Origin of the sequence: Bradyrhizobium agreste (genome assembly GCF_016031625.1) — a bacterium.
In the GTDB taxonomy this organism is placed as follows: domain Bacteria; phylum Pseudomonadota; class Alphaproteobacteria; order Rhizobiales; family Xanthobacteraceae; genus Bradyrhizobium; species Bradyrhizobium agreste.
In genome coordinates, this window is sequence record NZ_JACCHP010000009.1 from 1 (window position 1) to 112,750 (window position 112,750).

General features: G+C 64.7%; 103 protein-coding genes, 1 tRNA gene, 1 pseudogene and 1 riboswitch (1 of these 106 cut by a window edge). Of the genes and pseudogenes, 54 read left to right on the forward strand and 51 right to left on the reverse strand.

Annotation, left to right across the window (positions count from 1 at the left end; genetic code table 11):
• Window positions 1-489 precede the first annotated feature (489 nt).
• The 3 genes from HZZ13_RS14870 to HZZ13_RS14880 all read left to right on the forward strand — a co-directional run bounded on the left by HZZ13_RS14870 (window position 490) and on the right by HZZ13_RS14880 (window position 4,662).
• Window positions 490-2,553 carry a M23 family metallopeptidase gene (locus HZZ13_RS14870; protein WP_197960319.1) on the forward strand — a complete coding sequence of 688 codons (2,064 nt, stop codon included), beginning with the start codon at window positions 490-492 and terminating at the stop codon, window positions 2,551-2,553.
• Between the two features lie 147 nt (window positions 2,554-2,700).
• Window positions 2,701-4,320 (forward strand): SMP-30/gluconolactonase/LRE family protein, encoded by a 1,620-nt coding sequence (locus HZZ13_RS14875; protein WP_197960320.1) that lies wholly within the window; start codon window positions 2,701-2,703, stop codon window positions 4,318-4,320.
• Between the two features lie 84 nt (window positions 4,321-4,404).
• Window positions 4,405-4,662 carry a hypothetical protein gene (locus HZZ13_RS14880; protein WP_197960321.1) on the forward strand — a complete coding sequence of 86 codons (258 nt, stop codon included), beginning with the start codon at window positions 4,405-4,407 and terminating at the stop codon, window positions 4,660-4,662.
• 431 nt (window positions 4,663-5,093) lie between these two features.
• On the opposite strand, the gene HZZ13_RS37645 is transcribed toward HZZ13_RS14880, so the two are convergent.
• The 6 genes from HZZ13_RS37645 to clpB all read right to left on the reverse strand — a co-directional run bounded on the left by HZZ13_RS37645 (window position 5,094) and on the right by clpB (window position 13,225).
• Window positions 5,094-5,429 (reverse strand): DUF2272 domain-containing protein, encoded by a 336-nt coding sequence (locus HZZ13_RS37645; protein WP_376707047.1) that lies wholly within the window; start codon window positions 5,427-5,429, stop codon window positions 5,094-5,096.
• A 69-nt stretch (window positions 5,430-5,498) separates the two neighbouring features.
• Window positions 5,499-7,538: a hypothetical protein gene (locus HZZ13_RS14890; protein ID WP_197960323.1), complete on the reverse strand. Its 2,040-nt coding sequence runs from the start codon at window positions 7,536-7,538 to the stop codon at window positions 5,499-5,501.
• A 40-nt stretch (window positions 7,539-7,578) separates the two neighbouring features.
• The gene (locus HZZ13_RS14895) at window positions 7,579-8,958 is read right to left on the reverse strand and encodes a hypothetical protein (RefSeq protein ID WP_197960324.1); all 1,380 of its coding nucleotides are present in this window, start codon (window positions 8,956-8,958) and stop codon (window positions 7,579-7,581) included.
• 15 nt (window positions 8,959-8,973) lie between these two features.
• Window positions 8,974-9,213, reverse strand: a complete 240-nt coding sequence (locus HZZ13_RS14900) for a hypothetical protein (RefSeq protein WP_197960325.1) — start codon at window positions 9,211-9,213, stop codon at window positions 8,974-8,976.
• A 218-nt stretch (window positions 9,214-9,431) separates the two neighbouring features.
• A complete protein-coding gene (locus HZZ13_RS14905) occupies window positions 9,432-10,307 on the reverse strand; it encodes an AfsR/SARP family transcriptional regulator (protein WP_197960326.1) in 876 nt (291 codons plus the stop codon).
• Between the two features lie 278 nt (window positions 10,308-10,585).
• Window positions 10,586-13,225, reverse strand: coding sequence for an ATP-dependent chaperone ClpB (gene clpB, locus HZZ13_RS14910; RefSeq protein WP_197960327.1), 2,640 nt, complete (start codon window positions 13,223-13,225; stop codon window positions 10,586-10,588).
• A gap of 242 nt (window positions 13,226-13,467) precedes the next feature.
• Here clpB and HZZ13_RS14915 point away from each other — a divergent pair, with 242 nt between their 5' ends.
• Complete coding sequence (locus tag HZZ13_RS14915) at window positions 13,468-14,256, forward strand: MOSC domain-containing protein (protein ID WP_197960328.1); 789 nt, start codon at window positions 13,468-13,470, stop codon at window positions 14,254-14,256.
• Window positions 14,257-14,349: 93 nt separating this feature from the next.
• Here the strand turns inward: HZZ13_RS14915 and HZZ13_RS14920 are convergent, their stop codons facing one another.
• Window positions 14,350-15,009 (reverse strand): TIGR02594 family protein, encoded by a 660-nt coding sequence (locus HZZ13_RS14920; RefSeq protein WP_197960329.1) that lies wholly within the window; start codon window positions 15,007-15,009, stop codon window positions 14,350-14,352.
• A 217-nt stretch (window positions 15,010-15,226) separates the two neighbouring features.
• On the opposite strand from HZZ13_RS14920, the gene HZZ13_RS14925 reads away from it, so the two are divergent.
• Window positions 15,227-16,090 (forward strand): alpha/beta fold hydrolase, encoded by an 864-nt coding sequence (locus HZZ13_RS14925; RefSeq protein ID WP_197960330.1) that lies wholly within the window; start codon window positions 15,227-15,229, stop codon window positions 16,088-16,090.
• Between the two features lie 116 nt (window positions 16,091-16,206).
• Here the strand turns inward: HZZ13_RS14925 and metW are convergent, their stop codons facing one another.
• Complete coding sequence (gene metW / locus HZZ13_RS14930; protein ID WP_197960331.1) at window positions 16,207-16,869, reverse strand: methionine biosynthesis protein MetW; 663 nt, start codon at window positions 16,867-16,869, stop codon at window positions 16,207-16,209.
• Between the two features lie 2 nt (window positions 16,870-16,871).
• Window positions 16,872-18,074: a homoserine O-acetyltransferase MetX gene (gene metX, locus HZZ13_RS14935; protein ID WP_197960522.1), complete on the reverse strand. Its 1,203-nt coding sequence runs from the start codon at window positions 18,072-18,074 to the stop codon at window positions 16,872-16,874.
• Window positions 18,075-18,168: 94 nt separating this feature from the next.
• A riboswitch (SAM riboswitch) is annotated at window positions 18,169-18,248 on the reverse strand.
• Between the two features lie 156 nt (window positions 18,249-18,404).
• Between metX and HZZ13_RS14940 the strand changes: the two genes are divergently transcribed.
• The 3 genes from HZZ13_RS14940 to HZZ13_RS14950 are packed head-to-tail and all read left to right on the forward strand — an operon-like array spanning window position 18,405 to window position 21,316.
• Window positions 18,405-19,253: a chorismate mutase gene (locus tag HZZ13_RS14940; protein ID WP_197960332.1), complete on the forward strand. Its 849-nt coding sequence runs from the start codon at window positions 18,405-18,407 to the stop codon at window positions 19,251-19,253.
• A gap of 33 nt (window positions 19,254-19,286) precedes the next feature.
• Window positions 19,287-20,384, forward strand: coding sequence for a histidinol-phosphate transaminase (hisC, locus tag HZZ13_RS14945; protein WP_197960333.1), 1,098 nt, complete (start codon window positions 19,287-19,289; stop codon window positions 20,382-20,384).
• Window positions 20,381-21,316 (forward strand): prephenate/arogenate dehydrogenase family protein, encoded by a 936-nt coding sequence (locus HZZ13_RS14950; protein ID WP_197960334.1) that lies wholly within the window; start codon window positions 20,381-20,383, stop codon window positions 21,314-21,316. Before hisC ends, HZZ13_RS14950 begins: the two co-directional genes overlap by 4 nt.
• 117 nt (window positions 21,317-21,433) lie before the next feature.
• Here HZZ13_RS14950 and HZZ13_RS14955 read toward each other — a convergent pair whose 3' ends face one another.
• Window positions 21,434-22,618, reverse strand: coding sequence for a DUF2125 domain-containing protein (locus HZZ13_RS14955; protein WP_197960335.1), 1,185 nt, complete (start codon window positions 22,616-22,618; stop codon window positions 21,434-21,436).
• A 110-nt stretch (window positions 22,619-22,728) separates the two neighbouring features.
• Between HZZ13_RS14955 and HZZ13_RS14960 the strand changes: the two genes are divergently transcribed.
• Window positions 22,729-23,340 (forward strand): gamma-glutamylcyclotransferase, encoded by a 612-nt coding sequence (locus tag HZZ13_RS14960; protein ID WP_197960336.1) that lies wholly within the window; start codon window positions 22,729-22,731, stop codon window positions 23,338-23,340.
• A gap of 97 nt (window positions 23,341-23,437) precedes the next feature.
• Here HZZ13_RS14960 and HZZ13_RS14965 read toward each other — a convergent pair whose 3' ends face one another.
• The 4 genes from HZZ13_RS14965 to ftsE form a co-directional block, all read right to left on the reverse strand.
• A complete protein-coding gene (locus tag HZZ13_RS14965; RefSeq protein ID WP_197960337.1) occupies window positions 23,438-24,208 on the reverse strand; it encodes a lysophospholipid acyltransferase family protein in 771 nt (256 codons plus the stop codon).
• A gap of 11 nt (window positions 24,209-24,219) precedes the next feature.
• On the reverse strand, window positions 24,220-24,924 hold the full coding sequence (locus HZZ13_RS14970) for a YdcF family protein (RefSeq protein ID WP_197960338.1): 705 nt from the start codon (window positions 24,922-24,924) through the stop codon (window positions 24,220-24,222).
• A 72-nt stretch (window positions 24,925-24,996) separates the two neighbouring features.
• Complete coding sequence (locus HZZ13_RS14975) at window positions 24,997-25,965, reverse strand: cell division protein FtsX (RefSeq protein ID WP_197960339.1); 969 nt, start codon at window positions 25,963-25,965, stop codon at window positions 24,997-24,999.
• A complete protein-coding gene (ftsE, locus tag HZZ13_RS14980) occupies window positions 25,958-26,617 on the reverse strand; it encodes a cell division ATP-binding protein FtsE (protein ID WP_057028593.1) in 660 nt (219 codons plus the stop codon). The genes HZZ13_RS14975 and ftsE overlap by 8 nt, the downstream gene beginning before the upstream one ends.
• Before the next feature lie 189 nt (window positions 26,618-26,806).
• On the opposite strand from ftsE, the gene HZZ13_RS14985 reads away from it, so the two are divergent.
• Together HZZ13_RS14985 and HZZ13_RS14990 are read left to right on the forward strand one after the other, a co-directional pair.
• Window positions 26,807-27,685, forward strand: coding sequence for an MJ0042-type zinc finger domain-containing protein (locus HZZ13_RS14985; protein ID WP_197960340.1), 879 nt, complete (start codon window positions 26,807-26,809; stop codon window positions 27,683-27,685).
• 38 nt (window positions 27,686-27,723) lie between these two features.
• Window positions 27,724-28,098 carry a response regulator gene (locus HZZ13_RS14990; RefSeq protein WP_197960341.1) on the forward strand — a complete coding sequence of 125 codons (375 nt, stop codon included), beginning with the start codon at window positions 27,724-27,726 and terminating at the stop codon, window positions 28,096-28,098.
• Window positions 28,099-28,261: 163 nt separating this feature from the next.
• Here the strand turns inward: HZZ13_RS14990 and HZZ13_RS14995 are convergent, their stop codons facing one another.
• On the reverse strand, window positions 28,262-30,925 hold the full coding sequence (locus HZZ13_RS14995) for a TIGR02302 family protein (protein WP_197960342.1): 2,664 nt from the start codon (window positions 30,923-30,925) through the stop codon (window positions 28,262-28,264).
• A 163-nt stretch (window positions 30,926-31,088) separates the two neighbouring features.
• On the opposite strand from HZZ13_RS14995, the gene HZZ13_RS15000 reads away from it, so the two are divergent.
• Together HZZ13_RS15000 and HZZ13_RS15005 are read left to right on the forward strand one after the other, a co-directional pair.
• Window positions 31,089-31,472 carry a carboxymuconolactone decarboxylase family protein gene (locus HZZ13_RS15000; RefSeq protein ID WP_028134137.1) on the forward strand — a complete coding sequence of 128 codons (384 nt, stop codon included), beginning with the start codon at window positions 31,089-31,091 and terminating at the stop codon, window positions 31,470-31,472.
• Window positions 31,473-31,541: 69 nt separating this feature from the next.
• A complete protein-coding gene (locus HZZ13_RS15005; protein ID WP_197960343.1) occupies window positions 31,542-32,432 on the forward strand; it encodes an NAD(P)-dependent oxidoreductase in 891 nt (296 codons plus the stop codon).
• Between the two features lie 23 nt (window positions 32,433-32,455).
• Here the strand turns inward: HZZ13_RS15005 and lysA are convergent, their stop codons facing one another.
• The 3 genes from lysA to argH all read right to left on the reverse strand — a co-directional run bounded on the left by lysA (window position 32,456) and on the right by argH (window position 35,529).
• Entirely contained in the window at window positions 32,456-33,721 is a 1,266-nt protein-coding gene (lysA, locus tag HZZ13_RS15010) for a diaminopimelate decarboxylase (protein WP_197960344.1), read from the reverse strand.
• A gap of 23 nt (window positions 33,722-33,744) precedes the next feature.
• Window positions 33,745-34,038 (reverse strand): LPS translocon maturation chaperone LptM, encoded by a 294-nt coding sequence (gene lptM, locus HZZ13_RS15015; RefSeq protein ID WP_197960345.1) that lies wholly within the window; start codon window positions 34,036-34,038, stop codon window positions 33,745-33,747.
• 93 nt (window positions 34,039-34,131) lie between these two features.
• Window positions 34,132-35,529 (reverse strand): argininosuccinate lyase, encoded by a 1,398-nt coding sequence (gene argH, locus HZZ13_RS15020; RefSeq protein WP_197960346.1) that lies wholly within the window; start codon window positions 35,527-35,529, stop codon window positions 34,132-34,134.
• 100 nt (window positions 35,530-35,629) lie between these two features.
• On the opposite strand from argH, the gene tlpA reads away from it, so the two are divergent.
• A complete protein-coding gene (gene tlpA / locus HZZ13_RS15025; protein ID WP_197960347.1) occupies window positions 35,630-36,295 on the forward strand; it encodes a thiol:disulfide interchange protein TlpA in 666 nt (221 codons plus the stop codon).
• A 3-nt stretch (window positions 36,296-36,298) separates the two neighbouring features.
• On the opposite strand, the gene HZZ13_RS15030 is transcribed toward tlpA, so the two are convergent.
• The 6 genes from HZZ13_RS15030 to HZZ13_RS15055 all read right to left on the reverse strand — a co-directional run bounded on the left by HZZ13_RS15030 (window position 36,299) and on the right by HZZ13_RS15055 (window position 40,452).
• The gene (locus HZZ13_RS15030; protein ID WP_197960348.1) at window positions 36,299-36,493 is read right to left on the reverse strand and encodes a hypothetical protein; all 195 of its coding nucleotides are present in this window, start codon (window positions 36,491-36,493) and stop codon (window positions 36,299-36,301) included.
• 224 nt (window positions 36,494-36,717) lie between these two features.
• The gene (locus HZZ13_RS15035; RefSeq protein ID WP_197960349.1) at window positions 36,718-37,599 is read right to left on the reverse strand and encodes a 3-hydroxybutyryl-CoA dehydrogenase; all 882 of its coding nucleotides are present in this window, start codon (window positions 37,597-37,599) and stop codon (window positions 36,718-36,720) included.
• 194 nt (window positions 37,600-37,793) lie between these two features.
• The gene (locus HZZ13_RS15040; RefSeq protein ID WP_197960350.1) at window positions 37,794-38,738 is read right to left on the reverse strand and encodes an electron transfer flavoprotein subunit alpha/FixB family protein; all 945 of its coding nucleotides are present in this window, start codon (window positions 38,736-38,738) and stop codon (window positions 37,794-37,796) included.
• Window positions 38,738-39,487, reverse strand: a complete 750-nt coding sequence (locus HZZ13_RS15045) for an electron transfer flavoprotein subunit beta/FixA family protein (protein ID WP_197960351.1) — start codon at window positions 39,485-39,487, stop codon at window positions 38,738-38,740. The genes HZZ13_RS15040 and HZZ13_RS15045 overlap by 1 nt, the downstream gene beginning before the upstream one ends.
• A 121-nt stretch (window positions 39,488-39,608) precedes the next feature.
• Window positions 39,609-40,190, reverse strand: a complete 582-nt coding sequence (locus HZZ13_RS15050) for a cob(I)yrinic acid a,c-diamide adenosyltransferase (RefSeq protein WP_197960352.1) — start codon at window positions 40,188-40,190, stop codon at window positions 39,609-39,611.
• Window positions 40,191-40,257: 67 nt separating this feature from the next.
• On the reverse strand, window positions 40,258-40,452 hold the full coding sequence (locus tag HZZ13_RS15055) for a twin transmembrane helix small protein (protein WP_028178512.1): 195 nt from the start codon (window positions 40,450-40,452) through the stop codon (window positions 40,258-40,260).
• A gap of 312 nt (window positions 40,453-40,764) precedes the next feature.
• Here HZZ13_RS15055 and HZZ13_RS15060 point away from each other — a divergent pair, with 312 nt between their 5' ends.
• Window positions 40,765-41,658 carry a YihY/virulence factor BrkB family protein gene (locus tag HZZ13_RS15060; protein WP_197960353.1) on the forward strand — a complete coding sequence of 298 codons (894 nt, stop codon included), beginning with the start codon at window positions 40,765-40,767 and terminating at the stop codon, window positions 41,656-41,658.
• Here the strand turns inward: HZZ13_RS15060 and HZZ13_RS15065 are convergent.
• Window positions 41,585-42,838 (reverse strand): ATP-binding protein, encoded by a 1,254-nt coding sequence (locus tag HZZ13_RS15065; RefSeq protein ID WP_197960354.1) that lies wholly within the window; start codon window positions 42,836-42,838, stop codon window positions 41,585-41,587. The genes HZZ13_RS15060 and HZZ13_RS15065 overlap by 74 nt on opposite strands.
• Before the next feature lie 101 nt (window positions 42,839-42,939).
• On the reverse strand, window positions 42,940-43,809 hold the full coding sequence (gene gluQRS, locus HZZ13_RS15070) for a tRNA glutamyl-Q(34) synthetase GluQRS (RefSeq protein ID WP_197960355.1): 870 nt from the start codon (window positions 43,807-43,809) through the stop codon (window positions 42,940-42,942).
• 116 nt (window positions 43,810-43,925) lie between these two features.
• Between gluQRS and HZZ13_RS15075 the strand changes: the two genes are divergently transcribed.
• Window positions 43,926-44,585 (forward strand): DNA-3-methyladenine glycosylase family protein, encoded by a 660-nt coding sequence (locus HZZ13_RS15075; RefSeq protein WP_197960356.1) that lies wholly within the window; start codon window positions 43,926-43,928, stop codon window positions 44,583-44,585.
• A gap of 140 nt (window positions 44,586-44,725) precedes the next feature.
• Here HZZ13_RS15075 and HZZ13_RS15080 read toward each other — a convergent pair whose 3' ends face one another.
• Window positions 44,726-45,613 carry a LysR family transcriptional regulator gene (locus tag HZZ13_RS15080; RefSeq protein WP_197960357.1) on the reverse strand — a complete coding sequence of 296 codons (888 nt, stop codon included), beginning with the start codon at window positions 45,611-45,613 and terminating at the stop codon, window positions 44,726-44,728.
• Window positions 45,614-45,794: 181 nt separating this feature from the next.
• On the opposite strand from HZZ13_RS15080, the gene HZZ13_RS15085 reads away from it, so the two are divergent.
• From HZZ13_RS15085 to HZZ13_RS15120, 8 genes and pseudogenes are all read left to right on the forward strand, one after another.
• Window positions 45,795-46,769 carry an NAD(P)H-dependent flavin oxidoreductase gene (locus tag HZZ13_RS15085; protein WP_197960523.1) on the forward strand — a complete coding sequence of 325 codons (975 nt, stop codon included), beginning with the start codon at window positions 45,795-45,797 and terminating at the stop codon, window positions 46,767-46,769.
• A 50-nt stretch (window positions 46,770-46,819) separates the two neighbouring features.
• A complete protein-coding gene (locus HZZ13_RS15090; RefSeq protein WP_197960358.1) occupies window positions 46,820-48,004 on the forward strand; it encodes an ABC transporter substrate-binding protein in 1,185 nt (394 codons plus the stop codon).
• Window positions 48,005-48,027: 23 nt separating this feature from the next.
• Complete coding sequence (locus tag HZZ13_RS15095) at window positions 48,028-49,542, forward strand: acyl-CoA synthetase (RefSeq protein WP_197960359.1); 1,515 nt, start codon at window positions 48,028-48,030, stop codon at window positions 49,540-49,542.
• Between the two features lie 100 nt (window positions 49,543-49,642).
• A complete protein-coding gene (locus HZZ13_RS15100) occupies window positions 49,643-50,728 on the forward strand; it encodes a DUF2855 family protein (RefSeq protein ID WP_197960360.1) in 1,086 nt (361 codons plus the stop codon).
• Between the two features lie 51 nt (window positions 50,729-50,779).
• Window positions 50,780-50,962: pseudogene (locus HZZ13_RS15105) on the forward strand (monooxygenase); the annotation flags it as partial.
• 128 nt (window positions 50,963-51,090) lie between these two features.
• On the forward strand, window positions 51,091-52,068 hold the full coding sequence (locus HZZ13_RS15110) for a peptidyl-alpha-hydroxyglycine alpha-amidating lyase family protein (RefSeq protein ID WP_197960361.1): 978 nt from the start codon (window positions 51,091-51,093) through the stop codon (window positions 52,066-52,068).
• A 203-nt stretch (window positions 52,069-52,271) separates the two neighbouring features.
• Window positions 52,272-52,829 carry an HNH endonuclease gene (locus HZZ13_RS15115; RefSeq protein ID WP_025033554.1) on the forward strand — a complete coding sequence of 186 codons (558 nt, stop codon included), beginning with the start codon at window positions 52,272-52,274 and terminating at the stop codon, window positions 52,827-52,829.
• A gap of 273 nt (window positions 52,830-53,102) precedes the next feature.
• Window positions 53,103-53,324, forward strand: coding sequence for a dodecin (locus HZZ13_RS15120; protein ID WP_197960362.1), 222 nt, complete (start codon window positions 53,103-53,105; stop codon window positions 53,322-53,324).
• A 172-nt stretch (window positions 53,325-53,496) separates the two neighbouring features.
• Here HZZ13_RS15120 and HZZ13_RS15125 read toward each other — a convergent pair whose 3' ends face one another.
• Window positions 53,497-57,039, reverse strand: a complete 3,543-nt coding sequence (locus HZZ13_RS15125) for an autotransporter domain-containing protein (protein ID WP_311972652.1) — start codon at window positions 57,037-57,039, stop codon at window positions 53,497-53,499.
• A 303-nt stretch (window positions 57,040-57,342) separates the two neighbouring features.
• Between HZZ13_RS15125 and HZZ13_RS15130 the strand changes: the two genes are divergently transcribed.
• A complete protein-coding gene (locus HZZ13_RS15130) occupies window positions 57,343-58,383 on the forward strand; it encodes a helix-turn-helix domain-containing protein (RefSeq protein ID WP_197960363.1) in 1,041 nt (346 codons plus the stop codon).
• A gap of 12 nt (window positions 58,384-58,395) precedes the next feature.
• Here HZZ13_RS15130 and HZZ13_RS15135 read toward each other — a convergent pair whose 3' ends face one another.
• The 6 genes from HZZ13_RS15135 to HZZ13_RS15160 all read right to left on the reverse strand — a co-directional run bounded on the left by HZZ13_RS15135 (window position 58,396) and on the right by HZZ13_RS15160 (window position 65,694).
• Complete coding sequence (locus tag HZZ13_RS15135; protein ID WP_197960364.1) at window positions 58,396-59,364, reverse strand: ABC transporter ATP-binding protein; 969 nt, start codon at window positions 59,362-59,364, stop codon at window positions 58,396-58,398.
• Window positions 59,361-60,356: an ABC transporter ATP-binding protein gene (locus HZZ13_RS15140; protein WP_197960365.1), complete on the reverse strand. Its 996-nt coding sequence runs from the start codon at window positions 60,354-60,356 to the stop codon at window positions 59,361-59,363. Before HZZ13_RS15140 ends, HZZ13_RS15135 begins: the two co-directional genes overlap by 4 nt.
• Entirely contained in the window at window positions 60,356-61,273 is a 918-nt protein-coding gene (locus HZZ13_RS15145; protein WP_197960366.1) for an ABC transporter permease, read from the reverse strand. The genes HZZ13_RS15140 and HZZ13_RS15145 overlap by 1 nt, the downstream gene beginning before the upstream one ends.
• Entirely contained in the window at window positions 61,239-62,198 is a 960-nt protein-coding gene (locus HZZ13_RS15150) for an ABC transporter permease (protein WP_197960367.1), read from the reverse strand. Before HZZ13_RS15150 ends, HZZ13_RS15145 begins: the two co-directional genes overlap by 35 nt.
• Window positions 62,199-62,224: 26 nt before the next feature.
• A complete protein-coding gene (locus tag HZZ13_RS15155; RefSeq protein WP_197960368.1) occupies window positions 62,225-64,015 on the reverse strand; it encodes a peptide ABC transporter substrate-binding protein in 1,791 nt (596 codons plus the stop codon).
• Window positions 64,016-64,275: 260 nt separating this feature from the next.
• Complete coding sequence (locus HZZ13_RS15160) at window positions 64,276-65,694, reverse strand: M20 family metallopeptidase (protein ID WP_197955167.1); 1,419 nt, start codon at window positions 65,692-65,694, stop codon at window positions 64,276-64,278.
• Between the two features lie 271 nt (window positions 65,695-65,965).
• Between HZZ13_RS15160 and HZZ13_RS15165 the strand changes: the two genes are divergently transcribed.
• The 3 genes from HZZ13_RS15165 (at window position 65,966) to HZZ13_RS15175 (ending at window position 68,314) form a co-directional block, all read left to right on the forward strand.
• Window positions 65,966-66,937 carry a S1C family serine protease gene (locus HZZ13_RS15165; RefSeq protein ID WP_197960369.1) on the forward strand — a complete coding sequence of 324 codons (972 nt, stop codon included), beginning with the start codon at window positions 65,966-65,968 and terminating at the stop codon, window positions 66,935-66,937.
• 18 nt (window positions 66,938-66,955) lie between these two features.
• The gene (locus HZZ13_RS15170; protein ID WP_197960370.1) at window positions 66,956-68,026 is read left to right on the forward strand and encodes a carboxylesterase family protein; all 1,071 of its coding nucleotides are present in this window, start codon (window positions 66,956-66,958) and stop codon (window positions 68,024-68,026) included.
• A gap of 81 nt (window positions 68,027-68,107) precedes the next feature.
• Complete coding sequence (locus tag HZZ13_RS15175; RefSeq protein WP_128265907.1) at window positions 68,108-68,314, forward strand: hypothetical protein; 207 nt, start codon at window positions 68,108-68,110, stop codon at window positions 68,312-68,314.
• A 79-nt stretch (window positions 68,315-68,393) separates the two neighbouring features.
• Here the strand turns inward: HZZ13_RS15175 and HZZ13_RS15180 are convergent, their stop codons facing one another.
• The 3 genes from HZZ13_RS15180 to HZZ13_RS15190 all read right to left on the reverse strand — a co-directional run bounded on the left by HZZ13_RS15180 (window position 68,394) and on the right by HZZ13_RS15190 (window position 69,839).
• A complete protein-coding gene (locus HZZ13_RS15180; protein WP_197960371.1) occupies window positions 68,394-69,047 on the reverse strand; it encodes a DsbA family protein in 654 nt (217 codons plus the stop codon).
• Window positions 69,048-69,161: 114 nt separating this feature from the next.
• Entirely contained in the window at window positions 69,162-69,407 is a 246-nt protein-coding gene (locus HZZ13_RS15185) for a PaaI family thioesterase (RefSeq protein ID WP_197960372.1), read from the reverse strand.
• A gap of 3 nt (window positions 69,408-69,410) precedes the next feature.
• A complete protein-coding gene (locus HZZ13_RS15190; RefSeq protein WP_197960373.1) occupies window positions 69,411-69,839 on the reverse strand; it encodes an acyl-CoA thioesterase in 429 nt (142 codons plus the stop codon).
• 107 nt (window positions 69,840-69,946) lie between these two features.
• Between HZZ13_RS15190 and HZZ13_RS15195 the strand changes: the two genes are divergently transcribed.
• Entirely contained in the window at window positions 69,947-70,495 is a 549-nt protein-coding gene (locus tag HZZ13_RS15195) for a TetR/AcrR family transcriptional regulator (protein WP_197960374.1), read from the forward strand.
• Window positions 70,496-70,620: 125 nt separating this feature from the next.
• Here HZZ13_RS15195 and HZZ13_RS15200 read toward each other — a convergent pair whose 3' ends face one another.
• Complete coding sequence (locus HZZ13_RS15200; RefSeq protein WP_197960375.1) at window positions 70,621-71,112, reverse strand: hypothetical protein; 492 nt, start codon at window positions 71,110-71,112, stop codon at window positions 70,621-70,623.
• 200 nt (window positions 71,113-71,312) lie between these two features.
• Here HZZ13_RS15200 and HZZ13_RS15205 point away from each other — a divergent pair, with 200 nt between their 5' ends.
• Together HZZ13_RS15205 and HZZ13_RS15210 are read left to right on the forward strand one after the other, a co-directional pair.
• Window positions 71,313-71,603, forward strand: coding sequence for a PsiF family protein (locus HZZ13_RS15205; RefSeq protein WP_197960376.1), 291 nt, complete (start codon window positions 71,313-71,315; stop codon window positions 71,601-71,603).
• 99 nt (window positions 71,604-71,702) lie between these two features.
• On the forward strand, window positions 71,703-72,788 hold the full coding sequence (locus HZZ13_RS15210; RefSeq protein WP_197960377.1) for an AbrB family protein: 1,086 nt from the start codon (window positions 71,703-71,705) through the stop codon (window positions 72,786-72,788).
• Between the two features lie 3 nt (window positions 72,789-72,791).
• Here HZZ13_RS15210 and HZZ13_RS15215 read toward each other — a convergent pair whose 3' ends face one another.
• Entirely contained in the window at window positions 72,792-73,331 is a 540-nt protein-coding gene (locus HZZ13_RS15215) for a disulfide bond formation protein B (RefSeq protein WP_197960378.1), read from the reverse strand.
• Between the two features lie 155 nt (window positions 73,332-73,486).
• Between HZZ13_RS15215 and HZZ13_RS15220 the strand changes: the two genes are divergently transcribed.
• Window positions 73,487-73,571, forward strand: a tRNA-Leu gene (locus tag HZZ13_RS15220).
• 242 nt (window positions 73,572-73,813) lie between these two features.
• Window positions 73,814-74,038: a hypothetical protein gene (locus tag HZZ13_RS15225; protein ID WP_197960379.1), complete on the forward strand. Its 225-nt coding sequence runs from the start codon at window positions 73,814-73,816 to the stop codon at window positions 74,036-74,038.
• Between the two features lie 115 nt (window positions 74,039-74,153).
• Here HZZ13_RS15225 and HZZ13_RS15230 read toward each other — a convergent pair whose 3' ends face one another.
• The 3 genes from HZZ13_RS15230 to HZZ13_RS15240 form a co-directional block, all read right to left on the reverse strand.
• On the reverse strand, window positions 74,154-74,717 hold the full coding sequence (locus HZZ13_RS15230) for a multicopper oxidase domain-containing protein (RefSeq protein WP_197960380.1): 564 nt from the start codon (window positions 74,715-74,717) through the stop codon (window positions 74,154-74,156).
• Window positions 74,669-76,282, reverse strand: coding sequence for a multicopper oxidase family protein (locus HZZ13_RS15235; RefSeq protein ID WP_197960381.1), 1,614 nt, complete (start codon window positions 76,280-76,282; stop codon window positions 74,669-74,671). Before HZZ13_RS15235 ends, HZZ13_RS15230 begins: the two co-directional genes overlap by 49 nt.
• A gap of 330 nt (window positions 76,283-76,612) precedes the next feature.
• Window positions 76,613-77,938: an adenylate/guanylate cyclase domain-containing protein gene (locus HZZ13_RS15240; RefSeq protein WP_197960382.1), complete on the reverse strand. Its 1,326-nt coding sequence runs from the start codon at window positions 77,936-77,938 to the stop codon at window positions 76,613-76,615.
• A 187-nt stretch (window positions 77,939-78,125) separates the two neighbouring features.
• Between HZZ13_RS15240 and HZZ13_RS15245 the strand changes: the two genes are divergently transcribed.
• Together HZZ13_RS15245 and HZZ13_RS15250 are read left to right on the forward strand one after the other, a co-directional pair.
• On the forward strand, window positions 78,126-78,809 hold the full coding sequence (locus HZZ13_RS15245) for a response regulator transcription factor (RefSeq protein WP_197960383.1): 684 nt from the start codon (window positions 78,126-78,128) through the stop codon (window positions 78,807-78,809).
• Window positions 78,806-80,728, forward strand: coding sequence for a sensor histidine kinase (locus HZZ13_RS15250; RefSeq protein ID WP_197960384.1), 1,923 nt, complete (start codon window positions 78,806-78,808; stop codon window positions 80,726-80,728). The genes HZZ13_RS15245 and HZZ13_RS15250 overlap by 4 nt, the downstream gene beginning before the upstream one ends.
• A 148-nt stretch (window positions 80,729-80,876) precedes the next feature.
• On the opposite strand, the gene HZZ13_RS15255 is transcribed toward HZZ13_RS15250, so the two are convergent.
• Complete coding sequence (locus HZZ13_RS15255; RefSeq protein ID WP_197949254.1) at window positions 80,877-81,161, reverse strand: hypothetical protein; 285 nt, start codon at window positions 81,159-81,161, stop codon at window positions 80,877-80,879.
• Between the two features lie 235 nt (window positions 81,162-81,396).
• Here HZZ13_RS15255 and HZZ13_RS15260 point away from each other — a divergent pair, with 235 nt between their 5' ends.
• The gene (locus HZZ13_RS15260) at window positions 81,397-81,621 is read left to right on the forward strand and encodes a hypothetical protein (RefSeq protein ID WP_094895875.1); all 225 of its coding nucleotides are present in this window, start codon (window positions 81,397-81,399) and stop codon (window positions 81,619-81,621) included.
• Window positions 81,622-81,701: 80 nt separating this feature from the next.
• Here the strand turns inward: HZZ13_RS15260 and HZZ13_RS15265 are convergent, their stop codons facing one another.
• Window positions 81,702-82,124 (reverse strand): GFA family protein, encoded by a 423-nt coding sequence (locus HZZ13_RS15265; protein ID WP_197960385.1) that lies wholly within the window; start codon window positions 82,122-82,124, stop codon window positions 81,702-81,704.
• Window positions 82,125-82,215: 91 nt separating this feature from the next.
• Window positions 82,216-83,004: a methanethiol S-methyltransferase gene (mddA, locus tag HZZ13_RS15270; RefSeq protein ID WP_197960386.1), complete on the reverse strand. Its 789-nt coding sequence runs from the start codon at window positions 83,002-83,004 to the stop codon at window positions 82,216-82,218.
• A gap of 133 nt (window positions 83,005-83,137) precedes the next feature.
• Here mddA and HZZ13_RS15275 point away from each other — a divergent pair, with 133 nt between their 5' ends.
• From HZZ13_RS15275 to HZZ13_RS15305, 7 genes are all read left to right on the forward strand, one after another.
• Window positions 83,138-84,685 carry a winged helix-turn-helix domain-containing tetratricopeptide repeat protein gene (locus tag HZZ13_RS15275; RefSeq protein WP_197960387.1) on the forward strand — a complete coding sequence of 516 codons (1,548 nt, stop codon included), beginning with the start codon at window positions 83,138-83,140 and terminating at the stop codon, window positions 84,683-84,685.
• Between the two features lie 348 nt (window positions 84,686-85,033).
• Entirely contained in the window at window positions 85,034-86,584 is a 1,551-nt protein-coding gene (locus HZZ13_RS15280; RefSeq protein ID WP_197960388.1) for an ABC transporter substrate-binding protein, read from the forward strand.
• A 210-nt stretch (window positions 86,585-86,794) separates the two neighbouring features.
• Complete coding sequence (locus tag HZZ13_RS15285; RefSeq protein WP_197960389.1) at window positions 86,795-87,766, forward strand: ABC transporter permease; 972 nt, start codon at window positions 86,795-86,797, stop codon at window positions 87,764-87,766.
• Window positions 87,763-88,602 (forward strand): ABC transporter permease, encoded by an 840-nt coding sequence (locus HZZ13_RS15290; RefSeq protein WP_197960390.1) that lies wholly within the window; start codon window positions 87,763-87,765, stop codon window positions 88,600-88,602. Before HZZ13_RS15285 ends, HZZ13_RS15290 begins: the two co-directional genes overlap by 4 nt.
• A 2-nt stretch (window positions 88,603-88,604) precedes the next feature.
• The gene (locus tag HZZ13_RS15295; RefSeq protein ID WP_197960391.1) at window positions 88,605-90,224 is read left to right on the forward strand and encodes an ABC transporter ATP-binding protein; all 1,620 of its coding nucleotides are present in this window, start codon (window positions 88,605-88,607) and stop codon (window positions 90,222-90,224) included.
• Window positions 90,225-90,493: 269 nt separating this feature from the next.
• Complete coding sequence (locus tag HZZ13_RS15300) at window positions 90,494-90,670, forward strand: hypothetical protein (protein ID WP_197960392.1); 177 nt, start codon at window positions 90,494-90,496, stop codon at window positions 90,668-90,670.
• Window positions 90,667-90,876 (forward strand): hypothetical protein, encoded by a 210-nt coding sequence (locus HZZ13_RS15305; RefSeq protein ID WP_197960393.1) that lies wholly within the window; start codon window positions 90,667-90,669, stop codon window positions 90,874-90,876. Before HZZ13_RS15300 ends, HZZ13_RS15305 begins: the two co-directional genes overlap by 4 nt.
• 117 nt (window positions 90,877-90,993) lie before the next feature.
• Here the strand turns inward: HZZ13_RS15305 and HZZ13_RS15310 are convergent, their stop codons facing one another.
• The gene (locus tag HZZ13_RS15310; RefSeq protein ID WP_197960394.1) at window positions 90,994-91,278 is read right to left on the reverse strand and encodes a hypothetical protein; all 285 of its coding nucleotides are present in this window, start codon (window positions 91,276-91,278) and stop codon (window positions 90,994-90,996) included.
• 188 nt (window positions 91,279-91,466) lie between these two features.
• On the opposite strand from HZZ13_RS15310, the gene HZZ13_RS15315 reads away from it, so the two are divergent.
• From HZZ13_RS15315 to HZZ13_RS15335, 5 genes are all read left to right on the forward strand, one after another.
• Entirely contained in the window at window positions 91,467-91,787 is a 321-nt protein-coding gene (locus tag HZZ13_RS15315) for a hypothetical protein (protein ID WP_197960395.1), read from the forward strand.
• A gap of 223 nt (window positions 91,788-92,010) precedes the next feature.
• Window positions 92,011-92,736 (forward strand): outer membrane protein, encoded by a 726-nt coding sequence (locus HZZ13_RS15320; RefSeq protein WP_197960396.1) that lies wholly within the window; start codon window positions 92,011-92,013, stop codon window positions 92,734-92,736.
• Window positions 92,737-92,898: 162 nt separating this feature from the next.
• Complete coding sequence (locus HZZ13_RS15325; protein ID WP_197960397.1) at window positions 92,899-95,043, forward strand: methyl-accepting chemotaxis protein; 2,145 nt, start codon at window positions 92,899-92,901, stop codon at window positions 95,041-95,043.
• Between the two features lie 114 nt (window positions 95,044-95,157).
• The gene (locus HZZ13_RS15330) at window positions 95,158-95,361 is read left to right on the forward strand and encodes a hypothetical protein (protein ID WP_197960398.1); all 204 of its coding nucleotides are present in this window, start codon (window positions 95,158-95,160) and stop codon (window positions 95,359-95,361) included.
• Window positions 95,362-95,491: 130 nt separating this feature from the next.
• Window positions 95,492-96,553 (forward strand): MBL fold metallo-hydrolase, encoded by a 1,062-nt coding sequence (locus HZZ13_RS15335; RefSeq protein WP_197960399.1) that lies wholly within the window; start codon window positions 95,492-95,494, stop codon window positions 96,551-96,553.
• Between the two features lie 218 nt (window positions 96,554-96,771).
• Here HZZ13_RS15335 and aroQ read toward each other — a convergent pair whose 3' ends face one another.
• Entirely contained in the window at window positions 96,772-97,203 is a 432-nt protein-coding gene (aroQ, locus tag HZZ13_RS15340; RefSeq protein ID WP_197960400.1) for a type II 3-dehydroquinate dehydratase, read from the reverse strand.
• A gap of 279 nt (window positions 97,204-97,482) precedes the next feature.
• Between aroQ and hemA the strand changes: the two genes are divergently transcribed.
• The 4 genes from hemA (at window position 97,483) to HZZ13_RS15360 (ending at window position 104,967) form a co-directional block, all read left to right on the forward strand.
• Complete coding sequence (gene hemA, locus HZZ13_RS15345; RefSeq protein WP_197960401.1) at window positions 97,483-98,712, forward strand: 5-aminolevulinate synthase; 1,230 nt, start codon at window positions 97,483-97,485, stop codon at window positions 98,710-98,712.
• A 196-nt stretch (window positions 98,713-98,908) separates the two neighbouring features.
• On the forward strand, window positions 98,909-102,418 hold the full coding sequence (locus HZZ13_RS15350; RefSeq protein WP_197960402.1) for a PAS domain-containing hybrid sensor histidine kinase/response regulator: 3,510 nt from the start codon (window positions 98,909-98,911) through the stop codon (window positions 102,416-102,418).
• 999 nt (window positions 102,419-103,417) lie between these two features.
• Window positions 103,418-103,834 carry a cupin domain-containing protein gene (locus tag HZZ13_RS15355; protein WP_197960403.1) on the forward strand — a complete coding sequence of 139 codons (417 nt, stop codon included), beginning with the start codon at window positions 103,418-103,420 and terminating at the stop codon, window positions 103,832-103,834.
• A gap of 140 nt (window positions 103,835-103,974) precedes the next feature.
• Complete coding sequence (locus tag HZZ13_RS15360) at window positions 103,975-104,967, forward strand: ABC transporter substrate-binding protein (RefSeq protein WP_197949234.1); 993 nt, start codon at window positions 103,975-103,977, stop codon at window positions 104,965-104,967.
• A gap of 266 nt (window positions 104,968-105,233) precedes the next feature.
• On the opposite strand, the gene HZZ13_RS15365 is transcribed toward HZZ13_RS15360, so the two are convergent.
• The 3 genes from HZZ13_RS15365 to HZZ13_RS15375 are packed head-to-tail and all read right to left on the reverse strand — an operon-like array spanning window position 105,234 to window position 107,329.
• Window positions 105,234-105,797 carry a cytochrome P460 family protein gene (locus HZZ13_RS15365; RefSeq protein ID WP_197960404.1) on the reverse strand — a complete coding sequence of 188 codons (564 nt, stop codon included), beginning with the start codon at window positions 105,795-105,797 and terminating at the stop codon, window positions 105,234-105,236.
• Between the two features lie 48 nt (window positions 105,798-105,845).
• A complete protein-coding gene (locus HZZ13_RS15370) occupies window positions 105,846-106,874 on the reverse strand; it encodes an alpha/beta fold hydrolase (protein ID WP_197960405.1) in 1,029 nt (342 codons plus the stop codon).
• A gap of 35 nt (window positions 106,875-106,909) precedes the next feature.
• The gene (locus tag HZZ13_RS15375; protein WP_197960406.1) at window positions 106,910-107,329 is read right to left on the reverse strand and encodes an organic hydroperoxide resistance protein; all 420 of its coding nucleotides are present in this window, start codon (window positions 107,327-107,329) and stop codon (window positions 106,910-106,912) included.
• Window positions 107,330-107,523: 194 nt separating this feature from the next.
• Here HZZ13_RS15375 and HZZ13_RS15380 point away from each other — a divergent pair, with 194 nt between their 5' ends.
• Window positions 107,524-110,355 carry an ATP-binding protein gene (locus HZZ13_RS15380; RefSeq protein ID WP_197960407.1) on the forward strand — a complete coding sequence of 944 codons (2,832 nt, stop codon included), beginning with the start codon at window positions 107,524-107,526 and terminating at the stop codon, window positions 110,353-110,355.
• Window positions 110,356-110,359: 4 nt separating this feature from the next.
• Here the strand turns inward: HZZ13_RS15380 and HZZ13_RS15385 are convergent, their stop codons facing one another.
• Window positions 110,360-111,031 (reverse strand): response regulator transcription factor, encoded by a 672-nt coding sequence (locus tag HZZ13_RS15385; protein ID WP_197960408.1) that lies wholly within the window; start codon window positions 111,029-111,031, stop codon window positions 110,360-110,362.
• A 344-nt stretch (window positions 111,032-111,375) separates the two neighbouring features.
• Between HZZ13_RS15385 and HZZ13_RS15390 the strand changes: the two genes are divergently transcribed.
• Window positions 111,376-112,750: the 5' portion of an MFS transporter gene (locus tag HZZ13_RS15390; protein WP_197960409.1), read on the forward strand. 251 nt of this gene lie beyond the right edge of the window; the window shows 1,375 of its 1,626 coding nt (coding positions 1-1,375); the start codon lies at window positions 111,376-111,378; its stop codon lies off the right edge, out of view.

The following is a 112,750-nucleotide window of genomic DNA, read 5'->3' on the forward strand; positions in this document are numbered from 1 at the left end:
GCGCCTCGCCACCCTGGGCTGGCGTGCGCCGTCCCCGGGCTGACGGCCCCGACCAGACGCCCGCTCCCCCGCCGGAAGGACGCTGCCCCCACCCAGGCCAAAGCTCCGCCCGTCGTCGGACGGGGGCCTTTAGGGCCCGGCGTTCAGGAAACTTTTTCCATTTTTGGCGCCGTACTTGAGCCACAATCCCGCGGCGTTCTGATAAGAGACAAGCTTGAATCGCGGGGATGCCTGTGGGGGCTGCCGGCGATTTTCATGGGGTCAGAGGAAGGCGATCTTGCAAATGACGCGACCTTCCTTCGGCATTCGAAAGACATCGAGAGAGCTTTACCCGTCCAGCTGTTCGTAATTTCGGCCGGCTCCATCAAGGGGCTTTCTGGGCGCGGACGGCTGTGCGGCTTGCCTTTTCCGGCGATCCCCGTTCAAGAGGGCAGCCCGGGGACAGGTTCGAGAACGGGCATCTTGGGTCGTTGAATTGGGGGACTTGGGTTGAACCACAGGACGTCACGCGGCGCTTACGGGCGTGAGACCGGGATCATCGATCTCGGCCACGAGCCGCCGCTGTCCGTCGATGGTTCTGAAGCCGCCGTGATCGACCGCCGCCGCGTCTCGGTGCAATGGTTCAGCGGGACAATTTTGACCGGACTCTGCGGCGCAGCCCTGATCGGCGGCGCCGTTTTCGCGTCGCTCGACGGCGAGATGACCTTCGCCAAGGTGCCGGAGCGGGTCGAAGGCGCGCTGCGCGGAGCATTCGGCGCCGGCGATCGTGCCGCCACGCTGCACAAGAGTGACCGCCTGCCGCCGCCGAGCGAATCCACGGCCTCGCGCAACGTGATGCGCGTTTCGACGGTTGCCCGCGTCGGCAACCGCGACGTGATGCGGGTGCGTCCGTTCGTGCGCATCGCCGGCAATCTGTCGATGACGACGAGCGACCTGTCGGCGAAGATCCCGCCGTTCAACGCCCAGCGCCTGCTGACCGACGTCGGCTCCGACCAGAAGACGGCGTCCGACGATCCCAACAATCCCGAAGCCGTCGAGCCCGACGCGGAAGTGTCCTTCGTCACCAAGGACCTGTCGCCGGTGCTGCCGAAGGCCAAGATTTCCGCCGTGGTGGCGCTCGACGACATCCTGATGCGGGTGCGCGATGCCGCCAATTGGCGCGGCAATGGCGGGGTGCGCTACGCCTCGCTCGCCAATGCGGCCGCCGACATTTCCGGCGCGACCGGTCCCTCCGACATCAGAACCGCCTACGCCGCCGAGGTCTCGCCGTCCGATCCCTATGCCGGCTTCGAGACGCGCGTGGTGCCGGAAAACGTCACGCTGCTGCCCAAGACCAAGGAGCAGATCACCGGCGGCAATCCCAACGGCGAACGCGTCCACATGGTCAAGAAGGGCGACAGCGTCGCTTCGGTGCTGCGCGATCTCGGCGCCAATGCCGACGAGATCAAGGCGATTACCGCGACGCTCGGACCGCGCGGCCGCGAAGGGGGCCTGAAGGAAGGCGAGAAGCTCCGCATCCTGATGGCGCCCGCAAGCCCCGGCGCCCGCCTGCAGCCCTATCGCGTCGTGGTTGCAAACGACACCATGGTGGAAGCGATCGCGGCGCTCTCCGACCTCGGCAAATACGTCGCCGTCGACGTCTCCAGCATGAACACCGTCGCCGACACGGCAGCCAACGCCAGCAGCGACGATGACGACGACGATGACGGCTCCGGCGTGCGGCTCTACCAGAGCATCTACGAGACTGCGATGCGCAACAAGGTCCCGATGCCCGTCATCGAGGACATGATCAAGATCTACTCCTACGACGTCGACTTCCAGCGCAAGGTGCAGCCCGGCGATTCCTTCGACGTGTTCTACGCGGGCGAGGACGAGGGCGTGACCTCGAGCGAAAAGAACGAGGTGCTGTTCGCTTCGCTCACCGTCGGCGGCGAGACCAAGAAATATTATCGCTACCAGAGCCCCGACGACGGCCTCGTCGACTATTACGACGAGACCGGCAAGAGCGCGAAGAAGTTCCTGGTCAGAAAGCCCGTCAACAGCGCCATCATGCGCTCCGGCTTCGGCGGCCGCCGCCACCCGATCCTCGGCTTCGTGAAGATGCACACCGGCGTCGACTGGTCCACCAGCTACGGCACGCCGATCTTCGCCTCCGGCAACGGCGTGATCGAGAAGGCGGGCCCCGAGGGCGGTTACGGCAAGTACATCCGCATCAAGCACGCCAACGGCTACGAGACCGCCTACGGCCACATGTCGGCCTTCGCCAAGGGCATGGAGGTCGGCAAGAAGGTGCGGCAGGGCCAGGTGATCGGCTTCGTCGGCTCCTCGGGCCTTTCGACCGGCCCGCACGTCCATTACGAGATCCTGGTCAACGGCCGCTTCGTCGATCCGATGCGCGTGAAGCTGCCGCGCGGCCGGTCGCTGGAAGGCCCGATGCTCGCAAGCTTCGAGAAGGAGCGCGACCGGCTCGAAGGCATGATGAGCGGCCGCGGCGGCGCCATCGCCCGCATGTCGGACGCCACCGGCGGGCCGCTGCAGGTCACCAACCGGTAAGCCGGCAGCCCGAAGGCCGGCATTTTCAAACAGGGTTTCAAACAAGAGCGCTGCGAAGCGAGGCCGCTTCGCGGCGTCACAACGTCAAGTTTCGTTTGCCAAAGCCGCAGGACGGGCGAATACTTTCCAAAAAAGGGAGGTCACGCCATGACGAGCAGGCTCGCCTGCGCAGCCCTTTTTGCTGCGCTGTTCTCCACAACGAGCGCATCGGCCGATGGCTGGGAGGTCACGAGGCTGGTGCCGGGCTCGGCGTTCCACGGCGTGCACGGGCTCGGTGTCGACAAGGCCGGCCATTTGTTTGCCGGCAGCGTCGCGGGCGCCGCGCTCTATGAGGTCGACATTGCCGGCGGCAGCGCCAAGGTCGCGATCCCGGCACCGGTCGGGATGGCCGACGACATCGCGTTCGCACCCGACGGCACCATGGCCTGGACCGGCTTCCTGGCCGGCGATCTCTATGCGCGCAAGGGCGACGGACCGATCAAGAAGCTCGCGTCCGGGCTTCCCGGCATCAACTCGCTCGCCTTCCGCAAGGACGGCAGGCTCTACGCCACCACTGTTTTTCTCGGCGATGCGCTCTACGAGATCGACGTCGAGGGCGTCAAACCGCCCCGCCAGATCATGGAGAAGATGGGCGGCCTCAACGGCTTCGAGTTCGGTCCCGACGACAAGCTCTATGGTCCGCTCTGGTTCAAGGGCCAGGTCGCAAGGGTCGACGTCGACAAGGCCGAGCTGACCGTGGTCGCCGACGGCTTCAAGGTCCCGGCGGCCGCGAACTTCGATTCCAAGGGCAACCTCTTCGTGGTCGACACCGCGCTCGGCCAGCTGGTCCGGGTCGATCCGAAATCGGGCGCGAAGACCGTGGTCGCGCAGCTGAAGCCGTCGCTGGACAATCTCGCCATCGACGACAAGGACCGCATCTACGTCTCCAACATGGCCGACAACGGCATCCAGGAGGTCGATCCCGCGACCGGCCAGGCCAGGCAGATCATCATCGGCAAGCTCGCTTTGCCCGGCGGCATCGACGTCACCTCGGAGAACGGCAAAGATACGATCCATGTTGCCGACCTGTTCGCCTATCGCACGGTGGACGGGGCGACCGGCGAGGTCACCGAGAGGGCGCGCATGCACGCCGCAGGGACGACGCTGGAATATCCGATGAGCGCGACCGCGAAGGGCAACGACGTGGTCCTGTCGAGCTGGTTCACCGGCACCGTGCAGGTGATCGACGGCAAGACCGGCGCGACGCGCGACATGCTGCACGACTTCAAGGCGCCGCATGACGCGGTCGTGCTCGCGGACGGCAGCATCCTGGTGGCCGAGCTCGGCACCAAGTCACTGGTCAAGGTGAGCGGCGAGCACGGCAAGGATCGCACCACGCTGATCGGCGCGCTCGAAGGCCCGGTCGGGCTCGTTCGCGGGAAAACCGACGAGGTCTACGTCACCGAGGCGTTTGCGGGTCTCGTTTCCAGGATCGACAGCAACGGCGAAAAGACCGTGATCGCCAAGGAGCTGAAGATGCCGGAAGGCATCGCGCGCACAAGCGACGGCAAGCTGATCGTCGCCGAAGTCGGCGCCAAGCGGCTGATCGAGATCGTGCCGGAAACCGGAGAGGTCACCGAGATCGCCGCCAATCTCCCCATCGGCCTGACCGGCGCACCCGGCGGCTTGCCTACGCATATCCCGACCGGCGTCGCCGTCGGCGCGAGCGGCGCGATTTACGTCAGCTCGGATGTCGAGAATGCGATTTACAAGGTGGTGAAGAAGTAGTGCCGGCCAGCGAAATCCGGGGGAACCGGTTCGGCGGTTCCCCGGTTAGATCCGGACGGGACCGACCAGCAGGAGGATCGCCCCATGACGCGCCTCTCACGCGACGATGTCATCAAGGCCGTGGATCGCGCCGACGACGTCACCATTGCCCAGATCATCGGAACCGGCGCGACCGCCGAGGAGCTCGCCGAAGCCCAGGCCTGGCTCGCCAACGACGAGCCGATGATCAACGACCTGCGCCCGCTGGCACAGGGCCGGGTGCGCGAGCTGGTGGATATTTTGTCGGAGCTGGAGGAGGAGGAGGAAGGCATTGAGCCGGGGCCGGCTGCCACGGGAGGGTGATGATGGCGGCTCAGAGAGGCGATAGCTCTCCAAGAGCAGATGTCTCATCGGCACCGAGCGCGCTTAGACGGCGCTTGCAAGCGGCCTGCAGGTACGGGTGGGCAGCAGTCGTGAAGCGGCCTTAATAGAAAGCACAACTGCCGGATGCATCAGATATTCATCTGCAGCATGAAGTGTTGATCTGACGGATCGATCCGGCCTGCCGAATCTTTGTCTTTACAGTTTGAGTCTGGGTTGTTTGGCTCAAATTCCCTCCGATCACTTTGATCTCTCCGGGCGAAACATCGACCACCAGATTTGTATGCGAGCGAAAAAACGTATCAGGCAACAGAGCTTCCAAATCTGCTCGATTCTTTACGTTGGCGGTTCGTGAAAATCCGACTAACAGCGCCACTTCGTTTTTGTCGAGGTATACAATTGACGCATTCATCCTATTGGCAATTCGACTGGACAGCCCGAACAGAATTGTATCGGGAATGGCCCGCGGAGATTGGAAACTGGGTAGGCCCGGCACCAGCGCTGGTTATGATAGAGGAAATGAAGGCCGCCGACCAAGCCTCTGCGGAAACGTCGGTGATATCCGGACGCCCAACCAGCTTAAAGTATTCAAGGGCCCGGCTCCGGAGCGGTTCCTGCGTTTCGAGGACAACCGCCCCGTTCTTTCGCGCGAACTTCCATTTCGCTAAGCGCGACATCGATGGCCTTTGTAACAATCGGACGATTGCCAGGACTCCGCACTGACTGCCGATTTGCGACGGAGCTGTCATCACGACGAGCGCACGCGCCAAAGCGCGAACTACTACGTCGTTGACCGGATCGCCGGGGGTAAAGGGAGATCAGTCGTTTTCGCTCGCCGCCCTGGCTGCCCTCAGGTGCGCATCGCCGAAAATGATCTCGATGGAAAAGTGACCCGTATCCTTGTCGGTCCAGTTCTCACCACCGCTTATTCCCCAACGGCGCTCCAGCTTTCTGAGTACCTCGCGGTGGCTGTCTATCCATTGGCGCACATCGTGAGCAACAACATCGCGGTCAGTCTGAGCCCAGTCGATCGCAAGTCCACGCGGATGTTGCGATCGATTGTTGGGTCGTTCTCCGAAGCAACCAAGGTCACGGACCGGCGCCTCCCGCTCGATGAGGTCATTGAAGAAGCCGAGGAACTGCCCTGCGACCAACTTGTTGGTGTCTATCTTCTTTCCATTGCTGAACGTGATGGTCTGGTGTTCGCTCGCCGGAGAGATCGGCGTACCTGCCGGCACGTTGAATTTGCCTCCAACAGGTCCGCTGCCTACCGTGTCGCCATCCATGTACTCGGGAGGCTCCCCGTGAGCCGATATCGGCCCTGATGCTCCAACGGGGAGTGCAATGGATTCCCCTCCGTGCAGCTTCTTCGCTGGCACCTTAAACGGGCCTTCAAGAAAATAGCTTTCCGGATGATTTGGAATTGCCGTAGGAAGATCTCCACCTCTCGTGCCTTTTGCGTATTGTTGTGTGGATACCGGCGGGGAAGCGTTGCCGGTCGCAATGAAGCCAAGCAAGGCTTCCGACCTGTTCGAGCCCGCTACAAGGGCGGGGAGATAGTTCTTCAGGAAGTCCTCGAACTCTGCAGCGGTTACGGGACGCGAATAGGTCCCGTGCGCGCCGCCCTGATAATAGCCGTGGTCAATGTTGTCCGCTTTTGACCACAAAGCCCGGGCAAGCGAGTGGTCACGCGCCTGGGCTCGATTGAACGCCGTTTCAGCCTGAACGAATTTGGTGTCCGTCGGAGCGCCCCAGCCGACCTCGCCCTTGACCATGTCGGCCAGTTTCCTGACCAGGGCCGTGTTTTTGAGTTCACTAAGGAACTGCCTGCGGTCCATGCCATTGGCTATCCCTGTGACGGTTTGCGTACCGCTGAATTCTTCGCCACCCGAAAGTGGATCGTTCGGCCCGGCGGGAACACCATCGCCAAAGAGATTTGGCTCGATCTCGTGAGCAAACCTGCGAACCTCGTCAAAACCCGCGGCCATCTTGGCCGCGCATCTTTCCAGAACCTGTTTGATGGTGGCCGACCCGGTGGCGTTGAAGATACTCTTGTTGAGCTTGAAGAACGCAGTCGCTGCGTCGGCATTCGGAAAAATTGCCCCGAGGACGGCGTTTGCCTTCTGGGTATTATCGATGTTGTTGGCCTGAAAAACCCTCGCCGACGCAACCGCTCCGAAACCATCGGTGCCGGCGAAAAGGTGAGCAAGGAAAAGATCGACTGAGTTCAAACCTCGATCGGTGATCGTAGCCGTGAGCAGATCCGCTGCCTTTACGGCGACAATCGCTGCCACGATGCATTGAACGGCCGGAAATTTGATCTGGTCAGTGCGAATGCCCGTCGCTTCAGGCGTGGCTATCAGAGTTGCCCAAGTCTCCTTCGTGAAACGATACACGCCAATGGCCGGGGCATCGGCGGGATCATCGGTCTTGACATCCGTGGCGGTCCATTGATCACCGCTCAACACGAAAGCCAGGGCATAGAGATACGCCACATTTGTTCCAAGTGCCGTGGCTTGCTGATAACAAATACTGGCAAAGTCTTCCCTGCTGACTTGTGTGGTGAACGGATTGAAGGCCTCCACGACTTCAACACCGGCGCCCTCGTCGACCAGAAACCTTGCGTTGACAAAGCCTTTTCGCTTGTCGACATCCGGGGGACCCATGGCCTCAACGAAAATCCACGTAACTGAGTGGTCATCAACCTGCTCGACCACAGAGGCCTGTGCACCCGTCTTGACCTTCTCTCCGCCAAAAATCAGAAGCGGAACCTCACCTACCTCGACCAGGCTCGAAGCGCCCCGCGGCTCCTTGCGAAGTGGAGTGGTTATATCACCCTTCATTAACGTCTCGGGCATGTTCGATTCCTGAGGTTAGACCAGGGGTATGAAAACGGCTTCATGCAGCAGTGCACTTGGCCAGAATCTCTTTGTAAGAATTGTTGTCGAGCGTATTCGGAATGGCTTCGATCGGGGTGGCACTCAAAGCCGGGATCGCTTTCTTTTTCGCGGCCTGGATTGCTGATCGGGTCAGCGGATCGATTTTGCCCGAGAATTTGTCCTTCAGATCAGGAAAGGCGCAGGGTGCGAGCAGTTTTTGCAGCGACACTATTCCGGCTCCAGTCGGGAAGGCAAACTTCTCGAATGCGTTGCTGTACCCGCGGTCCGTGCCCGTCTTATCGAGGGTGCAGTCCCCCGCAAGACGGATTGCTGTAGCTTCAAGCTGGCTCTTGATCTGGTCGTCGGTATTGTCGAACAGTCGTTCGCCCGGGCCGCTTTGTGCGGACCCGAGTTTGGCCTGCTTGATAGCGGCTCTCGTCCTGTCGTCGAAGCTTGTCGATTTTGAAACACACAGGTTCGCCTGGATTTCTCCACCGACGGATACGACCATGTTCTGTTCGAAGCTGTTCTTGCCACCCGACATGTTACTTTCTCGCGGCAGAGGATTATTCTTGGCGACGCCCCCCAGCGGGTCTGTTGGGCTTTTGGGAATCGCATTGAGCAACGCGCCGGCCACCATCGACCTTCGGATTTGATCGGCATTCCCCTTGTCGGCCGGCGTGTTGCCCGCGACGCTGTCGCGCGTCCGCTGGTTGACCAAGTCTTCGATATAGAATGGCGTACAGATCAACATGTATTCACGCAACACGTGCACGGCATCGGGTTGATATGCGATATACCCCTTGAACGTCTCGCGATATTGCAGGCGTTTCTCACGGACCAGAACCGAGACCGTTGATTTCTCGATCTCGAAAAGCAACCGCGAGTAGTAGTTTGTGAAGGAATTGCTCGCCAGGCCGAATGCCAAACCTGCGATGGCTATAGGCGCAGCGCCGACACCGGTTGTATACAACAACGCTTCGGTGAAAGTTCTCGTGTCGTGAATCTGGCTCAAGATGGCATTTCGGTCACGACGCCGACTAGCGAGCCAAGCGAGATAACTGTCGCAGCGACGATCGATATCGTTGAAACCCGCACTCACCAAAGCTGTCCAGTAGGCGCCGCCATACCGACTCGCATCGCAGGAGATGCGGCCATCAGGAGTCTCGGTCCTGAACCCTCCGGCCTGCTCACACAAATAAGAGAGATAGGCCTCCAGTCGGCGGGTTGATTCCGCCATATCTTCCACCGGCAGCTCAGTGCCAATGCCCACCTGGATCAGCTTCTCTTCGAGAGCCGAACTGCATCCCACCAGCAACAGCGCCAACCCCACGCATGCAAAAATTGCGCTTTTGCCTCGCATCAAACGGCTGCCTATCATTTGAATGCCCCTGGACACGCTAGTCTCGTTCTCTCAGTCTTTTCCTGATGGTGCATCGGCCGGCCGCTCCGGCCCGTCATGCTCGCCAGCAGCCGCGTTCAAATTCGAGGCGACGATCGCAAAGGCGCGTTGCACATCGTCGACCACGTCGCGCCGTCGGGTATTAATGTTGCGAACCAGGACCCGCCAACGCGCGTATTCGCCGGCGTCGGCGCTTTCGCGCCAGAAGCGCAGAATGAAAACCTGATCCGAGAGCGGCTGTTGTGAGCTCATGGGCCGAGCGTCGCATGGCGCGAACTCGTGAAGATCGTGCGATCGTTTCGGGATGGTTGCCGTCTGGTCACAGCGGCTTGCGGCGAGAATTCCGCAGCGATCGCGCCGCGATCACGGCAGAATCACGACGCGGCCGGGCGAGGCGGAGCCTGCCCGGCCATGGCCATGCCAAGCCCTGGTCAGGTTTGCGATATCAGTCGAATTCGGAACTGCGGCGTCTAGTTTGCAGCACGCCGCCTGTCGTCGCGGCTCATCAGCCCTACGCGCAGATGCTGGGCGTCATCGGCGTTGTGCAGATTCCTGATCTGTTCAATGATCGCACGCGTCGCTGGAAGCGGAGAAATTCCCAATTCCTGCTGGATCACGGCGATCCAGTGATCGTAGTACCTGATGGCGTCGATACGCCTCTCGTCGAGTGCAAGCAACGTCAGGAGATGCCGAACCAGTTCCTCGCGATAGGGATCAAAGCGCAGCGCGTGACGGGCGAGCAGGATCGCATCATGATAATGGCCACAAAGCCCCAGATGACGAACGATGGTCATCGCCGACTGCACAAAAAGGGAATGCAATCGCTCGCGCTCCTCCAATATCCAATCGGCATCTTCGCCGTCCAGGAATGGCCCCTCGTAGCGGTATAGGACGGCGAGGACCTGCTTCATCCAGGAGGGATCCACAGGCGCCTCAGCGGCGCTGAGAGCCGCCTGCGCCGCTTCAAGCAGAGCCCAGGTGTCGACGTCCAGCCAAGACGTCCTCTCGAGAATAGTCTCCGAGCCGACGGTCCTGAGGCCATAGCCCTCCCTGTACTCCGGTGCTGACGCGAGCAGCTTTCGCAAGCGCCAGATCGCAGAGTTCACGGCTCGGCGTCCCCTGTCCGTATCGAGCTCCGGCCAAAACAGGTCGATAAGTCGCTCGCGACGATGCGGGCGGTCCGGAAAGGTGAAAAGGAAGCCGGCCAATCTCCGTCCTGCTGGACCGAGATCCAACCAAATCTGCTCGTTACCGCGCGCAACCCGGCTGGCCCCCAGCAAACTAACGGTCAACACCGCCGCCCCTCCACGCAAAACACAACAAAAACTGCCTGTGCGTTCAGTCATCGCAGCTCGAAATTGCGAGCTCAGTCTAAAATTGTCTGCTCAAAGACTCGCGTGAAATCCTTGAGTCCTTGGCCGCGGGAGTGCCGCGTCGACCGAGATGAAATTATGACAACAGAGCTTATGGTTGTTCAACATCAATTTACATCCAGAGCGGATAACCGCAGTGCGTGTGGCTTTTAAACGACACAACACTACGCAATACCCGGCCCCTTGAAAAAGCAAGGCCCTCTCCGCGCCAGCGGAGAGGGCCTTGCAATATCCGAATGCCCGATCCAGGCTCAGTTCAGCTTCCGCTTCGGCACCGGCGCCTCGAACTGGGTGATCTCCGCGGTTTGCGGCGCCTTGCCGTTGAAGGTCAGCACGTTGCCTTCGGACGAGATCGCGACATTGTCGCCATCCCTGACGTCGCCGGAGAGGATCATCTCGGCGAGCGGGTCCTGGAGGTAGCGCTGGATCACCCGCTTCAGCGGCCTTGCGCCGTAGGCGGGATCCCAGCCCTTGGCAGCTAACCAGTCGCGGCCGGCGGCATCGAGGCTCAGCACGATCTTGCGATCGGTCAGGAGCTTCTGCAGGCGCGCGAACTGGATCTCGACGATGCGGCCCATCTCGCTCTTCTGCAGCCGGTGGAACAGGATGATCTCGTCAACGCGGTTGAGGAATTCGGGACGGAAATGCGCCCGCACCATTCCCATCACCTGATCGCGCACGGCCGAGGTGTCCTCGCCCTCCGGCTGGTTCACAAGATATTCCGAACCGAGGTTGGAGGTCATGATGATCAGCGTGTTGCGGAAGTCGACGGTGCGACCCTGGCCGTCGGTCAGGCGGCCGTCGTCGAGCACCTGCAACAGGACGTTGAAGACATCAGGATGCGCCTTCTCGATTTCGTCGAACAGCACGACCTGGTAGGGCCGGCGCCGCACCGCCTCGGTGAGCGCACCGCCCTCGTCATAGCCGACATAGCCCGGAGGCGCGCCGATCAGCCGCGAGACCGAATGCTTCTCCATGTACTCGGACATGTCGAGGCGGACCATCGCCGTCTCGTCGTTGAACAGGTACTCCGCGAGAGCCTTGGTCAGCTCGGTCTTGCCGACGCCGGTGGGCCCTAGGAACATGAACGAACCGGTGGGGCGGTTCGGGTCCTGCAGGCCCGCGCGCGAGCGGCGCACGGCGGTCGCGACCGCACGCACCGCCTCGGCCTGGCCGACGACGCGCTTGCCGAGCTGCTCCTCCATCTTCAGGAGCTTCTCCTTCTCGCCTTCCAGCATCTTGTCGACGGGCACGCCGGTCCAGCGCGAGACCACCTGCGCGATGTGGTTGGCGGTAACAGCCTCCTCCATCATCTCGCCGGCATTCTCCTTGGCCTCGATCTCCGCGAGCTGCTTCTCGAGCTGCGGGATCCGTCCATAGGCGAGCTCGCCGGCCTTCTGGAATTCGCCGCGGCGCTGCGCGTTGGCGAGCTCGACACGCAGGCCGTCGAGCTCGGCCTTCAGCTTCTGGGCGTCGGAGAGCTTGCTCTTCTCCGCGCTCCAGCGCGCGGTTAGCGACGCTGACTTCTCCTCGAGCTCGGCGAGATCCTTCTCCAGGGTCTGGAGCCGCGACTTGGAGCCGACATCGCTTTCCTTTTTCAGCGCCTCCTGCTCGATCTTGAGCCGGATGATCTCACGGTCGAGCGAATCCAGCTCTTCCGGCTTGGAATCGACCTGCATCTTCAGCCGCGCCGCGGCCTCGTCCATGAGGTCGATCGCCTTGTCGGGCAGGAAGCGGTCGGTGATGTAGCGATTGGACAAGGTCGCGGAGGCAACGAGCGCGGAATCGGTGATGCGCACGCCATGATGCTGCTCATACTTGTCCTTCAAGCCGCGCAGGATCGAGATGGTGTCCTCGACCGAGGGCTCGCTGACGAAGATCGGCTGGAAGCGCCGCGCCAGCGCGGCGTCCTTCTCGACGTGCTTCTGATACTCGTCGAGCGTGGTCGCGCCGATGCAGTGCAGCTCGCCGCGGGCGAGCGCCGGCTTGAGCAGATTGGAGGCGTCCATCGCGCCGTCGCCCTTGCCGGCGCCGATCAGCGTGTGCATCTCGTCGATGAACAGGATGAAGGTGCCTTCGCTGCCGGTCACCTCCTGCAGCACGGCCTTCAGCCGCTCCTCGAACTCGCCGCGATACTTCGCGCCTGCGATCAGCGCACCGAGGTCGAGCGCGAGCAGCTTCTTGTCCTTCAGGCTGTCCGGCACGTCACCATTGACGATGCGCAGCGCGAGGCCTTCGGCGATGGCGGTCTTGCCGACGCCGGGCTCGCCGATCAGGACGGGATTGTTCTTGGTCCGGCGCGACAGCACCTGGATGGTGCGGCGGATCTCCTCGTCGCGGCCGATGACCGGATCGAGCTTGCCGTCCCGCGCGGCCTGGGTCAGGTCGCGGGCATATTTCTTCAGGGCGTCATAGGCGTTCTCGGCGGTCGCAGTATCGGCCGTGCGGCCCTTGCGCAGCGCCTCGATCGCCGCGTTGAGGTTTTGCGGGGTGACGCCGCCCTTGGCGAGGATGGTGCCGGCCTCGCTGGTCTTCTCCAGCGTGAGCCCGAGCAAAAGCCGCTCGACCGTGACGAAGCTGTCGCCGGCCTTCTCGCCGGCCTTTTCGGCGGCATCAAAAGTGCGGGCCAGCTCGGGCGCGAGATAGATCTGCCCGGCACCGCCGCCGGAAACCTTCGGCACCTTGTTGAGAGCGTCTTCGGTCGCCTTCAGAATTGCACGGGAATTGCCGCCGGCGCGGTCGATCAGACCAGCAGCGAGCCCCTCATTGTCGTCCAGGAGAACTTTCAGGACGTGCAGGGTGGAAAACTGCTGATGCCCCTCGCGCATCGCGAGCGACTGCGCTGACTGGATGAAGCCCCTGGAGCGTTCGGTATACTTCTCGATGTTCATCTTTTCTGTCCCTCGGCCTGCCCTTGGGGCCCTCTTAAGGCACCCCAATACGGCATCTTCATTGGGTTTCCGTTGACCGCATTGAGGTTTCTCAAGCAGCAAACGGCGGTCTCTTGCCGACGTTGTCGCCGGCCCGAGGCAGATGTGGGAAGCGGGTTACCGATGCGAAAGAGGCAACTTCACAATTTCGTGCGCGCGTCGGCGGGCTTGGCGCTGGCGGGCCGAATCCCTTAAGTAGCGGCATGACAGCCAGCCATACCGCCGAGATCACCGGCCTCTACCGCTATCCCGTCAAGGGCCTGACGCCGGAACGCCTGTCGCGCGCCGCTTTGCGGGTCGGCCAGACGCTACCGGCCGACCGCCGCTACGCCATTGAGAACGGCCCGAGCGGCTTCAACCCCGAAGCCCCCGAATGGAAGCCGAAAATCCAATTCCTGATGCTGGCGCGCAATGAGCGGCTGGCTGCGCTCGACAGCCGGTTCGACGACGCCACCAACCTGCTGACCATTCGCAAGGGCGGCCAGATCGTCGCCAGCGGCGATCTCGAGACTGCCGCGGGGCGCGCCGCCATCGAGGCCTATTTCCGCGAAAACTTCCAGCCCGAGTTGAAGGGCCCGCCCAAAATTCTGTCCGGCCGCGACCACAGCTTTTCCGACGTCGCCCGCAAGGTCGTCTCCATCATCAATCTTGGCAGCGTCCGCGCCATCGAGACCATGCTCGGCGGCGTCGCCGTGCATCCGCTGCGCTTCCGCGCCAATCTCTACGTCAAGGGCTGGCCGGCCTGGTCGGAGCTCGACCTCGTCGGCCAGACGCTCGCGATCGGGCAGGCCCGGCTGAAGGTGATCAAGCGCATCGTCCGCTGCCCGGCCACCAATGTCGACCCCGAGACCGCCAAGCGCGATCTCGAAATTCCGCCCACGCTCTCGCGCCACCTCGGCCACATGGAGTGCGGCATCTATGCCGAGGTGATCGCCGACGGTGACGTCGGCGTCGGGGATGTGGTGGCAGTGGAAGAGCCGAAACTGGTGTGAGCCCTCGCTCGTCGTCCCGGATCTGCGCTGACGCTTGTCCGGGACGACAATCTCACATGACGCGAGGGTCCGCCCACTCCACGCATCGTCAGCTCAGTTCGGCCTCACATACGCATAGATCTTGCCGCGCGAGACCGGGGCTTCGCGGACGCGGTTGCCGTTGTTGCCGGAGATCATGATCGGATTACCCTGCGCATCGATGCCGGTGATGATGCCGACATGACCGCCGCGGCCGCCGCGCGACATCACGGCGATGGCGCCGACCTGCGGACCGGAGATGCGCGTGCCGTAGCGCGCGAACGAGCTCGCCATGTCGGAGCCGGTGCCCCGATGGCCGGTATGCTCCAGCACCATGTTCATGAAGCGCGCGCACCACAGGCTGCCGCGGCCGGTCGGATTGCCGCCGATATAGCGGCGCGCCTCGGAAACGAGGCCCGATCCGCCGCCGAAGCCGTCGCTTGCGGCCATGGCGTTGCCAGCCATGCCGCCATTGTTGACGTTGGGATCGAAGCTCGCCTGGGTGTCGGCGAAACCGCTCGCCTGCAATTGCGCCGTGCTGCGCTCGAAGCGCGAGCCTCTCGCATGATGGCGGTGATGATGATGCCTGGCGTGGTGCACATAAGCGTGCCGCTCTGCGCTATGGCGATGATGCGGCCGGGCCGCGGCCGGAGAAACGAACGCGGCGACCGCCGCGAAGAGAAGCGCCAGCGCGACAACACGACGCGACAGGCGATACGCAAACAACTCAACCATTCTTTCATCCCTAGTTGACACCCTCTCTTCCCGCCGGCCCGTGCAATGGCCGACATGCGTTTGGCCGTTAAGCCGCCCGATGTGGCGAGAAAAAGACGCGACGCCTTGCGAATAGCTGCGATGATCTTGTGTTCGTGCTGGGCTGCGGCTGCCGCATTGCCGACAACAGAATTAACTGCGATCCTCGAGCACGGCCTGAAACAGAGGGAAACGGTTAATGCCCCACGCCACGACCCGGGACGGCATCCGCATCTATTTCGAGGAGGCGGGCCAGGGAACGCCGATACTTTTTCTGCATGAGTTCGCGGCCGACTACACCAATTGGGAGCCGCAGATGCGCTACTTCTCGCGTGGCCATCGCTGCATCACCTATTCGGCGCGCGGTTACACGCCGTCGGACGTGCCCGAGGGCGAGGTCTACACCTACACGCATTTCTACACCGATGCGCTTGCGGTGCTCGATCATCTCAAGATCGAGCGCGCGCATCTCGTCGGGCTGTCGATGGGCGCCTATTCCGCGCTGCAGATCGGGCTCAACGCGCCGCAGCGCGCGCTGTCGATGACGCTGGCCGGCGTCGGCTCCGGCTCGGAGCTCGAGACCCTCGACGATTGGCGCAAGCAGTGCCGCGCCAATGCCGAGCAGTTCGAGACGCTGGGGTCCGCCGAGGTCGCGAAAGTCACGCGCGAGGCGCCGAGCCGGATTCCGTTCCTGGTGAAGGACCCGCGCGGGCACGCCGATTTCTACGCCGCGCTGGCGCGGCACGATGCCAGGGGATCGGCGCGCACCATGCGCGGATTCCAGGGCGGCCGTCCCTCGATCTACACGATGACGGACGCGATCAGAGCCGCCGCAACACCCGCGCTGATCATCTGCGGCGACGAGGACGATCCCTGCATCGGGCCGAGCCTGTTCCTGAAAAAGCACCTGCCCGCGGCGGGGCTCGCGATGTTTCCGAAGTCCGGCCACGTGCTCAATCTGGAGGAGCCCGCGCTATTCAACGAGAGCGTCGAGCGGTTCGTCACGCTGGTGGAAGCGGGGCGCTGGCCGGTGCGCGATCCGAGGTCGGTGGCTCCACACTAGCCGTCATTCCGGGATGCGCCGGAGGCGCAGGCCCGGAATCCATCGGGCTGCAGGCGCTGTCCGACGATGGATTCCGGGCTCGATGCTTCGCATCGCCCCGGAATGACGCAGAGAGGCTATGTCCCCCCGCCCCTGCTGAGCAGAAACACACCCTGCTCGCCGAACATGTTCCACACCCACCAAGGCAGGTTCAGCGGCACCGGGCGGCCGTAGAGATCGAGCGCGACCGAGCGCTCCATCTTGACGTTGATCTCGTCGCAGAGCTGCACGAAATCCTTGATGGTGCAGAAATGGATGTTGGCGGTATCGTACCAGGTCGCCGGCAGATTCTCCGTGCGCGGCATGTGGCCGCCGATCAGGAGCTGGAGCCGCATCTTCCAGAAGCCGAAATTCGGGAACGAGACGATGGCGCGGCGGCCGATGCGCAGCAAATTCTCCAGCACGACCTTCGGCTGCCGCGTCGCCTGCAGCGTCTGCGACAGGATCACGTAGTCGAAGGCATCGTCGGGATAGTTGACGAGATCGGTGTCGGCATCGCCCTGCACCACCGCAAGCCCCTTGGCGACGCAGCGGTTGACGCCCTCGCGCGACAATTCGATGCCGCGACCGTCGATGCCGCGGGTCTCCAACAGCTGAAGCAGATCGCCGTCGCCGCAGCCGACGTCGAGCACCTTCGAGCCCGGCTTGACCATTTCGGCAACCAGCAGATGATCGGCGCGAAACTGGCCGGACGGCGCGGTCGCAACGCCGTTCAGCGGCAGCACTTCCTGGACGGACATCGCTAGCGGTCCTCGAGGCTGAGCCCGCGGGCCTTGCCTGCCGATTGCAGGAAGGCGCGGGAGATATCGAAAAATTCGGGCACGTCGAGCAGGAAGGCGTCATGGCCGCGATCGGTCTCGATCTCGGCGAACGACACCCGCGCGCTCGAAGCGTTCAGCGCGTGCACCAGCGCGCGCGATTCCGAGGTCGGGAACAGCCAGTCGCTGGTGAAGGAGACCACGCAGAAGCGGGTCCTGATGCCGGCGAAGGCCTTGGCCAGCACGCCGCCGTGATCGGCGGCGATGTCGAAATAGTCCATCGCCCGCGTCAGATAGAGATAGGAATTGGCGTCGAAGCGCTCGACGAAGGACGAGCCCTGGTAACGCAGATAGGATTCGACCTGGAAGTCGGCGTCGAACGAGAAGGTCGGCAGCTCGCGGTCCTGCATGCGCCGGCCGAACTTGCGATGCAGCGCCGCGTCCGAGAGATAGGTGATGTGCGCCGCCATCCGCGCCACCGCGAGCCCGCGATGCGGATGGATGCCGCGATCGGCATAGCCGCCACCGTGCCAGTCGGGGTCAGCCATCACGGCCTGGCGGCCGAGCTCGTGAAAGGCGATGTTCTGCGCCGAGTGCCGCGTCGCGCAGGCAATCGCGAGCGCAGAGAACACGCGCTCCGGATAGGCCGCGGTCCATTGCAGGACCTGCATGCCGCCCATCGAGCCGCCGACGACGGCAAACAGCGTGTCGATGCCGAGCCGGTCGATCAGCATCGCCTGCGCGCGCACCATGTCCGGAATGGTGATGACGGGGAAATCGAGGCCCCAGACCTTGCCGGTGGCGGGATTGATCGACGCCGGCCCGGTCGAGCCCATGCAGCCGCCGATCACGTTGGAGCAGATGATGAAGTAGTGCTTGGGGTCGATGGGACGGCCGGGCCCGACCAGCGTTTCCCACCAGCCGGGCTTGCCGGTGACGGGATGCACGTTGGCAACGTGCTGATCGCCGGTCAGTGCATGGCAGATCAGCACCGCATTGGAGCGATCGGCATTGAGCTCGCCATAGGTCTGGTAGGCGATCTGGAACGGGGAGAGATCGATGCCGCAGTCGAGCCGCAGCGGCTGCTCAGGTCCGAAATGCGCAACCAGCGAGCTTGGATGGTCCACCTCGTGCGACCGCTCGTCGGCGCTGATCGCGGGACTCGGTATCGGCTTGACGCTACCCATCTCGGACATCGACCTCGTTTGCGACTGGCTGCTCGACCGCGCCGCTGACATCAGGCCATGAAAAACCCGGCCTGAACGATAGGTTCGGCCGGGATCGGAAGCGTCCCCGGCCTGTTTAGCGAGTTTTTTAACGTGGCTGCAAGCCGGCCGGCTCAAATGACCACGGAACGGGCAAAAGCTACCGTCTTGGGCGGTTTTCGTCAAGTCGCGGCCCGGATCGGCCCAATTCGTCTCTCTCGCGTCGACCGCAAAGGACGTCATTTCTCTTTGCTTTCGCCGCCACGACTGCCTAATCAGGACGTCACCCATCGGAACGATCGACGACCAGACATGTCCCAACGTCCGCCCGCGCCACCATCGTTGCAGGAACTGCGCAAGGAGATCGACGCGATCGACGAGGGCATGCATCGCCTGCTCATGCAGCGCGGCGACATCATCGATCGCCTGATCCAGGTGAAGCAGACCCAGGAGGTCGGCTCGGCATTCCGGCCCGCGCGCGAGGCTTCCATGATGCGCGAGATCGTGCAACGTCATCGCGGCATCCTGCCGCTCGACACGGTCGAGAGCATCTGGCGCGTCATCATCTCGACGTTCACCTATGTGCAGGCGCCGTTCTCCGTGCACGCCGACGTCTCGGTGAGCGAGCCGGCGATGCGCGATTCCGCGCGCTTCCATTTCGGCTTCACTGTGCCTTACGTCGCCCATTTCAGCGCGCAGGCCGCGGTCGAGGCGGTGGCGAAATCCAAGGGTGACCTGGCGCTGGTCTCGGCGACCTCGAGCCGCACGCCATGGTGGCTGGAGCTGGAGGCAGAAGGCGCACCGAAGATCATCGCGCGGATGCCCTTCATCGAGCGCGCCGACCATCCCGCCGCACTGCCGGTATTCGCGATCTCGCGCGTCGCCGACAGCGCCCTGGTGACGGAGGTTGAGACCTTCAGCGTGCGCGTCTCCGGATGGAACGCCGAGGTCGCTCGCGCGCTGTCGCCCCTCGCCGAGATCGTGGCGGTGCCCGATACCGCCTTCGACGGCGCAGCGCTGCTGGTCTCGGTCACCGGCGCGACCAGCATCGACAAGATCAGGGCTGCCCTGATCGAGGCGGGGGCCTCGGTGCGCTCCGTGGCCCTCGTCGGCAGCCACGCAACGCGCTATACGGTGCCCCCGACCGGGCCGAAATCGTAAATCGCGAAAAGCCTAGCCTATCCGGAGTCCAAGATGTCCCGCCCCGTGCCGAATCCCGGCATTCTCGATATTGCGCCCTACACGCCCGGCAAGAGCCCCGTGCCGGAGCCGGGCCGCAAGGTGTTCAAGCTCTCGGCCAACGAGACGCCGTTCGGGCCCTCGCCCAAGGCGATCGAGGCGTTCAAGCGCGTGGCAGATCATCTGGAGGACTATCCGGAAGGCACCTCGCGCGTGCTGCGCGAGGCGATCGGCCGCTCGTTCGGGCTCGATCCCAACCGCATCATCTGCGGCGCCGGCTCGGACGAGATCCTCAATCTTTTGGCGCACACTTATCTCAGCCACGGCGACGAGGCGATCTCGACCACGCATGGCTTCCTGGTCTACCCGATCGCGACCATGGCGAACGGGGCCAAGAACGTGGTCGCGCCCGAAACCAACTTCACCGCCGACGTCGACGCCATCCTCAAGGCCGTGACACCGCGGACGAAGCTGGTCTGGCTCGCCAATCCCAACAACCCGACCGGCACCTATCTGCCGTTCGACGAGGTCAAGCGGCTACGCGCCGGCCTGCCCTCGCACGTGCTCTTGGTGCTCGACGCCGCCTATTGCGACTACGTCTCGCGCAACGACTATGAGATGGGAATCGAACTCGTCGCCACCACCGAGAACACGGTGGTGACGCACACCTTCTCCAAGATCCACGGCCTCGCCGCGCTGCGCATCGGCTGGATGTTCGGCCCCGAGCACATCATCGACGCCGTCAACCGCATCCGCGGCCCCTTCAACGTGTCGACGCCGGCGATGTACGCCGCGGTTGCCGCGATCGAGGACACCGCGCATCAGGCGATGTCGAAGCAGTTCACCGAAACCTGGCGCAACAGGCTCACCGAGGAAATCGGCAAGCTCGGGCTGAAGGTGACGCCGAGCGTCGCCAATTTCGTGCTGATCCACTTCCCGACCGACAAGGGCAAGACCGCCGACGACGCCGACGCTTTCCTGACCAAGCGGGGACTCGTGCTGCGCGCACTGAAGAATTACGGCCTGCCGCATGCGCTGCGCATGACCATCGGCACCGAGGAGGCCAACCGCCTCGTCGTCGAAGGCTTGCGCGACTTCATGGGCGGCAAATGAGTGCGCAGGGACACTTCCAGCGCGTTGCGCTGATCGGCTTCGGCCTGATCGGTGGCTCGATCGCCCGCGCTGCGAAGCTCCAAGATCTCGCGGGCGAGATCGTCACCACTGCGCGCTCGGAAAAGACGCGCGCACGCGTCGCCGAGCTCGGCATCGTCGATCAGGTCGTGGCGACCAATGCGGAGGCGGTGAAGGATGCCGATCTCGTCATCCTCTGCATTCCCGTCGGCGCCTGCGGACCCGTGGCGCAGGAGATCGCGCCGCATCTCAAGCCGGGCGCGATCGTCTCCGACGTCGGCTCGGTCAAGGGCGCGGTGGTCAGGGACATGGCCCCGCATCTGCCGGGCGGCATTCATTTCGTGCCGGCGCATCCGGTGGCAGGCACCGAGCATTCCGGCCCGGATTCCGGCTTTGCCGAGCTCTTCATCAACCGCTGGTGCATCCTGACCCCACCCGACGGCACCGACGCAGCGGCGACCGACCGCCTGCGCGCGTTCTGGGCCGCGATGGGCGCCAAGGTCGAGGTGATGACGCCGGATCACCATGATCTCGTGCTCGCCATCACCAGCCACCTGCCGCATCTGATCGCCTACACCATCGTCGGCACCGCCGACGAGCTGGCGCAGGTGACGGAATCCGAGGTGATCAAATTCTCCGCCGGCGGCTTTCGCGATTTCACCCGTATCGCCGCCTCCGATCCGACGATGTGGCGCGACGTCTTCCTCGCCAACAAGGAGGCGGTGCTGGAGATGCTCGGCACCTTCACCGAGGATCTCGCCAAGCTCACCCGCGCGATCCGCCGCGGCGATGGGGAGGCGCTGTTCGATCACTTCACCCGCACCCGCGCCATCCGCCGCGGCATCGTCGAGATCGGCCAGGATTCCGCCGCGCCCGATTTCGGCCGGCCGCATGCGGCGCTGAAGAAGCCGTGAGCCTGTCATTCCGGGGCGCCCGAAGGGCGAGCCCGGAATCCATCAGGCCACAGCGCACGCGGTGAAATGGATTCCGGGTTCGATGCTACGCATCGCCCTGGAATGACGAGAGAGTCTTCAATACAGCGGCGGGATCTGCCCGACCTTAACGGGGCCGAGCAGCACGGCGCCGTCGACGAATTTCAGCGGGAAGCTCCGCGCCTTCTTGCCTTCGAGCGTGCTCTCGGTGCCGATTGAATTGATGCCGGCGGCAACGCCGGCATTGGCGTTCTGCTTGATGACCTTGCCGAGGCCGGGCACCGCGCGGTCGAGCGCGCCGAACAGATTGTTGAGGTCCTGCGACTTCACGCCGGGCGCGAGACGATCGAGCGTTGCCTGCGGCACGCCCTCCTCCAGCATCTTTTCGATGCCGAGCGCCGGGATTACGCGCTCGAGGCCGGTCACCGTCATCTGCAATTCGCCGTCGAGCCGGCCGTTGGGCGACAGGCCGAGCGTGCCGGCGGCAACCGCGATCATCTCGCCCTGCTGAATCCGCGACTGCACGATCTCGATGTGACCGCCGGCGGCCTGGATCTCGCGGAAGCGCTGCGGCCAGGGCTTTGGCGTGAGGTCGGAGAGGCCGGTGATCTTGGCGCGGGTGTCCGCCTCGAACGGCTCGGCGAGCAGCGGATGCACGCCCTGGATGCTGCCCTGCGCGACATGGAGCACGGTCTCGATGACGGGATGATCGGCTGATGATCCGTCGGCGAGCCGACCGTGGAGTTCGACCTGCCTGGCGCGCGCAAGCGGCACCTGCACGCTGCCATCGAGACGGTTGAGGCTGGGCTCATCGAACACGATGGAGGCGCGGTCCGGCACCGCCGGCAGGCCCGCCACACTGGCGCGGCCCTTGCTCCAATTCACGGTGAAGGTGTTTTGCGTGACACCGTCGATCAGCGTCGCAGGCGCGGAGAATTCGGCGATGATGCGCTTGGGGTCGTAGACCTGGGCTACGACCAGGATGTTGTCGAGCTTGGCCGTGAACGGCGTCTTGCTCGCATTCTGCGAGACCAGGGCGACGCTGGCGCCGGAGCATTGGACCTCGAAGCGGAACGGGAAGCCGGCAATCGAGCGCTTGGCACAATCATAGATGCGGCCGGCCTTGGCTTCCTGCGCCCGCCAGGCGTCGGCGGCGATTTCGGCCTGCGACGCCGCATAGAACCAGAAGCAGCTCCAGGCGACGGCAAGGACCAGGAGGAGAACGGGGGCGATGAAGAGGCCCCAGCGGGAGCGGCGGCCTGTGGCAACGGTCATATTGGACATGCGGCGACCCTTTGACGCCAGATTCAGGCAAATGTAAGCGGAGCCGGCCTGCGACGAAAGGCGCAGAAATCGCTTCGCTTGGGCGCAGGGTTCTGGTAGCCGTGCCCGAAATGTCCGAAATCACCCTCCCCTCCGTCACCACAGCCAACGGCGACCTCTGGGTGTTCGGCTACGGCTCGCTGATGTGGCGGCCGGGCTTCGACTTCGAGGAGCGCGTCCCGGCGCGGCTGGTCGGCGAGCACCGCGCGCTCTGCGTCTATTCCTTCGTGCATCGCGGCACGCCGGAGAAGCCGGGCCTGGTGCTCGGACTCGACCGCGGCGGCGCCTGCCGCGGCATCGCCTTCCGCGTCGCCGAGAAGAACCGTGTCGAGGTGGTCGCATACTTGCGCGCACGCGAGCAGGTCACCTCGGTCTATCGCGAGGTGATGCGCTCGGTGTGGCTGGAGAACGATGCGCGCCAGCGCGTCTCCGCGCTCGCCTACGTCGTCGACCGCGGCCATGTGCAATATGCCGGCCGGCTCTCGCTCGCCGAGCAGCACCGCCATGTCGTCCAGGGCCACGGCCAGTCCGGCGCCAACCGCGACTACGTCACCGCGACGGTGAAGGCGATCGAGGCCGAAGGGTTTCGCGACACCCAGTTGCATCAGCTCGCATTGATGCTGCATGGTGATGCGCATTCCCTGCACGCGGCGGATCGGGACGAAGATCGCGAAAGCCGCTAAAGCATGATCCGGAAAAGTGCGAAGCGGTTTTCCGGAAAGATCATGCGTAAACAACAACCTAAAGCGCGATGATGATTCATCCCAATCTCATCGCGCTTTAGCCCGCCCGCGCGTAGCTCGGCGCCGAGCCGATCAACTGCTCCTGCTCTTTCCGCCCCGCTTCGACGAGGCGGGCGGTCGCGTCCTCGATCGCCGCTTGCACGCGTGCGAGAAACTCCTCCTTCGGCAGACCGGGCGGCAACGGTTCGAGAAACTCCACCACCAGCGTGCCCGGATAGCGCATGAAGGTGCGGCGCGGCCAGAACAGGCCGGAATTGAGCGCAATCGGCAGGCACGGCACGCCGCATGAGGAATAGATCTGCGCAAAGCCGGTCTTGTAGTAGGGCGGCGCACCCGGCGCACGGCGCGTGCCTTCCGGGAAGATCACGAGCTGCTTTCCGCTGCGCACCGCCTCGCGCGCGCGCCGCGTCATGTCGAGCAGCGCCTTCACGCCGGCGTTGCGGTCGATCGCGATCATCCCGGTCTTGACCAGGAACTGGCCGAACACCGGGATCTGCATCAGCTGGCGCTTGAGGATGAAGATCGGCCGGTTGAAGAAACCCGGCAGCACGAAGGTCTCCCAGAACGACTGATGCTTGGCCACGATCAGCAGCGGTCCAGTCGGGATCTTCTCCACCCCGCGGAATTCCACCTTGATGTTGCAGACCAGGCGCATCAGGACCAGCGTGGCCTTGGCCCACCATTCCGCCACCGTCAGCATAGCGCGCGGCGGCAATGCAAAGGTCGGCAGCGCAACGATCGCGAGACAGACCAGCACGGCATAGAACAGCACGTTGAACACGAGCGAGCGCAGAAAAATCAGGAACATCGATGGTCCGATCAATTGGCCTGTGCGGTGGCGGGTCGCCTCGGTTGCTGACCTGCAGGCTGCTCCGACATCTCGGGCCAAAGGTCAATCCCGAAATCTTCCAGCCGCACCCTAAGCTCGGCCGCAATGTACTTGACGTATTCGGACAGGAGCAGCCGCAGCGTCGAGCCCGAGGTCCACCACGGCTCCTCGCGCCATTTTTCGCCGACCACCGCGAACGGGATCAGCGTCGTCCGTGGCATCGCATGCGAGAATTCCACCAGCGCACGCGGCATGTGATAGTTCGAGGTGACCACGATCAGAGACGTAAACCGGCGCCCCTCGGCCCAGCGCCGCGCCTCCGCCGCGTTGCCGCGGGTCGAAAGCGCGGTGCGGTCGAGATCGACGCAGCAGGTCATGAAGGACTGGTTCTCCGGCAAGGTCCGGGAGATATCGCTCGCCGTCGAGGTCGGATGCACGCCGGAGATCAGGAGCCGCCTGCCATAGCCGGCAGCCAGCAGCTCCATCGCGTCCGATACCCGCGAGGAGCCGCCGGTCAGCACCACGATGCCGTCCGCCTTGCGGTCCGGCACCGTCTCGGCGACGCGCAATTGCGACAGGAATGCAACGAAGCCCGCCGCCGCGCCGACGAAGGCGAACGCGATCGTCGACACGATTGTCGCGCGCAGCCAGCCGCGCGGCAGTTTCGGCGATCGATCGTCGGTCGGCGAGGTCATGCGATGTCGGTGATCCCTTCCCGACGTGATTTTATGACGTTTTGAGGCGAAGTGGAGTCCGGTTTAGCAAGCCTAGTCGACGTCGTTCAATGTCGCGAACAGCGTCTGGCGCGAGGCGATTGCGGTGATGGCGCCGATCAGCACCGCCTGGACCGCGAGCACGACGTAGCCGGAGGGGCGCAACGAGAAGGTACCGAGCAGCGCGGCGAACTGGTCGCCGACGGGGGTACCGGAAAACCAGCCAGCGATGGACTCGGAGAAGCCGAACACCAGCATGGCGGTGCCCCCGCCGATCACGCCGCCCTCCAGACCCAGCCTGAGGAAATGACGCAAGAAGTGGTTGGCGATGTAGCGGTCGCCGGCGCCGACGAAATGCAGGACCTCGACGATCGGACGGTTCGCCGCCATGGCGCCGCGGGTCGCGAACGACACCGAGATGATGGTTGCGATGATGACGAGCGCGAGGATACCGAGGCCGGCCAGCACGGTGGCGTTCGTCATCAGGCGCATGCGTTCGATCCAGGCGCGGTGATCGTCGACGCTGGCGCTCGGCGCGACCTGCGTGACGCGCGCGCGCAAGGCGCCGAGATCGAGCGGCGTGCCCGGCTGCACGCGCGCGATGATCATGCGCGGCACCGGCAGATCGTCCATCGACAGGCCGGTGCCGAGCCAGGGCTCGAGCAGCTTGCCGCTCTCCTCCCTGGTGAACGGCTTGACCTCGACGATGCCGGCTTGCGCGCGCATCGCTTCTGCCACGGCTGCGGTGTCGCGCTCGAGATCGCGGCCGACCTGCGGACGAACCTGGATGGTGATTTCGCTCGCGACATCCGACTGCCATTCGGCGGCGGAGGCACTGACCAGCAGCACCGTGCCCGTGGCCATCGAGGCGAGAAAGGTCATGATGGCGACGACGGCGACCAGCGCTCTGCCGTGGATCGAGGCGCGCGGCACGATCGGCGACATGTTGCGCGCCTTGGCCGGAAGCTGCGGACGCTCCTGTCCGAGATCGACCAGCACGCCGCGCTCGTCCAGCCTACTCATAGACGTGCAGCCGTCCCTGGTGCAGCACCAGCCGCCGTGCTTCGTACTGGTCCATCAGGCCGATGTCGTGGGTGGCGATGATGACGGCGGTGCCTGATTTGTTGAGCTCGATGAAGAGTCGCAGCAGGCGGCGGCCGAGCGTCGGGTCGACGCTGCCGGTCGGCTCGTCCGCGAGCAGCAGCTGCGGCCGCGAGATCACGGCGCGCGCGATCGCGGCGCGCTGCTTCTCGCCACCCGACAGGATCGGCGGCAGCGCGTCCATGCGGTCGCCGAGGCCGACCCAGCGCAACAGGTCGATCACCTCCTTGCGGTAGCTCGACTCGCTGCGGCCCATGACGCGGAACGGCAGCGCGACGTTCTCATAGGTCGTCATGTGATCGAGCAGGCGGAAATCCTGGAGCACGATGCCGATGCGCTTGCGCAAATCCGCGATCTCGTCCTTGCCGAGCTGCGAGATGTCGTGGCCGAACAGGTTGACGAGGCCCCGCGTCGGTCGATGCGACAGGAACAACAGGCGCAGCAGGGACGTCTTGCCCGCTCCGGACGGTCCGGTGAGGAACTGGAAGGAATGCGCGGGAATCTGGAAGGTGAGGTCGCGCAGGATCTCCGGCCCCAGACCGTAACGCAATCCGACATTTTCGAACCGAACCAAGCTCAGCTCCGTTCGAGAGGGGGCGCGGGTCGCATTGCGGCGCTCCGCCATGCGCGCTCAACGGGTTTTGCCGCCGTTATGGTTTCCGGTTCGTTAACGGTCGCCCTGTAGCATAAAGGGCGCCCGGTTCTCGACCGTGGCATCGTCAAGACCAGTCCAAGACCTTCGTTCATGCATCAAGGCTCGTCCATGCATATCGTCTGCCCCCATTGTATGACATCCTACGCCATCAAGCTCGCGAGCCTTGGGGCGAACGGGCGGGCGGTCCGCTGCTCCCGCTGCAAGGAGACCTGGATCGCCCATGCCGAGGATGCCATCGAGGAGGCATCCGTTCCGGCCATGGCCGCGGCCAGCCGAGCCGACGACCAATCCGACCTCGCTGAACAATGGAACTCCTATGCCAAGGACGACGGTGCCGCTGATGCGCCCGTCGTCGATAGCCCCTCGATCGCCAGCGACTGGCCGGATGAGCACGCCCGCGAAACCGAGGACGAGTGGTCAGCAGCGGCCCGGCAGGTCGAAGAGGACGCCGCAGGCGCGCAGCACCAGTCCTGGTTCCGCAGCCTGTTCCGCGGCCGCGGCGCGCGGGTGAGCCGCCCGGTCCCCGCCGCGGCGCCGCGCAAATCCTATCTTGGCCTGCCGACCGCCTGCGCCGCGATGGGCGCGCTGGTGCTGGCACTGGTGCTCTGGCGTGGCGACGTGGTGCGGCTGCTGCCGCAGACGGCAGCCTTCTACAAGATGGTCGGGCTTGAGGTGAACTTGCGGGGTCTCGCCTTCAAGGACGTCAAGCTCTCCAGCGAGACGGTGGACGGTAAGCAGGTATTGGTGATCGAGGGCGTGATCGTGGGCGAGGGCAAGAAGCCGCTCGACATTCCGCGGTTGCGCTTTGCCGTGCGCGACGCCCAAGGCGCGGAGATCTATGCCTGGAACACGGTGCTGGAGCAGACCGTGCTGCGGCCCGGTGAGCGCGCCTTCTTCCGCTCCCGCCTGGCCTCGCCGCCGCCGGAGGGTCGCAACATCGACGTTCGTTTCTTCAACCGGCGCGACATTGCCGGCGGCAGCGTATAAACGCCCCGCGCGGGAGAGTTGATTTCAAGGTTGGTCTCATGCCGAAAATCTTGATCGCCGACGACGAGGATTCGATGCGCACGCTGGTCGCGCGCGCCATCGCCATGGACGGTCACGAGACCGTCACCGCCCAGGACGGCGCCGAGGCGCTGGAGATCCTGACCCGCGAGGATGGCGCCTTCGACCTGTTGCTCACCGACATCCAGATGCCGGTGATGGACGGCATCGCGCTGACGCTCTCAGCCGCGCGCGATTTCCCCGACCTCACCATCTTGCTGATGACCGGCTTTGCCGACCAGCGCGAGCGCGCCTCGAACCTGAACGCGCTGGTGCATGACGTCGTGACCAAGCCGTTCTCGGTCGCGGATATCCGCACGGCGGTTGCCGATGCGCTGGCGGCGAAGAAGAGGTAGCGTCCCAACAACAGCCGCTTCGCCGTTGAAGGACTGGCGCACAAGGCCTCCATTTCGTCATTGCGAGGAGCCCTTGCGACGAAGCAATCTAGAATGCCTCGGCGGAAAAATTCTGGATTGCTTCGCTTCGCTCGCAATGACGAGGACGTAGCGGACTAGCGCCTCAAAACTCCTTCAGCAGCCGCTCGAGATAGTCGAGCTCGATCTGGGGCCGCGAGGGATCGCCGAGACGGCGGCGGAGCTCTTCGAGAATGCGGCGGACACGCTGGGTGTCGATCTCGCCGGGAATCTTGACCGTATAATCGTCGCCATATTCGCGCCCATGAAGCGGCCGGCCGAGCGGATCGGTCTGGTTGCCGCCGCTCTGCTGACGGCCGGCACGCTGGCCGGGCCCGTCGCCCTGGCCGTCGCCATCGCCCTGCTGCATCGCCTCGGCCATCTTCTGCGCACCCTTGCGCATCGCGTCGAGCGCCTTGCCCTGCGAGTCCACGGCGCCGTCGGCATTGCCCTCGCCGAGCTTTGATCCGGCATCGCCCATGGCACCGTCGGCTGCATCCAGGCTGCCGTCGTCATCGCCCTGGTCACCGTCCTGATCGCCGTTCTGGCCGGGCTGGCCCTGATCGCCTTGCTGACCCTTCTGGCCCTTCTGCGCCTGCTGCCCTTTCTGCCCCTTCTGGGTGAGGCCGCGCTTGGCAAGCTCGTCCTGCAGCTTCTTCAGGCGGTCGCGCAGCCCCTGCTGGTCCTGCTGCAGCTCCGACATGGACTGATCGCCCTGCTGCTGCTTACCGCGCGAGCGGTCGCGCCGGGAATCCTGGCCCTGCTTGAACGTCTTGTCGCGCAATTGCTGCTGTTTGCGGATCATGTCGCCGAGCTCATTGAGCGCCTGCTCCATGTCGCTCTCGCCGGACTGCCCCGGCTGCGCCATCTGGAGGCCTTCCAGCATCTGCTGGAGCTGGTCGAGCAACTGCTTGGCGGCATCCTTGTCGCCGGAGCGCGACAGGCGCTCCATCCGGTCGATCATGTTCTGCAGGTCCTGCTGGCGCAGGACCTTGGTGTTCGGATCGAGCGGCCGCGCCAGCTGCTGCGGGTCATTGTTGTTGCGGAACTGCTCGGCGAGCTGGCGCATGAAATCGTTCAGCGCCTGACGCAGATCCTGCGTGAGCTTCTTGATCTCCTCGTCGCTCGCGCCGCGCTCGAGCGCCTGCTTCAGCGCGTCCTGGGCCGCGCGCAACGCCTTCTCGACGTCGGAGATCTTGCCGTCCTCGATCGTCACCGCAAGCGCCCACAGGCTCGCCACGACCTCGCGCAGGGCATCATCGGTGCGCGCCGCCTCGAGCTGCCGGGCCACGCTGTGCAGGCCGAGATATTGTCCCGCCTCCGGCGTGAACATTTCGGGCGCGATCATCAGCCCGTCGAGCGCGACATAAACGTCCGAATTCCTGTTGGCGTCGAGCGCGAGGATGCGGCGCTGCTCGATCAAGGCACGGGCCAGCGGCTTGGTGAAGAGCCGTTCGGGCAGGCGCATGTTGAACGGTTCGCTTGCGGCCTCGTTGCCGGCCTCGTCCTTGGCCGTGAGAGTCAGCGTCACCTCGGCGCCGGCATAGGGATCCTCGCTGAGATCCTTCACGGATTGCCCAACGCCGTTCCGAGTGCGCGCATTGGGCAGCGCGAGCGGGAATTGCGGCGGCTGGAATAGCGGCCGCGGCGCCGTCCTGGTCTCGCCATCGCCGGCGGCGGCCTTCCGACCATCCTTCGCAGCATCCTTGGCACCATCTTTGGCGTCGGTCGACCGCGGGGCGAATTTCGCCTCGGCGCCCGTAACGCCGTAATCGTCCTCGATCTTGTAGGAGAGCTGGAGCGCGCCGCGCGCCTGGCGCTCCGGGTCCTTGGCGAGCGCGATCGTCGGCGGACGATCCGGCGTGGCCGCAAAGGCCCATTGCGGCTGGCCGGAGGGCGCCCGGACATGGGCGGTGCCGTCACTGGTGATCGCGAAATGCTTTTCGTTGGTGCCCTTGGGGCTGGCTTCAGTCGGGGCGACCTCCTTGAGGCCGCCGGAGACGGCGACATCCAGGCTGCCGCCGGAGGAGCGCACGATCAGGGTCGAGCCGGCGGGAACGGCGAGCGGGCCGCTGGCGGGCAACGCCGCAGCTTCCTTGTTGGCGGCCGACAGGATGACCGGCGGCCTGCCGGTGTAGAGCGGCGGCGTGACCCAGGCATCGACGCGAACATTGGCCGGCGCCAGCACCCCGTTCCAGTCGAAGGCGGCGCCAAGGCGCATCGCACGCTCGTCACCCGCGGCAAAGAAGGTCGCAACCAACATCACCATGACGAGGGCACGGAGCGCCCAGGGGTCGTGAAGCGCGAGTCGGGGGTGCGGCACACCGGCGCGGATGCGCTTGATGGAGGCGAGCGTCCGCTCGCGCTGCGCCTGCCACAGCGCCAGCGCGACCGGGTCCTGTGAGCTCAGCGTGTCCGTGAGCGTGGTGGCCGGGCGGTGACGGATGCCGGAGCCACGGTCGAGCCGGGCGAGCGCTTCCTCGCGGCTCGGCCAGCGGAAGCGAATCAACGGGAACAGGGCAACGACCGCGATGGCGGCGAAGAGACCGAGGCCAATGGCCCTGGCCATGAACGGCAGCGCCAGCCAGAGGCCGGCCCAGGACACCACCAGGAACAGGCCGACGACGGTCAGAAGGCGCGCCGCATGAGGCCAGGCACGCTCCCACGCGATGGCATAAGTCGCCCGATCAAGGGCCTGCGCCAGCTTCAGCCGCGACAGCGCATCGCCGTTGCGGATCGGGTCTGACGGCTCGGGGGTGACGCCGTTCAATCAACTCTCCAGGTTGCCCGGTAGAGAGAAGCCTATCACAACGGCAGCACTGAGGCATCCGTTCCTGTACGGGAGCGCCTCCTTTTCCCGCATAACACGAGGACGTGACTGGCCCGGTGCAACCCCGTAATTTCCGCGCGCCAATCTCGAGGAAGGAAACACCATGGACAAGAAGATGCATGACAAGGGCCTGGAAGTCCGCAAAGCGGTGCTGGGCGAGGCCTATGTCAACAATGCCCTGAAGAACGTCGACGATTTCAACCGCCCGTTCCAAGAGATGCTCAACGAATATTGCTGGGGCACGGTGTGGGGCCGCGAGGAGCTGCCGCGCAAGACCCGCAGCATGCTGAACATCGCCATGATCGCGATCCTCAACCGCCAGCACGAGTTTCGCGCGCATCTCAAGGGCGCGCTGACCAATGGCGTCACCCGCGAGGAGATCCGCGAGATCCTGATGCAGGTCGCGATCTATGGCGGCATGCCAGCCGCGGTCGACAGCTTCCGCATCGCGCGCGAGGTGTTCGCGGAGATCGACGGGAAGGCGTGAGGAGCAGCGCCAATCTCCACCGTCGTCCCGGCCTCTTCAACAACGAACAACCAACCAAAGGGAAACACCATGGACATCGGATTCATCGGGCTCGGAAAGATGGGTTTCCCGATGGCGCGGCGGCTGATCGAGGCGGGACATCAACTCGTCGTGTTCGACACGCGCAAGGAGGTCACGGGCAAGCTGGTCGCGCGCGGTGCCACTGCCGCGTCATCGCCGAAGGACGTCGCCGACCAGGTCGAGACCGTGATGGCGAGCCTACCCTCGCTGCAGGCTTCGCTGGACGTTGCCACCGGCGCCGACGGCGTGATCGAGGGCAAGCGCGCCAAACGTTTTGTCGATCTCTCCACCGTCGGCTCGGCGATGGCCGCGAAGATTCACGGCCTGCTCGCCAAGCGCGGCATCGTGCAGATCGATTGTCCCGTCTCCGGCGGCGTCGGCGGCGCGGAGAAGGGCACGCTTGCCGTGATGGTGTCAGGCCCGAAAGCCGAGTTCGAGCTGCTCAAGCCTGCGCTCGACGTGATCGGAAAGGTGTTCTTCATCGGCGAGAAGCCGGGCGCAGCGCAGACCATGAAGCTCGCCAACAATTTCCTGTCGGCCACCGCGATCGTGGCGACGTCGGAAGCCGTGGTGATGGGCGTGAAGGCCGGGCTCGATCCCGCCGTGATGATCGACGTCATCAACGCCGGCTCGGGCATGAACACCGCCAGCCGCGACAAGTTTCCGCGCGCGGTGCTGCCGCGCACGTTCGACTTCGGCTTCGCCACGGGATTGATGGTGAAGGACGTGCGGCTGGCACTGGAGGAGATGAAGCAGCTCGGCCTGTCGATGGAAGTTGCCGACGCGGTCGGGCGGTTGTGGGAGACGGTGATCGCTGCAGAAGGCGCCGAGTCCGATTTCACTGCGGCGATCAAACCGATCGAGAGGAAGGCGGGCGTCGTGGTCGGCGGGACGAAATAACGCCGGTTCCATCGATCAATTGCTCACAGCCACGGCGCCGGCGTATCCATCGCGATCAGTTGCTCCACCTCGATGCGCGGGCGCACCACGGCGTATTGGTCGCCCTTTACCAGCACCTCCGGCACCAGGGGCCGCGTGTTGTAAGTGCCGGCCTGCACCGCGCCATAGGCGCCGGCGGTCATGATGGCGAGGAGATCGCCGGGCGCGGGCATCGGCAGCGTGCGGTCGAGTGCGAGATAGTCGCCGGTCTCGCAGACCGGGCCGACGACATCGGCCTTGATGGTGGCGGCGCCCTTGGCGGGCTGGCTCACCGGCAGGATGTCGTGATGGGCCTCGTACAGCGTCGGGCGGATCAGATCGTTCATGGCGGCGTCGATGATGACAAAGTTCTTGCCGTCGCCGTGCTTCACATAGATCACCTTCGTGACCAGGATGCCGGCATTGCCGACGATCATGCGGCCCGGCTCGAACATCAGGGTGCAGCCGAGATTGTGGCTGACGCGCTTGACCATGGCGGCATACGCGGCCGGCGCCGGCGGTGCCTCGCGATCCATGTAATAGGGAATGCCGAGACCGCCGCCGAAATCGACGTGGCTGATGTCGTGGCCGTCGCTACGCAGCGTCTGCACGAATTCGGAGAGGATGCGGAACGCGGTCTCCATGCCGGAGAGATCGGTGATCTGGCTGCCGATATGCACGTCGGTGCCGGTCACCTTGATTCCGGGCAGCTTCGCCGCGCGCGCGTAGACCTCGCGGGCATGGACGATCGGAATGCCGAACTTGTTCTCGGACTTGCCGGTGGAAATTTTTGCGTGCGTGCCGGCATCGACATCGGGATTGACACGGAGCGAGATGCGCGCGGTCTTGCCCATCTCGGTCGCGAGGCGCGACAGCAGCTCGAGCTCCGGCTCGGATTCGACGTTGAGGCAGAGGATGTCGGCGGCAAGCGCCGCGCGCAGCTCTGTTTCGGTCTTGCCGACGCCGGAGAAGACGATCTTGCTGGCGGGAATGCCGGCAGCCAAAGCGCGCTTCAGCTCGCCGCCCGAAACCACGTCGGCGCCGGCGCCGAGCCTGGCGAGCGTCCGCAGCACCGACTGGTTGGAGTTCGCCTTCATGGCGTAGCAGACCAGCACCTTCTCGCCGGCAAAGGCCTCGGTGAAGACGCGGTAGTGCCGCTCCAGCGTTGCGGTTGAATAGCAGTAAAACGGCGTGCCGACAGCGGCGGCCAGCTCGGACAGGTTCACCGCCTCGGCGTGCAGCACGCCGTTGCGATAGTCGAAATGGTTCATGGCGCAGGCTCGGTTGTCCCGGCTTATTTCTTGCCGGGAGGTTCGTCCAGGAGCGGGTCGAGAATAAACGATTTCTTCCGGCCCTTGGCCGCCGCGGGCGCGGCCTCCGCGCCGGAGGTGGGGTCGAACAGGCTCGGCGCCTTCTGGGCTGCGGTCTCGGTATCGACGGGCGCAGCGCCGGTGGCTGCAGGCGCGTTGGAGGCGGTTGGCGGCAGATCCAGCGGGCCCTTGCGGCCGCAACCGGCAAGCGCGAGCGCCGTCAGGCTCAAGACAATGATGGCCCACCCCGAGCCGGCCGGGCGAAACTTTGACGTCACGACGAAATCCCCACTACGCGCGGCGCACCATACAGAGATTGGCGCGTTCTGGCGAGAGCCGGATGACCATGAAACATAAGCGAAATTTTGCCCTCAGCCCAATTTTCGCTCTTTTTCCAGCCGCTTCGCCCAGCTCTTTGCCTGTGAAGCCACGTTCTTCGGCGCGGTGCCGCCAAAGCTGGTGCGGCTCTTCACCGACGATTCGACCGAGAGCACGCCGAGCACGTCCTTGGTGATTTTTGGCTCGATGGCCTGCATCTCCTTCAGCGGCAGCTCGTGCAGCGCGACGCCGCCCTCGGCGGCCTTGGCGACGATGCGGCCGGTGACGTGGTGGGCCTCGCGGAACGGCATCTTCAGCGTCCGCACCAGCCAGTCGGCAAGGTCGGTCGCCGTGGCGTAACCTTCGCCCGCGGCCGCCTTCATCTTGGCTTCGTCCGGCACGAGATCACGGACCATGCCGGTCATGGCACGGATTGCCAGCGACAGCGCGGCAAAACCCTCCATGGCGCCCTGCTTGTCCTCCTGCATGTCCTTTTGATAGGCGAGCGGCAAGCCCTTCATGACGACCAGGAGGCCGTTGAGCGCACCGATGACGCGGCCGGTCTTGGCGCGCACCAGCTCGGCGGCATCCGGGTTGCGCTTCTGCGGCATGATCGAGGATCCCGTGGTGAACTTGTCGCTGAGCCGGATCATGCCGACCAGCGGCGAGGTCCAGATCACGATCTCCTCGGCAAAGCGCGACATGTGCACGGCGCAGATCGAGGCCGCCGACAGCGTCTCCAGCACGAAGTCGCGGTCGGAGACGGCATCGAGCGAGTTCGCCATCGGGCGGTCGAACAGGAGCGCCTTCGCGGTGGCGTGGCGGTCGATCGGGAACGAGGTGCCGGCGAGCGCAGCAGCGCCCAGGGGCGATTCGTTCAGCCGCTTGCGGGCATCCTGGAAGCGGCCGCGGTCGCGCGCCGCCATCTCGACATAGGCCAGCAGGTGATGGCCGAAAGTGACGGGCTGCGCCGTTTGCAGATGCGTGAAGCCGGGCATCACCGTTGCGGCGTGCTCCAGCGCCCGCTCCACCAGCGCCTGCTGGAATGCGGCGAGCGCGGCATCGGTCTCGTCGATGACATCGCGGACGTACAGGCGGAAATCGGTCGCGACCTGGTCGTTGCGTGAACGCGCCGTGTGCAGCCTTCCGGCGGCAGGGCCGATCAGCTCCGACAGGCGGCTCTCGACGTTCATATGGATGTCTTCGAGCGCGCGCTTGAATTCGAAGCCGCCCTTGCCGATCTCTGACAGGATTGTGTCTAGACCCTTGCCGATATTTTTCGCATCAGAAGCCGTGATGATGCCCTGATTGGCCAACATCGCGGCGTGGGCCTTGGACGCGGCAATGTCTTGGGCGAAGAGGTGACGATCGACGTCGATGGAGACGTTGATCTCTTCCATGATCTCGTCGGGACGTTCCGAGAACCGGCCGCCCCACATCTTGTTGCTCATGATCCCCTGCTCGCGCCTGATTTGCCGCACGTTTGCTGGCCGCAGCCAGCCGTATTAAGAGGCCCCTGATAGCCATATCTGCGACCGGATGACAAACGATATGCTCGACCCAAAACCCTCCGCCACGCGCCGCATCCCCCTCGTCATCGCCACCGTGGCGATCGTCGGGCTGGCCGGCTTCGCCGCGCTGTATGGGCTGGGCCTCAGCCGGGCGCCTTCAGGCGATCCAACCTGCAAGGCGGCGGTGGCGACGGCGCAGAAAATCGCCCCGCTCGCCCATGGCGAGGTGGCGGCGCTGACCATGGCAAGCGCCCCGCTGAAACTCCCCGACCTCGCCTTTGAGGATTCCGACGGCAAGCCGAAGAAGCTGTCCGACTTCCGCGGCAAGACCCTGCTGGTGAACCTCTGGGCGACCTGGTGCGTGCCTTGTCGCAAGGAGATGCCGGCGCTGGACGAGCTCCAGGGCAAGCTGTCGGGCCCGAATTTCGAGGTGGTGGCGATCAACATCGACACCCGCGACCCGGAGAAGCCGAAAACCTTCCTGAAAGAGGCCAATCTTGTCAGGCTCGGCTATTTCAGCGACCAGAAAGCCAAGGTTTTTCAGGATCTTAAAGCCGTCGGGCGGGCGCTGGGCATGCCCACCTCTGTGCTGGTCGACCCGCAGGGGTGCGAAATCGCGACGATCGCGGGGCCGGCGGAATGGGCGAGCGAGGACGCGCTCAAGCTGATCCGGGCAGCAACCGGCAAGGCCGCCGCGTCGCTTTGAGGCTCAGGCCGTCACGTTGAGATTGCCGCCGACGCCAGGGCCGACATTGGCGAGCGAGGGCTGGCCGGCGCCGAGCAGCGTCAGGACGGTGGATTTCTCCATATCCGCGTTCTGCCTGGTCAGCGTTGCCGCAATATTCGACTGCAACGCGCCTTGCTGTGCGGCCAGCATGGTGCTGACCATTGCCATCATGTCCATGACGCGAACCCTCGTACCGGCCGTAACCTAGGCGCGAGAGGTTAATGGGACATGAATTGGCACGAGGCTGCGGCGTGGCCGCCATCTGTGTCCCGGACAAGGCGCGGCACGGAGGGACGCGCCGCCGAGCCGGGACCCAGCCTCAGCGTGCACGCGGCTTCTGGGCCCCGGCTCTGCAGCGCACCGCTGACGCGCTGCGCAGCGTCCGGGGCACGAGACGATCGTTACCTTGTCGGCACCGGCTTGGCGCCGCGGTAGTCGTAGAAGCCGCGTTGGGTCTTGCGGCCGAGCCAGCCGGCCTCGACGTATTTCACCAGCAGCGGGCACGGGCGGTACTTGGAGTCGGCCAACCCCTCGTGCAGCACCTGCATGATCGAGAGACAGGTGTCGAGCCCGATGAAATCGGCAAGCTCAAGCGGACCCATGGGATGGTGGGCGCCGAGCTTCATCGCGGCGTCGATCGCCTCGACGTTGCCGACGCCTTCATACAGCGTGTAGATCGCCTCGTTGATCATCGGCAGCAGGATGCGGTTGACGATGAAGGCCGGGAAATCCTCGGAGACCGCGACCTGCTTGCCGAGCTTGCCGACGAATTCCTTGGCGGTCTCGAAGGTGGAATCGTCGGTGGCGATGCCGCGGATCAGCTCGACCAGCTCCATCAACGGCACCGGATTCATGAAATGAACGCCGATGAAGCGTTCCGGGCGGTCGGTGGCGGCGGCGAGGCGCGTGATCGAGATCGAGGATGTATCGGAGGCGACGATCGCCTCCGGCTTCAACACCGCGCAGAGCTCGTGGAAGATCTTGCGCTTGACCTCTTCCTTCTCGACCGCGGTCTCGATCACGAGGTCGCAGTCGGCGAGGTCGTCCAGCTTCTCGGCCAGCTTGATACGCGCGATCGCCTTGGCCTTGTCGTCCTCGGTGACGACCTTCTTGGAGACTTGGCGCGCCAGATTGCCGTTGATGGTGGCCATGCCCGACTTGAGGCGGTCGGCCGAAACGTCGTTGAGCACCACGTCGAAGCCGGCGAGCGCCGCGACATGCGCGATGCCATTGCCCATCTGCCCCGCGCCGATCACGCCGACCTTCTTGATCACTGCCGCCATATTGTCATCCACCGGAACGGCGCGCCGGGGGCGCGCCCTGCCTATCCCCTTGAGCCGGGAGGTCCGATTTAATCAGAACCTTGGCTCGAAACCTAGATTGGATCGCTTCCAAGGCGCGCCCCACGCCAAAGAAAACGCCCAGAAATGCAACACCGGCCGGAGTTTATACCTCCGGCCGGTGTTTTCGATGCCTTTTACTTGCCGAGCTTGCCGAGTTCGGCGGTCAGCTCCGGAACCGCCTGGTAGAGATCGGCGACCAGGCCGTAATCGGCGACCTGGAAGATCGGCGCGTCCTCGTCCTTGTTGATCGCGACGATCACCTTGGAGTCCTTCATGCCGGCCAGATGCTGGATGGCGCCGGAAATGCCGACCGCGACATAGAGCTCGGGGGCCACGACCTTGCCGGTCTGGCCAACCTGCCAGTCGTTCGGCGCATAGCCGGCGTCGACCGCGGCGCGCGAGGCACCGACACCGGCGCCCAGCTTGTCCGCGAGCGGCTCGATGTACTTGGCAAAATTCTCGCGGCTCTGCATGGCGCGGCCACCGGAGACGATGATCTTGGCCGAAGTCAGCTCGGGACGATCGCTCTTGGCGACCTCCTCACCGACGAAAGTCGACAGGCCCGGATCGGCCGCCGCCGCCACGGTCTCGACCGGGGCGCTGCCGCCCTCGCCTGCTGCGGCGAAGGTGGAGGTGCGCACCGTGATGACCTTCTTGGCATCCTTGGACTTCACCGTCTGGATGGCGTTGCCGGCATAGATCGGACGCTCATAGGTATCGGGCGCGACCACCTTGATGATCTCCGAGACCTGCATGACGTCGAGCAGAGCGGCGATGCGGGGCATCACGTTCTTGAAGCGCGAGGTCGCCGGCGCGACGATCGCGTCATAGCCGGACGCCAGCGACACGACCAGCGCAGCCAGCGGCTCGGCGAGATCGTGCGCGTAGAGGTCGCCGTCGGCGAGCAGCACCTTCTTCACGCCATTGAGCTTGGCAGCGGCATCCGCCGCGGCCTTGGCGTTTTGGCCGGCGACCAGAACCTCGACATCGGCGCCGAGCGCGGCAGCTGCGGTCAGGGCCTTGTTGGTGGCGTCCTTCAGCGACGCATTGTCGTGTTCGGCAATCAGAAGCGTCGTCATCAGAGCACCCCGGCTTCGTTCTTGAGTTTGGACACCAGCTCGGCGACGTCCTTGACCTTGACGCCGGCCTTGCGGCCCGCGGGCTCAGCCGTCTTCAGAACCTCGAGGCGCGCGGCGATGTCGACGCCGTAATCGGCGACGGTCTTTTCCGCGATCGGCTTCTTCTTCGCTTTCATGATGTTGGGCAGCGAGGCGTAGCGCGGCTCGTTGAGGCGGAGATCGGTGGTGACGATCGCCGGTCCCTTCAGCTTCACGGTCTGGAGGCCGCCATCGACTTCGCGCGTCACCTTGAAGTCGGAGCCTTCGACCTCGAGCTTGGAGGCGAAGGTCGCCTGCGACCAGCCAAGCAGCGCAGCCAGCATCTGGCCGGTCTGGTTCGAGTCGTCGTCGATCGCCTGCTTGCCGAGAATGATCAGGCCCGGCTGCTCTTCTTCCGCAACCTTCTTCAGGATCTTGGCGACGGCAAGCGGCTCGATCGTGCCCTCCGCCTTCACCAGGATGCCGCGATCGGCGCCCATGGCAAGACCGGTGCGGATCGTCTCGGATGCCTGCGCCGGTCCGATCGAGACCACCACCACCTCGGTGGCCTTGCCGGCTTCCTTCAGGCGCAGCGCTTCCTCGACTGCGATTTCGTCGAAGGGGTTCATGGACATCTTGACGTTGGCGAGTTCAACGCCCGATCCATCGCCCTTGACGCGGACCTTGACGTTGTAATCGACCACCCGCTTTACCGGCACTAAGACCTTCATCGATCCTCTTTCACTCAATTTGGGAGGGGGGTTATCAACTGGCGCGGAACCTAAAGGCCTGATCTGCCCCGGTCAACGCGCAACGTAATTTTGGCCTCCTGAAATGCGGGCGCGCGATGGGTCAGCGGTTCTGGCCGGGAACCCAGAGCACGTCGCCGGCGCCGTTGCCGTTCACGGCCCGGCTGGCCACGAACAGGAAGTCGGACAGGCGATTCATATATTGGATGCCAGCCGCGCTGACCGGCTCGCCCGGCTGGGCCGCCAGTTCCACGATCACGCGTTCCGCCCTGCGGCATATCGTGCGCGCCACATGGAGATGGGCCGCGGCCGGCGTGCCGCCGGGAAGCACGAAGGAGGTCAGTGGAGCGAGCTTGTCGTTGAGCGCGTCGATGTCGCGCTCGAGCCGCTCGACCTGGCTCGCCACCACCCGCAGCCGCTCGGCCTTGCCTTTGTCCTTGTCTCGCTCCGGTACCGCGAGATCGGCACCAAGATCGAACAGATCGTTCTGGATGCGGCCGAGCATCGCGTCGAGCTCGGGCATCTCCCCGGTGTGGAGCCTGACCACGCCGATCGCGGCATTCGTCTCGTCGACGGTGCCATAGGCCTCGATGCGCAGATCGTATTTCGGACGTCGCTCGCCGGTTCCGAGCGCGGTCGTGCCGTCGTCACCGGTCTTCGTGTAGATGCGGTTAAGTACGACCATGCTGGTTTCCTTGATCTTACGGCATGATCTTGTCGGAAAACCGCTGCGCACTTTTCCGGATCATGCCCTATCGTCCCATCGCCCAGACCGCGAGCATCGCGATGATGATCGCCACGAACTGCAGCAGCACGCGCCAGCGCATCAGCTTCTGCGAGGTGTTGGGCGAGCCGCCGCGCATCATGTTGATGAGCCCGAGCAGCAGCACCAGCGCCACGGCGCCGGCTGCGGCCGGCAGGATGAAAGTACTCAGGAGAGATGCCATTTGAGGGTAGATAACACCGTGTGGAGCGGTCCGCCATCTCCCCAGCTCGTCATTCCGGGGCGATGCGGCGGGACCGAGCGAAGCGAGACCCGGCGCGTCGAGCCCGGAATCCATCGCGCCACTTGCGCTGCGGCTAGATGGATTCCGGGCTCGCGCTTCGCGCGCCCCGGGATGACGGCACGGCGCTTCGCGAACTGGCTTTTGGGCCGATAATATCAGATGGTAACGCTATGATTTCCGATTTGCGCCCATTGCCTGTTCTCCCGATCTCTCCCTGCCCGCAGGGGGAGAGAGCAGCGGTGTAGGTGCCACGTGAAAGCGGTCCGCTACATCTACGTCGTCGCGATGGACGCGTTCTACACGTTCCTCGCCGATGACGGCTGGGCGATCGCAAGCCACATCGCGCTGTCGACGCTGATGGCGCTATTCCCGTTCCTGATCGTGCTGACCTCGCTCGCCGGCTTCTTCGGCTCCAAGGAACTCGCCGACCAGGCCGCCAGCTTGATGCTCCAGATCTGGCCCAAGCAGGTCGCCGATTCGATCTCGGGGGAAGTGCATGACGTGCTGACCACCACCCGCACCGGCCTTTTGACCATCGGCGCGGCGCTGTCGGTCTATTTCGCCTCCAATGGCGTCGAGGCGCTCCGGATCGCGCTCAACCGCGCCTATGCGGTGGTGGAGATGCGCAGCTGGTACTGGCTCCGGCTGGAATCGATTGCCTATACGATCATTGCGGCCTTCACGGCCCTCGCCATGGCGTTCCTGATCGTGCTCGGGCCGCTGATCATCGAAGCCGCTCGGCGCCACATTCCGCTGTTCGTGGAATCCAACGAAAGCATCCTCACCTGGCTGCGCTACGGCATCACCATCAGCGCGCTGGTGGTGGCGCTGATCATCCTGCATGCCTGGCTGCCGGCGGGGCGGCGCAGCTTCTTCCAGATTCTGCCCGGCATCGTCTTCACCATCGTGGCGTCGCTGATATCAGGCATCGTGTTCGGACAATATCTCGCGCGCTTCGCCAACAATTACGTGACGATGTATGCGGGGCTCGCCTCGGTGATCATCGCGCTGGTGTTCCTGTATTTCATCGCCGCGATCTTCGTTTACGGCGGCGAACTCAACGCCGCGATCATCAAGTCGCGGCTTCCTCACGGCGTGTCGCTTCAAGCAGCGCAGTCGCTAGCGCCCGCGGAGACACAGGCTTGACCAGGAAGGCATCGGCCCCGGCCTCGCGCGAGGCGGCCTCGTCCTCGCCACGGCCGGACACGCCGATGATCGGGATCTGAGCCAGCGGCGTCGGCAGCGCGCGGATCCGCCTGATGGCCTCGATGCCGTCGATGCCCGGCAGCACCATGTCCATCAGCACGGCGTCGAACGCGCCCTGCTCCAGCCGGTTCACGGCGTCCTCGCCGCGCCCGATGAACTCGGCATGATGGCCGAGCTCGGTCAGGATGGTGTTGAGGACGACGCGGCCGAACGGATTGTCCTCGACGCTGAGCACGCGGAGCGCAGGCACCGCCTCGGGCTCGCCGCCGTGCTTTGCCGTGCGGGCGGTGTCCGGTCCCGCCGCGTCCAGCGACACCGTCAATGTGAAGGTGGCGCCGCCACCGCGGCGCGGAGCGACGGTGATATCGCCGCCCATCGCCCGCGCCAATTGCTTGACCGAGGAAAGCCCCAAGCCGGCGCCGCCGAAGCGCGAGGCAATGGTGACATTGGCCTGGGTGAACGGACGAAACAGTCGCTTGATCTCGGCCATGGTCAGGCCGATGCCGCTGTCGGACACCGCAAAGGCGACGCCGACCCTGCCCTTTGCTTTACTCTTGGCCGGACGCCACGGCCCGACGGCGAGGGCCACCCCGCCCCGGTCGGTGAATTTCACGGCGTTGTCGATCAGGTTTTCGAGCGCTGCGCGCAGGCGGACGGAATCGCCGACCACGAGACCGGGGATCTTGTCGGCGATCTCGACCTTGGCCTGGAGACCTTTGGCCGCGGCGCGGCCGGCGAGCGAATCGCCGGCGGTGCGAGCAAGCGCCTTGAGATCGAACAGGTCCTGCCGCGGCGTGCTGCCGCCCTTCCCGGTTTTGGCAGCATCCACGAACAGTGTGGCGAGGCTCGCCAGATGCTCGGCGCCGGCCTTGATGGTGTCGGCCCAGCGCCGCTCCCGCTCGCCGAGGTCGGAGGTCGCGAGCAGGTCGCTGATCGCGAGAATGCCGGTCAGGGGGGTTCGGACCTCATGGGCAAAAGCGGCCAGCGCCGCCTGGACGACATCCGGCGCAGCCGCCGTGGTGCTGCGCTTGCGCAGCCGGCCGGCCGGCCCGGCCCGCTTCCGAAGCGGCCGCCGCCTGGACGTCCGGGTGGTGCGCACTGGACGCGTCTTCGCCGCCATGAATCCCCTTCGAAGTACCCTCTTCGAACCCCGCGCGGGCCAAGCATGGCACGGAGCAACGCCCGGAGTCACGGCGACGTTTCGCTAACCCCCAGAGAAACTTAACCTAATCCCACCAGCTGGCGGATCGCGGCAGGCGTGACGCCGGCCGAGCGCAATTCGCGCAGACCGGTCGAGCGGCTCGATTTCGACAGCTTCCGACCCGCCTCATCGCGAATCAGCCGGTGATGGCGATAGGCCGGCTCGGGCAGGCCGAGCAGGACCTGGAGCAGGCGGTGCACCGACGTCGCATAAAACAGGTCCTGCCCGCGCACGATCTCGCTGACGCCCTGGAGCGCGTCGTCGACGACCACAGAGAGATGGTAGCTGGTCGGCGTCTCCTTGCGCGCCAGGATGACATCGCCCCAGGCCTCCGGCCGCGCCGGGACGATGCCGCGCTCGCCATCCGGCCTCTCGCCGAGCTCGTTCCAGCTCAGGCCGGCGACGCGGCGGCAGGCGGCCGCCATGTCGAGCCGCAGCGCATAGGGCGCGCCCGAGGCGATCAGCTGCGCGCGCTCGTCAGCCGAGAGCGATTTGGCATCGCCCGGATAAAGCGGTGCGCCGTCGGGATCGCGCGGCCACGGCCCGTCGGCCTCGCGCGCCGCCACCAGCTTAGCGATCTCGGCGCGGCTTTCGAAGGCGGGATAGACGAGACCGAGTGCCGAGAGCTTTTCCAGCGCAGCGCGATAATCGGCGAGATGTTCGGATTGACGCCGCACTGGCGTCTCCCAGGCAATCCCAAGCCAGGCGAGATCCTCGTAGATCGCCGTCTCATAGTCCGGCCGGCAGCGCGTCGCGTCGATATCCTCGATCCGCAGCAACAAAAGCCCGCCGGTCTTTCGCGCGCGATCGAAGTTGAGCAGCGCGGAATAGGCGTGGCCGAGATGCAGGAAGCCGTTCGGGCTCGGAGCGAATCGGAAAACGGGTGGCATGGATTCTCACGAGACTTGTCATGGCCGGGCTTGACCCGGCCATCCATCTTCCAAGACTCTGTTACGATAGGAGATGGATGCGCGGGTCAAGCCCGCGCATGACGAGCAGGGCCTTCATGACCATTCACCTCGAAACCCAGTCCGATCTCGAAGAGGCCGTTCACGCGCTGATCAAGCGCGATCCGCGCCTCAAGCCCGTGCTCGAGATCGCGGGCATGCCGGCGTTGCGGCGGCGCGAGCCGGGGTTTACGGGGCTCGCGCACATCGTCTGCGGGCAGCAGCTCTCCACCGCGAGCGCCGCGGCGATCTGGGGACGGCTGTCGGCCGCATTCGATCCGTTCGATCATGGCGCGGTGCGCCGCGCCCGCGCCGACCGGCTGGGGCGGCTCGGCCTCTCTGCCGCCAAGATCAAGACGCTCAAGCATCTCGCCCGCGAGATCGCCGCGCAGCGGCTGAACCTCGACGTGCTCGCGGAGGAGGATGCCGACGCGGCGCATCACACCCTGATCGCGCTGCCCGGCATCGGCCCCTGGACGGCCGACCTCTACCTCTTGTTCTGCCTCGGCCACGGCGACGCCTGGCCGGCCGGCGACCTCGCCGTGCAGGAAGGCATCCGCATCGGGCTAGGCCTCAAGGCGCGGCCGACGGAGAAGCAGATGGCGCCGATCGCCGAGCCCTGGCGTCCGCTGCGCGGTGCGGCGGCGCATCTGTGGTGGAGCTATTACCGCGCGGTGAAGAAGCGCGAGGGCGTGCTCGCAGGCCAAGCTTCATCATGACAGATGCGGTGTCCCGGACGCGGTGCGGCACGAAGTGACGCGCCGCAGAGCCGGGACCCATGAGCGTCGCGAGATGGATGCATGGGCCCCGGATCAGCAGCGCGACACTGCGTGCTGCTCTGCGTGCGGGGCACGTGGCCTTAGCCGCGCAGCCGCGCGCGGTCGGTCCGGGCGCATTCGGCGACGAATTCGATCACGGCGCGCACTGCCGGGAGCTCGACGAGGTCGGGATGGGCCAGCAGCCAGAGATCCGCGACGCTGGCGAGCTTCTGCGGGGCGACGCGCACGAGATCGGAATAGGCTTCGGCGACGAAGCACGACAGCGCGGAGATTCCGATGCCGGCGCGGACCGCCGCCAGCATGTCCCCCTGTGACGAGCAGCGCATCGCCACCCTCGCCTGCCGCGTGACGAGGTCGCTCCAGCGCGCAAGCTGCGCATTGGATGTCTGGTCGGCGAAGCCGATGACGCTGTGCTCCTTCCAATCGCCGCGCCGTTCAGGCAGGGGCCGGCCGGCGGCATAATCGCGCGAGGCATAGAAGCCAGTGCCGAGACGGCCGATCTTGCGGCCGACCAGGTTCTCTTCACCGCTGTCGAAGGGCCGCAGCACCACATCCGCCTCACGCCGGCGCACGCTCGCCGGAAACGGATGGGTGATGATCTCGAGCTGGATATGATCGTGCGCACGCAGGAAGGCAGGCAGGCGCGGCATCAGCCAGTGCGAGGCGAGCGTGGCGCCGATCGACAGCTTGACGATGCCGCGCGCCTTGTGTCCACCCGCCGCGACTGCGGTCTCGGCCCGCAGTGCTGCGGCCGCCATGGCCTCGGCGTGCTCGCGCAAGGCCCGTCCATCCGCGGTCAGCGCCAGGCCGTCGGCGGCGCGCGCCACCAATCTTGTGCCGAGCTGGGCTTCCAGCGCCGCGATCTTGCGGCTGACGGTGGGATGGCTGGTGTGCAGGCGGCGGGCGGCGGCGGTGAAGCTGCCGGTATCGGCGACCGCGACGAAGGTCTTGCAAAGGTCCCAATCCATTCGGCGGCCCTGTTCATACCTGAATGATCGTCCGTTCATTATTGAACGGCCGGGCCGCGCCGTCCAACCTTATAATGGGATCAAATCCGCGGCCACGGGCGGTCCATCCGCCCGCGCGACAATCAAAACGGAAACGCCTCGTCATCCGCCCGCCGGCGGGACCGCGTTTCGGGAGGACATGATGGCACTGCCCAATCTCTTGAAGGATTCGCTCGAGCTGCCCGTGGTCGGCTCGCCGCTGTTCATCGTCTCCGGCCCAGAGCTGGTGATCGCCCAGTGCAAGGCCGGAATCGTCGGCTCGCTTCCCGCGCTCAATGCCCGCCCGGTCGAGAAGCTGGACGAATGGCTGAGCCGGATCGAAGACGAGCTCGGCGAATACAAATCGCGCAATCCCGGCAAGAAGGTCGCGCCCTACGCCGTCAACCAGATCTGCCATGCCTCCAACGACCGGCTGATGAAGGACATGGAGACCTGCGTCAAGCACAAGGCGCCGATCATCATCACCTCGCTGCGGCCGCCGGCGGAGATCGTCGAGGCGGCGCACTCCTATGGCGGGCTGGTGTTCCACGACGTCATCAACGTCAAGCACGCGCGCAAAGCGGCCGAGCAGGGCGTCGATGGCCTGATCCTGGTCTGCGCCGGTGCGGGCGGACACGCCGGCACGCTGTCGCCCTTCGCGCTGGTGCGCGAGGTCAAGCAATGGTTCGACGGCGCCGTCCTGCTGTCGGGCGCGATCAGCGACGGCTATGGCATCGCCTCGGCGCTGACCCTGGGCGCCGACCTCGCCTATATGGGCACGCGCTTCATCGCGACGCAGGAAGCCAATGCCGACGAGGCCTACAAGTCGGCGCTGACGCAGCACGCAGCGCACAACATCGTCTACACCAACCTGTTCACCGGCGTGCACGGCAATTATCTCGGCCCGTCGATCGCTGCCGCCGGCCTCGATCCGGACAATCTCCCCGCCGCAGACAAAACGAAGATGAATTTCGGCTCCGGCGGCAACATGAAATCGAAGGCATGGCGCGACATCTGGGGATCGGGCCAGGGCATCGGCCAGATCACCGATGTCCCTCCCGTCGCGGAGCTCGTCGAGCGCATGAAGCGTGAATTCGATCAGGCGGGGCAGGATTTCCTGATGCGCGTCAGCGCCTGACGACGTTGTCCAACAACAGGATTGGACTGGCAACAAAACGGGAGGACATCATGAAGCTGGCAGCCGCTTTGATCGGCCTGTCTCTGCTGGCACTCGCCGGCGGCGGCGCCCATGCCGAAGGCACGGACGAGATCCGGATCGGACAGACCCTGCCCTATAGCGGCCCGGCGTCCGGCTTCGGCGCGATCGGCCGGACGCAGGAGGCGTTCTTCGAGAAGATCAACGCCGAAGGCGGCATCAACGGCCGCAAGGTCAAGTTCATCACGCTGGACGATGCCTATTCGCCGCCGAAGACGGTCGAGCAGACCCGCAAGCTCGTCGAGCAGGACGAGGTGCTGATGATGTTCGGCTCGCTCGGCACCGCCACCAACAGCGCGGTGCAGCGCTACCTCAACGGCAAGAAGGTGCCGCAGCTGTTCGTGCTTTCGGGCGCGACCAAATGGGCCGATCCGCAGAAATATCCATGGACCATGCCCGGCATGGCCGCCTATGAATCCGAAGGCGTGGTCTACGCCAAGCACGTGCTGCGCACCAAGCCGGGCGCCAAGATCGCCATTCTCTCCCAGAACGACGATTTCGGCCGCGACTATGTCGCGGGCTTCAAGCGCGCGCTCGGCGACAAGGCTGCCGGCATGATCGTTGCGGAAGCGACCTACGAGACCAGCGCGCCGACGATCAGCTCGCAGCTCTCGACCCTGAAAGCATCGGGTGCCGACGTGCTGTTCGGCGTCGTGCTCGGCAAGTTCACCTCGCAGATGATCAAGGGCGTCGCCGAGATCGGCTGGAAGCCCGAGCTGTTCTTCGTGCCGACCTCGGCCTCGTCGATCTCCTTCCTGGAGCCGGCCGGGCTCGACAACGCCGTCGGCCTGATCTCGTCGAGCAACCAGAAGGACACGATGGACCCGCAATGGGCCAGCGATCCCGGCGTGAAGGAGTATTTCGCCTTCATGAAGCAGTACATGCCGAATGCGGACCTCTCCAACTCCAATTACGCGGCCGGCTATCACTACGCGACGCTGCTGATGACGATGCTGAAGGCGTGCAAGGACGATTTCAGCCGCGACAACATCATGCGGCAGGCCGCCTCGCTGAAGGACGTGAAGCTGCCGCTGCTGCTGCCGGGCATGTCCGTCACCACGGGCGCCGACGACTATCTGCCGTTCCAGCAGCTGCAGCTGCGGCGGTTCAACGGCAAGAGCTGGGTCGGCTTCGGCGACGTGCTGGACGATCGCTAGCCTCGAACGGAACAGGACAGACCATGATTATCAGCGGCGAACGCCGGATCGGCTATGACGAGATCCAGGCGCGCATCAGACGCGCAGCGAGCGGGCTGCGCACCCTCGACCTTGCCGAAGGCGCGCCGGTTGCCATGATGCTGCGCAACGACTTCGCCTTGTTCGAGGTGGTCGCGGCCTCGGCCGCGCTCGGCAGCCCCGTGGTGCCGATCAACTGGCACCTGAAGGCCGAGGAGGTCCGCTACATCCTGACCGACAGCGGCGCGAAGATCCTGATCTGCCACGCCGACCTGCTGCCGCAAATCCGCGGCGGCATTCCGGAGGATGTCCGCCTGCTCGTGGTCGCGACCCCGCCCGAGCTGGCGGCGACCTTCGCCATTCCCCGTGAGCTGACCGAGGTCCCGGCGGGCCTCACCGATTGGGACCGCTGGCGCGACGGCCACGCGGAAATGCAAGAGCCGCCGCGCCGGGCCGCGGCGATGATCTACACGTCGGGGACCACAGGCATGCCGAAGGGCGTGCGTCGCATGCCGATGCAGCCGGAGCAGGCCGCCGCCTCCGAGCGCGTCGGCGCGATCGCCTACGGCATCAAGCCGCGCGAGGGCCAAGTGGTGCTGATCAACGGGCCGATGTATCATTCGGCGCCGCATTCCTACGGCATGATGGCCTTCCGCAACGGCTGCACCATCGTGCTTCAGCCGCGCTTCGACGCCGAGGAGCTGCTGGCGCTGATCGAGCGCCACCGTGTGACGCATATCCACATGGTGCCGACCATGTTCGTCCGCCTGTTGCGCCTGCCCGAAGCGGTCAGGCAGCGCTACGACCTGTCGTCGCTGCGATTCGTCGTGCATGGCGCGGCGCCCTGCCCGCCCGAGGTGAAGCGGGCGATGATCGAATGGTGGGGACCGGTCATCAACGAATATTTCGGCTCGACCGAGACAGGCATCCCGGTCTGGCACTCGGCCGAAGAAGCGCTGAAGAAGCCCGGCACGGTCGGCCGCGCCATCGAAGGCGGCATCGTCAAGATCTTTCGCGACGACGGCAGCCTCTGCGACGTGAATGAGGTCGGTGAGATCTACATGCGTCAGACCGCGGTGCCCGATTTCGACTATCACGGCAAGGCACAGGCGCGCGCGGAAGCGGGGCGCGACGGTCTCGTCAGCGTCGGCGACGTCGGCTATCTCGACGAGGACGGCTATCTCTTCTTGTGCGACCGCAAGCGCGACATGGTGATCTCAGGCGGCGTCAACATCTATCCCGCCGAGATCGAGAACGTGTTGATCGCCATGCGAGGGGTACGCGACTGCGCCGTGTTCGGCATCCCGGACGCGGAATATGGCGAGCGGCTGTGCGCCTGCATCGAGCCCGATCAGGCCGAGCAGCTCTCCGCCGCCGCGGTGCAGGCTTTCTTGCGCGAGCGGCTGGCCAACTTCAAGGTGCCGAAGGAGATCAAGTTCCTGGATGCGCTGCCCCGCGAAGCAACCGGAAAGATCTTCAAGCGCAAGCTGCGCGATCCCTATTGGGCGAAGCGCAGCTAGCGGAAGGCGAACGAACAGCGTTTAAAACTATGTTGAGATTGCAAACGGAGCGCGCATAGTCGATGAGATGCCGGTGCGGATCAGAGCCGGGATCGACATCATGACAGCCACCGACTTCATCGTTGCACGGGACAATCTCGAAACCTGCAAGACGATCGCAACCCGGCTTCCCGCGGCAGATGCGCTGCCGCAGGATGCACTGCTCGTCAGAGTCGAGCGCTTCGCATTCACCGCCAACAACATCACCTATGCGGTGATGGGCGATGAGCTGAAGTACTGGCAGATCTTTCCCGCGCCTGAGGGATTCGGCAACATCCCGGTGTGGGGCTTTGGCGAGGTGATCGCCTCGAACCATCCGAACGTGCCGGTCGGCGAGCGCTTGTTCGGCTATTTCCCGATGTCGACGCATCTCGTGATCGAGGCCACCGACGTCAGCAAGCGCGGCCTGTGCGACGGCGCCGCACATCGTCGGGGCGTGTCACCGGTTTATAACGCCTATGCGCGCATCAGTGGCGATCCCGTTTACGCCGGGCGGCAGGGCGACTTTCAGGCGCTGCTGCGGCCGCTGTTCATGCTGTCGTTCCTGGTCGACGACTTCCTCGCCGAGAACGACGATTTCGGCGCGCGCACCGTGCTGCTGTCGAGCGCATCGAGCAAGACCGCATTCGGGCTTGCACATCTGCTTCACACGCGCGGCCGCAGAGTGATCGGCCTGACTTCGGCAGGCAATTCCGGCTTCGTCGGCTCGCTGCCCTGCTACGACGAGGTCGTTACCTATGACCGCGTCACGTCGCTGCCATCGGACATACCCGTTGCCTTCGTCGACATGGCCGGCAGCAGTGCGCTGCGCGCCACGCTGCACCGGCATTTCGGCGACCAGATGAAATGCTCGGTGCGCGTCGGGTTGACGCATCGCGCCACCGAACCCGACGAAGGCGCGCTGCCCGGCGCAAAGCCGCGCTGGTTCTTCGCACCCGACCACATCCGCAAACGCGCCAAGGAATGGGGTCCGGGCGGCATTGAGCAGCGTTTGGGCGCGGCATGGGCCGGCTTCGCGCCGCTGTTGGAGCAATGCCTGACCGTGATCGAAAGCCGAGGGCCCGAGGCGGTGCGGCAGGCCTATCTCGACACGCTAAACGGCCGCATTCCGCCTGAGCAGGGCCACATGCTCTCATTGCTCGGTTAAGGCGCTTTCGACGGCTGTCGAACCGGTATAGCGTTCGATCTCAGAGGAAGCGCCGACCGCGTCGGCCCGATCTGGGGTTTTGGCGACGGCTTCGAGCTGCGCAACATGTATGCGCGCACCAAGCAGCCCGGCCTCTGGTTCATCGCCGGCAGCCTCGCGCAATGCCGGATCAACTCGAAATATCTGGCGCTGCAGATCAAGGCGATCGAGGAAGGGATTTTGGCACGAATATAGCTACAGCCGTCATTCCGGGGCGCGCGAAGCGCGAGCCCGGAATCTATCCCACCGGGAAACCTGCTGCACAATGGATTCCGGATTCGCGACTTCGTCGCGCCGCGGAATGACCAGAGGAGAGACAACCCATGCCAGCCATTCTCGGCACCGGCGCGCATCGCTACCGCGTCGTCGACAACTTCGCGAAATTGCCGGACGGCTGGCAGCTTACCGACGTCGCCTCGGTCGCGGTCGACAGCAAGGACCGCGTCTACGTCTTCAACCGCGGCGCCCATCCGATGGTGGTGCTGGACCGCGAGGGCAATTTCCTGCGCAGTTTTGGCGAAGGCCTGTTCTCGCGCGCGCACGGCCTGCACATCGATGCCGACGACAATCTCTATTGCACCGATGACGGCGACCACACCGTGCGCAAATGCACCACCGAAGGCAAGGTGCTGCTGACGATCGGCATCCCCGCCAAGCCGGCACCGTTCATGAGCGGCGAGCCGTTCCACCGCTGCACCCACACCGCGCTGTCGCCGAAGGGCGAGATCTACGTCTCCGACGGCTATGGCAATGCGCGCGTGCACAAATTCACGCCCGACGGCAAGCTGATCAAGAGCTGGGGCGAGCCGGGCACCGATCCCGGCCAGTTCAACATCGTGCACAATATCGCCACCGATGCCGAAGGCTGGGTCTACGTCGCCGATCGCGAAAACCACCGCGTCCAGGTGTTCGACGGCGAGGGCAAGTACGAGACGCAGTGGAACAATCTGCACCGGCCCTGCGCGCTGTGCTGCTGCGGCGGGGCCACGAGCCCGACCTTCGTGATCGGCGAGCTCGGCCCCGGCCTTGCCATCAACCGCAACGTGCCCAATCTCGGCCCGCGGCTGTCGATCGTGGACGCCAGGGGAAATCGCATTGCGCGGCTCGGCGGCGAGGCGGGGCCGGGCGTCGCCAGCGGCAAATTCCTGGCGCCGCACGGCATCGCGCTGGACTCGAAGGGCGATATCTATGTCGGCGAGGTCGGCGTCGCCAACTGGGAGACCAGCTTTCCCGAGGAGGAAATGCCGGCCGCGGTGCGCGCGACGCGCTGCCTGCAGAAGCTGGAGCGGGTAGCGGAATGAGGCATCGTCGGCGGCGCGGCGGTTCCGGGCCAACCTCGCCCCACCCTCTCCGAATCACGGCGTTTCTGGGCGCTTCGCCACCCCGCCGCCGCATTGGCCGCGGCTGAATAAGTCGCTCAACGGGCTTCACAATCCCGTCACGCTGCATGTAGTATGTCAATACATGCTGCTTCGCAGCGTACATTGGAGGCCGGGAGCGTTACTTGAACGCACATGTCTCGCAAGGCAGTTGGCCGGTGTTGGTGCTGAATGCGGACTTCCGGCCGCTGAGTTACTACCCACTGTCGTTGTGGTCGTGGCAGGACGCGATCAAGGCGGTGTTCCTCGACCGCGTCAACATCGTCGCACATTACGATCAGGCGGTTCGAAGTCCCACGCTGGAAATGCAGCTGCCCAGCGTCGTCTCGCTCAAATCCTTCGTCAAGCCGACCACCCACCCCGCCTTCACCCGCTTCAACGTCTTCCTGCGCGATCGTTTCGCCTGCCAATATTGCGGCTCGCCCGAAGACCTCACCTTCGATCACATCATCCCGCGCAGCAAAGGCGGCCAGACCACCTGGGAGAACGTGGTCGCGGCGTGCTCGCCCTGTAATTTGCGCAAGGGCAATCTCACCCCGGCGCAGGCAAAAATGTTTCCGCGCCAGACCGCGTTCGCGCCGACCGTGCACCAGCTCCATCGCAACGGTCGCCTCTTCCCGCCGAACTATCTGCACGACAGCTGGCTGGACTATCTGTACTGGGATACGGAGCTGGATCCGTAAGGGCGAGCCAGCGCGCGCTGTCACCCCCACTGCAAGGCGAGCGTCACGCAGAGGCAGAGAGAGCCGATCGTCCCGTCGCGTCGCACCCTGTCCATACCCAGCACTTGGCAGGCCGGCGTCGGCCGCTCCACCTCGGCTGGTGCATGCGGGCCATCCTATAGCAGGGAACCCGCAGCTTCCACGACCGTTCAGACCGTGGGCCAGGCACGCTCGCCTGCGCACGTTGCGCCCCACGCATGTTTCAGATGGCAAGATATCAAATGAGGGAAGGCCATGCCCACAGCCGAGCACGATCACGTCTACAAGATTCTGGACCTCGTCGGATCGTCCGAGACATCGATCGAGGATGCGATCAAGAACGCCATCAGCCGCGCCTCCAAGACCGTTCGCGAAATTAGATGGTTCGAAGTCGTGCAGACGCGCGGTCATGTCGAGAACGGCGCCGTACGTCATTTTCAGGTGACGCTGCGCGTCGGCTTCACGCTCGAAGAGTGACTACGGCCCTCGCATCGGACGCGATCCGCGAATTTCGCGAACGGCACCCTCGGCCCACACCATTGATCCGCCGTCAGCCAGCATCGTACGCTTCAGGTCTGTGCTTGTAGCACAATCGGGCGTCTCATCGGCACGGATATTCTTGCATGCGCCGCGCGATGAGAGGCGGAATTCACCACACGTAGCGGACGACGCCCTTTCCGGCATAGCTGCGCGTGACATTCGAGAACTCGCCTTCGAAGGTCGTCGCCGCGGACCAGCCGCTCAGCCATTTCATCTCGATCGACGCGGTGGTGAGCGCGGAATCGCGCGCCTGCGCCGCGCCGTTGACGACGAAGCTTGCCCCGGGCAGCGCCTGGAAGGTCGCGGCGATCGAACGATCCGGATTGAAATCATGTGCCCAGGCGGCGCGGCCGCGCAGGGTCAGCACGCCCGCCGGCAAGGCGAAGGATTTGTCGCTGCGCAGGCCGAGCTCGCTGCGGGTATCCGTCACGGTTTTTGTGGCGTAGCTGAGGGCGAAGGCGGAGCTGCCGGAGACGACCTGCTCGGCATAGGCCGGCAGGTCGAAGGTGACGAACTGTGCCGCGCCATAGGGTATGAGGCCGATACCGCCGATCCAGGGCACGACAAAGCGATAGCCGCCTTCGACGCGACCGGACCACGCATTCGCCTTGAACTCGGCGCGCAAACGATCGGCGCCGGTGATCGTTACGGTGCGATCGGTGGTGATGTCCTGCCAGCCATAGGCCAGCGCCGCTGCGATGTACGCCGGGCCATTGGTGTGGCGGAGATAAGCGCCGGCCTGGAACAGGTCGGAGCGGCCGGAGCCGAGGCCGCCTGCGACGCTGAAATTGGTCCCGCCGCCGGCCAGCGCAAAGCCGGCGAGCGTATCTGCCGAGACCCGATAATCGGCCCCGGCGGCGGTCCCAAAGATGCGGCTCGTCGTGTCGTTCGAGCCGACGATCGCATTGCCGCTCGTCGCCTGCGAGCCGCCGAAGCCCGCAGCCCAGACGCTCCAGCGCTGCTCGAAAGTGCGTGGCGGCGCCTTGGTGACCATCGCAAAGGCATCGGTTGGCTTGCGCGCGGCATAGGCGCTGGCGCTGTCTTCGTCGGCAAAGGCGGCCGCGCCACTGCCACTACCCGCCTCGCCGCTTCGCTGCGCGACGGGATCGGTGAGCAGGCCCATGAACTGGCCCATCGCGTTGAACGTCGTCTGCTGCGGGGAGGTCCCGAGCTCGCCGGAAGCCTGCGTCAGGCCGGCCGCCGTCAACGCGCCATAAGTGAGCGGAATGCTGCCGTTGGCGTTGAAGAAATTGGTCAGCGCGTTGCCGACCGCCTGCTGGTTGCCATTCAGCCCGCCAGGAATGGCGAAGTTGAGGACGAGGTTGAGATAGGCATTATTGGCGTCGTAGCTGAGATTCGTGCTGAAGTTCGCCGGCAGGTTGGTGTCGACGAGCGAGCCAAACGTACCTGAGAAGCCTGCGCTCGCCGTCAGGATGGTGTAGGTCTTGCTGATATAGCTGCCGCTGGCGAACACCGCATTCACCGTGGCGCCACCGAGGTTCGCATTGCCGGTGACCGTCGTATAAGACGCCGCGGTCGGATTGACCTGCACCAGATAGATCGCGCCCGATTGCAAGGCGAGGTTGCCTTCGATCGCCAGCGACGTGCCGGCCGTGCCGTTGCCCGGCGCCAGGGTGCCGCCGGAGGCGATGGTCACGACCAGGGGATCGACGAGCCCGGTCCCCGTCAGGGTGCCGCCGGCGTTCACCGTCACCGTCGAGGTGCCGGTGATCGATCCTTCGACATCGAGCACGCCACCGTTCACAGCGGTCGCGCCGGTATAGCTGTTGATCCCGAGCAGCGTCGTGGTGCCTGACGTGGTGGTCAGGCTCGCGCTGCCGCCGAGATCGCTGATGGTGCCGCCGGTCGAGCTGACCGATGCATTCAGGCCGCCGTTCTGGATGGTGCCGCCGGCGAGACTGACCGCGCTCTGGGTCTGGGTCGTGCCGCCAAGGTCGAGCGTGCCGCCGCTGTTGACGGTGGTGCTCCCGCTTGCATCCCCGAGCGTACCGGCGCCGGACAGCAGCAACGTGCCGCCATCGACCGTCGTGCCGCCGGTATAAGTGTTGGCGCCCGACAGCGTCAGCGTGCCGTCGCCGAGCTTCATCAATCCGCCGCCCGGACCGATTGCCTGGGAGACGGTGAAGTTGTTGCTCGCATCGGCGATGTCGAAGCCGCCACCGTTCGCACCCCAGTTGATGGTGCGCGACGTCGACGTGAAAGCCGTGCCGGTGACTTGCAGGATGCCGCCATTGAACGAGAAGGCCTCCACTCCGCTGCCGAGATTTGTGTCCGACGACACCGAGAGCGTGCCGGCGCTGATGGTCCAGCTCGTGGCCTGTCCGGGCGTGCCGGTCAGCGTCCAGGTCGAGCTGCCGATCTTGTTGAAGGTGCCGAAGCCCCGATATTGCGCGGCGACGCCGAGCTGCGACACGTCGAAACTGGCCGCGCCGCTGCCGCCGAGCTGGAACGTGTCGCTGCCGGTGCCGAGCACATTGCCCGAAATCACCGAGCCGGACGCCAGCGTCAGCGTGTTGCCGGTGCCCGCGAACCGGATCGCGGCAGTGCCGCCGCTGATGCTGCCGGCATTGAAGACCGAAGAACCGCCTGCGCCGGCGTAGATTCCATACCCCCCGCCGGCGATGCTGGCGCCGGCATTGTTGGTCACCGTCGCGTTGGCGGAAGCGAAAATCCCGTAGTTGGAAGTGCCGGTAATGCTGCCGGAATTGGCGACAGTGGCGGCGCCAAAGTTGGCTACAATTCCCAATAGCCCGCCCGTGATGCTGGCGCCAGCGTTGTTAGTCACCGTCGCGCTAGAGCCTGCGCTTATGCCATAGCTAGAAGTGCCGGCAATGCTGCCGGAATTGGTGACGTTGACGGCGCCGGTAAACGTTTCAATTCCAACAGCCCCGCCGGTGATGCTGGCGCCGGCGTTGTTGGTCACTGTCGCGCTGGAGGAAGCGAGAATGCCGTTGGCGGTAGTACCGGTAATGCTGCCGGAATTGGTGACGGCGGCGGCGCCGTTGTTGGCTGCAATTCCAGCATTCCGACCCGTGATGTCGGCGCCAGCGTTGTTGGTCACCGTCGCGCTGGTGGAGGCATAAATGCCGGGGCCCGAAGTTCCGGCAATGCTGCCGGAATTGGTGACGGTGGCGGCGTTGTGGGTCCAAATTGCAACAGCCCCCGTGATGCTGGCGCCGACGTTGTTTGTCACAATCGCGTCGGTGGCAGCGTCGATGCCCGAGCCGGAAGTGCTCGCAATGCTGCCGAAATTAGTGATGTTAACAGCGCCGGTGGTGGTGAAAATTCCAGCCACCCCGCCCATGATACTGGCTCCGGCACCGTTGGCCACTGTCCCGTCGACGAAATAGATGCCGTAACGATTGCCGGTGACCGTGTTGGCAGCGCCGGCGGCCACGTTGATGGTGATGTCAGACGCGGCGCCGGTGCCATAGCCGTCAATGTCCGCGCTGGTGCCGGGCGCGCCGGTGCCCTGGTTGAGGGTGGTGCCGGTGCAGGTCGCCGTCACGTTGCTGGCGGGCTGGGGCGAGCAGTCGGCCAGGGCCGGCTGGCGGGCCAGCAGCATCAATGTCGACGCCAGCAGCATCTCACGCAGACGAAACGGCTTCACTGGAAGGTGGGGCAAGTACAACGGCAACTGCAACGTGGTCGACCTTATGCGAACTCGTATGCCAACCGGGCGCCGCCTGATCAAAACACAGGCAGCGGCGATTAAAGGATCTGGGCGAGCCTTAGCAGGCGGGCGACACGGCCGATGTGCCCGGAGTCTCAGCCACGGATTCATGCCGGCACTGATGCAAACGCATCACAACCGGACCGCGCGCCTTGCCACTTACGCGCGGTTGCTCCGCGTTGGCCGGATGAATAGGTAGCTGCGTCAAACACGTGCTGCGTCTGGCCTTTGTCCGTGCAGCCAGGCCCGAGGGGACACAGCATGGACGGAGCAGTCGCGAACGAAAGCGTGCCGGTGAATGATGGCGAGCGCGGCCCCGCAGCGTTGACGCAGTTGCGCGCGATGACGATCGACGTCTGCGACGTCAACCCGCTCACCGCCGAAGACGATTTCCATATGACGGCCGTGTCGACGATGGCCGGCAACGCGCTGCTCGTCGATTCACGCGTGACCGATGTCGAATACGACCGGACGCCGGCGCACATTGCCCGCGGGGGCATGGATCACTATCACGTGACCCTGTGCCTCGAAGGCGAGATGTGGTTCAGCTCGGGACGGCGCGAGGTGACGCTGAAGCCTGGTGACATCTGTCTGCTTGATATGGGACCGCCGAACCGGACCGTGCTGCGGGGCGGCGGCGGCCGCACCCACCTCAGGGCGATCATCCTGCAACGCGCGATGCTGGCGCCCCGCCTCGCCCATCCCGACGCTGCCACTGCGGTGTTGTTGCCGGCGGAGCATCCTCATGCCCGCCTCCTCGCCAACCATTTTGCGGCGCTGATGCTGCCGTCCGACCCCGAGGCCGGTAGCATCGAGGCCACGATCGAGGCGATCGCCGACCTCGTCGCGTCGGCCGCCGGCGGCGCGGCCGCGCTTGCGGCAGGGGTCGAGCGGTCCGAACGACATCTTTATCTTGCGATGATCAAGCGCCACATTGCCCACAACCTCGAAAGCGACGCGCTCACCACGGAAGAGCTCTGCCCGCGTTTCCAGATTTCGCGCGCGACCCTCTATCGGCTATTCGAGGCCGATGGCGGGCTGGCCCATTACGTCAGGGAGCAGCGGCTCAATCTGGCGTTTCGCCAAATGATATCTCCGTCCGCGGAGGACAAGCGCCTGATCGACCTCGCTGTCGACCTGCACTTCAGCAGCGATTCCACCTTCATCCGCGCGTTCCGCCGCAAATTCGGCCTGACCCCGGGCGAGCTGAGGGAGCTCGCCGAGAAATGGCTGCGCGAGACCGGCGCCGTGCCGGCCGTCGATACGCTGCTGCATCAGCTGGCGCGTCAACGCACGCCATAGTTTCGGCGACGTTCACGCCAGATGGCACGCCACGAAATGCCCGCCCGCGCCCTCCTTCAACACCGGCGCGCTCTCCGCGCAGCGCGGTTGGGCGATCGGACAGCGGGTGTGGAAGTGACAGCCGGAGGGCGGCTTCATCGGGCTCGGCACGTCGCCCTTGAGGCGGATGCGCTCGCGCTTGAGCTTGGGGTCGGGCACCGGCACCGCGGAGAGCAGCGCCCTGGTGTAAGGATGCTGCGGGTTGCGGTAGAGGTCGCTGGCTTTCGCGAGCTCGACGATGCGGCCGAGATACATCACCGCCACGCGGTCGGAGATGTGCTCGACCACCGACAGATCGTGCGCGACGAACAGATAGGTCAGGTTCAGCTCGGCCTGGAGGTCCTCCAGGAGGTTGATGACCTGGGCCTGGATCGACACGTCGAGCGCGGAGACCGGCTCGTCGCAGACGATCAGCTTCGGCTCCACCGCGAGCGCGCGCGCGATCACGATGCGCTGGCGCTGGCCGCCGGAGAATTCGTGCGGATAGCGCCGCATGTGCTCGGCCTTGAGCCCGACCTTGACCAGCAGACCCGCAACGCGCTCCTCGCGCTCTTTCGGGGAGGAGGCGAGATTGTGGATGGTGAAGGCCTCGCCGAGAATGGCCCCGACCGTCATGCGCGGATTGAGCGAGGCGAACGGATCCTGGAACACCAGCTGCATGTTCCGCCGCATCGCGCGCAGGTCGTTGCCGCCGAGCTTGCGCACGTCCTGGCCATCGAAGGTGACCTCGCCATCGGTCGGCTCGATCAGGCGCAGCACGCAGCGCCCCGTCGTCGACTTGCCGCAACCGGATTCGCCGACGAGACCGAGCGTCTCGCCGCGGTTGACCGAGAACGACACGCCATCGACCGCATAGACGGTGCCGACCTGGCGCGACAAGAGGCCGCCGAGCACGGGGAAATGTTTCTTCAGGCCGCTGACGCGGAGCAAGGGCTCGCTCATGACGCGGCTCCCAGGTTCGGATCGCCGAGATGACAGGCCATGCGGTGACCGGGCGCGATCTCGCGCAGCAGCGGCTCCTTCTCGGTGCACACATTCATGGCGAACTTGCAGCGCGGCGCGAAGCGGCAGCCGACCGGCGGATTGATCAGGATCGGCACCGAGCCGCCGATCGCCTCGAGCCGCGTCTTGTGCTCGCTGTCGAGATCGATGCGCGGGATCGAGCGGATCAGGCCTTGCGTATAGGGATGACGGGGATCGCCGAAGAGGTCGTCGACGGGCGCCTCCTCCACCACCTTGCCGGCATACATCACGACGACACGCTGCGCGGTTTCGGCGACGACGCCCATGGCATGGGTGATCAGCATCACCGCCATGCCGAAGCGGTCCTTCATGTCCTGCAACAGGTCGAGGATCTGCGCCTGGATGGTGACGTCGAGCGCGGTGGTGGGCTCGTCGGCGATGATCAGCTTCGGCTTGCAGGCGAGCGCCATCGCGATCATCACGCGCTGGCGCATGCCGCCGGAGAACTGATGCGGATAATTGTGCACGCGGCCTTCGGCGTTCGGGATCTGCACCAGTTTCAGCATCTCGATGGTGCGCTCGAGCGCCTGCTTCTTGGTCACCGCTTCGTGCCGGCGCAGGCTCTCGGCGATCTGCTCGCCGATCGTGAGCACCGGATTGAGCGAGGTCATCGGCTCCTGGAAGATGAAGCCGATCTCCTTGGCGCGGATCTCGTCGAGCTGGTTGCTGGTCAGCGGCACCAGATCGCGCCCTTCGAAGATGATCTGGCCCGCCGCGATGCGGCCCGGCGGCATCGCGATCAGCTTCAGGATCGACATCGCGGTCACGGTCTTGCCGCAGCCGGACTCGCCGACGACGCAGAGCGTCTCGCCCTTGTTGATGGAGATGTCGACCCCGTCGACGGCCTGGAGGATGCCATCGTCGGTGGCGAAGTGGGTTTTCAGGCCCTTGATCTCGAGCAGCGGCGCCATCAGATCACCCGTCGCGCATCGAGCGCGTCGCGCAGACCGTCGCCGATGAAGTTGATGGCGACCACCGCGATGAAGATCGCGCCGCCCGGAAACAGCGCCCAGTGCGGGCCGATATCGAGAAAATCCTTGGCGTCATAGAGCAGCCGGCCCCAGGTCGGGGTATCCGGCGGGAAGCCGAGGCCGAGGAAGGACAGCGTCGATTCCGCGATGATCGCGGCGGCGACGTCGATGGTGCCGGCGATGATCACCGGGCCGACCGCATTGGGCAGGATGTGCCGCACCACCTGCCGCACCGGACTGGCGCCGAGCGCACGGGCAGCTTCGACGAACTCCTTTTCGCGGAGCGACAGGAACTGGGCACGCACCAGGCGCGCGACCGGCATCCAGCGCAGGCCTCCGATCACGAGCACGATCAGGATGAAGATGCCGCCTTCGGGCCCGAACACCTGCTTCAGACCGTCGCGGAAGAGATAGATCAGCAAGAGGAGCAGCGGCAGCTGCGGCAGCGACAGGAACAGGTCGGTGAGCCACATCAGCCCGTGCCCGAGTGCGCCGCGCGACATTCCGGCGAGCGCGCCGATCAGCGTGCCGATGATGACGGCGACCAGCATCGCGGCGAGCCCGACCGCGAGCGAGATGCGGCCGCCATAGATCATGCGCGCCAGAATGTCCTGGCCGAGATCGTCGGTGCCGAAGGGGTGGGCGAGCGAGGGTCCCTGTAGCCCTGCAACAATATCGATCTCGTTGATCTTCACGCGCCACACGAACGGCCCAAGCACGACGGCGAGCACCAGAATGAGGAGCAGGACAGCGCTGACCACCGCGAGCCGGTGGCGGCTGTAGCGCCGCCACGTCTCGCGCCAGGGCGAGTAGACGCGCCGCTCAGCGGAGGGAGATGCGAGGGTCAAGCCAGCCATAAAGCACGTCCGCGATGAGATTGAACAGCACGACCAGGCACGCGAAGACGAAGGTCACGGCCATCACCACCGGCGTGTCGTTGGAAAGGATGGAGGAGATCAAGAGCGAGCCGATGCCGGGAATGCGGAAGATCTGCTCGGTGACGATGGCGCCGCCGAACACCGCGGGCATCTGCAGCGCGATCAGCGTGACCACGGGGATCATGGCGTTGCGCATCACGTGCTTGACGATCACCGTGGTCTGGCCGAGGCCCTTGGCCCGCGCCGTGGTGACGTAGTCGAGCCGGATGACGTCGAGCATCGCCGAGCGCACGAAGCGCGTCATCGATGCCGCCTGGAACAGGCCGAGCACCGCCACCGGCATGATTGCCTGACGGATCATCTCCAGCACCCAGCGGATGCCGGTGGCCTTGATGTCGGTGGTGTAGACGAAAGGCAGCCAGTCCAGCGTGACCGAGAAGATCAGGATGAACAGGATGCCGGTGAAGAAGGTCGGCAGCGAGAAACCGACGAAGGCGAGCGTATTGGCGATCTGGTCGAACAGCGAATACGGTTTCGTCGCGGCATAGACGCCGACCGGAATCGCGATCAGCAGCGCCAGGACCTGCGCCGAGCCGATCACGTAGAGCGTGGCGGGCAGGCGCTGGAGGATCAGCGTGTCGACGTTCATCCGGCTGACGAAGGAGAAGCCCCAGTCGCCGTGCAGCATGGCGTTGAGCCAGTGCAGGTACCGGAGGTAGATCGGATCGTCGAGCCCGAACTTGGCCCGGAGCGCCGCCTGCACCTCGGGCGGCACGTTCGGATTGGTGGCCAGCTCGGAGAACGGATCGCCGGGGGCGAGCGCGAGCACGACGAACAGCACCAGCGAAATCGCCAGCAGGCTCGGAACGGCAATCAGGAGGCGACGCAGGACATACTGACTCATAAGGAAGAAACCCGTTTAGCCTGCGCTCAGGCCTCCCGGTACCAGTCCTGGATGTTGTCGGTCTCGTTGGCCCAGCCGCTCAGCGCCGGCCGCAAGTTGTTCGCCGCGGCCTCGACCTTGAGGCGATGCATCACGGGAATGAACACGGTGTCCTGCCACAACAGGTCGTTGCACTTGATGTAGAGCGCGGCGCGCTTGACCGGATCGGTCTCGGTCTCGGCCGCGGCAATGGCGGCATCATAGTCCTTGTTGACGTAGCGCGGGAAATTCTGCCCCTGCCACTTGTTCTCCTTGGTAGCCACATTGGCGGAGATGTAGCGCCGCATGTGCAGGGCCGGATCCGGCTGCGTCATCGGGATCTGGAACTCCTCGATGTCGGCATAGAACTTGGGATAGGTGTCCGGGTTGGCAACGTCCGACGAGAAGAACACCGAGGCGACGACCGATTTCAGCTCCACGTCGATGCCGGCCTTTTGACAGGCCTGCTTGACGATGGCCTGGGTCTTCTGGCGCGGACCGTTGGTCGAGGTCTGGTACAGAAGTTTGAATTTCTTGCCGTCTTTCTCGCGGATGCCGTCCGCTCCGACCTTCCAGCCGGCGTCATCGAGCATCTTCGACGCCTTCTCGATGTTGAACTCCCACGATGTGTTCTTCGAGACGAATTTTTCGGGCCCGTTGAGGTAGTTGGCGGTGGTACGGCCGGCGCGACCATAGATTGCCTTCTTGACGGACTCGCGGTCGACGAGCAGGGCGAGCGCCTTGCGCACGTTCGGATCCGAGAGGATCGGGTGCTTGGTCTTGATCGAGGACCGTTCGCCATCGATCTCAGTGTTCGGATCGGTGAAGTTGATCGCGATGAACTCGATGTCGCCGCCGGTGGCGTAGAGCGTCTTGCCCTTGCCGCCCTTCTCCAGACGCAGCAGCACGTCGTCTTCGACCTGCATGTTCCAGGCGAAATCGAATTCCCCGGTCTGGATCACCGCGCGCGCCGCCGAGACGGCATCGCCGCCGCCCTTCATCTCGATGGTGTCGAAATGCGGACGGTTGGGCATGTGGTAGTCGGGATTGAGCTCGCCGCGGACCACATCGCCCGGCTTGAACTCGACGAACTTGTAGGGACCGGTGCCCACCGGGGACAGATTGTTCGGCGCCTCGCGGGACTTCGAGCCCTTGTAGTCTGCGAACAGATGCTTCGGGAGAACGCAGCCATAGGCGCCGACGAAGGCATTTGCCCAGAACGGCGTCGGAGTCTTGAACAGGATGCGAATCGAAAGATCGCTTACCTTCTCGACCGTGATATCGCCATAGGTGCTGATGCTGACGGCAGCCGTGGCGGGATCGCTGGCATATTGCCAGGTAAATACGAAGTCGTCGGCAGTCAGCGGCTTGCCATCGTGCCATTTGACTCCCGGCTTGATTTTCCAGACCACCGATTTGGCATCGGCGGCGAGACCGCCGTTTGCAAGCGAAGGAATCTCTGCCGCGAGGATCGGGTTGAGATTGCCGTCGGCGTCCCAGCTCGCGAGCGGTTCGTAGAAAAGCCGCGATCCGTCCTGGTCCTTGGTGCCGGTGGCGAAATGCGGATTGAGCAGCGTCGGCCCCTGCCACCACAGCACCTTGAGAGGGCCGCCACCCCCGCGCTTGGTCGGCTTGTAGACCGCGGGGCTCTGCGCCATGGCAACGCCGCCGAGCGCGAGGAGCTGGTTGGCCAGTGGAGCGGTGAGACCGACCGCGGCGAGGCGCTTGATGAAGGCGCGGCGGTCCATCCGCCCGTCCTTCACCTGACCGATCATCGAACGCAGTTCTTTGTCCAGCATGGTTGTCCCCCGTCTGGTTCCGGCATGGATGCAGGCGGCCGTTCGAGGCGACCGCCGGTTGGCTGGCAGTAGATGGCACACCGAATGGGGTGCACGTCAACTGGGACCATGTGTATGCAAACGGTGTTCTGGCTGTCCGTTGGGCAAAATAGCGTTCCGCAGCCCATCCGTTCGGCAATCCAGCATTAAAATCTGCTGGATTGCGCGCTGCACTGCGGAAAATTTGTTCGCTGGATCAGACGAAGTATCGAGGCGAATTCCTACGCCACGGACATGTCGAGCGGCGGGGCGACGTGATCCGGCAACGGACAGACGTAAGGAGTCCGGGCCGTCCGCTTCTGCAGATCCGCCTTGGCAGCCTTGATCAGCTCCGGTTCCGTCAACGCCTTGATGCCGAGACCTGCCATCGCCTTGGCGGCCTGCACCATGGCCTTGTGCGCGTGCGGGCTCTTGCCCTGCGCCACCACCTGCCAGGTGTGGAAGGGCGTGCCGATTGCAACCGTCGGTGCGTGCACCTGCACGGTCGGCACCACCCAGCTCACGTCGCCGACATCGGTCGAGCCTACAAGCGGGTTGCGCTTGGCATCGAGCGGCACCAGGAAGTCGGCCAGCGGCCGATCGGTCGGCTCCATGCCGATCGCGTAATAGACCGAGGCGATATCCTTGTCGCTCAAGGTGGCACGGATCTGGCCGGCAAAGCGCTTGTCGGCATCGTCGAAATGCGGCGGTCCGAGCTCTTCCATGACCTGATGCAGCGCCTGCTCCAGCGGCGTGTTCGGCAGGATGTTGGAGACCGCGGAGATGATCTTCATCTCGACCTTGGTCTCGGTCATCAACGCCGCGCCTTGCGCGATCTTGGATACGCGCTCGACCAGCTCGTTCATGCCGGGAAGATCGCGCGCGCGGATCGAATAGCGCACGCGCGCATGGGCCTGCACCACGTTCGGCGCGATGCCGCCCGTGTCGAGCAGCGCATAGTGCACGCGCGCGTCGCTCGGCATGTGCTCGCGCATGTAGTTCACGCCGACATTCATCAACTCCACCGCATCGAGCGCCGAGCGGCCAAGATGCGGCGAGGCCGCCGCATGCGAGGTGCGGCCGGTGAAGATGAAATCGGCGCGCGTGTTCGCGAGCGACGGCGTCACCGCCACTTCCCAGAAGCTGTGCGGATGCCATGTGATGGCGATGTCGGCGTCCTCGAACGCGCCGGAGCGCACCATGAAGGCCTTGGCCGCACCGCCTTCCTCCGCCGGGCAGCCGTAATAGCGCACGCGGCCGGGCACCTTGTTCTCGGCCAGCCAGTCCTTCACCGCCGTCGCGGCGAGCAGCGCTGCGGAACCGAGCAGGTTGTGACCGCAGCCATGGCCGTGGCCGCCGGTTTCAACCGGGCGATGCTCGGCGACACCTGCCTCCTGGCTGAGGCCCGGCAGCGCATCGTACTCGCCCATGAAGGCGATGACCGGACCGCCCTCGCCCCACTCGCCGATCAGCGCCGTCGGGATGCCGGCGACGTTCTCGGTGATGCGGAAGCCCTGATGACGCAGCTCGGCGAGATGCTCGGCGGCGGACCGCGCCTCGGTGTAGCAGACCTCAGGCATGCCCCAGACCCTGTCGCTGAGGTCGATGAAACGTGCCTTGATCGTGTCGATGCCACGCCAGATGTCGCTGCGGTTGTCCATGCTTGTCGTCCGTGATCCCTTGGTCAAACGAAGCGGCAATGGTTAGCAGCTTCGCTGCGCGGCGCCTAGCACCGCGCCGGACAGCAGCCATGCGGCGGCGGCCGGATCGCATGACGTCCCGTGCACGAGGTGTTTCCGGGCCTTTCGAAGATTTCACGCACCGTTCTCCCGAATAGTTGGGAACGAGGCTTTCAAGACGGCCTGCTCCGGCCTAAATTAGGCATGCTTCGCGCGTCGCTCCGCGAGCGATGCTCTCAGCCAGGAGAACTCCATGAGCACTCTGACCGAATGGAGAGTGCCGCCGGCGAACCAGCCGCGGGCGAGCGATTATGGTTTCGATCTCGACCGCGCGCTCGGCTCCGTCGTCGGCCTGCACGCCATCATCCCGCCGGACGCCTTCAGTGCCGAGACACTGGGCACCGAACGCGCCGGCAACGGCGTCGTGATCGACGACGGCCTGGTGCTCACGATAGGTTATCTCATCACCGAGGCAGAGTCGGTCTGGCTGCACCGCGCCGACGGGCGCGTGGTGGAGGGCCATGCGCTCGGCTTCGATTCCGAGACCGGCTTCGGGCTGGTGCAGGCGCTCGGCCAGCTTGACATTGCGCCGCTGCCGCTCGGCTCGTCGGCGGCGGCACGGATCGGCGACCGCGTGGTGGTCGGCGGCGCCGGCGGGCGCACGCGCTCGGTCGCGAGCCAGATCGTGGCCAAGCAGGAATTCGCCGGTTACTGGGAATATCTGCTGGATGAGGCCATCTTCACCTCTCCCGCGCATCCGAACTGGGGCGGCACGGCGCTGCTCAACGAACGCGGCGAGCTGATCGGCATCGGTTCGCTCCAGCTCGAGCGCGAACGTGACGGCAAGGCCGAGCACGTCAACATGATGGTGCCGATCGACCTCCTGAAACCGGTCCTGGAGGATCTGCGCAAGTTCGGCCGCGTCAACAAGCCGGCACGGCCCTGGCTCGGACTCTACTCGACCGAGATCGACAACCGCGTGGTGGTGATCGGGATCTCCGCCAACGGCCCGGCCGCCCGCGCCGAGCTCAAGACCGGCGACGTCATTCTCGCCGTGAACGGCGACAAGGTGACGAGCCAGACCGCCTTCTACAAGAAAATGTGGGCGCTCGGCGCCGCCGGCGTCGACGTGCCGCTCACAATTCATCATGAAGGCGTCACCTTCGATGTCACCGTGACGTCGACCGATCGCTTCAAGCTGTTGAAGGCGCCGAAGCTGCACTGATCCAAAGGGAAGCGGGCGATGACCGAGGCCGTGGTGGACGACATCGTGGCCGTGCTACCGCCGCTGCTCAACGCACTGGAAGCGCTTGGCTTCTTCCAGCGGCATCTGCATCCACCGGCCTTCGCCGCGGTGATGGATGCGATCGGCACGCCGGACGAGGCGTTGCAGACGGCGCAAGCAGCAATCGGGGATTGGCCGGAACAGTTCGCTGGCCTGCGCGAGCGGCTGGATCGCGCCTGCGGCGAGACCCTCGCTGCTTTTGCCGGCATTCGTGAGGTCGAGCGAGGTCACGGCGATCTCGTCGCGATCTTCCGCGCCCTGCGCCACGTCCCGCGCGCGCAGGAGGCGCTCTATCCGCTGGCGGCGCAGTTTCCGCCCGTGAGCGGCTTCTTCCTCAACGCCGCCAATCGTGACAATGCGGATGTGTTGTCGCGGCTCGAAGCCGCCGCGAGCGAAGACACCGGCATCTTCCACGACCACAACGAGCCTGGCAGCCGCGGCGGCTTCTCGGTCTATGTCCCCGAATATTACACGCCCGAGCGTGCCATGCCGCTGGTGATGGCGCTGCATGGCGGCAACGGCAACGGCCGCGGCTTTCTGTGGAGCTGGCTCCGCGACGCCCGCAGTCTCGGCGCGATCCTGGTGGCGCCGACCGCGACCGGCCCGACCTGGGCGCTGATGGGCGAGGACACCGACACGCCGAACCTCATGCGCATTCTCGATACGGTGCGCAACCGCTGGCGCATCGATGCCTCGCGCATGCTGCTGACAGGCATGAGCGATGGCGGCACCTTCTGCTACGTCACCGGCCTCGAGGGCGCCTCGCCCTTCACGCATCTCGCGCCCATTGCGGCGACCTTCCATCCGCTGATGGCGGAAATGGCCGACGCAACGCGGCTGCAAGGCCTGCCGGTCTTCATCACTCACGGCAAGCTCGACTGGATGTTTCCGGTGCAGACCGCGCGGCAGACGCAGGCGGCGTTATCCGCCGCCGGTGCCCAAGTCACCTATCGCGAGATCGACGACCTCAGCCACACCTATCCGCGCGAGATCAATGCGGTGCTGATGGCGTGGCTGAATGGAGAATGAACAACCTCTCCTTGGATGCGCCGCATGGTTGTGGAACCATCACTCCGGGCCGACGTTATCGCCCGTCACCGGAGGTTCGCCATGCAGACTTTTTTCGGAATGATACTGGGCGCGTTGCTGCTTGCGGGCGGCGTCTACGTCTACGATTCCATGCAGACGTCGTCGGTCGCCAAGGGTGAGGTCGCGACCACCAACCGCACCATCGTAAACTGGGACGTCGCCAAGGCCGATTGGGATGCGCTGCGCGATCGCGCGCACAAGGACTGGGTCCGGATCTCGTCGAAATAATTTCGTCCGATCGACATGAACAAGGCGCCGTCGCAGCTCCGCGACGGCGCCTTTCTATGCGCGCTGAAATATCGCCGGCTCAGTTCATCCTGGCCTTGCGGGCGTCGGCGATGACCTGCTCGAACTCGGTCATGCTGAGCACGCCGGGCACGCGATACTTGCCCACGATGAAGGACGGGGTGCCCTGGAAGCCGAAAGCTTCAGCCTGCTCGTTGTTGCGCTTGAGGATGGCGTCGATGTCCTTGGCGTGTCCGGTGAGATCGCGCTTCAAGCGGTCCATGTCGACCCCGGCGGCCGCGAGCAACTCGTTGATGCGCGGCTCGGTCAGGCGCGAAGAGACGCCGATCATGGCGTCGTGGGCCTGGTGGTACTTATCCTGGAATTTGGCCGCCAGCGCGCTCCGCGCCGCGGTGACCGAAACCGGCCCGAGAATCGGCCAGTCCTTCATCACGAGCCGCACCTTGCCGTCGTCCTGGACCACCTGGCGCAGCTCGGGCTCGAGCTTGCGGCAATAGGGACAATTGTAATCGGACCACTCGACGATCGTGATATTGCCGTCGGGATTGCCTGCGACGGGCGTGTCGGGATCGCGCAGCACCTTGGCTTCGGTCAGCACCTCGTCATCGCCGGTGGCCGCGCGCGCCGAAACGATCCCGCCCGCCGCGAGAGCGCCCACTCCGATCAGCGTCAAGGCTGCGCGCCGGCTCGGCGCATCGTTCCCAAATCCAGTCATGTCTCGTCTCGTTCCGGTCCCATCTTGCGGATATACGCCCCCGGACTCGGCCATTGTTACGAGTCATATAGAATGCCGCGAGCGCGATTGCCACGCCAATCGCACCCGGCTCGACTAAGCCGCCGGCAGCATCGCCATCAATGTCCCGGTCATCGTGGCGATTTGCTTGGTCTTTCCGTCATGCTCGGCGTAGGCCTTTGCCTCGCAGAAGGTAAGCGTACGGCCGGGCTTGACCACTTCGGCCTTGAAGACGAAACGCTCGCCGCGGGCGGGCGCGAGCAGCGTGGTGGCCGGTTGGGCATCGAACATGGCGATGGCCGCCGCGCGATAGCCCGGGTTTTTCGGCTCGAAGGCGGTCATGGCTTACACCTCGGCTGGTTCGGCAAGATGCTTCAAGGCCGCTTCACGGATGCAATCGGCGAACGGGACGGATTTGCGGAGCTGGCGGTCCATGTGCACGCCGGTGATCACGCACGTCGCGGCGAGCTCGCCGGTCTCGGCATTCGTCATGTCGTGCCGGAAGCGGATCGACTTGTCCCTGATCTCGAGCAGATGGCTGCGGATCTCGACGATGTCGCCGGCGAGCAGCTCGCACTTGTAGGCGATGTTCTGCTGCACCGCGGCCATGCCGCGGCCGGACGAGCGCAGATAGCTCGGTGTCAGGCCAAGACGAGCGAACAGATTCCAATTGGCCTCATCGAACTTGCCGACATACCACATGATGTTCATGTGCCCGACGTGGTCGCATTGCCACGGATAGACCGTGCCACGATAGGTCGCCTCCTGCTCCATCGCATGTCCTCCCGCTGTTTCGTCTTGGATCGTTGATACGGTAGCGTATCAAACCCGAGTCACGTTAGCAATACGGCACCGTATCGGGACCGGGTGAGGCTTCCTTCATGAGCGACGGCAAGGGCGACGTCTGGGTCGAGGCTGGATTTGCCGAGCTCGCCCGCGCGGGGGTGGAGGGCGTGCGGGTCGAGGTGCTGGCCAAGAATCTCGGCGTCACCAAGGGCGGCTTCTACCGGCGCTTCGCCGACCGCGCCGCGCTGCTCGATGCGATGCTGGAAGCCTGGCGCAAGGGCCGCATTGCCGCGATCGCGCAGCAGACAAGTCTCGACGGGCAAGCGCCCCGCGAGCGGCTGAAGGCGGTGATCCAGCTTTATTCCGAGCGGCTCAATCCGGAAGGGATGGCGATCGAGCTCGCGATCCGGCAATGGGCCCGCTCGGACGAGAGCGCCGCGGCGGCGGTGGCAAGCGTCGACGCGGCGCGGCTCAGGCACGTCGGCGACCTCTATCGCGCGACCGGTCTTGCGACCGAAGAGGCCGACGCGCAGGCCTTCCTGTTCTACTGCTTCATCTTCGGCCAGAGCCTGTTGTTCGTCGAGAGCGGTCCGCGCAAGCGGTCGCAGCTCGTGGCGAAATCGGCCGAGAAGCTGCTCAACTGAACATGATCCGGACCCGAAGGGCCGCGTAACCGCAAAGGGTGCAGCGGTCTTCCGAAAAGATCATGCGCAAAAGATTCAGGCAAAATGGCCGGAGCGTTGCTCCGGCCATCGCAGCAATCCGAAGCTCAGGCGGCGCCCTTCAGCTTCTTGGTGCATTCGCTGTAATAGCCGCCGCCCTTCTGGATCCACTTCAAGCCGCCGTTGCTGTTGGTGGCCTTGTTGGCATTGTACTGGTCGACGCAGGTGTGCATGCGCGCCTTGCCGGGTGTCTCCTTGGCGTATTTCGGATCGACCGCGTTCGGATAGATCGCGGGGCCGGCTGGCAGCGTCGGGGCGGCAGCGGGAGCCGCCTCCTTCTTGGCCTGCTTCGGTTCGGCCGGAGCGGCAGGCGCGGCGGGCGCAGCCGCGGTCGGCGCAGCGGCGGGCGCCGCATCGGCACCGCATTGGGCCTTGCGGAAGTCATTCCACTTCATGGTGCCGAGCGAGCCGTCCTTCTTTGCGGCCTGGTACTTCGCACTGCACTCCTGCGCGGTCAGTGCCTGCGCCGGCGCGCTCGCCAGCAATGCCGCTACACCCGACGCTGCGATCGCACACAACAATTTCGTCTGAATGGTCATCCCTGGGTCTCCTGCTTGGTCTTCCCTGACGGAAGTGAATTGAGGATTGCTATCCTAGCGTGCCGGCCGCTTGCGACAAGGATGCGATGAGTTGCGCCGGCAAAATATAGTGATCCTGCCGCTCAACTCATTCATGTCGCGTTCAGCAACGCGAGCCGACGTTCCGGCCTTTCGCAATTCTCGCAAGCAGAGTGCACCACATGACCTTCACGTCCCGCCTCGCCGCCGTTGCTCTCGCCTCCCTGCTCGTCACCGGCACCGCTTTCGCGCAGACCGCGGCGCCGGCCGCCAAGACCGACACTGCCGCCACTGTCCCCGACAAGAAGGTAACGAAGGAGCGATCGGCGGAATCGCTGGAATGCTCCAAGCAGGCGGACGCCAAGGGATTGAAGGGGAAGGAGCGCAAGAAATTCCGTCGCGAATGCAAGAAGGAGGCGAAGGCCGGCAGCGCAGCCGCCGCTCCCGCAGCTCCCGCCGCCGACAAGAAATAGGCCCGTCACGATTTCTTCCGAGCCTCCGCGGGAGCCTCGCGCATTGCGGCATGACGAGCCTGCAATTGTGCGCTTCGCGCCGATTTGCGATAAGGTGGCGTGAAGCAAATCACTGCCTCCCTGTCGTTCGAATGGCCGAGCCGTGCCAAGATCCTGAGCACGGTGGAGACGCTCGTCATCGGCACCGCCGGCGGCCTCGTGTTTCTGCTTGCCGGCCTTCCCGGCGGGCTGATCTCGGGCTCGATGATCGCGGTCGGGATCGCCGCGATCGCCGGCCGCCAGCTGAGCCTGCCGCCGATCCTGACCCAGACCGTGCTGGTGCTGCTCGGCATCTCGCTGGGCTCGGTCGTCTCGCGCCATTTGCTTCAGCAGGTCAGCGCCTATCCTCTCACCATCGGCCTGCTTGCGCTCGCCACGTTCTGCTCCACGTTCGGCTCGAGCTATTACCTTCAGCGCATCCATGGCTGGGACCGCACCTCGGCTTTCCTGGCCGGCAGCCCCGGCGCGCTGTCGCAGATCACGATCCTGGCGGTCGAGCGCGGCGCCGACCTGCCGGGCATTGCGGTGGTGCAGACCATGCGGGTCATCATCTTGACCGCCGCGCTGCCCATGGTGCTGGCGATTGCGGGTGTCGCGCCCTCCGCTGCACCGTCGCTGACGACGACCATCGCCTCGCCGCTCGACCTCATCGAGCTGGCCGCCGCGTCGCTGGCGGCAGCGCTCGTCTTGCGGCTGATCAAATTTCCGGCGAGCTGGATGTTCGGCGCGATGATCGCCTCCAGCGTGCTGCATGGTGCCGGATGGGTCGAGGGCGGCCTGCCGGACTGGATCCGCGGCGTGGCGCTGATCGGGATCGGCGCACTGATCGGTAGCCGTTTCGCGCGGATGCGGATCAAGACGCTCGCCGGCCACCTCCGCGCGGCCCTGGGCTCGTTTGCCGTGGCCATCGCCGTCTCCGCCATCTTCGTCGGCATCGTGGCGCTCACCACCCAGGTGAAGTTCTCCGACGTCGTCGTCGCTTTCGCGCCGGGCGCGATGGACGCGATGCTGGCGCTGGCCTTGACGCTGCACATCGACCCGATCTTCGTCGGCGCCCATCACCTGTCGCGTTTCGTCTTCGTGACGATCGCAACGCCCGGCATCGTGCACCTGTTCGGGCGCACGCAGGACGACGTGGACGATTGAGCTTTAGCGCTTTGCCGTCCGCGCGAACCCCCATGCGGCGATCGCGGCCATCAAGAGCGAGATCAGCACGTTGTAGCCGGCGAGCGAGAGGCCGAGGAAGCGCCACTGCACCTCGTCGCAGCGCACCACCTTGACGGTGTCGAGCTTTGACAGCAGATCAGCGGCGCTGCCGAGATTGGCGACGGGCCCGGAGCAGTCGGTCGGCCCCCTCCAGAATCCCCATTCGACCCCGGAATGGTAGGCGCCGAGGCCGGCATTGGCGAGCGTCGCCAGGGCGAGGATCGCAAGCCCCGCCAGCAGCAGCGGCCGCGGCGCGCCGCTCCGCGCCGCCAGCGCCGTGAGCGCACCGAGCGGTATTGCGAGGTAATAGGCGTAGCGCTGCTCCAGGCACAATGGACAGGGCAGGATCTCCAGGACCAGCTGGAAGAACCAGGCGCCCGCAATCGTGGCTGCGCCGATCAGGGTGACCAGGACCGCGGCGGTCAGCGCGGGGCTCGTGGCGGCCGGCTTGAACGCAGGTATGGCGGCACTCGGGGTGGTCACGGCAGCCTCTTTCGCATCTCTCGCGCCCCAAGCCTCTAGCTCCGGCCCATGCGACTGTCGAGAACGGCCGGGATCACTTTGGCGCGGGTTGACCCCGTCCCGTCCATGGCTATAGTCCGCCGGCTTCGCGACGCCGCTTTTGGGGCCGACCGAGGGCCCCTGTGGCGGAACTGGTAGACGCGCTCGACTCAAAATCGAGTTCCGCAAGGAGTGCTGGTTCGATTCCGGCCAGGGGCACCAGCCTTCGCTGCTTCGCAGCTACGGCTAGGCAAGCCGGGTGCAATTCCATCGGTGCGAAGCAGTGAAGGCTGTCCCGCCGAAGCCTTGGCGAAGGCGGACTGGTTCAGCCGGACTCCTCGTCGCAAGTGCTCCTCGCAACGACGAGGAGGAGAGATGACGCGTCCGTACCGCGGATGCCATTCGACTTCGCGCCGCCGCTTCCTATATCCTCGCAACCGATCTTGATCCAGCGGACAGCTTCGATGGCGAGGAGACGCACGACCGACGCCGACGACCTTCCCCGCTATTTCGTCTGGGTCCGGGGGCTCGAAGGGCCCGAGCCGCAGAAATGGACGGCGATGGATTTCGGTGTCGGCGATTGGAAGCGGCCGCTCGTGCTGGCCTATCTGGAGCTGCCGGAAGCCGAACGGGCCCTGTCGCTGTCGATACTGGCCCGGCGCTACCCGCCGCCGGTTGATCTTTCGTGAGCCGGGCTAGGGAGTGTCCTCACAACCGTCGGCTCCGCAAGGCGCGCGGCCAAGCAAGTTTGATCACGACGGGTCGTGTTCAATCCCGAGACTCCTGTCCGTGATCCGCGGACAGCTACACAATGAAGCCGGACTCCACGACCTGATAGGGGCGCATCATTTCGTGATCCTCATGCGAGAGGATGTGGCAGTGCCAGACGAATTCACCCGGCAAATCAAATTCAGCTGCAACGCTCAACATCTCGCCGGGGGCGACATATACCGTATCCTGCCGCCCGGATTGCTCCGGCGCTATCGGGACGCGGTCGCCGATCCATATGTCATTCCGGCTGAAGTCCGTAGCCCCCGTGCCGTAGGTGATAACGCCGTCGCCGTTGGTATCGTCGGGGATGCCATTCTCGTCGGCATCCTTGAAATCGATGAGCCTCTTCTCCACGACCTGGAATTGGGTCTGGTGAAGGTGGACCGGATGCGCGTCTTCCGTAAAGTTGAATAGTTCCCATTGCTCGATCGAGCCGAGCACGGGCTTTTCTGTAACAGGAGCATCCCACATCAAGGGCCCGAAGGCTCCATCCGGCGTCATGGTGTCGCTATGCACCGTGCCCGCCTCGGCGGTTCCCAGCATCGGCTCTATTCGTCCGAATTCGTCGACGCCTTCGAACAACCCAAGCTTGCGCACGCAATCCCGTCCCCATTCGAATCCTGGGCGATAAAGCGGAAATTCGGAGCCAGTACAGTGCCATCGGTCACTGAAGCATCAAACGCGGCCAGGGTCGGATCAATGGTGAACTGCATGATGCTGCCCACGGGATCGGCCGATGTCGCGGCCACGGCCTCACCCGCGAGCGAGCCGTCGGGGCCGGCCAAGCCTTTGAATGGCTCGTAGGCTGGTCCGATATTCAACAACTGCACGGCCGGATCGATGTTGGCTCCGCTGAAATCGAACACCACGTCGATGCGATCGCCGGGTGCAAGCACCAGGAACTCGCCATCCTCCTGGATGCCGTCGCCGTCCATGATCATCTTTGCCTGCGGCAGCAAGCCGCCGTCGACCCCGACAAGGTACGCCTTTACATCGGGGTCGCTGAGCTTGAGCACGTAGAATCGCGAATCGGATCCGTTCAGCAGGTGAAACTCGTAATCACCGGCGGCGACGTCAAGATTCGGCCACGCCATGCCATTGACAAGAATATGGTCGCCAAAAAACTCCGGCACTGCTGACGGAGCATTCTCGCCGTTGGCGTCATAGAAGCTTTGAGGAACGACGTCGCCGACGGTGTCCGTCGTGCCCGGGAGCGGATCGTTCTTATAGGCCGGGAAGTAGAGCTGACCGTCTACGGTGAACGCGCGATCCTGAATGACCGCTTCTATTTCATACGATCCGCCAGGGAGTACGCCGGTGTTAACCAGATGCTCGCTGTTTTCATCCCTCAGCAGATAGAAACCGGCCAATCCGGCATAGACGTTGAGGCGCGTCAACCCAAGCGCATGGTCGTGATACCACAGCGTCGCGGCGTCCTGATCGTTCGGGTAGGTGTAGATCCGACTTTCGAAGTCCGGTCCTTTCGAGCTGTAGTTCTGAGTAAACCACTGTTCCGGCAGGCCGTCGCTCCCGGAAGGAACATGAGCGCCGTGAAGGTGGGTGACGGTCGGCACATAGCCGTCCTTCAGGGGCTTGTTGTCGGATGCAGCCCAATGGAGCGTCGTGTCCACCGGCAGCAGATGACCTTCGAGCGGAAGCTTGTTCTGCCAGTTGAGGTGGATTTCCGTGCCCGCATGGGCCACGAGAGTCGGACCGGGATAAGTTGCCGTGTGTCCGGGCTGACCGTAGCCCCAGACCGTCGTGACCAGCGGCTCTCCGTTTGCGTCGACAAGTCCGAGCCATTGCTCGGCCTGCTTCATCTGAAGCACAATCGTACCAGGCCTGCTCGCGTCGATTCGTTCCGGCAGCGGAAGATCGTTGACGAAGCGGGGCTGGGCGAGTGGGTCGAGAAGTCGAACAGGCTGCGGCTCGCCGGGACCGCACGGCTTCGCCGTCCAACAGTGGTGGTGATGCTGAATGTGGTGATCGTGATGGTGCAGCGCCGCTCCGCCGAGAGACCAGAAATCTTGCACGCCAACGGGGCGTAGCGCCTGCTCCAGCCGGCCCTGCTGAAAAAGGTAGGCGCCAAGCCCGCCATCTTCGATGCCTTCCGGAAACAGATCATCGCTCGGCGTAGATTCTGGTCTGATCTTCCTAGCCATGGCTCCCCCGCTTGAGGCCGTCGCGGATGATGCGTCGTGAAACCGATCGCCTTCCTAAGCTATGGTGTTGCTGTTTTGCGAGGGGATTTGGACGATCTATACTAAATCTAAACTGGTCGTCCGGCGGAACATCCGGTCGGACGGTATCAGAGGCAGAGCGCACAGCGCCTGAGCGCAGATGTTATGAGCACACGCTGGCGGCTGAGCTGAACAAGAACGTGCTGTGGCTGTCGCTCGGCCTCACTGTTCCGGCAGCTTTGCTCGCCCGCGCTGACGAGGTCATCGAATGAGACACGCATTCGAAACCTTTGCTTGCGTCCTAAGGTTCGCTCAGCTCCCTTTCCAGAATTGATCGTTCGGCACGATTCCGCCTGGATCGTCAGCAAATTCGGGTTTGATGCGGTTGAGATAGTACATGTTCACCAAGCCTCGATGCTTGACCTCAACGGGACCGCGAGACTCGGTCTCGAAACGCGACCTGACATGGTGCCACGTCGATTCGGCAATGCAGATACGGCCTTCCTCTGCCGCTGACTCGAGCCGCTGGGCGGTATTCACGGTATTTCCCCAGATGTCGTAGGTGAACTTGTGCTTGCCCACCACCCCGGCGATCACCGGTCCAGTATTGATGCCGACTCTCGCCTTCCAGGCCGGCAGCCTCAGCTTTTCGCGCTGACGGTTGAGTTTCGCGAGATGATCGAGCACTTCAAGCGCGCATAACGCCGTATCGAGGGCGTGCGAGTGGGAAGGTTCGGGAACGCCGGCAACGGCAAGATAGGCATCACCGATGGTCTTGAGTTTCTCCAACCGATGCCGCGCCATGATTTCGTCGAAGCGGCTGAAATGCTGGTCGAGTTGATCGACGACGCTCGCTGGCTCGAGTGTTTCGACGAGACGTGTGAATCCCTTGAAGTCGATCAGGATCACCGTCGCGGAGTCAAAGAAGCGCGGCTGCACGCGCGCGTTGGTCTTCAGTTCGTCAGCGATCGAGGCCGGCAGAATATTGAGCAGCAGCCTCTCCGATTCGGCCTTCTCGGCAAGCGCCTGATCGCGCGCACTCTCCATTTTTCGCAGCATCTCGTTGCGCGCAAGCAACTGCCGGCGCAGTTCTAGATGAACCATGGTTTGGCGCGACAGACGCCGTAGTGCTTCCCGCTGCTCAAAGGAGAGCTCACGCGGTTGGAAATCGATAACACATAGCGTCCCCAGAGCATGGCCATCCGGCGTTATGAGCGGAGCGCCGCAGTAAAACCGAAGCGCCAAATCGCCCGTGACCAGCGGACTGGTGTTGAACCGCTCATCTTTTTCGAGCTCGGGAACATACAGGATGTCGTTGTTACAGATCGTAGCTTGGCAGATCGAGATTTCCCGGGGGCATTCGGACATATCCGGCGGGAGACCGTACTTCGCCTTCACCCATTGCCGGGACTCATCAACGAAGCTTATCAGCGCAGCTGGACAACCACAGATCTGGGCTGCGAGATCGGTGATCTCGTTGAGGCCCACTTCGGGAAGCGTGTCAAGAATCGCGTAACTCCTCAACGCGTCGAGTCGCTCAGGCTCCCTGGCTGGTATCGGGCGGTGCATGGCATATTCGTGCAATAAATCTGCCTGAAATGCCAGAGCATTCCCCGCTGCGCCGAGGAAACCGGGCACGCAAGCCCATGGCGTTCGCCGGCCGGGAATTCTACGCGGGGGTTCGCCTTGACGCACACCAGGTCTGTCCGCGCCCGCTTGGCACAGGCCGCATCCCCGCCCCCATGATTATGGGTGTCACGGCCTTCGCGCTGCGGTTAAGCTTGCTTCGCGCCGCGGGGGACACGCGGGTCGCGGGACCATGAACATGACCGAACAGGGCGAGACGGGTGAAGCCATCACCATCCTCCTCGTCGAGGACGACGCGCCGACCTGCTGGCGGCTACAGGATGCGCTGGCCAAGGCCGGCTACGAGGTGCGCAGCGCCAGTACGCTCGCGGAGGCGCGGCAGGCCCTGAGCGCGGGCGCGCCGCGCGTGCTGCTGACCGACCTGCGGCTGCCCGACGGCCACGGCGTCGAGCTGATCCGCGAGATGCGACAGCGTTTTCCCGACACCGAGATCATGGTGATCTCCGCGCTCGGCGACGAGGAGAGCGTGATCTCCGCGATCACGGTCGGCGCCACCGGCTATCTGCTCAAGGACGCCTTCCCCACCGATATCGCCACAACGGTGCGCGACCTGGTCGCGGGACATTCGCCGATCTCCGCCTCGATCGCGCGCTTCATCGTGCGCAGGACGCAAGGTGCCGCCCAGACTTCGGCAGAGCCGCCGCCCGGTCCCGCGCTCAACACGGCGAAGCTGACCCCGCGCGAGATCGACATCCTGTGGGGCATCGCCAAAGGCTTCAGCTATGCCGAGATTGCGAGCCATCTCGGCCTGTCCAAGCAGACCGTGCCCGGACATATCAAGAACATCTATCGCAAGCTCGAGGTGCATACGCGCAGCGAGGCGGTGTTCGAGGCGGTGCAGCAGGGCCTGATCAAGCTGTGAGCGAGATCGCGGCGAAAGCACCGACACGCCCGCGGCGCCGGCTGATCGCGTCGCGTCTCGTGCCCTATCTGCTGCTCCAGGCGTTGATCGTGATCGTCACGATCCTGGGGATTCGGCTGCTGCAGCCGAGCGATCCTGATGACTACGCGGTGAGCGATTTCTCGGCGCGGGAGGACGGTCTGACGCGCCCTGTGACGCTGCCGCATTTCACCTCGTCACGCTACTCGCTGGCCGACCCGCCATTCTACACCGGCACCTTCACGTTCCGGAGCGGCGATGCGGCCTCCGGCTGGTCGGTGTACCTGCCGCGCTTCAGCAACGCGGTGGAGGTGGCCGTCAACGGCGTCGTCGTGCTCGACTCCCGGCGCGATGCCAACGCCAATCGGTCCGACCGCAACACGCCGCAGATCGCCGTCATCCCCGCCTCGCTGCTGCGCGAGGGCGCCAACGAGATCACGGTGCGGCTGTTCGTGTGGGGCCCGCTCAAGGGCTTCCTCGACACCGTCTATGTCGGGCCGGATGCCGCCTTGCGGCCGGCCTATGAGACGCGCACGCTGCTGTTTGTCACCCTGCCGGTGGTGTTTTCAGCCTGGCAGGCGATCCTCGCCGTCATCCTCGCGATCATGTGGCTGATGCGGCGTCACGAATCGGTCTATGGCGTACTGGCGACGGCGATGGTGCTCGGCGTGGTGCAGGCATTCGCGCCGCCGCCGGTGCCGCCGGCCACGGTATCGCACCTGGCCGCGGTGCTGCTCGCCTCCGCACCGATCGAGAGCGCGCTGATCGTCGCGTTCGGCGCGCTGTTCTTCGGCTGGCGCTGGCCGCGTTACGGCACGCTGCTGTTCGTGCCTGGTCTCGCCGTGTTCGTGATCGGGCTGATCGGAGGCCCGCCGCTGCCGCGCATCCTGTTCCTGATGCTCGGCATTCCCACCGTCGGGCTCTGCCTGTTCCTGATGGCCTGCATCACGGCCATCGCTGTGGTCCGGCGGCAGGACGCGGCGAGCTTCATGATTGGCTGCGCGGTGACCATCGTGCTGACCTGCTGGATGCAGGACATGCTCACGGTGCTCGAGATCGTGAACAACGACCGCATCTTCGTCTCGCGGCTGTCCTATTCGGCGATGCTGGTCGCCATCGGCGCCGGGCTGACCTGGCGCTTTGCCCGCGCCTTGAACCAGGTCGACAGCTTCGCCGGCCAGCTGGTGACGCGGGTGCGGGAGGCCGAGGAGCGGCTGAAGGCGAGCTTTGCCCGCGAGGAGGAGCGCGCCCGCGCAGCGGCGCTCGCCAACGAGCGCACGCGCCTGATGCGAGATCTGCACGACGGTCTCGGCGGCCAGCTCGTCAGCATCGTCGCCCTGTCCGAGCGCGGCAGTGCGGGCGCGACCATCACGGACGCCGCCCGCGCGGCGCTGAAGGATCTGCGCCTCGTTATCGATTCCATGGACGATATCGGGGGCGACCTGATGCTGGCGCTCGGCTCCTGGCGCGAGCGGGCCACGGCCCAATTGCGGCCGCACGACATCACACTGGACTGGCGCGTGGCGACGCCGCAGGGCCTGCCGCTGCATCCCGAACTGAGGCCATGGCACGTGATCCAGATCGTGCGCATCCTCGACGAGGCCGTGACCAATGCGGTCAAGCACGCGCAGGCCCGCCGCATCGCCGTGACCATCGACACGTTCGACGCAGGCCAGGGGCCGTACGGCGTGATCAGCGTGACGGACGACGGAAGCGGCTTTGCGCTGGCCGGCAATGGCGAGGCCGCCGGCGCCGGCCAGACCGCGCGCGGCCTGCGCAACATGAAAAGCCGCGCCGCGCGCTGCGGCGCAGTGCTCGATCTGGCGTCTGATGCCTCCGGCACGCGCGTGCGGCTAAAATTGCCGCAGCGTTTTCCCGACAGCGACATGGCCGTAGGCTGAAAGGCCCCCTCCCCGAACGTGTGGGGCGCACGGAGAGAGGGGACGGGCCGGGTTAAATTGCCTGCGGAGGACGGGGGGTGTTCGTCCGCAGGCCCCTTGGCCCGAACCTTCTCCCTCACCCCGCTTGCGGGGCGAGGTGAGGAAGCGGTCAGCGCACGCCGACGCGATTGACCGGGCCGCCGCGATTCATCGGCGTTCCCGCGCGCACGCCGACACCGGGCGCACCGACGCCGGGGGTTGCGACCGCCGCCGCCGCGACCGGCGCTCCCACCACCACGGCGCCGGTCGGCCGCACCACGCAGCCCTTAGGCACGCCGACGGTCTTGCAATAGACCACGGCCTGCGCCGGGCTCGTGCCCAGCGACACCATCGCCGCGCCCGCCAGCGCCATGACCGTCAGCCCTGCGCCCAGCGCTCCAGCTCTCTTCGACATTCCTGCTCTCCTGCTTCCCGTTCGGCGTCCCGATGCAATCACCGGTTTCGCAGCCGAGGTGCCGCCTGAATGACAAAAGTCGGCGCGCGGATACATGCCATGAAGATGGGGGTACCGCCGGCGGGAGGACTGGCCGCTGCCATGAACATGGGATGGACCGGCGCCCCGCCTTTGCGGAATGGTCCGGCTCGATTGATCCCGGTCGGGACCAACGAGAATTCCAACGAGGTGCTTCATGAAGATTTCGGTTCTTGCCGCGCTGCTGCTTACAGCTGCCGCCCTGCCTGCTGCCGCGCAGTCCGGTCCATCCGTCCAGGAGCAAATGGCCTGCCGCGGCGACGCCAGCAAATTCTGCGCCGAGCATATCGGCAAGCCGCCGCAGATGAATGCCTGCCTGCGCGAGAACAAGTCGAAGCTCTCGGATTCCTGCCGCAAGGTGGTTGAATCACGCGGAGGCTAGTCGCTCATCCCTCTCTCTTGGAAGAAGACAGAGAGGGGCGGCGCTGTGCCGCCCTCTCGAAAAATGCCGAAGGTGCGCCGCTATTCCTGCATCAGCTCGCCGCTACCGCCGAACTCGGCGGGAAAATCCTTCAGCTTGGGCAGGCCGTCGCGCATCGGCAGCACAGTCTCGGCATAGTTGACGTGGACGCCGGGTGTGAACGCGAGCGTGGGGATGGTGGCGGTGAAGACGTCGACCAGGCCGAGCGGCGGATGGTTGGTCATGAGATGGCCGCCGCACTTCTTGCAAAATTTGCGCTCGCTGAGCGGCGTCTTGGCGAAGGTCTCGACATTCTGAGCGCCTTCGGTGATGCGCACGGCCTCTGGCTTCCACAGGCTGAAGGCGTTGACCGGACCGCCCGACCACGAGCGGCAGGAGCGGCAATGGCAATAGCCCATCGCCTCCGGCGCGCCCGTGACTTCGACCGTGACCGCGCCGCAGAAGCAGTTTCCGACATGTTTCATTTGGACGTCTCCGTTTTTCTGATGGATCGTTATCGCGCCTCGGCGCCCCGCGCGCCCTTCCTTCGATTGGACGCGCACGGCTTGGCCGAGACTACACTGACCGGCGCCAGGGAATAAGCATGGAGACGCGTTGTTTGTACTGCCGGTACTCGTCGCCGAAGAGATCGACGAGATCGCTCTCCTCAAGCGCGATGCCGACGAAGATGTAGAGCGTGGTCACGGCCGTGAACAAAAGATGACCCGCGGTCATGACCGGCGCCGCCCAGAACGCAATGATGAAACCGAGATAGATCGGATGGCGGACGAACTTGTAGAGCAGCGGCGTCTTGAAGCGCGGCGGCTCCATCTCCTTGCCGATGAGATGATTGGTCACCTGATGCAGGCCGAACAATTCGAAATGGTTGATGATGAAGGTCGAGGTGAATACCAGCACCCAGCCGGCGAAGGACAACGTGACCAGTGTCACGGCAAGATCCGGGTTCTCGACGCTCCATATCACCGATGGCAGCGGACGCCACTGCCAGAACAGGAGCAGCAGTGACAGGCTCGCGAACAGCACATACGTGCTTCGCTCGACCGGTTTGGGGACGAACTGCGTCCACCAATCCTTGAATTGCCGGCGTGCCATCACGCTGTGTTGAACTGCGAACAGCGACATCAGCAGCAAATTGATGACGACCGCCCGAACGACGGGCGCTTCGGCGCCGGTATCGATGGTCTTGGGCACCATCACCCCCATGACAAAGCCGATCGCATAGAGAATGGTGACGAAAAACACGAGATACGCCGCAATTCCGTACAGAAAGGCGATGAACCTGAAAATACGAGAGCCCGCAACGTCCGAGCCGAAGGAATGAACCTGGTGATCGAGTTGGGTCATGAAACGCTCCGTTGTGCCGAGGCATCGACACGGTTTGGTCTTCGCACCATGCGGGGTCGGACGTCCCGCGGCTTTCGCGGACCATTGATTTTCGCCTGAGACGCCTTTGATTTTTGCTTGAGACGACGAAAACGTGCGATTTCGCTTTGAAAACAACCTGCTGGACGGCGACCTTCGGGAGCTCACTTGCGACGGCAAGACCATTCCGTTGCAGCCGCAAGTATTCGATCTCTTGTTTTATCTGGTCACGCAACGGGGGCGTGTGGTCAGCAAGGGTGACCTGATCAGCCAGATCTGGAACGATCGCATCGTTTCGGATTCAGCCCTGAACAGCCGGATCAACGCCGCCCGCAAGGCGCTGGGCGACGACGGCGCGACCCAGCGCCTGATCAAGACCATTCCGCGCAAGGGCTTTCGTTTCGTCGGCGAGGTCCGGGAAGAGGCGGCTGCATCGCCCGCGCAGGCGGAATCCAGGCCCGCTCCCCCGCGCGTGGCGGAGCGCCCGGCAATCGCGGTGCTCGCCTTCGAGAACATGAGCGGCGATCCCGAGCAGGACTATTTCGGCGACGGCATCAGCGAGGACATCCTCACCGCGCTGTCGAAGCAGCGCTGGTTCATGGTGATCGCCCGCAACTCCTCCTTCACCTACAAGGGACGCGCGGTCCATCTCAGGCAAATCGCCGAGGAGCTCGGCGTCCGCTACATCGTCGAAGGCAGCGTGCGCAAGTCGGACAACCGGGTGCGCATCACCGCCCAGCTCAACGACGCCGTGTCGGGCGGTCATCTCTGGGCCGAGCGCTATGACCGCGAGCTCGTCGACGTCTTCGCCGTGCAGGACGAGATCACCAATGCGATCGCCGCCGCGATCGAGCCGCAGATCCACGCGGCCGAGAATTTCCGCAGCCATCGCAAGCCGCCGGCGAGCCTGGATGCCTGGGACCTCTTGATGCGCGCGCTGTCGCATTACTGGCGCGTGACCCGCCAGGACCACGCGGCCGCGAAGGCGCTGCTCGCGCGCGCGATCGCGATCGATCCGAATTACGGCCAGGCGCTGTCGGTGCTGGCCGTGAACGACATGTTCGGCGTGCATCTCGGCTGGACCGAGCTGGCCGCGGTCGCGCCGGCCGCGGAAGCCGCCGCGCTCAAAGCGGTGCGTTGCGACCATGAGGATGCCTGGGCGCATGCCGCGCTCGGCAGCGTCTGCTTCTCGACCCGCAGGCTCACGGACGCGCTGTCCGAGTTCGAGCAGGCGCTCGCGCTCAATCCGAACTTCTCGCTGGCGCAGGGCTATTACGCGCTGGCACTGTCCTATGCCGGACGCTCGAACGACTCGTTCGAGGCTGCGCAAAAGGCAATTCGGCTGTCGCCGCGCGATCCGTCACTGGCGATCTATCACGGTATAGCCGCCTATGCGCGCTTCACCGAGCGGCACTATGGCGAGGCCATCGCGCTGGCACGCGAGGCGATCCGCCACCGCGGCGACCTCACCGGCGCCTACCGCGTGCTCGCCGTCTCCGCCGGCATGACCGGCGATGGCGCGCTCGCGGAAATGGCACTCGGAGAGCTCCGTCGCACCCAACCGGGCATCTCGCTGCACTGGATCGCGACGCAGCTGCCGTGGGCCAACGAGCGAGATCGCGAACACTATCTGGAGGGCTTCAGACGAGCGGGATTGCAGTGAGGCCTCTTACCCTCCCTGGAGGAGGAGGAGGGTACGCATGCAAGGTGACGGCCTGATGCTTTTGGTCGCAGGCGCGGACTTGTGCACCGCCCCGGCATGCTCTCACCACGGCTGACAGCCGCCTGATCCCGCGGAGCGGGCCGATCTGCCGTGCCGCCGCACGGTGGGAAAAACAGGACGCGCTGTACATTTTTTGTGCGAGCACTGTCGCGACTTTCATCTTGCCGCGCCGAACGGGACTGTGTGAGCCTCGACAGCGGATGGGGACTGGGATGGACCGACCGTCGCTTTGCGCGCGAGCGCGCCTGCGAAGCGTTTACGGCTGGTCTCGCTTGAGAAAGATACGACATGCCAAAACGAGTGTTGCTTGGTCTCTTCCTGGCTTGCGGCCTTTCGGCCCCGGCGCTGGCGCAAGAGCCGAAGACGGGGGGTGTGATCAATGCCGTGATCCAGCCCGAGCCGCCGGGCCTGATGCTTGCGATGGTCCAGAACGGCCCGGTCCAGATGGTCTCGGGCAACATCTTCGAAGGCCTGTTGCGCTACAGCCCCAAGCTCGAACCGCTGCCGGAGCTTGCCGAGAGCTGGAGCGTCAGCGAGGACGCCAAGACCTACACCTTCAAGCTAAAGAAGGGCGTGACCTGGCATGACGGCAAGCCCTTCACCGCCGCCGACGTGCTGTTCTCGATCGAGATGCTGAAGCAGACCCATGCGCGTGCCCGCACCAATTTGGCGCAGGTCGACAAGATCGAGACGCCGGACGAGCATACGGTGGTCTTCACGCTGAAGCAGCCGTTCGGCCCGTTCCTCGGCATCTTCGAGGTCGGCTCGATGCCGATGGTGCCGAAGCATCTCTACGACGGCACCGACTGGAAGACCAATCCCTACAACAACGCGCCCATCGGCACCGGGCCCTTCATGTTCAAGGAATGGCAGAAGGGCTCGTTCATCCGCCTGGTCAAGAACCCGAACTACCACGAGAAGGGCAAGCCCTATCTCGACGAGGTCTACTGGCAGATCATCCCGGACGCCGCGGCGCGCTCGGTGGCATACGAGACCGGCAAGGTCGACGTGCTGCCCGGCGGCTCGGTCGAGAATTTCGACGTGCCGCGGCTGTCCAAGCTGAAGGACACCTGCGTCACCGGCGCCGGCTGGGAATTCTTCTCGCCGCTGGCCTGGCTGTGGCTGAACAACCGCCACGGCCCGCTCGCCGACAAGCGGGTGCGGCAGGCGATCATGTATGCGATCGACCGCGACTTCGCCAAGGACGTGATCTGGAACGGGCTCGGCAAGGTCGCCACCGGCCCGTCGGCCTCGACCATCAAGTACTACACCGACGACGTGAAGAAATATCCGTACGATCCGGCCAAGGCCAAGGCGCTGCTGAAGGAAGCCGGCTACAAGGGCGAGAAGATCCGCTTGCTGCCGCTCGCCTATGGCGAGACCTGGCAGCGCTGGGGTGAAGCCGTCAAGCAGAACCTCCAGGATGTCGGCATGACCATCGAGACGATCGCCACCGACGTTGCCGGCGGCAACCAGAAGATCAGCGAGTGGGACTACGACATCGCCTTCACCTATCTCTACCAGTACGGCGACCCCGCGCTCGGAGTGGGACGCAACTACATCTCCAGCAACATCGCCAAGGGCCAGGTCTTCAACAATGTCGAGGGTTATTCCAACCCGGAGATCGACAAGCTGTTCGCCGAGGGCGCGGTTGCAACGCCGGATTCCAAGCGTAAGGAGATCTATGAGAAAGCGCAGAAGATCCTGGTCGAGGACGTGCCCGTGGCCTGGATGCTCGAGCTGCAATTTCCGACCATCATGCGCTGCAAGGTCAAGAACCTGATCACCACGGGGATCGGGGTCAATGACGGCTTCAAGGACGCATGGCTCGACAAGTGAGGGCGGTGCCTTCCTTCACCTCTCCCCGCTTGCGGGGAGAGGTCGAATGTGCGCGAAGCACATATTCGGGTGAGGGGGTACAGGTCAATCAGCATTCTCATGCGTGGAGAGAAGCCCCTCACCCCAACCCTCTCCCCGCAAGAGCGGGGCGAGGGAGCGCACTGCCCCAGTGGCTAAAGGTCACGTCACCCTCTATGAACTTCCAGTAAGATGCTCTCCTTCGTCGCTCAGCGTGTCCTCAAGGGCGTGATCGTCCTGCTCGCGATCGTCGTCCTCAATTTCTTCCTGATCCGCCTGGCGCCGGGCGATCCCGCGATCGTGATGGCGGGCGAGGCCGGGGCCAGCGACCAGGTCTTCGTCAAGCAGCTCCGGGAGAAGTTCGGCCTCGACAAGCCGCTGCCCGAGCAGCTGTTTATCTACGTCAAGGGCGTCGTCACTCTCGACCTCGGCTTTTCCTTCCGCCAGCAGGCTCCGGTCGCAAAACTGATCGGCGAGCGGCTGCCGGCAACGCTGTTGTTGACGCTGACCGCCTTCGCGATCTCGCTCACGCTCGGCATCCTGTTCGGCACCTTCGCCGCGCGCTTTGCCGGAACCTTCCTCGACACCGCCATCACCGTGTTCGCGCTGATCTTCTACGCCATGCCGATCTTCTGGGTGGCGCTGATGGGCATCTTGCTGTTCTCGGTCACGATGGATTGGCTGCCGAGCTTCGGTTACGAGACGGTCGGTGCCAATCTCACCGGCCTTGCCCATTCGGTCGATGTCGCAAAGCATCTGATCATGCCGGCGATGACCCTCGGCCTGTTCTTCATGGCGACCTATACCCGCATGACACGCGCCTCGATGCTGGAAGTGAAGCGCCTCGACTTCGTCAAGACGGCGCGCGCCAAGGGTCTCTCAGACGCCGTGATCCAGCGCCGCCACGTGCTGCGCAACGCGCTGCTGCCGGTGGTGACGCTCGCCGGCGTGCATTCCGGCACTCTGATCGGCGGCGCCGTCATCACCGAGACCGTGTTCGCCTGGCCCGGCATCGGGCGGCTGATGTACGACGCCCTGCTGCAGCGGGACTATAATTTGCTGCTCGGCGTGTTCGTGATCTGCTCCGCCATGGTCCTCACCTTCAACCTCATCACCGACCTGGTCTATCGCCTAGTCGATCCGCGGATCGAATACGCCGCATGAAACAGTTCTGGAAATCGATGCTGAAGAGTCCGAGCGGCGTCATCGGGCTCGTCATCCTCCTGGTCGCAGTCTCTGTCGCGGCGTTCGGACCGATGCTGTTCCCGAACTCGCCCTGGCGCATGGTGCAGCGGCCCTTTCTCCCACCGTTCACGCTGTCGACCGTGCCGCTGGGAACCGACGCGCTCGGCCGCGACATCTTCGCCGGCATGATCTTCGGCGCCCGCGTCTCGCTTCTGGTCGGTCTCGTCTCGACGCTGGTGGCCCTGATCGTGGGCGTGCCGATCGGTGCCATGGCCGGCTATTTCGGCGGCAAGGTCGACGACGCCCTGATGCGCTTCACCGAGTTCTTCCAGACCATTCCGAGCTTCGCGCTTGCGATCGTGCTGGTCGCGATCCTGCAGCCCTCGATCTATTCGATCGTCGCCTCGATCGCGGTGGTGAGCTGGCCGCCGGTCGCTCGCCTCGTGCGCGGCGAGGTGCTGTCGCTGCGCACGCGCGAATATGTCCAGGCCGCCGTGGTCACCGGCCAGAGCAACAGCTGGATCATCCTGCGCGAAATCCTCCCCAACGCGTTGTCGCCCGTGATCGTGCTGGCCTCGTTGATGGTGGCCACCGCGATCCTGCTTGAATCCTCGCTATCCTTCCTCGGCCTCGGCGATCCCAATCTGATCTCCTGGGGCTACATGGTCGGCGCTGGCCGAACCGTGATCCGGCAGGCCTGGTGGATCACCGTGTTTCCCGGCATTGCCATCCTGATCTCGGTGCTCGGATTGAACCTGATCGGCGAAGGCCTCAACGATGCGCTCAATCCACGGCTGTCACGGGAGGGCCGCTGACGATGATCGCCCCGCCCGCCGTCTCCATCAGGAACTTGCGGATCGCGCTGCCCAAGGGCGCTGAGCGCCCCTTCGCGGTCGACGGCGTCTCGCTCGATCTGGAGCCCGGCAAGATCGTCTGCGTCGTCGGCGAGTCCGGCTCCGGCAAGTCGATGTGCGCGCATGCGCTGATGGGCCTTTTGCCGGGTACGGTGTCGGTCGCCTCCGGTGAGATCCAGTTCGAGGGCCGGGACCTGCTCAAGCTCGATGACGATGGCTGGCGCGATCTGCGCGGCCGCCGGTTGGCGATGATCTTCCAGGAGCCGATGACCGCGCTCAATCCCTTGATGCGAATCGGCGACCAGATGGCGGAGATGTTCGAGGCGCACGGCCTGCTGACGCCAAGGGAGCGGCGCGACAAGGCGCTGGCGCTGGCACGCGAGGTCGGCCTGCCCGACCCCGAGCGCATCGTGCGCGCTTATCCGCACCAGCTCTCCGGCGGCCAGCGCCAGCGCGCCATGATCGCGATGGCGCTCGCGCTCGAGCCTGCGGTGCTGGTCGCGGACGAGCCGACCACCGCGCTCGACGTCACCACGCAGGCCCAGATCCTGAAGCTGATCCGCAACCTCCAGCGTGATCGCAACATGGCGGTGATGTTCATCACCCATGATTTCGGCGTGGTTGCCGATATCGCCGACCAGGTCGTGGTGCTCCGCCACGGCAAGGTCGTGGAGGAAGGTCCGGCTACGGCCGTGTTCAACGAACCTCAACACGACTACACCAAGGCATTGCTTGCGGCCGTGCCGTCGATGGATCCGCCGCCGCGAAAGCCACTGGACGATCAGCCTAAGGCCGTCGAGGTGATCGGGCTGGACAAGACTTACGTCACATCGGGCGGCTGGTTCCGCGAGGACCGCCGCGTCGATGCGGCCCGCGCGGTCAATTTCAACATCCTCAAGGGCGAGACGCTCGGCCTGGTCGGCGAATCCGGCTCGGGTAAGTCGTCCGTGGCGCGCCTGGTGATGCGGCTGATCGAAGCCGATCGCGGCACGGTGCGGATCGGCGAGACCGACCTGACCTCGCTTTCGGGCAAGGCGCTGCGCGCCGAGCGCCATCGCATCCAGATGATCTTCCAGGATCCGTTCGCCTCGCTCAATCCGCGCCGCAAGATCGGCCACATCATCGCCGACGGACCGATCGCGGTGGGCACCGATCCGAAGGTGGCGTTCGACCGCGCTCGCGATCTCCTCAAGATGGTTGGATTGGACGCCGGCGCGCTCGAACGCTATCCGCATGAATTCTCGGGCGGTCAGCGCCAGCGCATCGGCATTGCCCGCGCGCTCGCGCTCGAGCCGGAGATCATCGTCGCGGATGAGGCGGTTTCCGCGCTCGACGTTTCGGTGCAGGCGCAGGTGCTGAAACTGCTGGAAGACCTCAAGGCGCGCCTTGGCCTGTCGATGCTGTTCATCACCCACGATCTGCGCGTCGCGGCCCAGATCTGCGACCGCATCGCGGTGATGCAGCGCGGCGCCATCGTCGAGCTGAAGCCGACGACGCAGCTCTTCGCCGCGCCCGAGCATGCCTATACGCGCGAATTGCTCGCAGCCGTGCCCGGACGGAAGGAGCACGCGCCGGCGGCCTGAGGCGGTTCGTCTTCGTTCATCGATGTCCGCGATAGTTCCAAAAACTTGCACGCTGAGCGGGACGAAACATATTCGATCCAGCAGCATTTGCTTCATGAGACCATCCCTGCTCATTCGGCAAGGGGTGAGTCATGGCGCGGCGCGGTCACGCGCTTTTTATCCGGTCGTGACCGGACCCGCCGCTTCAAAGCCGAAGGGTGGCACCATAGATGACGGTTGAATGATCAGCGTCATCTCATGACGGACTCACACTGATATTCGGAGCCAACATGGGCGAAGTTATTCGATTTGTCTCAAAGTCCGAGCGCGAGCGAGCACGCCTCATCGAGGAGGCACGCGCGATCTACGGCAGCATCTTCCCGCCGGCCGATCCGGCGGGCGACGGCCAGGGAAAGCCGGCGATTGGTCGCCCGTTCATCGGCCGCGACGGGGGTAACGCATCGTGATCAAGATCGTCGCCGTGCTTTGCAGCCTCGCCTCTCCCTCCAATTGTCATGAGCAGATCGTCACCACGTCGGACTTCGCGCAAGTCTCGGTGCAGTCGTGCCTGATGGGCGCGCCGCAGCTTGCCGAATGGATGAACCAGCATCCGGCCGAGCGCCTTGCGGCCTGGCGCTGCGTGATCGGTCAACAGACCGGCCGCGGGATCTAAGGCCGGACCTCTCGATTCGGCCGAGTAAGCCGTTCTCATGCCCCGGACGTAGCGCAGGGCTTCTTCAGCGGTACGCTGCAGAGCCGGGGCCCATCGCAGCTCCGAGCGAAGCCCTCTCTATCTCGTGGTATTGCTCCAGGTCGGAACCGAGTTGGTCACGCCGACCGAGGGCCAATTGTATGATCCGATCGACGGCGCAGTGACAGTGCCGACCGTCTGTCCGGACGATCCATAGGACGCCCCCGGCTGCGCGGCCGGCGCTCCGGCTCCGCTATAGGTCGGCGCCACCACACCAGTGCTGTAATGCCGGCTCGACCGGACCTTTTTTGCTTCAGCCGCGAAAGGCGCGGCAAGCAGTCCGGTGCTGACGAGCGCGGCGATGGCAAGTCTGACTGTCCTCATGGCTGATCCTTTCGCCCGCTACGCGCCCCGATATGGCAAGTGCTCATGGATCGGGAAATTTCCATGGGTTCTCCCTTCATAACTCCGCGAGCGGGCGGAGGTGCCGGAGCGCGACGCACTCGGCCGCCTTCGGATGGACCCGAATCAGCGCTAGTGCATTGCTTTCAGTGACTTCCCTGGACGCAAGCATGACCGGCGCCGAATTGAAGCAGCTTCGCAACGACCTCTCCGATGCCCTCGAGCGCAAGCTCAGCGCGGCCGACATGGCCAAGCTTTGCGGTTTGCCGGAGACCAGCGGCGCCGACACCATCCGGCGCTGGGAGGTCAGCGGCCCGACGCCGGAGGGGACCCGCATCTTGCGCGTGCTCGCGATGGCGAGCGAACGCTATCCGATCCTGGAGAAGTTCGACATCTTCGATCGACACGACGTGCGTGAGGAAGACAGGCCGGCAAAGCGCGCCGCCTTTCGCGCGCAGATGCGCGATGAGGCGCGGCGGCGCCTAGGTTAACGCGAGGCGCGCGCAAGTTACCGACAGAGCGCGCCGTTAAGCCTTCCTTCACCATTTCTTAAGTCGCCATTAAGCACGAAAATCATTTGTACCCCAACAAGTTACGTTGGCCGTCGCTGTGCCACGGATGTGACAGCATTTTCGTCAAAAGCGAGCTATCTGCAAAACCAATGCAGCGCAGAAAACGCGCCTGCCGGGACCTTACGTGTTGGAGTTCAAAACGATGAAGAAGATTCTGTTTGCGGCTGTTGCGCTGCTTGTGGTGGGCGCGGCCGCGCCGGCCGTCGGCGCCGATCTCGGCAACCGCAATTATTACAAGACGCCCGCGCCGGCCTACGCCGCGCCGATCTACAATTGGACGGGCTTTTATCTCGGCGCCCATGTCGGCGGCGCGTTCTCCAGCGACAACAATTTCAACGGCCTCTCCACCGGCAACAACGGCAACGGCCGCTTCCTGGGCGGCGTGCAGGTCGGCGCGGACTGGCAGTTCCACCCGAACTTCGTGGTCGGCGTCGAAGGCCAGTATTCCTGGCTCTCCGGCAGCGTCGGCGCGGTGTTCCCCGGCGGCATCGCCTACACCAACGACCAGCGCGGCCTCGGCTCGATCACCGGCCGCGTCGGCTACACCTGGGGTCCCGGCCTGGTCTATGTGAAGGGCGGCTACGCCTATTCGGACAACAACGAGAAGGTCACCGTCGGCGGCGTGCCGGCCGCCTTCGTTATCACGGGCGATCATCGCAACGGCTACACCGTTGGCGCCGGCCTCGAATACATGTTTGCCCCGAATTGGTCGGCCAAGGCCGAATACCAGTACTACAATTTCGGCGACGCGAGCTTCACCGCCGGTCCGCTCGCGGGCACCGGCGCCTTCACCACCGACGACCATACCTTCAAGGCGGGCGTCAACTATCGCTTCAACTGGGCAAGCCCCGCTGTGGCGCGCTACTGATCGGTTAGCAAAACATTATCACGACGAGGGGCCGGCGACGTTCCGGCCCCTCTTTTTTCGCTCTGCGGAACGCGCGCAACCGATTGCAGCAATTGCGATTTCTTAACCGCCCCGCCCGATACTCCCGGCCACAAAACATAAGCAAGGCGTGGGGGAATCTCGATGGCGATCCGTTTCAGTCTCGGCCGTTTCAAGCCGCGTTTCAAAATGCCGAAATGGGGCGTGCGCGGCAGCCTGTTCGCGGCCTTCGCATTGATCGCGGGCATGGGCCTCGTAATCGCGGCCGGCGCAGGGCTGGCGCTGCAGAATCTCGGCGGACGCATGACCGAATTGAGCGGACGGGACATTCCGCGCCTTTCCGCCAGCCTGCAATTGTCGGCGCTGAGTGCGAGCCTCGCGGCACAGGGACCGGCCCTGCTTGCGGCGCAAAGCGAGGAGGCCCTGAACGAACGGACCAAGAAGCTCAGGGAATTGCAGGAGCAGACGCAGCAGAAGCTCAACGAGATCATCGAGCTCGGCGGCGACAAGAGCGTCGTCTCAGGGCTCACCGACACGATGAAGAGCATCAACGAGGCGGCTCAGAGCCTGACGAAGGCCGCCCGCGAACGGCTCGACATCGCGGCGCTGCACGAGAAGCAATATGACGCGCTCCGCACCGCGCAGGGCGCGTTCGTCGGCGCAGCGAGCCCGGCGATGCTGGACGCGCAGACGCGCGTCAACGCCATTCTCGGTTCAGCCGACCTTTCCGCCGCCGATGCGACCGACGCCGCCCAGACCGTCGGTCAGCTCGGCAACGTCGTCGCCAGCGGCAATCTCGCGGCCGCCAACATGAGCGCGGCGCTTTCGGCGAGCAGCAGCGACAAGCTCGACGACATCCAGAAGGAATTCAAGACGGCGCAGGGACGCCTGCGCTCGAACCTCGATCTGTTGCCGGATAACCAGGGCAACAAGATGCTGCGCGACACCGCGGAGAAGCTGCTCTCGCTCGGCACCGGCAAGACCGGCGTGTTCAATCTGCGCGAAAAGGAGCTCGACTCCATCGACTACGGCCAGACCATCCTGGACGAGACGCGCAAGCTCAATGTCGGCCTCGGCATCAGCGTGCAACAGCTCGTCGACGGCGTGCAGAAAGAGACCAACGCCTCGACCTTCCAGGCGCGGCAGGAGATTTCGCTCGCGACATCAGTCATGCTGGCGCTGGGCGCGCTGATGCTGGTCGGCTCGGCGCTGTTCGTCTGGCTCTATGTCGGCCGCAACATCCTGCGCCGGATCGGCGCCCTGCAACAGTCGATGCAGCTGCTCGCCAACGGCGACCTCGAAACTGAGATCTACCGCTCGAAGAACCACAACGACGAAATCTCCGTGATGGCGAACACGCTGCAGGTGTTCCGGGAGAGCATGATCGAGACTCGCGCGCTGACCAGCGAGCAGGACAAGGATCGTATCGCCAAGGCCGAGCGTGCCGCGCGCATGGAAGCGAAGATCGCCCAATTCGAAAGCACGGTGCGCTCCGCGCTCGACAATCTGGCGCAATCGGCCAATTCGATGCAATCGACCGCGCAGAGCATGTCGAACACCGCCGACCAGTCCAACGCGCTGGTCAACGCGGTCGCCTCCGCCGCGGAAGAGACGTCGGTCAACGTGCAGACCGTGTCGGCCGGCACCGAGCAGCTGTCCTCCTCGATCCAGGAGATCAGCCGTCAGGTCGTGACCTCCGCCGAGATCGCCAAAAAGGCGGTCGACGAAGCGGGAGCGACCGACGCCACGGTGCAGAGCCTTGCCGACAGCGCGAGCCGCATCAGCGTCGTCGTCGACCTGATCCAGACCATCGCCTCGCAGACCAATCTGCTCGCCCTCAACGCCACCATCGAGGCGGCGCGCGCCGGCGAGGCCGGCCGCGGCTTCGCGGTGGTTGCCTCCGAGGTGAAGAGCCTGGCCAGCCAGACCGCCAAGGCAACCGACGAGATCCGCACCCAGATCGCCAGCATGCAGTCAGTCACGACCTCCGCGGTCGGCGCCATCCAGGGCATCGGCCGGATCATCGGCGAGATCAACGACGTCACCACGACGATCGCAGCCGCGGTCGAGGAGCAGGGCGCCGCCACGCGCGAAATCGCCCGCAACATCCAGCATGCCGCCGGCGGCACCAGCGAGGTCTCCAGCAACATCGTCGGCGTCTCCACCGCGTCCGCCGAGGCCGGCGCTGCGGCTACCGAAGTGCTGGGCGCCTCGGACGCGCTGCGGCGCGAGGCCGATATCCTGCGCGGGGAGATCGACGCGTTCCTCAACGATATGCGGGCGGCGTAGGATTTCGCTGTCATTCCGGATAGCGCGAAACGCGTGAATCTGCGGCGCGTTCCGCTGGAACGGGATCGGCACGCCTCGATTGACCAGATAGTGATTGGTCGAGGAGATAGATCGATGGCGAAGAGCAAGAAGCAGGCGCAGGCGCTTGCGATCAAGCTGTCGCGCGAGCGACGTGCGGGTAAGAACGTTCCTCCGCCGCCCAAGGGCCGCTCCAGCGCCAGGACGAGACGGCGCGCCCAGCACGATCTTGCGGTTGGGCGTGCACGTGCAAAGCGCGGCCCGGCGAAGAAGCACCGGAGCAAGATGCGCGCTAGCTGAGCCCTTGGTGGCCGGAAACAGCTTCTGCGAGAGGGCGGCTTTTGCCACGCGCCGGAATGACCGCCATGCGAAGCCACCCCGCGGCCTTTTTCGGCTGGCGCGGCGGCGCCTGCGGGTTTAAGCCGGTAACATGCATTCGAAAACCGACACCGTGCAGTCCTCGGCCGAGGCCCTGCGCTACCCCTGGGAGCAGCATCCCGGCCCCGAACAGGTCGTGGAGGTCCGGCCCGGCGTGTTGTGGGCGCGGCTGAAACTGCCGTTCCGCCTCAACCACGTGAACATCTACCTGCTCGCCGATGGCGACGGCTATGCGATGATCGATGCCGGCTTCGGCAACGAGGAGACGATCGAGGCCTGGACCAAGCTGTTCGACGGACCGCTCAAGGGCGTCAACATCACGCGCCTGATCGTCACCCACTCGCACCCCGATCATGTCGGTCTTGCCGGATGGATCGTCGAAAGGTTCAACTGCCCGCTGGTGATGTCGCAGGTCGAATATCTGCAATCGGTCTATCACCAGAACCGCGGCACCGAGGAGCGGCGCGAGGCGCAGCGGCTGTTCTTCCGCCGCCATGGCATGGACGAGTCGCTCACCGAAAAGCTGCTCGGCCGCGGCCAGGACTACCTCAAGCGCGTCTCGGTGCTGCCGCCGTCCTACCGCCGCATCTCGCATGGCGACGACATCGTGATCGGCACGCGCCGCTTCAAGGTCATCACCGGCGGCGGCCACGCGCTCGACCAGGTGATGCTGTATTGCGCCGACGACAAGCTGTTCCTCTCCGCCGACCAGGTGCTGAGCAAGATCTCACCGAATGTCAGCGTCTGGGCGGTCGAGCCCGACCAGAACTCGCTCGGCGAATATCTGGCCTCGCTCGCCAGCCTGACCACGACGCTGCCCTATGACGTGCTGGTGCTGCCCGGCCACGGCGTGCCGTTCTACGGATTGAAGACCCGGATCAAGCAGCTCGCCGACCATCACGAGGAGCGCTGCCGCCTGATCGCGGAAGCCTGCCGCGAGGTGCCGCAAACCTCGCGCGCCCTGGTGCCTGTCGTGTTCAACAAGCACGTGCTCGACGAGCACCAAATGGGCTTTGCCGCCGGCGAGCTCGTCGCCCACGTCAACTACATGATCGTCGAGGGCCGCCTCACGGCCGAGATGCAGGACGGCGTGCTGCGCTTTCGGACGACGTGAGTTCTTCGCCTCTCCCCGCCTGCGGCGGGGCAATCCGCATTGAATATTGCTGAGGTCGTCATGCCCGGGCTTGTCCCGGGCATCCACGTTCTTTGTGCTGCGTGGAAAGGCGTGGATGGCCGGGACAAGCCCGGCCATGACGCTGTGGAGACAGCTGGTGCCGATAGCCACATCTCATCTGCGATTCCCCTGCCGCCTGCGGGGAGAGGGAGACGATCTCACTTCATATTCGCGATCGCATGCAGCGCCGCGATGTAGCCGAACGGCCCGAGCCCGCAGATCACGCCGGTCGCCACGAACGAGATCTTGGAGTGACGGTGATATTCGTCACGGGCGTGGATGTTCGAGATGTGCACCTCCAGCACCGGGCCTTCGAACGTCTTGATCGCGTCCATGATCGAGACCGAGGTGAAGGAGAGGCCGGCCGGATTGATGACGATGGCGTCGGCGTCCTGCCGCGCCGATTGGATCAGATCGACCAGCACGCCCTCATGGTTGGATTGGTGGAAGGCGAGCTTGAGGCCGAGCCTGGCGGCGGCGTCCTCGCAGCTCGCGTTTATCTCCGCGAGCGTCGTCCTGCCGTAGATGTGCGGCTCGCGGATGCCGAGCATGTTGAGATTGGGGCCGTTGAGTATCATCACGCGCTTCATGGAAGGGGCCTTTCGAAGTCCTGGGTGAGCAAGGAAAGCGCGTCCCTAGCCGCGACGGAAGACCCATAGGCCGAGGGGCTGAACCCTCGCCGCGGCGGATGGTGCAGAGCAGCATCATATGTCGCGCAGGGTTGATCGGGATCAAACTGCGGCGCGCCGGATAGGGCATTTTGCCCAAATGCTCCACAGATCCAAATGTGGGATAGCTGATAGACATTAGAGCTGGAAAAGCTCTAATAGATGCGTCCCCTTGGTCAGGTTCCGTTGCAGGTTGTGCCGATGGATTACGCCCAATTCTTCGATTCCGCCCTCGATCGTCTCCACACCGAGCGGCGTTATCGCGTGTTCGCCGACCTCGAACGCACGGCCGGCCGGTTCCCGCACGCGGTCTGGCACTCGCCCAAGGGCAAGCGCGACGTCGTGATCTGGTGCTCCAACGACTATCTCGGCATGGGCCAGCATCCGAAGGTGGTCGGCGCCATGGTCGAGACCGCCACGCGCGTCGGCACCGGCGCCGGCGGCACCCGCAACATCGCCGGCACGCATCATCCGCTGGTGCAGCTCGAAGCCGAGCTCGCCGATCTGCACGGCAAGGAAGCCGCGCTGCTGTTCACCTCGGGTTACGTCTCGAACCAGACCGGCATCCCGACCATCGCAAAGCTCATTCCGAACTGCCTGATCCTGTCGGACGAGCTCAACCACAATTCGATGATCGAAGGCATCCGCCAGTCCGGCTGCGAGCGGATCGTGTTCCGCCACAACGACGTTGCGCATCTCGAAGAGCTGTTGAAAGCGGCCGGCCCCGATCGGCCGAAGCTGATCGTCTGCGAGAGCCTGTATTCCATGGATGGCGATGTCGCGCCGCTCGCCAGGATCTGCGATCTCGCCGAGACACATGGCGCGATGACCTATGTCGACGAAGTCCACGCCGTCGGCATGTATGGCCCGCGCGGCGGCGGCATCGCCGAGCGTGACGGCGTGATGCATCGCATCGACATTCTCGAGGGCACGCTGGCCAAGGCGTTCGGCTGCCTCGGCGGCTACATCGCCGCCAACGGCCAGATCATCGACGCCGTGCGTTCCTATGCGCCGGGCTTCATCTTCACCACCGCGCTGCCGCCGGCCGTCTGCTCGGCCGCGACCGCCGCGATCAGGCACCTGAAGACGTCGAGCTGGGAGCGCGAACGCCATCAGGACCGCGCCGCCCGCGTCAAGGCGATCCTCAATGCCGCCGGCCTGCCGGTGATGTCGAGCGACACCCACATCGTGCCGCTGTTCGTCGGCGATCCCGAGAAGTGCAAGCAGGCCTCCGATCTGCTGCTCGAACAGCACGGGATCTACATCCAGCCGATCAACTATCCGACCGTCGCCAAGGGCACCGAGCGCCTGCGCATCACACCCTCGCCGTATCACGACGACGGCCTGATCGATCAGCTGGCCGAAGCGCTGCTGCAAGTGTGGGACCGCCTCGGCCTGCCGCTGCGCGCCAAGTCGCTGGCGGCGGAGTAGGCCTTTTTTACCCTGCCCTGGAGGGCCCTGGAGGGGGAGGGTAAGAGCGGGCAGCTCATCCTACAGCTTAACGACACCTGCAGTTCCTGCCCCCGCGCTGGGCATTTCGCTGTCGCTTGCGTCCGCTCAACGCGCTAGATTTGCAGCGAAAATGAGCTCGGGCGCCGCCGGCGCCCAGGGAGAGAGCCCCCGACCCATGCTGCACGACTGGGGCGTCATTGCCGCCGCCTTCGGCTATATCGGCTTCCTGTTCCTGGTGGCGAGCCACGGCGACCGCCGCTCGCCGGCCGGGCGCGGCCGCGCTTCCGGGCTGATCTATCCGCTGTCGCTGGCGATCTACTGCACCTCCTGGACCTTCTTCGGCTCGGTCGGCTTCGCCACCCGCACCTCGACCGACTTCCTCGCGATCTATGTCGGCCCGATCCTGATGATCGGGTTAGGGGCCGGCGTGCTCCGCCGCGTCATCCAGCTGGCGAAGGCCCACAACATCACCTCGATCGCCGACTTCATCGGGGCGCGCTACGGCAAGAGCCAGGCAGTGGCGGCCACCGTCGCCGCAATCGCGATCATCGGCTCGGTGCCCTACATCGCGCTCCAGCTCAAGGCGGTGGCCTCCTCGCTGGGCACGATCCTGAGCGAAGACCAGGCCTTCTCGCACATCCCGATCCTCGGCGACATGGCGCTGATGGTGACGCTGGCGATGGCGGCGTTCGCGGTGCTGTTCGGCACACGGCAGACCGACGCCACCGAGCATCAGCACGGGCTGATGCTGGCGATTGCGACCGAATCAATCGTCAAGCTGGTCGCCTTTCTCGCTGCGGGCATCTTCGTCACCTTCTGGATGTTCTCGCCGCATGAATTGATCGAGCGCGCCATGAGGACGCCGGAGGCGGTGCGCGCCATCAACTATTCGCCGTCGATCGGCAACTTCCTGACCATGACGTTGCTGTCGCTGTGCGCGATCATGCTGCTGCCGCGCCAGTTTCACGTCAGCGTGGTGGAGAATTCCTCGGATGCCGAGGTCGGCCGCGCGCGCTGGTTGTTTCCGCTCTACCTCGTCGCCATCAACCTGTTCGTGATCCCGATCGCGCTCGCCGGCCTCGTGACCTTCCCGTTCGGCGCGGCCGATCCTGACATGTACGTGCTGGCCCTGCCGATGGAGGGTGGCGCCGGGCATCTCAGCGTCGCCATCTTCGTCGGCGGGCTGTCGGCGGCGACCGCGATGGTGATCGTCGAATGCGTCGCACTCTCCATCATGGTCTCGAACGACCTCGTGGTGCCCCTGGTGCTGCAACGCCGGCCGGAGGGGCGCGCCGGCGGCGCCGATTTCAGCAACTTCCTGCTGCGCTCGCGCCGGCTCGCGATCTTCGCCATCATGGTGATGGCCTATTTCTACTATCGCGCGCTCGGCAACGCCCAGCTCGCGGCGATCGGCCTGCTCTCCTTTGCCGCCATCGCCCAGCTTGCCCCCAGCTTCTTCGGCGGCCTGTTGTGGCGGCGCGCGACGGCACGCGGGGCGATCGGGGGCATGCTGGTCGGCTTTGCGGTCTGGTTCTACACGCTGTTCATACCGAGCTTCATGGATTCCTCGACATCGGGCATCCTGCTGCTGCAGCACGGCCCGTTCGGCATCGAGGCGCTGCGGCCGCAGGCACTGTTCGGCGCCGACCTGCCGCCCCTGATGCACGGCGTGATCTGGTCGCTGTCGCTCAACATCCTGACCTATGTACTGCTGTCGCTGGCACGAAGGCCGTCTTCGATCGAGCTGCTGCAGGCCGATCTGTTCGTGCCCAACACGCTCGCACCGAACTCCCCGAGCTTCCGCCGCTGGCGCACCACGGTCACCGTGCAGGACATCCAGACCACGGTGGCGCAATATCTCGGGCCCGACCGCGCGCGGCAGTCCTTCGAGGCCTTCTCGGCGCGGCGCAACGTGCGGCTGGAGCCCGGCGCGCCCGCCGATTTCGAGCTGTTGCAACACGCCGAGCACCTGATTGCCTCCTCGATCGGCGCGGCCTCCTCCCGCCTCGTGATGTCGCTGCTGCTGCGCAAGCGGACGGTCTCCGCCAAGGCGGCACTGAAGCTGCTCGACGATTCGCACGCCGCGCTGCATTTCAACCGCGAGATCCTGCAGACCGCGCTCAACCATGTGCGCCAGGGCATCGCCGTGTTCGACGCCGATCTGCAACTGATCTGCTCCAACCGGCAGTTCGGCGACCTCCTCAATGTGCCCCTGCATTTGATCCAGTTCGGCACGCCCTTGCGCGAGATCCTGGAATTCATCGGCCTCGGCGATCCGAACGATCCGCTCGAGCGCGAGGCCCTGCTGGAACGGCGCCTTGCGGCCTATACCACCGACAGCGAGCCTTATCTCGAGCGCCTGCCGGAACGGCACATGGTGATCGAAGTGCTCACCAACCGCATGCCCGGCGGCGGCTTCGTCATCACCTTCACCGACGTCACGCCGAGCTTCGAAGCCGCGGAAGCGCTGGAGCGCGCCAATGCCACACTGGAAAAGCGCGTGCGCGACCGTACCGAGGAGCTGACGCGGCTGAACTCCGAGCTGGCCCTCGCCAAGAGCGCGGCGGAGGACGCCAGCATCTCCAAGACGCGCTTCCTCGCCGCCGCCAGCCACGACATCCTGCAGCCGCTGAACGCGGCGCGGCTCTATGTCACGAGCCTGGTCGAGCGCCAGCACAATGGCGAGGAGACGCGGCTGGTCGAGAACATCGACGAATCGCTGCAGGCGATCGAGGAGATCCTCGGCGCGCTGCTGGACATCTCGCGACTGGACGCCGGCGCGATGACGACCTCGATCACGAGCTTCAAGATGGCCGATCTGATGCGTTCGCTGGAGATCGAGTTCGCGCCGATCGCGCGCGCCAAGGGCCTCGAGCTCGCCTTCGTGCCCTGCTCGCTGCCGGTGCAGTCGGACCGCCTGCTGCTGCGGCGGCTGCTGCAGAACCTGATCTCGAACGCGATCAAGTACACCCCCCGCGGCCGCGTGCTGGTCGGCTGCCGCCGCCGCGGCACCTCGCTCAAGATCTGCGTCTACGATACCGGCGTCGGCATCCCCGCGGTCAAGCGCGGCGAGATCTTCAAGGAATTCCATCGCCTGGAGCAGGGCGCGCGGATCGCCCGCGGTCTGGGCCTCGGGCTCTCGATCGTGGAACGCCTGGCCCGCGTGCTCAATCACGGCATCGCCATCGAAGCCAATGCCGGCGGCGGCTCGGTATTTTCCGTGACGGTGCCGACGGCGAAGGCGGTCACCCACACCGCGGCCGTGACCAGCGCGACGCCGCTGGCGCGCACGCCGATCTCGGGCGCGCTGATCGTCTGCATCGAGAACGATGCGGCGATTCTCGACGGCATGCGCACGCTGCTCAAGGCCTGGGATGCCGAGGTGATCGCAGTGGCCGATCCGGAAGGGGCGATCGCCGCCATCGAAACCGCCGGACGGCGCGTCACCGGCCTCCTGGTCGACTATCACCTCGATCGCGGCAACGGCATCGCCGCCATCCGCGAGATCCGCCGCCGCTTCGGCGATGGCATCCCTGCGATCCTGATCACCGCCGATCGCAGCCCCGCCGTGCAGGTCGCCGCGCGTGACGAGAAGATCGCGGTGCTCAACAAGCCGGTGAAGCCGGCTTCGCTCCGCGCCCTGCTCGGCCAGTGGCGCACGCAGCAGATGGTGGCGGCGGAGTAGCCCGTCCATAGAAAATTGCGCAGCGTCCGTGAAATGACCAATGGCACAGGCTGCTTCCACGGCCGTCATTGCGAGCGCAGCGAAGCAATCCAGAATCTTTCCGCGGAAGCAGTCTGGATTGCTTCGTCGCAAGGGCTCCTCGCAATGACGGAGCGAATGGCAGCATCGCCATCCTCCATCATGCATTTGAGATCGCAGACACGCCCTCGCCTTCTCGCGACGCGTTTCGCCCGAGGTTTGCGCTTCGCGTCGCGCCCTCTTGGAGAAAAGGGCGCAGGGAAGGCCGGGTGCTGGCTGGCACCCGCGGTCCGCTGCGCGAAATGCACACGCAGGAAGAACCGCACAGCAGCATACAGGTGAAGCCGAACACACGGCCTTCCCTGCGCGATGGTCGGACGGCTTATGCCGCGCTCTCCCGGGAGCCGAGTTCCTTCTGGCCTCCCTCGCCTCACGGAATTCGCCGACACCGCGCCGGTTGGCGCCATGCCCCATCCGCAAGAGCTTGACCGTAGCAACGACGGCCAGGACCACACGGTTTTGCCGTACGCACACGGCGCCGTTCGTACAACGCGGCTTGCGAGAGGCTCACGGGGATCGGCTCAATCCATCACCCCGCCCTGCGTCTCACATCCGCGACGACGCCAATGCGTCCACCGCAGCCCGATCTGCGGCTCGTGACGACGTACGACCGCCCCTTTCGCCGATCAGGATGGGCTGCGTATGCCAGAAATCCGAATTTCGGTAAAGTGGAATATTTTACTGCAAGCCGATTGACCCAGCCCTTGCTGTTTGCCTGCCGTACACCCCAAACCCTTGGGGGTGCCCCAGGCACCTGCCTGCCAAGTCGATGGTGTGGGACGCACTTGATGTCCTTATATCCAAACAGCGGCACAAAAGCGGAAACCGTCAAACTCCCGGGTTGGGCCAATTTCGGACATGGCCAATACCTGGAGATTTTGATAAGTTTGGGTATTCTCAATCAAATATTTGGAGGAAGTAATGTTTGTCAGGTACTTACTTTCCGCCGCCGTAGTCATGGTGACGATGACCAGTATCGCTGCCGCTCAGCAGAATCCGCCAGTAGCGACCCAGCAAATCGCCACGATAAAGCGGACGCCACTACAGAAGTTTGATGTGCCCGGCACCAACTATGAGACGGTGATTGGAATTGCTGAGGTCATGCCCAATGTGAATATTGGGCGCCACACACATCCCGGTCCTGAGTCAGGCTTTATGCTTGATGGCGAAATGGTGCTCATGGCCGACGGTCAACCAGACAAGACAGTAAAGTCCGGTGAGAGCTATCAACTTGCACCCGGTGTTATTCACGATGCAAAAGCCGGACCGAACGGCGCGAAAGTGATTGCTACTTACGTAGTCGAGAAAGGAAAACCGCTCGCCTCTCCGGCTCCATAGTGCATCGGATCAATCGCTTCGGTTTGGATGCGTCTCCGTGAGGTTCGGCCGAGCTCAATCGCTGCCGGGCCAAGCGTCGTTACCCTCAGGGGTCGCTATTCCTATGCGGGTGGGAACGAACATCAGCCAGAGGTGCATTTATGAAATTGCGCTGGAGGATATTCGCGTTAATCTTTGTTTTGGTCGCATGCCGAGAAGCAAGCGCGCAGCAACCGAACCGGCAGTTCCGGGTTGGAATCATGTCGAATACGACTGCTGCCGTCTTCTTTGATCAACTCCGCAAAGATTTTGCAAATCTGGGATATGTCGAAGGTCGCGACATTACTTTCGAGCCGAGATGGGCTCAGGGGCAGTTGGACCGTCATCCCGGTTTTGCCGACGAGCTTGCTCGCCTTGAACTCGACCTGATCATGACCTACGGCGGGGTGGCAACCGCTGCTGCGCAAAAGGCAACCAGCAAGACCCCGATCGTGTTTACTATTGTGACTGATCCGATCGCGCTCGGCCTTGCCCATGATATGAGCCGTCCGGGCGGCAATGCCACAGGAATTACCAGCCTCGATACGCAGCAAGCCGCGAAGCAATTCGAACTCCTCAAAGAGGCATTGCCGAGCATCTCACGGGTGGCGATTCTGAGCGACGACACACTGCCCGGAGCCGATGCGAGTGGGTTCGTCCCGATCGAGAGGGAAAATCGCGCAGCAGCAATTGCGGTTGGGTTCGAGCCTTTCGTCGTGAGGGTCAAGGGTCCGACCGCCGAAGCGAAACTGGATGAGGCCTTTGCGGAGATCATGAAGCATGATGTGCAGGCGATCGTGATCCTCGAAGCGCCTGTTGTTTTCCCGCATGCAAAGCGCATCGCGGAGATTGCCTCTGAGAGAAAGTTGCTGACCGTGTTTCCCGGAAGCCAGGGAGCCGCGGGCGGGCTGTTCGCCTATGGTACCAGCGTGATCGACACATTTCCCAGAATGTCAATCATTGCGGATAAAGTTCTGAAGGGGACGAAGCCCGCCGAGCTGCCAATTGAAACCATCACGAAGCGAACATTGATCGTAAATCAGCGGGCAGCAAAAGCTGTTGGGATCACGGTACCCGCGAGCATCTTGCAGCGAGCAGACCGCGTCGTTGAGTAAGTGTCCAAGACGATTCGCATGTCCGCTTCGGGTCGAACCCGGCAAAGCTCCGAACGAGCTGACTGATCCGCTTTGCCCTAAAGACCGGACGTCCACGAGTTAACGAGTAAGCGCCTCACCCCGTCGTCGTGCCCTGCTTCCTGGCCGCCGGGATCTTCGCGGCGGCAATCACGGCCTGGGTGCAGCTCTCGGACGCCGAGCTTCTGCAGGGATGGCCGAGACGTGCGCCTTGATGATGACGGTGGAATGATTGCGCGAAGGTCCGCTCAGGGCGCCAGCCGCGTGAAGACGTAATCGCGGCTCCTGGCGCGAGCGTTGTGGCAGGCGAAGCAGGTGCGGTGCTGCGCCTCGTCCACCGGTTTGCCGTCGATGAAGCGGCCAAAACCCCAGCCGCCGGTCGCGGCGTATTTCCTGGAATCCTTCACCATCACCTGGACCGTGGTGGCGGCGCCGGGAATCGTCGCGGACGCAAACTCGGGTGACTGTTTCCGCTTCCAGGCGCGCTTGACCAGAATGGTGCCGTCCGGGAACGGCAGTTTTCCGGCTTGATAGGCGTCGATTGCAGTCTGGTTGCCGAGAACAGCGCGCAGCTCGTCGAGTGGCGCGGCCTCTTCGGCCGGCGCGATCAGCTCCCACTGCTTATAGCCGGCAGGAATTGTGACGCCGAAGATCGGCGAGGCGTCCGCCGCGCTCTGTTCCGCTGGCCCTTCCGCGAAGGCGATCGTGACGAGGTAGGGCACGCAGGTCAGGAGCACGACGAGGAGGACCACCGTCAGCACCATGATCGTGGTGTAGCGAGATTTCTTCTTTTCAGGTTCGGCTGTCGTCATGTTCATCAGGCTCGATCAATGAGGCTGGACGGAGGTGTCGACGAACGCCTAGGCGCCGTCGACGTCGATGACCGCCTTGGCAAAGGCTTGCGGCGCTTCCTGCGGCAGGTTGTGGCCGACGCCGCCGGTGATCAGGCGAAACTCGTATCGGCCTGAGAACTTCCTGGCATAGGCGCTCGGCTCGGGATGGGGCGCGCCGTTGGCATCGCCCTCCATCGTGATCGTCGGCACCTCGATCTGCGGAGCTGCGGCCAGCTTCTTTTCGAGATGCTCGTATTTTACCTCGCCCTGGGCGAGCCCGAGCCGCCAGCGGTAATTGTGGATCGTGATCGCGACATGATCCCTGTTGTCCAGCGCCGCCGCGCTCCTGTTGAAGGTGGTGTCGTCGAACTTCCATTGCGGCGAGGCCAGCTTCCAGATCAGCTTGGCGAAATCGTGCGTGTACTTCTCGTATCCGGCCCGGCCGCGCTCGGTCGCGAAGTAGAACTGGTACCACCATTGCAGCTCCGCCTGCGGCGGCAACGGCGCGTTGCCGGCAGCCTGGCTGGAGATCAGATAGCCGCTGACCGATACCAACGCGCGACAACGGTCCGGCCACAGCGCGGCGATGATGTCGGCGGTGCGTGCACCCCAGTCGAAGCCGGCGATGACGGCCTTCTTGATCTCGAGCTTGTCCATCAGCGCGATGATGTCCGCGGCCATGGCCACAGGCTCGCCGTTGCGCGGCGTGTCACTGGAGAGGAAGTGCGTCGTGCCGTAGCCGCGCAAATATGGGATGATGACGCGATAGCCGGCTTTGGCCAGGAGCGGCGCGACGTCGATGAAGGCGTGAATGTCGTAGGGCCAGCCGTGCAGCAGGATCGCCACCGGACCGTTCGAGGGACCCACCTCCGCATAGCCGACGTTGAGAACGCCAGCATCGATCTGCTTGATCGCGCCGAAGGACGCATTCGATGCCGAGGTTCGCTGTGGTTCCGTCTCGGCACGAGCGAACGCGATCATGCCGACACCGGCGGCGGCGGCTCCCGTGGCAATGCCGAGAAACTGGCGGCGGTGCTGATCGATGATCTGTTTCATGATGGAGTGACCTCGTGGTGGTTGATGGTGGTGCGTCAGATCAGCGTGACCGTGACGTCGATGTTGCCGCGGACGGCCTTGGAGTAGGGGCAGGTTTGATGCGCTTCATCGATGATGCCGCGTGCGATCTCGGGATCGAGACCCGGCAGGCTGACGTTGAGGCGTGCCTTCAGCGCGTAGGCGCCCTCGTCGAGCACGAGATCGATCTCCGTATCGATCGCGCTTTTCCTGGGAAGGGTCACCTTCCGCTTGCGCGCGGCGAGTTCCATGGCGCCTTCGAAGCAGGCCGACCAGCCGGCCGCAAACAATTGCTCGGGATTGGTGCCGATGCCGGCCCCGCCCGGCGGCGACAGCTTGACGTCGAGGCGGCCATCGGAACTGCGCGATATGCCGTCCTGCCGGCCGCCGCTTGTGTGTGTCCGGGCCGTGTAGAGCAGTTTTGCCGTTTGCGTCATGAAGGGCTCCTTGCCATCGCGCAAATGACTATCAGCGACGCGCTCCGGAGACCCGTTTGGACTTGTGAGAAATTGTGAGGCCGGCGCAGAAGCCGTTGGGAGGCCTGCAAACGCGGTCTGATGCCGATGCAACGCAGGCCTTGCGGGATCGCTGCCCTCTGGCTATCCGGTTCGCAAATGAGCAAGATTTCGCGATGACGACGCCGACCGGGCCAAGACTCTCGTTCGGACCATTCACCGTGGCGCCACATGAAAGACTCGTGACGCGCGACGGCATCGCGGTGCCGCTGGGTGCGAAGGCCTTCGACGCGCTGATCGCCCTGATGTCGCGGCCGAACGAGGTCGTCAGCAAATGGGATCTGATGGCGCTGGTGTGGCCCGGCATCACCGTCGAAGAGGCCAATCTGCGCTTTCACATCGCCGCTCTGCGCAAGGCGCTCGGCGACGGCAAGGACGGCGCGCGATACATCACGACCCTCTCCGGGCGCGGCTATTGCTTCGTGGCACCGATCTCGCACACGCCGCTTCCGGCAGCGCGGCGCTCGGCCCCGCCCATGGAATTGCCGGCGGTCAAGCTGCCGAACCGGCTGCAACGGATGGTCGGACGCGACCAGGCCGTCGCCGCCATCTCCGACAAGCTTCTCGCCTCGCGCTTCGTCACGATCGCGGGTCCGGGCGGCGTCGGCAAGACTGCCGTCGCGGTGGCGATCGCCCATGACCTGCTCGCGACGTTCTCCGACGCCGCGCATTTCGTCGACCTTGCCGCGCTCAGCGATCCCGATCTCGTGATCACCTCGATCCTGTTGATGCTCGGCTTGCCGGCCGAGACCGACGATCCCCTGCCCGCGCTGCTCGCGCATCTCAGGGACAAGCGGATGCTGCTCATCCTCGACAATTGCGAGCATGTCATCGCCGCGGCGGCACCGTTGGCTTCGGCGATCTTCCACGCTGCGCCTGATGTCCACATCCTCGCCACCAGCCGCGAAGCCCTGCGCGTCGAGGGCGAGCAGGTCTATCGATTGGCGCCGCTTGCCGTTCCGCCGGACAATGCCGGGCTGAGTGCGGCGGCTGCGCAGACCTATCCCGCGCTTCAGCTCTTCATCGAACGGGCGACCGCTGGCGGCGCGCAGATCGCGCTTGATAACGGCAATGCGGCGCTCGTCGCCGGCATCTGCCGCAAGCTCGACGGCATGGCCCTGGCGATCGAGCTCGCCGCCGGCCGGGTCGAAGCTTACGGGCTGGAGCAGACGGCCGCGCTGCTCGACGAGCGTCTCAATCTGCTCTGGCAGGGCCAGCGCACCGCGCCGCCGCGGCAGAAGACGTTGCGGGCGACACTGGACTGGAGCTACGGGCTGCTGTCCGACATCGAGCGCCTCGTGCTGCGGAGATTGGCGGTGTTCGTAGGTCACTTCACCATCGACGCCGCCCTCGAAGTCGTCCCCGATGAACGTGCCGACCGCTCCTGCTTGTTCGATGCCATAGACAGTCTCGTCGCCAAATCGATGGTCGCGCCGCGGCCGATCGGCGCCATGATGCGCTACCGTCTGCTCGATACCACGCGTGCCTATCTGCTCGAGATCGAGCCGAACGACGCCGCGCTCGCCGCGCGCCACGCGGCCTACTACCGGCGATGGCTGGAGCAGGCCGGCAGCACATGGGCGGCAACGCCGAACGCCGACGAACGGGCGATCCACTTCTCCGCGCTCCACAACGTGCGTGCCGCGCTGAACTGGTGCTTTGGCGCGGGCGGCGACGCCGACGCCGGCATCGCGCTCGCCGCCGCGGCAGCGCCGATCTTCCTCGCGATGTCCCTCTTGATCGAATGCCGGCGCTGGTCGGAACGGGCGCTGCTTGCGATGCCCCCGTCCGCGCGCGGCAGCGCCGATGAAATGCACATCCAGGCCGCCCTCGGGCTGACCCTGATGTTCACGCGCGGCGGCAGCGAGGCGGCGCGCGCAGCCTTGAGCAGGAGCCTTGCGATCGCCGAGGCGCGCGGCGACGCGCCGAACCAGCTCCAGCTGCTCGGCCGCATGCACATCTTCCACGAACGGATGGGACAGTTCGACGCCGCGCTGGGTTATGCGCAGCAGAGCCTTGCGGTCGCACAGCCGCTCGGCGATCCCGGCGCGATCGTCCTCGCCCATTCGCTGCTCGGGGTCTCGCTGCATCTGGCCGGCGCGCACGGCGACGCGCTGAAGATGCTGGAGGTCGCATGGCAAGGGCCGGGTGCCGAACGAATCAGCACCATTCATGGCTTCGATCATCGCAACCGGGCCGGCATCACGCTGGCGCGCGAACTCTGGTTGCAGGGCCGGCCCGCGGACGCGCGGCAGCTGGCGCAACAGACGGTGGCAGAAGCCGCGCAGATGGAGCATCCGATCACGCTGTGCATCGCGCTGATCTGGGCGGTCTCGATCTCGCTCTGGGACGGCGATCTCGCCGGCGCGGAACAGAGCATCGACCAGTTCATCGCGCATGCCGAATCTCGATCGATGGGCCCCTATCTCGTGGTGGGCCGCGGCGTGAAGGGCGAACTGGCGATCCGGCGGGGAGACGCCGCACATGGCGTCGAGACGATCATGGCTTGCCTACGCGAGCTCCACGAGGCCGGCTACGAACTGCTCACCACGACCTTCAACATCGCGCTGGTTCAAGGCTTATTGGCACTTGGAAAGATCGAGCAGAGCGCGCGCCTGATCGACGATGCGATCCGCCTCGTCGATCAGAGCGGCGATCATCTCTACATGCCCGAGTTGCTGCGGATGAAAGGCAGCGTTCTGCTGTCGCTGCCAGAGCCCAACGCCGAGCAGGCAGAAGCCCACTTCATGCAATCCCTGGATCTGAGTCGCCGGCAAGGCGCCACGGCCTGGGAGCTGCGCGCCGCGATCGATCTCGCCGGCCTGTTTGCCGAACGCGGGCAGCGCGACGAGGCGAAGCGATGGCTCCAATCGGCGCTTGAGGGCTTTGCCGAGGGCTCCGAAACGGCGGATATCCGCGCGGCCAGCGCGCTCCTGACCACGCTGTAGCGGATCACCCCGTCGACGTGCCCTGCTTCCATTGGCCGCCGGCGATCTTGGCGGCGGCAATCACCGCCTGCGTCCGGCTCTCGACGCCGAGCTTTTGCAGGATCGCCGAGACATGGGCCTTGATGGTGGCCTCGGAGACGCCGAGCTCGTAAGCGATCTGCTTGTTGAGCAGACCTTCCGACAGCATCATCAGGACCCGAACCTGCTGCGGCGTCAGCGTCACCAGGCGGTCGCGCAGACGGGTCATGTCGGGGTCGGCGGCGGCGGACAGGTCGGTGTCGGCGGGAACCCAGACGTCGCCCTCCATCACCTTGAGGATGGCATCGCGCAGGGTCTCGACCCCGAACCGCTTGGGGATGAAACCGGACGCACCGAAATCGAGCGAGCGGCGGATCGTAGCGCTGTCGTCGGAGGCCGAGACGATCACGACCGGAATCGCCGGATATTGCGCCCGCAGGTAGATCAGGCCGGAAAAGCCGGAGATCCCGGGCATGGAGAGGTCGAGCAGGACCAGGTCGACCTCGGAGGTCTGCTCCAGAAGCTTGGTCAAATCCTCGAAGGATCCGGCCTCGTCGATCCGGGCCGAGGGGAGAACGCCCGCCACCGCCTGCCGCAGCGCATCGCGGAACAGCGGATGATCATCGGCGATGACGAGATGGGTGGAAGGAGCGTTCATCGTTCTCTTGCTGTCGTTCGCACCGGTCGGCGAACAAATCTCGGGTGCGTCAATTCTTCCCCGAGCGGCCGTGGCATGCAAGTGCACATTATTCCTTTGCTGCAAAGGGGTTAATCCCCGCCTTCAGCGTTCGCGCACCCGGCGCCGGATACCACAGCGTCAGCTGCGCGTCAGTGCGCAAGGCCGAAAGTCGTATTGGGGCAGGTTTCACGCCGATGTTACCTTGACGGGCAAGACCTGGGCTGATCCGGCACGTCCGGACATTCTGGGGGCGCGAGGAAACGTATTTCGGGGAGCGACTCAACATGTCGACAATGGCTGTGTCTCAAGCAGGCGCGGGAGGGATGACGAAGGACGAACGGTTCGTCATTCTCGCCTCCTCGCTCGGTACCGTCTTCGAGTGGTACGACTTCTATCTCTACGGTTCGCTCGCCTCGATCATCGGCGTGCAGTTCTTCTCGGCCTATCCGCCGGCAACCCGCGACATCTTCGCGCTGCTGGCCTTCGCCGCGGGCTTCCTGGTGCGGCCGTTCGGCGCGATCGTGTTCGGCCGCATCGGCGACATCGTCGGCCGCAAATACACCTTCCTCGTCACCATCCTGATCATGGGTCTGTCGACCTTCATCGTCGGCCTGCTTCCCAACGCGGCGACCATCGGCATCGCGGCTCCGATCATCCTGATCGCGCTGCGCCTCGCCCAGGGCCTGGCGCTCGGCGGTGAATATGGTGGTGCGGCGACCTATGTCGCGGAGCATGCGCCGCACGGCAAGCGCGGCTACTACACCTCGTTCATCCAGACCACGGCAACGCTCGGCCTGTTCCTGTCGCTGCTGGTGATTCTGTTCACCCGGACCGCGACCGGCGAAGCCGACTTCGCGGCCTGGGGCTGGCGCATTCCGTTCCTGGTCTCGGTGCTGCTGCTCGGCATCTCGGTCTGGATCCGGCTTCGCCTGAACGAATCGCCGATCTTCCAGAAGATGAAGGAGGAAGGGAAGAGCTCGAAGGCGCCGCTGACGGAGGCCTTCGGCAACTGGCAGAACGGCAAGCTCGTGCTGCTCGCCCTGCTCGGCGGCGTGATGGGCCAGGGCGTGGTCTGGTACACCGGCCAGTTCTACGCGCTGTTCTTCCTGCAATCGATCCTGAAGGTCGACGGCTATACCGCCAACCTGCTGATCGCCTGGTCGCTGCTGCTCGGCACCGGCTTCTTCATCGTGTTCGGCATGATGTCCGACAAGATCGGCCGCAAGCCGATCATCCTTGGCGGCTGTCTGATCGCGGCCCTCACCTTCTTCCCGATCTTCAAGATGATCACGTCCAACGCCAACCCGGCGCTGGAAAAGGCCATCGAGTCGGTCAAGGTCGAGGTGGTGGCCGATCCCGCCGGCTGCGGCGATCTGTTCAACCCGGTCGGCACCCGCGTCTTCACCGCGCCTTGCGACACCGCGCGCGCCTACCTGTCGCAATCGTCGGTCAAGTACTCGACGACGTCGGGTCCGGCCGGCTCGGGCGTGAAGGTCGTGGTCAACGGCAAGGACGTGCCCTACACCAACGCCAAGGACAGCAACCCGGCGGTTCTCGCCGCGGTGCAGGCGGCTGGCTATCCCAAGGCGGGTGACGCCGGCATCGTGAAGATGGCGCATCCGCTCGACATCTTCCGCCCGCAGGTGGCGGCGATCATCGGCCTGTTGTTCGTCCTCGTGGTCTACGTCACGATGGTGT

Coding starts and splice junctions, on each gene's coding strand:
- HZZ13_RS14875 (WP_197960320.1), top strand. CDS start 2,701: ATGACGAGCAGGCTCGCCTGCGCAGCCCTTTTTGCTGCGCTGTTCTCC.
- HZZ13_RS14880 (WP_197960321.1), top strand. CDS start 4,405: ATGACGCGCCTCTCACGCGACGATGTCATCAAGGCCGTGGATCGCGCC.
- HZZ13_RS37645 (WP_376707047.1), bottom strand. CDS start 5,429: ATGACAGCTCCGTCGCAAATCGGCAGTCAGTGCGGAGTCCTGGCAATC.
- HZZ13_RS14890 (WP_197960323.1), bottom strand. CDS start 7,538: ATGCCCGAGACGTTAATGAAGGGTGATATAACCACTCCACTTCGCAAG.
- HZZ13_RS14900 (WP_197960325.1), bottom strand. CDS start 9,213: ATGAGCTCACAACAGCCGCTCTCGGATCAGGTTTTCATTCTGCGCTTC.
- HZZ13_RS14905 (WP_197960326.1), bottom strand. CDS start 10,307: ATGACTGAACGCACAGGCAGTTTTTGTTGTGTTTTGCGTGGAGGGGCG.
- clpB (WP_197960327.1), bottom strand. CDS start 13,225: ATGAACATCGAGAAGTATACCGAACGCTCCAGGGGCTTCATCCAGTCA.
- HZZ13_RS14915 (WP_197960328.1), top strand. CDS start 13,468: ATGACAGCCAGCCATACCGCCGAGATCACCGGCCTCTACCGCTATCCC.
- HZZ13_RS14920 (WP_197960329.1), bottom strand. CDS start 15,009: ATGGTTGAGTTGTTTGCGTATCGCCTGTCGCGTCGTGTTGTCGCGCTG.
- HZZ13_RS14925 (WP_197960330.1), top strand. CDS start 15,227: ATGCCCCACGCCACGACCCGGGACGGCATCCGCATCTATTTCGAGGAG.
- metW (WP_197960331.1), bottom strand. CDS start 16,869: ATGTCCGTCCAGGAAGTGCTGCCGCTGAACGGCGTTGCGACCGCGCCG.
- metX (WP_197960522.1), bottom strand. CDS start 18,074: ATGGGTAGCGTCAAGCCGATACCGAGTCCCGCGATCAGCGCCGACGAG.
- HZZ13_RS14940 (WP_197960332.1), top strand. CDS start 18,405: ATGTCCCAACGTCCGCCCGCGCCACCATCGTTGCAGGAACTGCGCAAG.
- hisC (WP_197960333.1), top strand. CDS start 19,287: ATGTCCCGCCCCGTGCCGAATCCCGGCATTCTCGATATTGCGCCCTAC.
- HZZ13_RS14950 (WP_197960334.1), top strand. CDS start 20,381: ATGAGTGCGCAGGGACACTTCCAGCGCGTTGCGCTGATCGGCTTCGGC.
- HZZ13_RS14955 (WP_197960335.1), bottom strand. CDS start 22,618: ATGTCCAATATGACCGTTGCCACAGGCCGCCGCTCCCGCTGGGGCCTC.
- HZZ13_RS14960 (WP_197960336.1), top strand. CDS start 22,729: ATGTCCGAAATCACCCTCCCCTCCGTCACCACAGCCAACGGCGACCTC.
- HZZ13_RS14965 (WP_197960337.1), bottom strand. CDS start 24,208: ATGTTCCTGATTTTTCTGCGCTCGCTCGTGTTCAACGTGCTGTTCTAT.
- HZZ13_RS14970 (WP_197960338.1), bottom strand. CDS start 24,924: ATGACCTCGCCGACCGACGATCGATCGCCGAAACTGCCGCGCGGCTGG.
- HZZ13_RS14975 (WP_197960339.1), bottom strand. CDS start 25,965: ATGAGTAGGCTGGACGAGCGCGGCGTGCTGGTCGATCTCGGACAGGAG.
- HZZ13_RS14985 (WP_197960340.1), top strand. CDS start 26,807: ATGCATATCGTCTGCCCCCATTGTATGACATCCTACGCCATCAAGCTC.
- HZZ13_RS14990 (WP_197960341.1), top strand. CDS start 27,724: ATGCCGAAAATCTTGATCGCCGACGACGAGGATTCGATGCGCACGCTG.
- HZZ13_RS15000 (WP_028134137.1), top strand. CDS start 31,089: ATGGACAAGAAGATGCATGACAAGGGCCTGGAAGTCCGCAAAGCGGTG.
- HZZ13_RS15005 (WP_197960343.1), top strand. CDS start 31,542: ATGGACATCGGATTCATCGGGCTCGGAAAGATGGGTTTCCCGATGGCG.
- lysA (WP_197960344.1), bottom strand. CDS start 33,721: ATGAACCATTTCGACTATCGCAACGGCGTGCTGCACGCCGAGGCGGTG.
- argH (WP_197960346.1), bottom strand. CDS start 35,529: ATGAGCAACAAGATGTGGGGCGGCCGGTTCTCGGAACGTCCCGACGAG.
- tlpA (WP_197960347.1), top strand. CDS start 35,630: ATGCTCGACCCAAAACCCTCCGCCACGCGCCGCATCCCCCTCGTCATC.
- HZZ13_RS15030 (WP_197960348.1), bottom strand. CDS start 36,493: ATGGACATGATGGCAATGGTCAGCACCATGCTGGCCGCACAGCAAGGC.
- HZZ13_RS15035 (WP_197960349.1), bottom strand. CDS start 37,599: ATGGCGGCAGTGATCAAGAAGGTCGGCGTGATCGGCGCGGGGCAGATG.
- HZZ13_RS15040 (WP_197960350.1), bottom strand. CDS start 38,738: ATGACGACGCTTCTGATTGCCGAACACGACAATGCGTCGCTGAAGGAC.
- HZZ13_RS15045 (WP_197960351.1), bottom strand. CDS start 39,487: ATGAAGGTCTTAGTGCCGGTAAAGCGGGTGGTCGATTACAACGTCAAG.
- HZZ13_RS15050 (WP_197960352.1), bottom strand. CDS start 40,190: ATGGTCGTACTTAACCGCATCTACACGAAGACCGGTGACGACGGCACG.
- HZZ13_RS15055 (WP_028178512.1), bottom strand. CDS start 40,452: ATGGCATCTCTCCTGAGTACTTTCATCCTGCCGGCCGCAGCCGGCGCC.
- HZZ13_RS15065 (WP_197960354.1), bottom strand. CDS start 42,838: ATGGCGGCGAAGACGCGTCCAGTGCGCACCACCCGGACGTCCAGGCGG.
- gluQRS (WP_197960355.1), bottom strand. CDS start 43,809: ATGCCACCCGTTTTCCGATTCGCTCCGAGCCCGAACGGCTTCCTGCAT.
- HZZ13_RS15075 (WP_197960356.1), top strand. CDS start 43,926: ATGACCATTCACCTCGAAACCCAGTCCGATCTCGAAGAGGCCGTTCAC.
- HZZ13_RS15080 (WP_197960357.1), bottom strand. CDS start 45,613: ATGGATTGGGACCTTTGCAAGACCTTCGTCGCGGTCGCCGATACCGGC.
- HZZ13_RS15085 (WP_197960523.1), top strand. CDS start 45,795: ATGGCACTGCCCAATCTCTTGAAGGATTCGCTCGAGCTGCCCGTGGTC.
- HZZ13_RS15090 (WP_197960358.1), top strand. CDS start 46,820: ATGAAGCTGGCAGCCGCTTTGATCGGCCTGTCTCTGCTGGCACTCGCC.
- HZZ13_RS15095 (WP_197960359.1), top strand. CDS start 48,028: ATGATTATCAGCGGCGAACGCCGGATCGGCTATGACGAGATCCAGGCG.
- HZZ13_RS15100 (WP_197960360.1), top strand. CDS start 49,643: ATGACAGCCACCGACTTCATCGTTGCACGGGACAATCTCGAAACCTGC.
- HZZ13_RS15110 (WP_197960361.1), top strand. CDS start 51,091: ATGCCAGCCATTCTCGGCACCGGCGCGCATCGCTACCGCGTCGTCGAC.
- HZZ13_RS15120 (WP_197960362.1), top strand. CDS start 53,103: ATGCCCACAGCCGAGCACGATCACGTCTACAAGATTCTGGACCTCGTC.
- HZZ13_RS15130 (WP_197960363.1), top strand. CDS start 57,343: ATGGACGGAGCAGTCGCGAACGAAAGCGTGCCGGTGAATGATGGCGAG.
- HZZ13_RS15135 (WP_197960364.1), bottom strand. CDS start 59,364: ATGAGCGAGCCCTTGCTCCGCGTCAGCGGCCTGAAGAAACATTTCCCC.
- HZZ13_RS15140 (WP_197960365.1), bottom strand. CDS start 60,356: ATGGCGCCGCTGCTCGAGATCAAGGGCCTGAAAACCCACTTCGCCACC.
- HZZ13_RS15145 (WP_197960366.1), bottom strand. CDS start 61,273: ATGGCTGGCTTGACCCTCGCATCTCCCTCCGCTGAGCGGCGCGTCTAC.
- HZZ13_RS15150 (WP_197960367.1), bottom strand. CDS start 62,198: ATGAGTCAGTATGTCCTGCGTCGCCTCCTGATTGCCGTTCCGAGCCTG.
- HZZ13_RS15155 (WP_197960368.1), bottom strand. CDS start 64,015: ATGCTGGACAAAGAACTGCGTTCGATGATCGGTCAGGTGAAGGACGGG.
- HZZ13_RS15160 (WP_197955167.1), bottom strand. CDS start 65,694: ATGGACAACCGCAGCGACATCTGGCGTGGCATCGACACGATCAAGGCA.
- HZZ13_RS15165 (WP_197960369.1), top strand. CDS start 65,966: ATGAGCACTCTGACCGAATGGAGAGTGCCGCCGGCGAACCAGCCGCGG.
- HZZ13_RS15170 (WP_197960370.1), top strand. CDS start 66,956: ATGACCGAGGCCGTGGTGGACGACATCGTGGCCGTGCTACCGCCGCTG.
- HZZ13_RS15175 (WP_128265907.1), top strand. CDS start 68,108: ATGCAGACTTTTTTCGGAATGATACTGGGCGCGTTGCTGCTTGCGGGC.
- HZZ13_RS15180 (WP_197960371.1), bottom strand. CDS start 69,047: ATGACTGGATTTGGGAACGATGCGCCGAGCCGGCGCGCAGCCTTGACG.
- HZZ13_RS15185 (WP_197960372.1), bottom strand. CDS start 69,407: ATGACCGCCTTCGAGCCGAAAAACCCGGGCTATCGCGCGGCGGCCATC.
- HZZ13_RS15190 (WP_197960373.1), bottom strand. CDS start 69,839: ATGGAGCAGGAGGCGACCTATCGTGGCACGGTCTATCCGTGGCAATGC.
- HZZ13_RS15195 (WP_197960374.1), top strand. CDS start 69,947: ATGAGCGACGGCAAGGGCGACGTCTGGGTCGAGGCTGGATTTGCCGAG.
- HZZ13_RS15200 (WP_197960375.1), bottom strand. CDS start 71,112: ATGACCATTCAGACGAAATTGTTGTGTGCGATCGCAGCGTCGGGTGTA.
- HZZ13_RS15205 (WP_197960376.1), top strand. CDS start 71,313: ATGACCTTCACGTCCCGCCTCGCCGCCGTTGCTCTCGCCTCCCTGCTC.
- HZZ13_RS15225 (WP_197960379.1), top strand. CDS start 73,814: ATGGCGAGGAGACGCACGACCGACGCCGACGACCTTCCCCGCTATTTC.
- HZZ13_RS15235 (WP_197960381.1), bottom strand. CDS start 76,282: ATGGCTAGGAAGATCAGACCAGAATCTACGCCGAGCGATGATCTGTTT.
- HZZ13_RS15245 (WP_197960383.1), top strand. CDS start 78,126: ATGACCGAACAGGGCGAGACGGGTGAAGCCATCACCATCCTCCTCGTC.
- HZZ13_RS15255 (WP_197949254.1), bottom strand. CDS start 81,161: ATGTCGAAGAGAGCTGGAGCGCTGGGCGCAGGGCTGACGGTCATGGCG.
- HZZ13_RS15260 (WP_094895875.1), top strand. CDS start 81,397: ATGAAGATTTCGGTTCTTGCCGCGCTGCTGCTTACAGCTGCCGCCCTG.
- HZZ13_RS15265 (WP_197960385.1), bottom strand. CDS start 82,124: ATGAAACATGTCGGAAACTGCTTCTGCGGCGCGGTCACGGTCGAAGTC.
- mddA (WP_197960386.1), bottom strand. CDS start 83,004: ATGACCCAACTCGATCACCAGGTTCATTCCTTCGGCTCGGACGTTGCG.
- HZZ13_RS15280 (WP_197960388.1), top strand. CDS start 85,034: ATGCCAAAACGAGTGTTGCTTGGTCTCTTCCTGGCTTGCGGCCTTTCG.
- HZZ13_RS15285 (WP_197960389.1), top strand. CDS start 86,795: ATGCTCTCCTTCGTCGCTCAGCGTGTCCTCAAGGGCGTGATCGTCCTG.
- HZZ13_RS15290 (WP_197960390.1), top strand. CDS start 87,763: ATGAAACAGTTCTGGAAATCGATGCTGAAGAGTCCGAGCGGCGTCATC.
- HZZ13_RS15295 (WP_197960391.1), top strand. CDS start 88,605: ATGATCGCCCCGCCCGCCGTCTCCATCAGGAACTTGCGGATCGCGCTG.
- HZZ13_RS15300 (WP_197960392.1), top strand. CDS start 90,494: ATGGGCGAAGTTATTCGATTTGTCTCAAAGTCCGAGCGCGAGCGAGCA.
- HZZ13_RS15310 (WP_197960394.1), bottom strand. CDS start 91,278: ATGAGGACAGTCAGACTTGCCATCGCCGCGCTCGTCAGCACCGGACTG.
- HZZ13_RS15315 (WP_197960395.1), top strand. CDS start 91,467: ATGACCGGCGCCGAATTGAAGCAGCTTCGCAACGACCTCTCCGATGCC.
- HZZ13_RS15320 (WP_197960396.1), top strand. CDS start 92,011: ATGAAGAAGATTCTGTTTGCGGCTGTTGCGCTGCTTGTGGTGGGCGCG.
- HZZ13_RS15325 (WP_197960397.1), top strand. CDS start 92,899: ATGGCGATCCGTTTCAGTCTCGGCCGTTTCAAGCCGCGTTTCAAAATG.
- HZZ13_RS15330 (WP_197960398.1), top strand. CDS start 95,158: ATGGCGAAGAGCAAGAAGCAGGCGCAGGCGCTTGCGATCAAGCTGTCG.
- HZZ13_RS15335 (WP_197960399.1), top strand. CDS start 95,492: ATGCATTCGAAAACCGACACCGTGCAGTCCTCGGCCGAGGCCCTGCGC.
- aroQ (WP_197960400.1), bottom strand. CDS start 97,203: ATGAAGCGCGTGATGATACTCAACGGCCCCAATCTCAACATGCTCGGC.
- hemA (WP_197960401.1), top strand. CDS start 97,483: ATGGATTACGCCCAATTCTTCGATTCCGCCCTCGATCGTCTCCACACC.
- HZZ13_RS15350 (WP_197960402.1), top strand. CDS start 98,909: ATGCTGCACGACTGGGGCGTCATTGCCGCCGCCTTCGGCTATATCGGC.
- HZZ13_RS15355 (WP_197960403.1), top strand. CDS start 103,418: ATGTTTGTCAGGTACTTACTTTCCGCCGCCGTAGTCATGGTGACGATG.
- HZZ13_RS15360 (WP_197949234.1), top strand. CDS start 103,975: ATGAAATTGCGCTGGAGGATATTCGCGTTAATCTTTGTTTTGGTCGCA.
- HZZ13_RS15365 (WP_197960404.1), bottom strand. CDS start 105,797: ATGACGACAGCCGAACCTGAAAAGAAGAAATCTCGCTACACCACGATC.
- HZZ13_RS15370 (WP_197960405.1), bottom strand. CDS start 106,874: ATGAAACAGATCATCGATCAGCACCGCCGCCAGTTTCTCGGCATTGCC.
- HZZ13_RS15375 (WP_197960406.1), bottom strand. CDS start 107,329: ATGACGCAAACGGCAAAACTGCTCTACACGGCCCGGACACACACAAGC.
- HZZ13_RS15380 (WP_197960407.1), top strand. CDS start 107,524: ATGACGACGCCGACCGGGCCAAGACTCTCGTTCGGACCATTCACCGTG.
- HZZ13_RS15385 (WP_197960408.1), bottom strand. CDS start 111,031: ATGAACGCTCCTTCCACCCATCTCGTCATCGCCGATGATCATCCGCTG.